This is a genomic window from Yaniella soli, assembly GCF_054782375.1.
The window spans coordinates 1-93,133 of sequence record NZ_BAAGSP010000010.1 but is presented as its reverse complement, the minus strand read 5'-3'; the positions used below and the strand labels follow the sequence as shown (position 1 = coordinate 93,133).

Sequence of the window (93,133 nt, the reverse complement as noted above, 5' to 3'; positions counted from 1 at the left end):
CGCTTTCGTCCAAACGGCTAAGCGAACCGCCGAGTGCGGTCCCGCATGCTCGGTGGTGTGAGAGGTGGGTCGGGAAACCCGACCCACCTACTCGATTAACGCAAAAAACGGCGGGCGATCCGAAACTGAAATCACAGTGTTCGAACCGCCCGCCGTAGAGCGAGTCAGCAGCGGCTTACACCAACTGCATCATCCAATCATCCGGGTTTAGAGACCGCGGATGTTGGTTGCCTGTGGGCCCTTCTGGCCCTGTTCAACGTCAAACTCTACCTGCTGGTTTTCTTCCAGGTTACGGTGACCGGAACCCTGAATAGCGGAGAAGTGTGCGAAGACATCGGAGGAGCCATCATCTGGAGCGATGAAGCCGTAGCCTTTGTCGGAGTTGAACCATTTGACTGTGCCTGTGGCCATAACGTCATTCCTTTTCAGTCTTGGACCACACGTGTGATCCTTGTACCCGCGAGGAAGTTTCCAACGCGGAAATTTGTGGGGCAACAATATGCCCAGCACTAAGCCGCGGATGCGACATGGTGCGGTAGTGGATGGAGCTGGGGGACAAATAGAAGTCGTAGATCAGTGGAAAGCGGCAATGTCACGCAAAGTTCTTGATCTGCGAGCGAGACAACACGGCGAGACTTGCGGTGTTGTGGGTAAAGCTATGGTGGAGATGAAATCCCAATTCGTTCAAACTATGTTCAATCTCAGCTATCTGAGACCTCTGTTCAGTATCTCATAGAGACTGGGTCAATCTTCTCCTTGCACCACGAACGACGCGGTACAAAAACAAGCTCCTGAAGAACAGCGATTCCAACTCTACCCGCATATCTGCTGTTTAACCTAATCACCGTGCGCCATCAAATGTATTGGTTCCCCAAACAGTACGGCAACGAGGTCCGAAACGAACCTTTCAAGCTGTCCTTCGGTCAGCTGGTGGATGGTCACACGAATGTGATGAACGGCGTCATCATTGGAATCCAGTGAGAACTCGGCACCATCACGCACGAGCCATCCGCGCTCAGCCAAAGCCGATACAATTGGAGTCGCTAGGGTTCGCACATTAATCCATACATTGACGCCATCGGCAGCAACCGCAGTGATATGTTGATCGGCTAACGCCATAATCAGGCTCGAATTCGCCCGTGAGTATTCAGCTGACGCATGCTCTAACTGCGCGGGCGTCTCTGGATTGGTCGTGAGTAAGTAGGTAAGCCGCTGCAACAGGTGGGATACCCACATTGCTCCTGAGCGGATGTGTGCACCCAACCGAGTTGCCGTGAGTGGATCGGAGCCGACAATGCCCACCCGCAAATCTGGGCCGAGAGACTTTGACACGGAGCGGATCAGCGCCCAGCGAGGATGGCCGTCAGGGATAATGGAGCGATAGGCGTGCCCCGAAAGTTGCCAGAAGTGGTCGTCTTCGATCACCAGTACATGCGGATACTGAGTTAACAGTCCCGCCAGCGCCTTGGCGCGGGGTCTCGAAATGACCGCACCGGTTGGGTTATGCGCTCGAGGCGTCACCACGAGTGCACGAACGCCCTCATTCAAAGCGCTCTGTAGTCCTTCAACGCTGAGCCCCTCATCGTCAACCGGCATGGCCACGGGGCGATACCCCGCGGCTTGAGCGGTCTGCAATGTCGTCAGGAAACAGGGCTGTTCGAATCCGACGGCATCCCCAATGGTCAGGGAATCTGCCAGTAGACGTTGGACTGCATCAGCAGAACCAGCCGTGACCGTCAACGCTACGGCGCCGACATCCTTGGATAAAGCCTGACGAGCCCACGATGCGAGATCCGGATCGATGACCGGCTGACCATAGAGTACCGGCTCGTCGGCGGCCAGCTGGGCCAGGGCTTTTCCAGCGGGCGGTAAAAGAGCTGGATCAGGGTTCCCGGATGCGATATCGATCATGCCTTCGACATCAGAAAAGCCCTCCTGGGGGAGTGGTTGTAAGTCCACAATGCTCGTGCCGGCGCGCCCTCGAGTCACTGCGACGCCTGCTTGTACCAGCAGGCCATAGGCGGCGACTACGGTGTTGCGATTAACTTCAAGTTGCTCGGCCAGGGTGCGAACCGGGGGCAAGCCGGCGCCGGGGACGAGTTTGCCGGTATCGACCAGATCACGAACCGACTCGGCGATTTCGGCGGCGGTTTGTGCGGTGATGGACGCGATCGGGTCGGATGTAGCAGATGACTTGGGCACCAAAACTCCTGAACAACCCACCACTCACGGGGGTTAAGGCTAAAATACTCTGCTTCTATGTTACATTTTGGTCATGTCCACGCCTGAGAATGCACCTGTTGTCGCCACCACAGAAATTGAGTTCCATAAAGCGCTTGATGAGGTTCGTGAACGCATCGCCTTTGCTGCTGAACGGGTTGGTCGTGACCCACAAGAAATTCGCCTCCTACCGGTGTCCAAGACCGTGCCGGAGGAACGCCTCCGTGCCGCATATGCTGCCGGAATGATCCAGCTCGCTGAAAATAAGGTGCAGGAAGCTGAATCCAAAGCCGAGGCGATGGCCGATTTGAACGTTCACTGGGCCGTGATCGGGCCGCTCCAGTCGAATAAAACTCGTGCCGTGGCGCAGTTCGCCGATGAATTCCAGGCACTGGATCGAATCCGTATTGCCAGCAGACTGGACGCACACCTGAAGGAATATAACCGCACTCTCGATGTGTACGTCCAGGTCAACGCCTCGGGTGAAGATACGAAGTCGGGACTTGAACCGCGGCAGGTCGAGGACTTCTTAGAGCAGCTTCAAGAATTTGATGCTCTCAACCTCAGAGGTCTGATGACTATGGCGTTTCACACCGATGACGAGACCGTGGTCCGCGAAAACTTTTCCATGCTGCGCGATCTGCGTGATGACCTACGTGAGCGTCGTCCGGAACTGATCGGTGAAGGTGGTCTGTCTATGGGCATGTCCAACGACTATGAGATCGCCATCGAGGAAGGCGCCACCGTCATCCGCGTGGGTACCGCGATCTTCGGAGCACGCGACTACTCAGCGAAGTAGTTATCCACAGAGATGTCCACATGCTGTGCACAAGTTACACGTGTGTAATTCTCGCCGTCGGGACGTGCTGACGACAGGAGGAGCACCACGGTTGAGTCGTGGCGGAAATCTGTTCATTATCTCGTCAAAAAGCAGCGATTCAGGATCGGTGAACAATTTTTTCTGAGGTCTCCCTTACTTCATGAACGAGATATTTCTTCCAGGTAACTCGGTTTAAAGTGACTAATGTGAACTACGAACTCATCGTCTTCGAAGTGCCGCGTTCGACTTGAAATTTTCGGTTCGAGTCGTGTCTAATTTTCGACTTCGTGCGACATGCCGTGTTTCACGCGGAATAGTTATGAAATAACATGCGTGTAGTTTACCCACAGCCTGTGCATAACCTGGGGATAACTCCGATCCACGGTGTGGAAAGTGTTAAATTCGTGGATAAATCGTGTTGTCAAATCCCGGAAAATGGGGCGGAAAATTAAGTAATCCACAGCTGAAATTATATAAACACCCAAGTCAGATTCGAGTTTGTGGATACTGTGCATAAGTATTCCACTGATGATCCACAGCTTGTGCACAGAGTCCACAACGAAATCCACAAGTTATTCACAGTTCAAGAGTTTTCGTTGGTTGATAGACGAATTCTTGGCGGGTATTGTCGAGCGTTACTAGCTCGTAGCGGCCGGTATTGGCATCACGAAAGTGATGCGTGCATCGGCCGTTCTACGGGCTCGAGTTTTTGGCATTATGCTGCCGGGGCAGGGGAGGGTACTTTCAACAAAACAATGGCAAACTTTAACACAATGGAAACTGCCAACGGAGTCTCAGCCAATCCACGTACGCCCCCGCAAGACCTTGACGCCGAACGTTCGGTGCTGGGTGCGATGATGCTATCAACCGACGCGATCGCTGAAGTGTCGGAAGTCTTGCGACCAAATGATTTTTATTCTCCCGGTCACGAAGTGATCTACACGGCCATCACCGATTTGTTTGCCGCCGGCGAGCCCGCTGACGCCATTACGGTCACTTCAATGTTGGATCGACGCAAGGAACTGGCCAGGACGGGTGGAGCCGCACATATCCACACCCTGGTGCAATCGGTGCCGACAGCGGCGAACGCATCGTTCTACGCCGACATTGTGGCTGAAAAAGCGATCCTGCGGCGCATTGTTAATGTGGGCGCCAAGATTTCCCAAATGGGTTACAGCTCCGATGGCGAAGTTGAAGACATCGTCAACGAAGCCCAAGCCGAGATTTATAAGGTGGGCGAAAACCGCACCGGCGAGGACTATGTAGCCCTCGGCGACATCCTGGCGGAAACCATCGACGAAATCGAAGCTGCTTCGACAACCGGTGACGGGATGTCCGGTGTCCCTTCTGGTTTCGACGAATTCGATGAACTCACCCAGGGGCTCCACGGCGGACAAATGGTCGTGATTGCAGCCCGTCCTGCGGTTGGTAAATCCACACTGGGGCTCGATTTCGCTCGTGCTGCCGCTGTTGGCCACGGGATGACCACTGCGTTTTTCTCGTTGGAAATGTCCAAGACAGAAATTGCGATGCGTCTGCTGTCCTCGGAGGCCACCATTTCGCTGTCTGACCTGCGCAAAGGGACCCTGGATGAGGGACAGTGGCGCAAGATGGCGCTGACTCTGCAGAAGCTCAATGAGGCGCCGTTTTTTATTGATGACTCGCCAAACATGTCGATGATGGAGATCCGGGCCAAGTGCCGTCGACTAAAACAGCAGCACAACCTCAAAATGGTCGTGTTGGACTACCTACAGCTGATGAGCTCGGGCAAACGCGTCGAATCCCGTCAGCAGGAGGTCTCCGAGTTCTCGCGTTCGCTGAAACTGTTGGCCAAGGAACTCGAAGTCCCAGTTGTTGCGCTGTCACAGCTGAACCGTGGCTCTGAGCAGCGGACTGATAAGCGTCCACAGGTTTCAGACCTGCGCGAATCCGGTTCGATTGAACAGGACGCAGATATGGTCATCCTGCTGCACCGTGAAGATATGTACGACAAGGAATCGCCGCGTGCCGGTGAAGCCGACCTGATCGTGGCCAAACACCGTAACGGCCCCACCAAGACCATCGAACTTGCGTTCCAGGGCCACTACTCGAGGTTTGCGAACATGGCCCCGTCCGACGGCGGCTTCTAACTCTTTCGGTTATAAATCACCATGGATAACGGGCCGAAGATGACGATCAACCCTGCGCAGCACAGCCCGACCATTCCGAGCGAGCTGACACTGAAGGTCCCGGCCATCAGCTCGCGCACGGTCGTGACCACTACCGAGACGGGATTGACCTCGACTGCACCTTGAAGCCAGTCGGGCATGGTCTGCGGGTCGACAAAGATGTTCGAGGCGAAGACCAGGGGCATCATGATGAACATGGACACGCCCATGGCTGCCTGCTCGGTACGAACCGCCAACGAGACGGTGGTCCACACCCACGACAAACTGAAACTAAAGATCAACAGCAGGACAAACGCAGCCACGACCCCGGTGAGTCCGCCCTCAGGACGGAACCCCAGGGCAAAGCCGACGGCGAGAATGATGGTTCCGGCCAACAGGTAGCGCACCTGATCGCCAAGCAGTGCGCCCACCAATTGGGCGGGCCGCCACACCGGCAGGGAGCGAAAACGGTCAAAAACGCCCTTCGAGACATCCCGATTTAACGTGAGTCCGGTGTACATCGTGATCATGATGAGGGTCTGCACGAAGATACCGGGGATCAAAAATTGCACATAGTTATCAACTGATCCGCCGATTGCCCCGCCGAAGATGTAGGTGAACATCAACGTCATCATGATCGGGAAGATCGTGACATCGATGAGCTGCTCCGGCAAGTGCTTGATCTTCAACAGGGCTCGCCACCCATAGGTCACCGAGGCGGAGAGGCCACCGGCTGGCTTTGGTCGGTCCTGTTGTGCCACCAGGACGTTCCGGATGCGCTCAGACTCGTGCAGGCCGGTAGCTGATCCACTATCGACGGACTGGGTTGTGTGGTCGGGTGTCGTCATCATTGGGCATCAGCCTCGGTTGGAGTTTCGGTTTGCGAGGTGGCATGAGACCCGGTCAGGGTGAGGAAGACTTCATCGAGGCTGGGCTGACCGTACGAGAACGTGGCCACGTCGATGGCTGCATCCTCGAGCGCCTGCAGGGCTACGGTCACGCCGGAGCTTTGGTCAACCTGCACCCTCAACGAGGCGGGGTCATTTTCACGGGTGACGTGGGTGCCACCTGCCCGGTCCAGAATGGCAGCGGCTTCGTCTCGGCGGGTTGCATCGTTGACGCGTATGCTCAAGGCGCCGGAGCCGACCTCAGCCTTCAATTGGCCGGGTGTGCCCTCGGCGGCGACCCTGCCATGATCGATCACGTCAATACGATCGGCCAGCTGGTCGGCTTCTTCCAGGTACTGGGTGGTCAGTAGAATCGTGGTCCCGCCGTCGACTAGCGTCCGGATGATATCCCAAACCTGGTTGCGGCTTCGCGGATCGATGCCGGTGGTCGGTTCATCGAGGAACATCAGGTCGGGCGTCACGATCAGCGAGCCAGCGATATCCAAACGGCGGCGCATACCACCCGAGTACTTCTTCACCGGACGGTTTGCCGCGTCACTCAAACCGAACGCTTCCAGCAGATCTATCCCGCGACGGCGGGCTGATCGGTGCTTGTAGCCGAAGAGACGACCCAGCAGGATGAGATTCTCAAGACCGGTGAGATCCTCATCCATGGATGCGAATTGGCCCGTCAGCGCGATCTTCTCCCGGATTGCGTGCGACTCGCTATAGACATCATGGCCGAGCACCATTGCCTCGCCTGCGTCGGGCCGCAGCAGGGTGGCCAACATGCGGATCACCGTTGTTTTCCCGGCTCCGTTGGGCCCGAGGACGCCATAGATGCCGCCGCGGGCGATGGACAGGTCGACGCCATCGACGGCGGTGTTTTCGCCAAAGTTCTTGACGAGACCATGCGTCTGCACGGCCACATGATCAGTGGGCATGATGTCAGGTTCCTTTCATGACGCCCCGCGCAGCCATGAGGGCTGCAGACTAAGCCCTCAAATTTTATGGCATCCGTCTTGCTATAGTCACCTCCTGCCACGCCCGTGACTGGAGGCGACGGTGGTATTTCGGCGCGGTCAACGTCCCGGACGGTGCATTCGAGCAGAGGCGATATTGTTCGACGATCTAGCGCAGAAAACGCCCGGCCTCGCAGCGTTGACTTCGCGGCAGTGGGGTTTGGCATACTTGGGGCATGGCAGCTCAACATTTTGCACCCAGTCGTCGCTCAGCGGTAGACCGTTTTCAAGTCATGGACATCGTTGGCGACGTCGACGCGATGAAAGCCCAGGGACATGACGTAATTTCATTGGGCGCCGGTGAACCCAGCGGCGGTGCCCCGGCAGCCGTCAACCGTGCCGCAGCTCAACTTCACAACGCAGACGGTCCCGTGTTCAACTACACCCCCTCGCTGGGGACGCAGCCGCTTCGCGAAGCCATTGCTGCGCATTACCGCACCTGGTATGACCTCGAAGTGGACCATGAATCCGTAACGGTGATGACCGGCTCATCCGGGGCATTCGTCTCCAGTTTCATCGCGGCTTTTGATGTCGGTGATCGTGTCGGGCTGGCCCGCCCGGGCTATCCTGCGTACCGCAATATTCTGCGTGCGCTCGATGTCGAAGTCGTCGACTTGCCAGCTGGCATAGAGTCCAACTTCCGTTTCGATGTGGAAAAACTGGCTGAGGCCCACGCCGAAAAACCGCTCGATGGGCTCATTGTCGCGTCGCCAAATAATCCGACGGGGACCATGGTGCCCCGCGATGACATGCGTCGCATCGCAACGTGGTGCGCTGAGAACGGTGTGCGTCTCGTCTCCGATGAGATCTACCATGGCATTACCTTTGGCCAAGATCGCGGCACGTCGGCCTGGGAATTTGATCGCAATGCCATCGTCATCTCCTCGTTCTCAAAATACTGGGGCATGCCCGGATGGCGACTCGGGTGGATGCTCATGCCAGCAGATCTCGCCCCGGCGGTCTCAGGCCTGGCTGGTTCGATTTCGCTGTGCCCGCCTGCTGCCGGGCAATATGCGGCGACGGAAGCGTTCAGCACTGAAGCGTATGCCGAATCTGACGCAAAAGTCGCTGAGTTCGCCCGTACCCGTCAGCTGGTCCTCGACAATGTCGACCGGTTGGGCTGGCGTCATGCCGCGCCCGCAGACGGCGCCTTCTACTACTACGCCCAGCCCGCCGAAAAGATTCTGCAGCGCTATGGCAACACCGTCGACTATGCGGCTGCGGTCTTGGAACACGCACACGTTGCCCTGATCCCGGGGGTGGATTTCGATTCGGTGGACGGCGACCAGTTCATTCGTGTTTCCTTTGCGGCTCGGTATGAGGCCGTGGAGCGTGCCATCGAACGTATCGTGGAATTCGACTCGACCATCAGCTAGAGGTCAAGGCATGAAAGCACTACTCGAGGCCAATGCCAAGTGAATGTTTGCTGTGAGTTCCCTGAATTCACGTGACATCAGCAAGGCGGAGTCAGTAGCGTCGTAGATGTACCTGTTCCCGAGAAACCTGAGAGGTGACCACCATGGGAATCGAAGATAAAGCAGATGCCGCAAAAGACAAATTCGCTGGCAAAGCCAAAGAAGGCGCTGGTAAAGCAACCGGTGACTCACAGACCGAGGCCGAAGGTAAAGGTCAGGACCTGAAGGGCAAGGTTAAAGACACTTCCGAGCAGGTTAAAGATACCTTGGGTGACGTCAAAGATAAAGCAAAAGGATTTACTGACGGCCTCAAGAACAACTAAGCCGCAGTTCGCAACATGCAAGAACCCGGGAAGGCAGGACGCCGACCCGGGTTCTTGCTGTGTGATTCCGCTAGGCTAGGCCATGCATTTGCCACCGACCACGAGTCATGACAACGCGAAGGAGCAGTATGGTTGACATCAACGAACTTGCCCGCATCGGAAACGACCAATTCGCCCGCCTTGAAGAAGCCGCTGAATTTAGTGTCACCTCCGACACCGTCACGCAAGGGCAGGAATTTCCTGCACCGCAGTACTCAGGGGCCATGGGCGTGCCAAACGGTGAAGACATTTCCCCGCACCTGAAATGGTCAGGCGCACCGGAAGGCACCAAATCTTATGCGGTGACCATCTTTGACCCTGACGCGCCAACCGGTTCAGGCTTCTGGCACTGGTCAGTGGGCAACATTCCAGCAGACGTCACCGAGCTCGCCGAAAACGCCGGTGCAGCGGATGGCTCCGGTTTACCCGAGGGCGCCTTTCAGCTCAAGCACGATGGCGGCGGACCAGGATTCATCGGTGCGGCACCACCGGCAGGTCACGGTGCGCACCGCTACATCATCACCGTGCATGCCCTGGGTGTGGAGAAACTGGATATCCCCGATGACGCTTCGAACGCGTTCTTCGGGTTCAACCGTCACGGCAACACACTGGGCCGTGCAACCCTGACCGTTTACGGAATCGTCGAAGACTAACGAATCGCCGGTGGGTGGGTGTCAGCTAGGCTAAGATACTGTGAATACACATACTGTAGCCGTTGACGCCCACGGTGCCACCGTGGCCGACATGTTCGACCGTATCGCCGACCGTTATGACTTGATGAACCTGGTCATGACCTTGGGCCAAGAGCCCCGTTTTATTCGAGATACGGTCAATGCCGCCCAGCTCGGCCAAGCCCCCAAAGTCTTAGACATCGCCACGGGCACAGGCGATCTCGCACTTGAAGCCGCCAATCAACGCTACGGCGCCGAAGTGTATGGCCTGGACATTTCCAATGAAATGCTAGAGGTTGCCCGGAGTCGTCCCGGTGGCGAAAATATTGTCTGGCAAACCGGTGATGCCATGGAGCTGCCGTATGATGACGACACCTTCGACGCGGTCACCCACGGCTACCTGCTGCGCAACGTCACCGATATTGCTAAAACCCTTCAGGAACAATACCGCGTCCTGAAGCCCGGCGGCTGGATGACATCGCTCGAGATGTCACCAGCACCCCGTAACGTGGTCAAGCCATTTTCGACCGCCTACATCAAATACGTGGTGCCGCGCTTGGCCAACGCCATCACCCAAAATCCAGACGCCTATGAGTACCTGTCACGTACCTCGCGCGGCTTCCACACGGCAGACCGCATCGAACACATGATCGGTGAAGCTGGCTTTGTCACAAGCGGTTATAAGACCTACATGTTCGGCACGATGGCACTGCACTGGGGTCAAAAACCTGTTGCATAAAGGCAACGTGATCACCCTGACCGCATAGTAACAGCGTCAACACATACTCCGTTGCTATGATGCAAGTATGCCTCGCAGAGTAAAAGATTACCGGGGCCTCACAGAGGAAAGCCGGGTACGCCTTCTCCACGCTGTTCAGCGCAAGCCGGGACAAGCGTTAAAAGATCTTGCCGTTGAAGCGGACGTGCATATCAATACCGCACGAGATCATCTGCGGGTGCTAGAAGCTGAAGGTTTCTTGGTAAGCACTCCGGTGGATACTGGTCGTCGCGGTCGACCACCGATGGGGTACTGGCCCGTCGAGCGCAGTGAACACAGTCCCGCGGCGCAAGAGCGCGCTGAAGACGCTGGCGCTCGCGGTGAAATGCTGCGTAGGATTGCACCCGACCTCGACGGCGGTGACGCCCTCGGGGACGATGCGCTGCACCAGCTCGATGTGCTCTATGAACACTTGGACGACGCCGGAATGGAGCCGGTCATGGATGCCGACCAGCTCAGCCTCGAGGTCAAACCCTGCATCTATCAGGACTTGCTGGAATCAGAGCGCCCCGTCGTCTGTGCCGTGCATGCCAAACTGGTGCGGCAACAGCTTGACCAGGTCGACGGTCCCCTGAAACTGCGGAAACTTCATCCCTTCACCACCGCCCACAGTTGCCTTGTCGTCCTGGGCTCCGATGAGCAAGACCACGATGAGGCACCCGAGACGACGGCAACGCCCGGCATCGACGGTGACCGAAGTGACGCCGAGCTTGCCCAATTCGCCCTGGCAGCACAACGGCGCGTTGCAGGTGACGATGGTGGGTCGTACTGCCAGATGTCATACGGCTAGACGGGTTTAGTCTGGGTTCTGTGCCCACATATCCGGGCCGAATACCTCGTAGTGAATCGATTCGGACGGCACGCCCTGATCGATCAGAGTCTTCCGAGCAATCTGCATGAACGGCAGCGGCCCACACATAAACACTTCTGCTTGAACAGGGAGCTCAACGTCGGAGAGGTCCATGAATCCCGGACGAGCGGGATGTAGGGTCGGCGCCTGCTCAGCACCCTCTTCGTACCAGTTTTGTGCCCGAGCATCCGGCATGGCCAACACCTGGCGCCGCAAACCGTCGTACAGGGCATGATGTGCGTGGGTCTTATCGGCGTGGAACAACCGCACTGTCCGTTCCGGTTGGCGACGAGAAAGGTCTTCCATGATCGCTGCGACCGGGGTAATGCCAATACCCGCTGACACCAGCACGAGTGGGGCGTCAGTATTGTCCAGAATGACATCACCCGCCGGCTGCGAGACATCCAGGACGGTGCCAGGTGTGGCATGCTCATGCAACCAACCGGAGACGCGACCATCAGGGGTGCCATTGACACCCCGAACACGTTTAATGGTCACCCGCAGTGTATCGCCGCGCGGTCCCGATGAGATGGTGTACTGGCGTGGCTGACGACGCCCATCGGGGAGATCAACCGCAATGCCCACGTATTGGCCAGTGTGGTGGCTGGGCACTTGGCCGTCGACGGGCGACAGCAAAAGTGAAAAGACCTCATCGGATTCTTCGAACCGTTCGACCACGCGGTAGGGACGGTACGGTTCATCTGGATTAGTGCCGGCCTCGGCGTAAAGGCGAGCTTCTTCGGCGATCAGTGCCGTAGCAAACAGCCAATAGACTTCATCCCAGGCTGCGGCAATTTGCGGGGTGGCTGCATCGCCAAGCACTTTGGCAACCGCACCCAGCAGGTAACGGCCGACAATCAAATAGTCGGAGGCCTTGATGCCTAACGACACGTGTTTATGGGCGATGCGCTGCATGACCGGGGTGAAATCCGGGGCGTCAGGATTGATGAGGTGCACCGCAAAGGCCACCACCGACGCGGCCAGAGCTTTGGGTTGCTCACCGATCGCCTGATTCGCCTCATTGAAGACATTGAGCAATTCTGGATGCGCTTCGAACATGTCGCGGTAAAACACCACGGTGGCCTCATCGGCAATTTCAGCGACGACGCCTGCGGTTTCCTTGACGACGGCTTCTGAATCCGGTGACAGTTTCATGGACGACTTCAACTCCTTGGTAGAACGGTCCTCTCGAATGTTTCGAGAACACAGTCATTGTCGCCCGTCTGTGGTTTTCCGGTTTGGTTTTCCACCGTGTTTATTTGTGCGATGCCCGATGTGCGTCGTCAGAGCCTTCTGCTCTGGCGGAATTGCGTGCTCATGTGTTCGATTACAGTGACAAATCTGGATGGGATATTTCGGAACTCGATGAGTTTAAAGGCCGAGTAGGGCTAGCGGAACCACAGCAACGCCGTCCGTTCTTCGATAAGCCGTGGTGCCTGTTGTCACGACCATGAGATCGACGATCCGGTCGGGGATCTCATCGCGGAGCCATTTGAGATGCCTGACGTCCGCGTCTGAGACAGCTGGAGCAAGTTTGATTTCAATACCTAGTACCTGCCCATCAACGCCTTCGACGTAATGCGATGGCTGGCGCTACAGGCAGCAGTTCGTCTAACTCGTGATCTATTGTTCTCTTGATGTAGCTCATAGAAACTCCTTGTCAGGTGTTCTACACTACCGTTTACCGGGTTCCTACACTACCTTTTGCCGGGTTCCTACGCTACTATTTACCGGCTCTCTAGACTGCCTTTTACCGAGTTTAAGCCACTTCAGTTTCTGGTTTTGCGAAGGCTGAGACGATACTGCTCGGGGTCGCGGTCGAGGTGCCCGGCGATCTGCTGCAAAAAAGGTTGTAGTAGCACTTGCCCTAATTGCACCAGCATTACTTGCATGACTTGATCTTCTGCCTCGCGTGAGGTTGACGCAATGCCGCGACGACGCAAATCCTTGATCTGTTCCAGCGCCATCCGCGTGAAGCGTTCGGTCAGATCAGAGCCTTCGCCCCCGGGTTCGATGAGCATCATGCGGCGCAGATAGGCCACTACCAGTGGATTCTCGGCCACGTGGTCTAACAACCGTTGGTCGAGCGCTCGCACCACGACGTCGACGTCAGCGTCGGATTCTTTATAGGCAATTGCGTGTTGAATCCCGGCAAGAATGTCGTCCTCGACAGCTTGTATCAAGCCAGATTTAGTGCCAAAGTGATGCGTGATGAGACCTACTGTCACGCCGGCGCGCGACGAAATTGCTCGCATGGAGGTGGCGTCTGCGCCGTTGAGGGCGAATAACTCGAGGGCTACTTGACGGATGCGTGCCTTGGCGGTGAGGTCGGCGTTCAGTTCTGCAGTGGACATGGGTCTACCTTTTCACGCAGTCGTGTTTGATGTCACAGCTAGCGTAATTATTAAACTTTTCTGGACGTCTAAATTGTACGGTGTATTGTACGGAGATATAGTCTCCGTGAACGACATCACTCTGAGGTGGATATGAAAGTCGTAGTGTTGGTGAAGCAAGTGCCAGATACCTATGAGAAGCGCGACATTGCGTTAGATACTGGGTTGCTGGCGCGTCAGAACTCGGAAAATATTATCGACGAGATCGATGAACGTGTTTCCGCTGTTGCGGCCGAGCTGAAAAAAGCAGGGACTGCAACTGAGGTGGTGGCTGTGACGATGGGCCCGGCCGATGCCGATAAATCGATCCGCAAAGTCTTGGCTCTGGCAGCAGATCGTGCCGTCCACGTGGTCGATGATGAGCTGGCGGGTTCGGATATGGTCCAAACCGCTCGGGTCTTAGCCGAAGCTGCCAAAGACGCTGATCTGATTCTTTCCGGTGCTGAATCAACTGACGGCCGCGGAGCGATGGTGCCAGCCATGATCGCTGAGATGCTGGGGCGCCCGCATATTCCTGGTGCAGATTCGATTGAGATTGCCGACGGTACCGTCACGGGTGTGACCAACACGGATACCGAGCGCCTGACACTTTCAGCAGCGACACCTGCCGTGGTATCCCTGACAGAAAAAGCCGGTGAGCCGAAACTCACCAATTTCAAAGCAATTCGTGAAGCGCGCAAGAAAGAAATCGCCGTGACTTCGCTGGCTGATCTGGGGCTGGCTGCCGGGCCGGATGCTGCCTATGTGCGTAGCGTGATGGTGACCGCGGCCGAACGTCCACCAAAAGAGGCTGGCCAAAAGGTTTCCGGCGATACCGCAGCCACAGAACTTGTCGATTTCCTTGCCGCCCGGCACCTCGTCTAAAGGAGTACGCAGATGTCTAAAGTGCTCGCTCTCGTAGCAAACGCTGACCCCGCCGAAGTCCTGGGTGCTGCCTCGACCATTGGTGATCCCGTGGCCGTAGTGACCGAAACCCCGGACGCCGGCACGCTTGCCGCGCTCGGCTCCGCAGGCGCCACCGAAGTATTTGTCCATACCGGCCCCGAAGATCAGCTGGGTAGTGCACAGGTTGCCGCAGGTGTTGCGGCAGTACGCCACTACGGTGCCTCCCTGCTGCTTGTTGCGCATTTGCCGATCAATGCAGCGATTTCAGGTCGTATAGCGGTTGCTGCCAAGGGTGCGGTTGCTGCGGATGCAACCGGTATCTATTGGGATGCTGACGGCCAGGAAGCCGTCGTGCAACACGCCATTTTTGGTGGTGACTACAACACGGAATCCACGGTTGAGGGTGGTCTGATGATTGCCACCGTGCGTCCCGGTGCGATTGAAGATCGGGCAGAGGCGGTGGCTGACCCGGCCGTGGTGAACTCAGACGTTGAAGTCCAGACTGCACCTGGTGCGACCGTTGTTTCTGCTGAAGCAGTCGAGGCCGGCTCGGATCGTCCCGCGCTAAATGCCGCAAACGTTGTAGTGTCTGGTGGTCGCGGCGTCGGTTCCGAAGAGAACTTCCAGATTATCGAAGATCTTGCCGACCAGTTCAATGCCGCCATCGGCGCCTCACGTGCCGCAGTGGACTCCGGGTATGTGCCACATAACCTGCAGGTTGGTCAAACCGGCGTCTCCGTGTCGCCGGAGCTCTACATTGCCGTGGGCATTTCTGGAGCCATCCAGCACCTGGCCGGTATGCAGACCGCCAAGACCATTATCGCCATCAACAAAGATGGGGACGCACCAATTTTTGAAGTCGCCGACTTCGGTGTGGTCGGAGACCTCTTCGAGGTCGTGCCGCAAATTGTTGACGAACTCAAAACTCGTAAAAGCTGATATCTATGTCGAAACGTCGCATGGTCGGGTGGAGTCCATTGGCCGTCGAAAATCACGACGCACCATTGGAATCACAACCGCCGGCTCAACCTGACACACCCGTGGAGCAGACCGCACCGGAACCTGCTGTCGCACCTGCTACCTCGCAAGTGGCCCCGCAGGCCGAACAACCAGTTGCTGAAGCACCTGCAGTGACTACGGACCAGCCAGTCGCAGTATCCGGGCCAGTGCAAGATCCTGATGTGCCACGACGCCGGATGGTCGGATGGCAGCCGTTGACCGTTGCCAACACTGCCGCTCCGACTGCTGCTGTCGCGTCAGCAGCACCGGCGCAGGAAGTGTCGGACCCTACTCACGAGCTATCAGAAGCCGCCCCAGCGGAGCCTGTTGCTCAACCGGCGGCACCCTCCGGCCCGATTCAGGATCCAAGCATCCCACGGCGCCGCATGGCCGGTTGGCAACCACTGTCTGTCGCCCGCCATGCACGCGCTACCGCACCATCGTCCTCACCTGCACCTGTAGCGTCAGCGGCACCAGCGACGGCCGAGTCACCCGCTGAGACAGCGCAACCGGCGTCCAAGGCTGCCGCAGCTGCTCCGGCACCGGTGACCGAAGACCTTCCGCGTCGTCGTATGACCGGTTGGCAACCACTGCAGGTGGGCCACCCCGATTCTGCGCCCGCCGCAGTGGCACCCGAGCCAGAGACCCCTGCCCAAGAACCAGCGGCGTCCGCCGAGCAACCTGCACCGGCGACAGCGAAGGCGCCGCGAAGGCGCATGGGCGCACCCGCGGCTGCGCCGACTGAGCCTGCTGCGCAACAACCGGCAGCCCAGGCTGCTGAGCCAGAGGTCAAGACGCCAGATGTGGTGACCCCACCACCGGCCCAGAAGCCAGCGGCAACCAAGACCGTCGAGAAGGATGTCGTCAAGGAGCCGTCAAAAGCCCGCAAGGTGCTCATCACTTTGGGAATCGTGGCCGTGGTTGCTGCAGGGTTCGTGCTGTTGGTTCAATGGTTACGCACCCTAGACCCAGTGGCCGAGTTCATTGCCACCTACGACGGCACACCGACCCACCCTGACGGCGTCGAGGCGGGCATGCCTGCCTGGGTCGGATGGCAGCACTTCTTCAACTTCTTCATCATCGTCATGGTCATCAGGTCTGGCCTGTTGATACGAAACCAGGATCGGCCTGAGGCGTACTGGACAGCCAATAAGGGCGGATTCTTTTCGCCGGGCAAAACCAACACCCCGGCAAAAGTCTCCATCCAGCAGTGGATCCACCAATCGTTCAACGTGCTGTGGGTGCTCAACGGTTTGTTCTTCTACATCATGGTGTTTGCCACCGGTCACTGGATGCGTATCGTGCCCAGCAACTGGGATATCTTCCCGAACATTGTCTCGGCTGGGTTGCAATACGTCTCACTGGATTGGCCCGAAGAAAACTCGTGGATCTACTACAACGCGCTACAGATCACGACCTATTTCCTCACGGTCTTTATTGCCGCCCCGATCGCAGTGCTAACCGGCCTGCGGATGTCCACCTGGTGGCCACAAAAGGCTGAACGCATCAACAAGGCCTTCCCGCTACCTGTGGCGCGCAAAGCCCACTTCTTCACGATGATCTACTTCATCCTGTTCATCATCGTCCACCTGTTCCTGGTGTTCACTACCGGTGTGCTGAGCAACCTGAACATGATCTTCACGGCCCGAGATGCCAGTGATTGGTGGGGTATTGCGGTCTTTGCAGTATCTGTAGCCGTCACCGTTGGGGTAGCCTGGTTGATCAAACCTATCTTTATCGCACCAGTTGCCGAAAAGACCGGACAGGTCTCAACTCGCTAAGGGGAAATCAATGATTCTGGATAACTACACCTCAGTTTGGGAAACGGAAGAGCATGCCGATCTGCGTGCGATGGCCCGGGACTTCATGGCCAGCGAGCTCACCCCGCATCAGGAACGCTTCGCCGAAAATCACGAAGTAGACCGCGAACTCTGGAATAAGGCGGGCGATAACGGTCTGTTGCTGGTGTCTATCCCTGAAGAATACGGTGGCGGCGGCGCAGACTTTTCGCACGAAGCTGCCATCCTCTACGAACAGGGGCTGGCCGGTGACGACTCCTGGGGTTACAGCATCCACTCGACCATCGTCGCCCACTACATCGTCGCCTACGGAACCGAAGAGCAGAAGCAGCGCTGGCTGCCCAAGCTGGCAAGTGGTGAAATGGTTGCCGCCATTGCGATGACCGAACCGACCACCGGCTCAGATCTTCAAGCCATCCGCACGACCGGTACGCCCGACGGCGATGACCTGCTCATTAACGGTTCCAAGACGTTCATTACCAACGGTTCCCAGGCGAACTTGATTGTGATCGTTGCTCGCACCAACGAGCAGCCAGGAGGCAAGGGTGTTTCGTTGGTCGTCGCCGAAACTGATGGTCTCGAGGGATTCGCGCGTGGCCGGGTGCTCGATAAACTCGGTGCGCACGGACAAGATACTCGCGAACTGTCCTTCACCGACATGCGCGTCCCCGCCGCCAATATTATCGGTGGGGCAGCAGGCGACGGCCAGGGCTTTCGCCAGTTGATGCAGCAGCTGCCGCAGGAGCGTCTGGCAGTGGCGATCACCGCCGTTGGCCAAGCCGAGACTGCCGTTCGTCAGACCATCGAATACACGAAGGAGCGCAAACTGTTCGGTCAGACCGTCATGGATTTCCAGAATACGAAATTCACCCTGGCTGAGTGTGCAACCGAGGTGCTGGCAACAAAAACCTTCATCGACTATTGCATTGCCGAACACGACAAAGGCAACCTGACCACTGAGCAGGCATCAGCCGCCAAATACTGGGCAACCGATGTCCAGAACTCGGTGCTCGACCGGTGCCTGCAACTGTGGGGTGGATACGGCTTCATGATGGAATACCCCATCGCCCGCATGTACGCCGGCGCCCGAGTCCAGCAAATCTACGCAGGCACCAACGAAGTCATGAAAGAACTCATCGCCCGCGGGTTCTAAGACACCTGTGAGGCAGCTGCTCACAACAGCTCCCCGTTAGCGCTGGTCAACGACGGAGAACACCGGAGCCGGGTCTCTACTGCGCTTCGCGACGCATGCGCGAAGGGGACGTCTCTTAGCGAGCGTACATCCAGAGGGCAGCATCGAGAATGCGCAGTGGTTCTGTGTCCAAGATAGGATCCGAGTCTAGAGCTGCATGTACCGTCTCTGACGGTAGCTCGGCGAGACGTTGTCTAACGCGTTCGTTTTGCATCAGATGCCGAAACACTTGCCAGTCTTTTCGATAGTCTTTTAATGGCATGATGTCGAGGTAGCCACATACTACTCGATCTCTAACAGGAAAAAGGCTCGGCCGTTTTCTAGCAAGAAGTTTGCTTGTGGTTACCCAACGATTGGAAGTCTTGGAGTAACCATCAGCAAGAAGAGGTTTGACCATGCTGTAGAGCTCGCCCATCAGATCAAGGTCGTCTGTAGTCGTGTCTTCTAATGAACAGCTGGGTAATGCGCGCAGCTTTTCGCTTATGTCGGCTTGATTTTGAGTGTCTTGGAGCAGCCTTCGGATGGCACTTGCAGGAAAGCCAACATTTAACATTGATGTCGCCATGAGATCCGAAGACGTTAGACGATCCGCGTTATGTGGTTCCAACGTTACAAATGATGCCCCTACGTAATCTCCAGCAGGATCATAATATTTCGCGAGTTTGTTAGGGGTATCTGGGTCATTGAGAACAATCAGGGTGAGTTCTACTGCCCGGGAGAGGACGGATTCTTCGACTTCAGAGGATTCGTAAACGTAGTTAGTCATACTTCATGATTACACTTCTGAATGACTTGAGGCATAGATGGTTGGCGCCCCCACAGTAATGCGGTGATTATAACGAGTAAGCCTGTCACAGCTTCATGCGATGGGTCAGTCTCGGAGGTCGTAGCATTGTCTCTAGATCTCCGGGAGTTTGGTGAGTAGCCTCCGATTTTTATACCACGATTTACAGCCGCCATAGACATCTCCAAGCTCAACCTTTGAACCTCCTAGTGGACTGGTCGTTCCATGCTGTCTCGCCTGCGTGCCAGGACCATGGTGGGAACCCCGACGATCACATAAATGATCAGCGGGATGAAGGTCAGCGTGCTGGTGATCACTGCGGCAGGACGTTCGGCATCACCGGCGAATGGTTCATCCAGCTGCATGACGTTCATCGACGTCCCGAGGATGCCCAACACCGCAACCACCAGCGCCATGATCAGGCCGACGCGGTGCAGCTTTGGTTGGCTGCACCGCGTATGTTTGCGTCGTTGAGGACGTTCCTATTTCTTTGCTTCGTGGCGGAAACCGATCTTGATGGTGACCTGCCAGTCGACCACATGGCCTTCGCTGAGATTTCCGCGGATGGATTGCACCTCAAACCAGTCGAGATTGTGCAGGGTTTTGGACGCTTCTTCGATGGCATTGGCAATAGCGGTATCTGTACCGTCGGGCGAAGTGCCAACGATTTCGGTGATGTTATAAATATTATCGACCATGATTACCTCCTGGTTGTCGGCCCTGGGCCGGTTCCCTTCGAGGGCCTGGTGCTTCGCAACGCTACGGGCCCATGACGTGGACCGTCTACCCCTGTGTAACTGCTAGGAGGGTGGGGCGTTCTTGCCGACACCGTAATTATGTGATGAGCCGATGACGTCGCCGGACTTCCACTCATCCCAGCCGGGTCGGCCGGCCATGAACGCCTCGATCTGGTCCGCATCTGCTTCCAGTTTCGGATCGTGCTTGAGATAATGCTTCGTCTCGCGAGCGATGAGACCAGACAATATTGCTAGACCGATGAGGTTCGGTAGCGCCATCAACCCGTTGAAGATATCGGAGAACAGCCACACCACTTCGAGTTCTGCCGTGGCACCAACGAAGACGATCAACGAGAAAAACACCCGGAAGGGCATCACGAGGCGACGGCCAAAGAGGCGCTCAATGTTGCGCTCGCCGTAGTACGACCACGAGAGCATGGTTGAAAACGCGAACAGTACCAGGCCAATCGTGACGACCCAGTGGCCCCATTGTCCCGGGAGGCCGTTACTAAATGCTTCGCCGGTCATCAACGATGCATCGAGCTGTTCGCCCGTATTCGGATCCGTGTGACTCCATGTACCGGTGGTCACGATGACGAGGCCGGTGAAGCTGACCACGATGATGGTGTCGATGAACGTCTGCGTCATCGACACCAGGCCCTGACGGACCGGGTGACTGGTTTGTGCTGCAGCAGCCGCAATGGCCGCCGAACCGAGGCCGGATTCGTTGGAGAACATACCGCGAGCCACACCGTACTGAATGACAATAATAATGGCAGAGCCAGCAAAACCGCCTGCAGCCGAGGTTCCGGTGAACGCATCCGTAAAGACCTGGGCCAAAGCGCCTGGGAGGGCATCCAAGTTTGCCAGCAGAATATAGATCGCACCCAGGACGTAGAAGATGACCATAACAGGGACGAGGCCCGCTGTAACGCGGCCAATGGATTTGATGCCGCCGACGAGGACGAGCATCACGCACACGGTGAGGATGAGGCCGGTGACCCAAATGGGGATGTTCCAGCTACTTTCCACATTCGAGGCGATCGCATTGCCCTGGGTCATGTTGCCGATACCGAAACATGCGATCACCGCAAAGATTGCGAAGGCGAACGCGAGGATCTTGCCAACCGGGCCCTTAATGCCGCGCGACAGGTAATACTGCGGGCCACCGGATTTCTCGCCAGCGGCGTCGGTGCCACGGAAACGAACGCCCAGATAGGCTTCTGCGTACTTGGAAGCCATGCCGACGAGCCCGGTGACCCACATCCAGAACAGAGCGCCCGGGCCGCCGATGGCCAGGGCGGTGGCAACGCCGACGATGTTTCCTGTTCCAATGGTTGCGGCCAACGCCGTCGTGAGCGCTTGGAACTGGGAAATGTCGCCTTCGGAGCCGGGGTCGTTGCGCTTAATGATCCCAAGCTTGAGTGCCGGGAGCAGTTTAGTGAACTGCAGGCCGCCCAGGCGGAAGGTGAGATACAGTCCCACGCCGAGCAGTAGGGGGATGAGGAAGAACGGCCCCCAGACGAAGGAACTGATTTGATCAAGGATATCGAGAAGTTGAGTCATTGCTATGGAACCCCTTCAAACTGGTCCATAAGGACTACGGTGCGTGAGAAATGTTGGTGACAGGCGTCACTTAAGATGACAGCATACCGGAGGGCTCTTGGTTTCAATACCCCCGTACTCACGACACGCGGGCCTGCATTTACACTCAAAGTGTCAGCGTTGGTTCCGGTTCACGTCGACCTCCGATATCGTGGGGTGCAACACAATATCTAGTCCCTCAACGTTAGGACCACGATGTCAGCTGTCGTACACGGTTATCCATCCACAATGCAGGACGACTACCAGCTCACGATGGGGAGTTTGATTCGCCAATCCGTGCGCTCGTTTCCGGACACCGAGATTGTGCATCGCAACTCCAAGGGTGAATGGGGACGCACAACCTATAAAGAAAACTTCGACCGTATTGAACGGGCTGCCGCGGCGCTGGCAAAACTGGGGGTACGCATCGGCGATCGCGTTGGTGTGATGGACTGGAATTCGCTGCGCCACTACGAGCTGTACTGGGCAGTCCCCGCCATTGGTGCCGTGTTCACCCAGTTGAACTTACGCTTGGGTGAAGAAGACCTGCTATATGTTCTGGACGATACTGCGGCATCGGTGGTCATCGTCGACGAAACACTTGTACCGATGATCCAGGGCATTGCGACGAAAGCGCAGCACGTCAAAACCTGGGTCATTCTCTCCGACGGCGAGATCGAGCACAGCCTGCCCAATGCGGTGTACTACGAGGACCTTCTCGCCGAGGCCGAGCCACTGCCCGAGTGGCCGAACATCTCCGAAACCTCTGCCTTCGCGGCCGGCTACACCACCGGGACCACCGGCCGCCCAAAGGGCGTGTTCTACTCGCACCGTTCGCAGTTTTTGCACGCCTACGGCTTCGTCAACGGGCTTTCGGTGACGCCATTCGACGTCGTCATGCCGATTACACCGATGTTCCACGTGCTGACCTGGGGCACCATCCAGGCAACCGTGCTCGCCGGGGCAAAACTCGTGTTGCCGGGACAGTTCTCGGCTGACACCCTGGGCGAGATTACCGGTGCCATCACTGAAGAAGGTGTGACCGTCACCAACGGGGTGCCCGCCATCTTCAGCCCGATGCTTGAGGTGCTGAAATCCACGGGCGTCAAGGATCTCACCGGCCTGCGACTGCTGTGCGGCGGCACCGAACCACCGTTGTCGATGATCACCGGGTACAAGGAAACCTTCAACGCCGAAGTGGTCCACGCCTACGGCGCGACCGAAACGTCTCCGCTGGTCGCCGTCAACCGCATCACCCCGACGATGCGCGAACATCTGAGCGAAGAGGAACTCGAAGCATATGGTTCCAAGCAGGGGCGCGTGCCGGTCAATGTTGACATGAAAATCGTCGACGGCGTGGGCAATGAAGTGCCCGCGGATGGTGAGACCACCGGTGAGATGCTGATTAAAGGGCCGTGGATTACTGCGAGCTATCACGGGATGTCAGAGAGCGAGATGGCCGATAAGTTTGTGGATGGCTACTGGCGCTCCGGCGACGTGGCCACCATGGATCGGAACGCTTTTGTGAAGATCACCGACCGGCTCAAGGACGTCATCAAATCCGGTGGCGAATGGATCTCGTCCATCGACATGGAAAACGCCATGGTCGGGCATCCGAAAGTGGTCCAGGCCGCCGTGGTTGGGCTGGAGCACCCGAAGTGGGATGAGCGGCCTTTCATGTTGTTGGTCCTCCAGGAAGGTCAAGACATCACCAAGGACGAAGTGCACGAGCACCTGTTGAAACGCTTCGCGAAATGGCAGTTGCCTGAACAATTCCAGGTGGTCGACGAAATCCCCGCCACCTCGGTCGGCAAGATCGATAAGAAAGTCATCCGGAGCGAGTACCAGGACCTTTATAAGTAAGCCCGGTGACGACGAAGCGTGTCGGTGCGTGGCGGATGCCGGTGGGCAGACGGGGGTAGGTGCGGCGGAGGACGCGCCAGAGCCGATCTTCCCGCATCGAGTCGGCGCCATCCCAGTCCAAACCCAATTGGATGCGGATGTGGGCTGGCAACAGTCCAGCGGTGAGGAACTTCGCAAGCGGCATGGCGGTGCGCAACCACGCGGGAGCGCTTTCGGCCGCGAAGAGGTCTGCCATGATCTGTCGGGCGTTCTTGGTGACCTCGAGGTCGGACGTTTGCCATTCCCAATACTGTTGGAAAGCAGCGCGATCGCGAGGCCAGTACTCTTTCGGCATGCCTAATGCTGTGCCTAGGACTGCGTAACTGCGATAAATCTGCTCGGCGTCGTCGGGATGCTGTTCACCCCAGATGCGCCAGCGGACCTGCTCGGCCGTCCAATACAGCGTTGACGTCACCCAGCGTTGTGTGTCGGGGTCGGCGGCACTGTACTGTGCGCCGTCGAGGGTGCCTTCGACGGGTTCGTGGGCACGCGAGACCCAGTTGGCGACGGTGGTACGAGCTAACTGAGCTTCGGGTAGCACGACCGCGTAAATGTACTGCAGGGTGCGGCGCAGCCGGCCCAAAGGGTCTGCGGTGAAATTGGAATGCTGCGCCACCCCGGCAGCCACTGGTCGGTGGGCCACCTGTAACGCGATGGCCGCGCCGGCTCCGGCGAGCACGATGCCTTCCCACGCCAGCTGCACGTCGGTGCGCGGAGATTTCACATCCACCGTATGCCGTCCTGTTCATGTTCACGGATCCGGTAGGCCACCATGCGGTGCAGCAGGTGGCGGGGAACTGTCTCGGTATAAGGAATTTTGACCGAGCCTTTGCCCGTCTGGAAGGTCGCGAGTTCTGCGTCGAATGCGTCGCGGGTGCTCGGGGTAAAAACCACGTTGGCATGACGCTTGAACCCATCGACGATAAACAGGATGGTCCCGGATGCATGGATCCACGCCGGCGAACCCCACTTCAGTGCGGTGTGCGTATTCGGTGCGGCTCGGTCTGCGACGGCTCGCAATCGGTTCAGAGTACTGCGGGCAGGGGCGTGAAATTGGTCGAAGAATTCATCAACGGTGGTGGGTTTGCTCATCGTCAAAGAAAGCTCCTTTGGTCGCTGCGTCAGGTGTATCGTCGCTCTGCGTGACATTGGCATCGTCATCGGGCTGTGCGACGGGTTGGTGTTGCGGGATGACGTCGGAGATCATGCCGTCCACCGTGCGGATAAGCACGACCAGCCAGGCGAAGATGATCCCGGCGAACGCCAGTTCGAGCGCGGTCAAGTTGTAGTAGCCCAGCGGGTACCAGAGGGCCACAGAAAAGACGCCGAGTCCCAGCATGAGGTAGCTGATGACGTACATCGCCGCCGGGGCGCCAGGGAGCCAGATCGGGACGGTGAGCACCATGATCCCAAACGTCGCGGCCAAGATTTGCACGAAGCCGGTGTGGATCGGGTCGCTGACGTGGATCGAGACCAAGGACAACCCCACCATGCAGATCCCCATCAGCATCATGCCGCCTTTGAGCATCCGCACGAAACCGCGACGCTTCCCTTGCCGACGTCGGTGCTCTGCCCATGCGTAGAGGTCCTGGGAAATGAAATTCGCCAGGGTCGTCAGCACGATGCCCGTGACGGTGATGGTGGTGTTGAACGTCCAAAATGACAGGACCCCGGCCTGGCCGGTGCCCAGCTGAGAGAAGAACATGTGCCACCAGTATGGGTTCTCAGCCAGCAGCATCGAGGCCAACATGCCCGCGACCATGAACAGCGCGAGCAGCGTTGATATTGAGGCGGTGGACGCGCGAGAAGCCGAGCTGAAACCAAAGTAGGAGGCCACGGCCGAGACCAGGCACAGCAACACGGTCGCAGCAATTCCATCGACCACGAGTCCTTGAAACGCTCGTTGAAAGAGTTGAAAAGTGCTTAGCACGGCCAGGGTGGCGATGGCCCCGTGGGTGATGATCAGGCCGATGAAATCGAGGAGCCACCAGCCCCAGAACCGGCGACGCATCCATCCCAGGTTGCCGTGTTGCGGACCGGTAGCGATGATCAACCCGAGCAGGGCCGAGATCCCGGCGGCAATGCCTGCGGTCCAGCCGGCAACCGTGCCCACGGAGTAGTCGGCTGACAGTGGCGTGAGTTTGCCCGCGAATGCGATCAGACCAACCACCGCCGCCAGGGCTGCGAAGCTAATCGAAATCCAGATCGCCCGCGATTCCACCCGGGCCGCGGATTTTTGTGTGCTGTGCGCGGGGACAGCATAGTATTCGTGTTCTGGCTCTACTTTCCTCACGTCCACCATCCTAAACGCGGGAGCTAATTGAGGGATCTTTGGTGGCGTGCGCCAGACCGCTGATCTAAGATTGCTGCACAACTCTTTGAAAACTGTACAGAAAACTGTATAGTTTTAATTATGTCAACCTTCGAAGTTTCTCCGCACGTTGTTTCAGTCACTGAAGCCGCCACTCGTGGCGTACCAAATTTAGTACGCGCTGCTGAACTCGGTGAAGACCTCGTGGTGGAGCGCCACGGGAAAGCGGTTGCCGCAATAGTGAGTATGGAACATCTCGAAGAAATCAGGCAACTGGAGGAAGACCTCAAAGATAGTGTTCTTTTGCTGTCACGTTTGGCAACTGACTCCGGCCGACGCCTGAATTTGGATGATGTCATATCTGAATTAGGTTTCGACCGTGATGCATTAGATGCAGAACTCGATGCAGATCTAGCCGCCGGTCGCGAATGACACGTCGAGGTGGCCGACACCCTGAAGCCGAGGGTACCGTTGTTCGTCTCACCGACGCTGCTTGGGGCGATTTGCAGACGATGCTTCGTAAAGGCGATCCACAAGTTGTACGGTGGGCCCTCAAGAAATGCCTTCTACTAGAGCGCAACCCAGAAGCTGGCAAAGCTCTTCGAGGAAAGCTCATCGGCTTCCGAAAAATTGTAGTTGGTGACCGGGATTGGCGCCTTGTTTGGCGCGCGACTCATGATGACTCTGGAACGGTTGTCGTCGATGTAGCCGAGGTATGGGCATTAGGCGCTCGCAGTGATGCCGAAGTTTACAGGGAAGTTCAAGATCGCGTGTCACAGATGCGAGATGACCCTGCTACTGTTCCTCTCGCTGCGGCTATCGATGCCCTGGGTAGAGCTGCGTATGGTTTAAAAGCTTCGACTGAACCAGACGAGAAAGCAGCGGTTCCTGAGTGGCTCGTGAATACGCTTGTTTACGTCGTGAAAATGCCTCGACACGAGATTGCCCGATTATCTCCAGAACAAGCACAACGTATCTGGAATGGGTATATTTCAAACACGTCTGAATAGCTAAGCGTTTGATCGGATCAGAGACGTGACGCGTCAGCCGTGCAGAATATAAGGTTCGACCCTTCGGATCGTTGCGGCGAGTGACAGCGCCGTCGTCCCGGACGTCGCCGGGTTAATCGGGCTCGGTGCCGAGACGAATTCGAATCTGAAGCGGCCAGCGTCCCCGGATACTTCGACGACGTGGGCCGAATCAGTGCGCACCGGATCTGCAACCAATTGGACCTGGACACGTTGTAGCGATTCCGAGAGCGGCTTCGATCCGCGAGTTGCATAGGCCAGTGCGACTGCCACGTTGACGTTGCCCGGGAATTTCTCGATGGCCTCGATCGGGTTGCCAGTAAAAATCGTTTCGGGCTCGGTGAGCTGGTCTAATCGGTGTGCTTCGTCCGAGGACATCCACGATTGCACCAGCCCTGACGGATCCTTTGACGTTGTGATCGAGACGTTGTCGAGCTGATGCGCCACGGCTTCTAAAATGTCGAAACCGCCGATGGCGCCATTGGTGACGTGCAAGTGGGGCGTCATGAGTGAATCCGCGATATCCGGATCAGCCAGAGCACCGACCGAGGTGAGCACAAACGGTTTGTCCACATTCGGCAATAACTGTTGTGCTGCGGCCACCCCGGCGGCTTCGACCACGAGATCAGCCTCGGCAACCGCCTGGTCAAAGTGCTGTTGGGTAATGAGGCGAACACCGAGTGTGCCGCGCTCGCGGTGCGCATCGATATCGCGCACCATAGCGGTGAAGTCGTGATCCAGCAGCCGGACGATGTGACGACCGATCGAACCAAACCCCAGCAACAAAATCTTCATGGTGCCACTCTAGTAAATTTGCCGCGGCCTGCCGCCGTGCTGCAACGTTGGAAAGCTGCTGCACGTGAAGTGTTTGGGGCCCGTTAACTTTTTGATGTTTCTGCAGTTAGACGCCCACTTTATCGTGAATTCTGGTCGTCAACACAGCACGACCCGAGCGGAATTGCTCAAGGAAATTCTCATCACGAACGAAAAGGTTCTACATGTCGAAGAAAATCCTTCAACGCACTACCACCGGGGTATTGTCCCTGGCAGTGCTTGCCGGCGCCAGCATCGCCCCGGCATACGCAGACAACGACACCCAGTCTCCGAAAAACGTCATCGTGATGATCGGCGATGGCATGGGTTACAACCACGTGGCCAACACGAACCTGTATGAAACCGGACAGTCACAGTACATCACCGAGGGTGAGCCGGGTAACGTGACCGAGCAGGATGGCGAGCCAGTTCAGGCCTACGAAGAATTCAACCACATTGGCCTGGCCACCCACTCGTTGGACACCATGGCAGACGGTTACGAATACGATTCAGCCGGCGCCTGGGGCGACTTCAACTGGGCCAAGAACACGCCGACCGACTCAGCTGCCGCCGGTACCGCCATGGCGACCGGAACCAAGGTAAATAACGGCGCATTGAACGTCGATCCGGAGGGCAACGAGCTCAAGACGATGTCCGAGCTCGCACACGAAACCGGTCGTGCTGCCGGTGTCGTCTCCTCGGTGCAGTACAGCCACGCCACACCGGCCTCCTATGCGGTCGCGAACCCAGACCGCAACGCCTACCAGGAAATCGGTGCTTCGATGATCGACGCCGAGTACATGGACGTCGTCATGGGTGCCGGTCACCCAATGTACAACGATGACGGCGAAGAGCAGTCCGCCGCCTACGATTACATTTCCGAAGAGTCCTATAACGCGGTCTCACAGGGCAACACCGACTGGGACTACATGGATTCCAAGGGCGAATTCGAAGCCCTGGCGAACGGTGAAACGACCTCCGATAAGGTATTCGGTCTGGCCCCGGTAGCCACAACGCTGCAGCAGAACCGCAGCGGTGATTCCGAAGGCACTCTGCCCGGTGAAGTACCATTCAACGATACCGTGCCGGCCCTCGACACCATGTCCGAAGGTGCACTCAACGTCCTGGGTCAGGATGAAGATGGCTTCCACCTCATGATCGAAGGTGGGGCTATCGACTGGACCGGTCACGCCAATGAGACCACCCGAAACATCGAAGAAACTCAGGAATTCAATGACGCCGTCGACTCGGTCGTTGACTGGGTTGAGACCAACTCATCCTGGGACGAAACGCTGCTCGTGGTCACCGCTGACCACGAAACCGGTTACCTGGGCGGTGCCGAAGACGATCCCAACTTCACCGAAATGACCGGTAACGCCGGCGAATTGCCGACCGTCGGCTGGTCCTCAGGTGACCACACCAACCACCTGGTGCCATACTTCTTCAAGGGCGCTGGCTCGGATGCGATCATGAACTCGGCCGTTGGCACTGATGACGTTCGTGGCGACTACATCGATAACACCACCGTCGCGAACCTGTTCAAAGACGAACTGTGGGCCGAAGAAAACGACTCGGAAGAACCAGCTGAAGGCGACATTCCGGTTGAAGCTGAAGTAGAGGGTCTGCCAGATGAAGGTGGCGACCCAGAAGAACCAGGTTCGTTGGTGCTGTCCGTCTCTGATGGTACTGCAACGCTGGGCAACCAACGCAACGCCGGTGACCGTCTGCGGATGACCGGTACGATGCCATCGGTGACCGTGACTGATACTCGTCATGAAGCCAATGGTTGGGCAGTGGCCGGTCAGTCATCGGATCTGACCGCCGGCGACGGCACTGTGTCTGCTGATCACCTCGGCTGGGTTCCCAATGTTGCTGATGAGTCTCAGAACCCGATTCCAGGTTCGGCAATCGCCGGCACCATGGCCGGTGGCGAAGGCTTGTCCCTGCCACAGACCCTTGGTGAAGCCAACACCGACAACCGCGTGGGCTCAACCGAGCTCGCTGCTGACCTGAACCTCGAAGTCCCAGTCGATACCGAAGCCGGCACCTACGATGGTGCACTTTCGGTCTCACTGTTCCCAGTTGACTAAGACAACGGTTCAAACACCATAGTGACACCATGCACGACCCAGTGCACTCGATGACGTCGGCCAGCCACCGGCCCGCTGTGTGCGGAGCGGTGAGGCCGGCGTCATTGGTGTTTGACAGCTTCCCACTTACGAAAGACTCCACTTGATGCAACGTCCCACCTCTCTGTCCCCGCGCCGTCGAACCGTCACCGCATGGTTGGCATTGTCCCTGTTGCTGACCTTTTTTCTCAGTACTGTCTTTGCTTCCTCGGCCCCAGCGGATACCGAAGATGCTGCGCCAACTACCGTCTGGTCGCTTACTCCAGCCCCGCAGGAGGATGACGAAGACAGGGTGTCCTTCCGCTTTGATGTGCCCCCGGGTGACAGCGTCGAAGATGCGGTTGAGCTGACGAACTTCTCCGCTCAGGAGGCCACTTTCACACTGCAGGCGGCCGATGGTGTGGTGTCGGAATCGGGGACGTTCGATATTCTTCGTCCCGGTGAGGAGAACGAGGCGGCTGGGCAGTGGATTGAGCTGGACCAGCAAGAAGTCACCGTGCCTGCGGATGAATCGGTGACGGTTCCGTTCACGTTAACCGTGCCGGAGAATGCGACTCCGGGGGATCAGCCGGCAGGTATTGCCGCATCTGTTTCGACAGATGAGGGCGACGATGTGTCGATGGTGTCTCGTGTGGGGGCGCGTATTCACTTGCGTGTCGATGGTGACATTATGCCGACCTTGGCGGTTGAAGACCTTGATGTTCAGTACAGCCAGAATTGGAATCCTTTTGCGCCGGGTACCGCGACGGTGAGCTGGACGGTGCGTAATACCGGGAATGTTCGGCTCGGTGCACAGCAGGCGCTGAGTTCGTCGGGACTGTTTGGCCTTGCGACGGTTGAGGAGTCCGTTGAACCGATTCGTGAGATTTTGCCGGGTGGCGAGGCCCAGCTCCAGGTTGAACAGGAGGTTCTACCGCTCTTTGTTCTAAATTCGACGGTGAGTCTTGAGCCAAGTGTCGTTGGCGACGATGAGGTTGATGCTGAGCTGAGTACGGCGACGGGTGGGGTGACCGCGGCGGCGATTCCTATTCCGCAGCTGATCATTGTGGTGTTGGTCGGCGTCTTGGTTTGGTGGCTGGTGACGCGGAAGAAACGTCAGTCGAGGAAATTTGATGCTGCTGTGGCTGCTGCCGCTGCTGAACGATCGACTTCGTCTGGCGATTCGGACGCGGAGGAAGATGAGTCAGGAAACGAAAGCTCTTCCGATGATGCTGAGGATACGGACCATACTGGTGCGGCTGCCAAGCAGCGTAGCGGCCGACGGGCTGGTGGGTCACGAGCACGGCGCAATGGTGCAGACTGACAGGTTTGTTTTAGATTGCCCAGTAGAGGTTGCGCAACAGCGGTTGTGACGGGTCGAGCCAGAGGGCGGGCTGAAAGAAGATCAAACCGTCAACTTTTCGTATGGTCCATTTTCCGTTGTGCACGGCAGCGTGATGCGTCGGGCACAACGTCGTCGCGTTCTGTTCATCGGTGTTGCCGCCTTGCATCCATTCGATGAGGTGGTGGATGTCGCAGAGTGCAGCGGGGGTAGTGCATCCGGGCGCTCTGCAACCTCGGTCTCGAGCAAGAATGGCGCGTCGCTGCGTCGGCGTAAAGAGCCGGTAGGTACGTTTTTGGTTCAGCACGGTATCGGGGCCATCCCATATTTGTGCCACGATTTCACAGTCACATCCCAAGGGTTCAGCGTCTTTGGGATGAAGCGGTCCGACATTGATGGCTTCCGACTGGAACGGCGTCCACGGTACGGGGCTGACAGGACTGGTCGAGTCCGTCAGCTCGTCCGGGATGATCTGACCAACCGGGTCGGTTCCTTGAAGGACCGGTGGGATAATTCCGTCTGGGCCAGGCGGTCTTCGCACTTCCGGCGGTAGTGGCGGTAGACCTAACATTTTGTGTGCTGTTTGCACGTCTTGCACCATGACCAGTTGTGCATGTGTACCATGAGCTCGTTTGATCGCTGCTTCTGTTGGATCCATACTCAATAGCATCCGCAGGGCACCGATGAAGTAGCCGCCGAATTTCTGGTCTTCGGTCATGCTGTCGATGCGTTGCATATAGCCCGCGGTGATCGGGTTGCCGTGGGCATCTTCTCCAACGATTTCATCCGGGTCGAAATCTGCATCATCATCGCCCTGAGTGGAAACGTGACCGGTTACGTCTGTTGCCTCACCGACGTTTGTTGGATCTGAATCAACATGGAGGAAATCGGCGATGTCTTCTGGAATGAACGGGGTCTTACCATCCCAGTTGCGCTGATAGGTCTTGAGGGTTTTGAACGCAGCGTACACGGCTGGCGTGGCGTGCATTGAAATCATGCCGCTACCATCGCCACAATCTCTGGTTTTGAGCGCGTTATCTGCCTGATTTTTTAGTGTTTCGGACGGAGGCGGTCCGTCGGGATCCATTTCATATGCGATGCGATCGAGCCACCGTTGCTTGGCTTTGCTAAATGTATCTGGATCCGAGATTTCCGCAGCCTCCGCTAGGACGGGTTCAAATGCAGCAAGCACCAGATCTTTGTACTCTGTGGACTGACCGACTTTTCGAGCGTATTTGGTCAACTCTTTATCCAGGTCGGCGAGTCGATCGGCGTTTTCAGATGAGATACGGCTTGCCGACATCGCCTCGGCGACTAGCGGGAATTTTGGCTGAGAAGTGGCAAGCTCGGGATCGTGTCCATGCGCGAAGGCAAAGCACCGTGCTCGTTCAATAAGCTTGCGTGCTCTGTAGCTGCTAAACCGCATCGATTCCGTAAAAAACTCTTTGACGTTTTTGAAGGGCTGTTGCTCGAACTCAACGCCCAAATACGTTGTCGGTTGTTCTAAGCCGCGTTCAACGTGCCGTGCGTAGTGCGCCATAATCGCATCGAACCCGCGGTCCAGCTGCTGCAGCATGTGTCCAAGTCCCCGGATGGTGTCATAAAAATTATCGGGTGGAGTGGTCTTGATGATCGGTGCTTGCGTAGCGTCGTCGGATGTTGAGTCACCCTTCAGCCCTGCCCAATCTGCCCCGGAAGCCTCGTGGTACACCGCGATTTCATCATAGAAGGTCCGTGGGTTCGCGATTCGCTCCATCACCACGCGCATCAGCATGGTGAGGGCATAGATGAGTTCGCCTAGAGAGGCTGATTTGAAGGCATCCATATTCAGGACATGCGTGCGCACGGGGGAGCCAACGTCGGGGAGAATCGGCGTCTCAACCACGGCAGTGCCCTCTCATGATCTCGCTGGAATGTGCGGAAATGTTCTTCCTATTCTACCCTGGTGCGCTATTGATGGCAATACTTTTGATGTAGTTTTTTAAGTTATTGAATATGTTTTGTTGTTCTATATCATAGGGATATGAAATTACAGGGTGGTGTCATGTGTATTGTGGATAACTTCATGGTGTGCTGAAAAGTTTTCCACAATCCTGCGATGGGGGCGCGTCCTGTTCTGCGGCTCATAGAGCACACAAAAAGGGACCCGACGGTCGTAACCATCGAGTCCCTGCTGCCTACCTTTGGCTTGAGTCTTAGGACCTCAGCTCGCGGCGGTAATGTATCAGTGGCGCTTCCTCACCAGAGGGTGTTTTATCCACGTCGCGCGCGATCTCCAGAAATCCGGCACGTTCAAGAATGTGCTTGGAGGCATCGTTGTTTACTACTGTTCGGGCAGTTAAGTCATCCAACCCGCTCTGTCGGGCGAGTGCTGCCGAAAGTTCAAGTGCGCCGAGCGCGTGGCCTGTGCCGCGTGCTTCGGGATGGAGCCAAAAGCCCACTTCCGCGCTGGTCCGGGTGACATCAAATAACACCAGGCTGCCCAGGAACGTATCCGCTTCGTCGACGATGCTCAACAATCCTAGGTCGCCGCGCTCAAGTCCGGCCGGGGCTTGGGTCTCAGCCAGGTGCTGGACCGACGCATGCGAGTATTCTGCTTCTGGTAAGTGCCCAAATTGTTGGACGAGGGGATCCTGCGTCCCGGCGAGATAACGGTCGGCATCCTGCTGGGCAAGCAACCGTAGGCTTCGGACGCCGTCGGTAATGGGAAGAAGCGTGGAGTTAAGCATGGCACCAAACTATCACGGGGTCCCGCTATGAGGGCATGGCAAACTCCACAACGAGGATGACGAAGTTGCCGCTGACGAGGCCCTGTTCTCGTTGGTGTCGACCATTAGAGTGAGAGCAAGCTTGCCCAGAACGCGATCGGATGCGGGGCAGCGGTATCTTGGGAAAGGAGCTTTGAGCATGGCAAAGAAAATTTACATCGCAGTCGGAGTGGACGTTGACGCCGTTGGTGGGTGGTTAGGATCCTACGGCGGTGAAGATTCACCAAACGATATTTCTCGCGGCCTGTTTGCCGGGGAGGTCGGAGTGCCGCGTCTTCTCCAGTTGGCGCAGCGTCGCAATATTCCCTTCACGTGGTTCTGGCCGGGGCACTCCATCGAGACGTTTCCGGAACAATTTGATCAGGTCGTCGAGGCCGGCCACGAAATTGGTCATCACGGGTACTCGCACGAGAACCCGTTGGAAATGTCGCCACAACAAGAGACCGAGGTGTTCGAATACGTCTACGACCTCATCGAACAACGGTCAGGTACTGCCCCGGTTGGTTACGTCGCGCCGTGGTGGGAGATGTCGCACTACACCAATGAGCTGCTGTCGAATGCCGGCATGCTCTACGATCACTCGTTTATGCACCGTGACTTCACCCCGTATTATGTGCGCGTCGGTGACACGTGGACGAATATCGACTACGAAGCTGCCTCGGCAAAAGAGTGGATGAAACCACTGGTCCGCGGTGAAGAAACCGATCTGGTCGAGATTCCGGCGTCCTGGTACATCGACGACTTGCCCCCGATGATGTACATCAAATCCAGCCCCAACTCGCACGGCTTTGTGAACCCACGCGACCTTGAGCAACTGTGGCGAGACCAATTCGATTGGGTGTACCGCGAGATGGACTATGCGGTCTACCCGATGACGATCCACCCGGATGTCTCGGGGCGTCCACAGGTATTACTCATGCTGGAGCGTCTCTTCGTCCACTTCGCCTCCCACCCGGGCGTGGAATTCGCGTATATGAAAGATATCGCTCAAGACTTTAAACAACGCTACCCACGTAGTAGCTAAGGTTCGATGATCCGTTCGTCACTGCCGTGTGCGGGGGCGAGCTTGCCGATGTCGGCGACTCGCAGCGGCGTGAACTTTTCGTTGCTGTGGGCTGAGACGACCTTGCCGGTGACGCACACGTGATCGCCGCCGTCGTCCAGCAGGGAAATGCGTTCTAGCACCATGTGGTTCGGACAATCAGCAAGCAACGGCATCGACTGTGCATCTGTCGCTACGTCGAGGTCTGCGAACTTGTTGACGTGCTGGCCCGAATGTGTCCCGAACTGCTGTGCCAGTGCAAGATCATCAGCGGTGAGGAAATGCACCGCGAAGTGTGTGGCCCGCAAGCCCACGCGATACGTGTGGTTCGCCTTGGACAGCCAAATGCAATAGTGCTGCGGTGAAATGCTCGCTTGCGAATGGTAGCCAACCAGACATCCGGCTTGGGTATTTTCGACGCTGGTGGTGACCACGACCAGCGCCGAGTTGACCGAGCCCATGAGGGTTTGGAAAGGATGTTTACTCATCGTCGTGGGCTCTTTTCTGTCGTGCGGATTCGTAGCGGAGAAAGAGTGTATCGTCCTCGCCGAGCACACTTTTGAGTTCAAAGCTGCTGATTCCCGCCCCGTCCGGGGTCAGGCCAACCGGCAGATTGTCGCCACCGAAAATCGGGGCAATCGACAGGCAGAGTTCATCGAGACGGTCTGCTGCGACGAATTCACCCAGTAGGGTAGGGCCACCCTCGCACAGCACGACGCCGTAGCCGCGTGAGGCGAATTCGCGCAGTACGTGTTCGGGCTCGACGCGGTCTTGGCCAACAATGATGACGGTTGCGTGCCGTTTCGCTTCGGCCAGCCGGTCCGGATCAGCCGAGGCCGACGTGATCACCATGGTTGGAGCGTGTTCGGGCGCCTCGGTAAAGAGTTTGAGATTCCAATTCAAATCCAGGCTGCCGCTGACGACCGCAACCGGCGGGGTCGGTGGTTTGCCATCGCGCTCGCGTTGCTCCTGGGCTTCATCGGATAACCGCACCAGCCCGTAGCCTTCGCGGCGCACTGTCTCGGCACCTACGAGCACGACGTCGGCAATCTGACGCATCTGACGGAACAGTGTCTGGTCGGAGCCGGTGGATAGCGCTCCGACTTTCCCATCGATGGCAGCGGTCCCGTCCAGGCCCGCGACCATATGTCCGGTTACCCAGCACTCGTGTTTCGGAGCGCTGCGATCGACGGCCAAATACGGTGCCATCGAGTCTTCAAGTTCATGACCGAATTCGTAAATACGCATGTTGCGAGTCTACGAGCGGGGCCGCACCCGTGTCTGCCTCACAGGTGCGGCCCGGAACCATTCAATCTTGGGGGTTTTACTGACTTTCGGTGCCGGATTCCTCGGCTTCGAAGTCAATTTCTGGTTCGTAGTCGGTGGGCGTCACGGTAATGACGACGCGGCGGTTGTCTTGACGGCCCGCATCGGTCTCGTTGCTGGCTCGCGGGTAGTCTTCGCCCATACCCGTGGCGGTGACGTTACCATCGGCGATGTCGCTGTGTTCTTTCAACCAGGCGACCACCGATTCGGCACGTTTTTCTGAAAGTTCGTCGTTGTCGGCGTATTGTTCGGATTGCAGGTTATCGGTGTGGCCTTCCACGGTGATGGCGTAGTCTCCACCGCGGTTTTCGATGTCGCCGGCGATGGCTTCGAGTTCAGATGTGGCATCGGAACGCAGTGCATGCTCGTCACTATCAAAGAGCACATCGCCCTCGGTGGTGTAGGAGATCTCCTGGTCCTTTTCGGCGTACTCGGTGTGGTCGGCACCCTCAACCTGGTAGGACTCTAGGTAGGCATGTTCAAAGTGCGCATGTCCCACGGAAATGCTGGGTATCTCGTACGTGCCTAAAGTTTCGAAACTGACCATGTCGTTGCTCTCGGTGAGCACGCTCGACCGGTTCAGTGTGGGTCCCATGTTGAATGACGCGAGGATATGTTCGCGCTGAATGTGAGGACGGATGACATGGGATACGTAATCACCGTCCTGGGCGTCATCGGGTTCGGTCTGACAGACCTGTTCTTGAAAGGAGCCTTCCGCCGTGATTGGTTCTGATTCAATGGCCGGCTGGACTTGTTCTTCTACCACGGTGCCATCGGGCAATTCCACGGCTTCCAGCACACGCTCCGGAATACGATATCCCGGGATATACGAGTCCGAAATCTCGACTGCCGGCAAGCAACCTCCGGGGGCCGGATATTCAATCACACACCCGGCTTGCCCTACGATTTCTGGGATGACGATGCCGGGTACCCCGGGGATTTCGACTTGCTCACCATCAACCTCAACGGTCTGGTCTTCGAGGCCCTCAACTTCTTGTGCTTCCACCACGACGTCGTCGAGCCATTCGACGGTGGCCCCTTCCATCTCTTCGGCCTCGAGGCAGGCTTCGAATTCCATCGGTTCATCAACTTCGGCAACGAGCATGTTGAATCTCGGTGGGTTCTTCCGGTGTCGATGGTTGTGCCGTGGCGACTTCGCCATCTTGAAATCCGGCGCGTTCGGGGGCAGCGCTGCAGGAGGTCAGGGCAAAGGCGCCGACGAAGCCGAGGCCTAGCGTGGACCGAACCAGGGTGGGCCAGTGAGTGATGGTCATGGTGTCTCCTTACCGAGAGCAACAAGATTGTGGTTTTGCCTATGAGTCGGGCTCAACATCAAAAAAGTTGCAACCATTTCAAAAACTTTTTAGCGTTCCTCGGTCACCCGGACTTGGTGACGAGTCTCGAGCTCTTCACCATCTGGGCCACGTGCGCGCAATATAATGTCATTGGTTCCCGGTTCCGTCGCGGTCACGGTCGTTTCTGCTTCGTCGACGACGTGGGTACCGGTGGGCAGCGCCCAGACCCAACTGTCTAGACCCTCGGTTTCGGCGGTGAATGTGGCCGCTTCGCCCACGGTGACCTCTTCGGGGCCGGTGATGGCGATCGAGGCATCATCGTTGGCGGATGGATACCGGTCCCCACCCAAGAACAGGCCGAGCACCAGACCGATGATACCGGTCACCACGGCTAAACCGCTCAGCAGCAGCGTCGTCATCTGCGCGTCACGCCCTACAACGGGCGTCGGGATCGAATCTTGGAGTTCACCGTCCGCGGTGTGTTTCGGCGGCGAGGCGGGTGGCGCTGACGGTGCCGGGGCAGGTACCAGCGCCTTTTCGATTTCGTCTAGCCATTGGGCCACGGTCTGTTGGCGGTCGGACGGATCGCTGTGCATGCCGCGTTGCACCACCTTGGTGAACGCTTCCGGCGGTTGGCTGCCTTCAACCACCCAGGCCAACAGCGCTGAGGCAGCCCAGATATCGGCACGAGTGTCGACCATGCCCGGTTGTGATTGTTCGGGTGGACGAAATCCTGCGGTGCCTCCAGACACCGTCAGGCCGGAATTGATGGCGAGGTCCTTACACATGCCTAAATCCGCAACCAGCAGACGCTCATCGCTGCGGATCAGATGCGACGCCGTTGACTGTGAGGCTTTAGGGTGCGGTTCACTTGCGATCAGCAAGTTTCCCGGGCTCAGATCCCGGTGCACTAATTGTGCCGTATGGACGGCTTCTAGGGCGCTCGCCAAGGGACGGACCAGGTTCAACACGTCGGTCGAAGATGGTTTCCAACCTTGCGCTCGCAACGATTGCACGCGTTTCTCTAGGGTGGCGCGGTCGGCCAGTTCCAACACCAAAAAGGGTTGTTGGCGTGACGATTCGCCGATGTCGTGCACAGTGACGACGTGTTCGGACGCAATGCGACGCAGACTGCGGCCCTCGGAAATGAACCGTTCGCGAATTTCAGGGTTCAGACTGTGGTTCTCCGCAAGGATTTTGACGACCACGGTGTCATCGAGCAGGTCATCCTGAGCGCGGTAGACGGTCGCGAATGAGCCGACGCCGAGGACCTCGCCGAGTTCATACCGTCCCGCGTTCATGCTGCACCGTCCTGATGACGCAACCGGGCGGCCACCATCGCGCGGCCCCGGCTGATTTGGGCTTTCACGGTACCTTCAGCCCGGTTCAAACGTTCGGCGATATCGGCATAGGGTTCGCCTTCGATATCACGCAGGATGACGGGTATTCGATAGAGCTCAGGGAGGGCATCCAGCGCGTCGCGTACGGTGGCACGAGTCGCAATGACGGAACTCATGTGCGCGGCCGGGGAGATATCGCCGTCATCGAGTGGAACAGTCGCGCGTTGTCGACGCAGATGATCCACCACGCGCCGTCGCACAATACTGTGCACCCACGTGGTGACTTTGCTGCGGCCGTCGTAGGTATGAACCGAGTCGGCAATAGAAATGAGCGCATCCTGACTCACATCATCCACCGCTGTATGGTCCAAGAGTGCGGCTCCGGCGAAGCGGCGGACCGTGCCGGAACCGTCCAAGACTTCCAAGAACAGTTCGACGGCTTGCGGTTCGGACGTGGCATGTTCAGCAAGCAGGGCCAGTGCCTCATCCAGATGAGAAGAATTGGTCAGCGGGTTCACTGCTCTGCGAGCGGACGTATAGTCGGCCTTATGCAGCGCGTGGTTTAACGTCATGAGCGAGTCCGCTACATCCGTTGGCAGATGGTCGTTGGATCCCCTCATATCCACGAGTCTATGGTGTCACATCGCTGATGTGTATTCTTATGTCCATCGTGTCAGTGCCATACGGTCGCATCATGTCTAGACTGGGGGCATGCGATCAGAACTCATTGGATTCGGAACACTCGTTCAAGCTGGCCGAGACAACCCAGATATTTACCGCACCGCAGCATTATCTGCACTGGAAATCGGGTATCGCACGCTCGACACGGCGCTACGGTATGAAAATGAAGTGCAAGTCGGTCAAGCCATTGCTCAAAGTGATGTGCCGCGTGACGAGATAACCGTCACTACCAAGATTCCCGGCCGCTTCCACGGCTACCACGAAGCCAAAACGTCCATCATTCGCTCGCTGAATGATTTGCGACTACCGTTCGTCGATAACGCCCTGATCCACTGGCCGTTGCCAAGACAGCACAAATATGTCGATACCTGGCGTGCGATGATTGAAATGCGTGACGCCGGACTGATCCGGACCATCGGTGTCTCGAACTTCTTACCCGAACACTTACAACGCTTGGCTGATGAAACCGGTGAGATGCCCGCCATCAACCAGGTGGAAATGCACCCGTACTTCGGGCAAGCAGAGCTACGGGCCTTCCATGACGACCACGGCATTGTCACCCAGGCGTGGTCACCGCTGGGACGCACATCGGACATGACTGATGACCCTGTGCTGACACGGGTTGCTGAGAAGCACTCGTCAACTCCGGTGGAAGTAGTGCTCGCTTGGCACATCCACCACGGCTCCATGCCGCTGCCAGCGTCGTCGAACCCTGAACGCCAGCGCGCGAATCTCCTGTTCGACGTCGAACTCGACGCGGACGATATTGCTGCCGTTGATAGTCTGGAACGTGGCCGAATCTATCAGGACCCCGCGGTGCACGAGGAGTTTTAGGCGAGAACACCCGAGCTATACCGCGCGTAGTGGAGGAAGTTTTCAGGCAGCTACACTAATCTATGTCCGATTGAAAGATTGAGAGTAGATGAGCCAAACTTCCCAACGCAAAACGTCGCTAATCGGCAACCTGATCCGCGGCGCACTGATCGGCATCGTCGAGACCATCCCCGGTATTTCCGGTGGCACGGTGGCCCTGGTTGTTGGTATCTACCAGCAGCTCATCGAATCGGCCTCCGCATTGATCCGCTGGAGCCTATCTCTGGTTCGTGGACGTCGTGACAACGCGCGCCAGTACTGGCAGAACATTTCCTGGCGGCTGCTCATCCCGTTGGGCATCGGCATGGTGGTCGCGGTCTTTACCGTTGCCGGCCCCGTGGTGCATCTGGTCGAAACCTACCCCGAGCGCATGCGTTCGCTGTTCTTTGGCATGGTTGCAGCCTCTGTCATGGTTCCGCTACTCATGGTTCGTGACGATGTGCAATACCGCCGCAAAAAGTTGGGGTGGCGCCATGCGGTCTTCTTCGTTGTCGGCGGCGTCGTCGCATTTGCCGTGCTCTCGCTTCCGGCCACGCAAGCATTAGAACCACACTGGTATGTGATCTTGCCAGCCGCAGCCATCGCTGTCTCCGCGCTGGTGCTCCCTGGCTTGTCGGGTTCGCTTATTCTACTCACCGTCGGACTCTATGAACCGACACTAGGTGCTGTTGAGTCACTCGATTTTGGGTATCTCGCCGTGTTCGCCGCCGGGATGGTGCTCGGGCTGATCGTGATCGTACAAATCCTGAAATGGTTACTTGAACACCATCACGCGACCACGCTGATCGTCCTGTCCGGTGTGATGGTTGGCGCGTTGCGTGCCCTGTGGCCGTACCAGACCGAGGATGGCGCATTATTGCCCATCGGTGATGGCCTCGGGCTCAACATTGTGCTCGGCCTCGTCGGTGCCATCGTCGTGGTCGTGATGGTATTAGCCGATCGAAAGATGAGTCGTCGTGCACCACAACCCGTCCATTAGCGTCGCCGCCGTCGTCCTGATGCGCGATGACGGCCGGATTGCTCTGGTCCGGAAGCATCATACGGACGCCTTCATGTTTCCCGGTGGTAAACCCGAGCCTTCCGAGGAGGGGCCGACCACTGCCATCCGCGAAGTGTATGAGGAGCTCGGGCTCAGCTTAGATCCGCAGACGCTAGAACATCTGGGCGATTTCACGACGCCGGCAGCCAACGAGCCCGGTACACAGCTGCTCTCCCAGGTGTATGCGGCAGCGCTGCCCGCAGGGGTTTCGGTCGCTGCCCAAGCCGAGATAGCTCAACTCATCTGGGTCGACGCTCACGACGTCGGGCTACCCTCCGGTACGACACTGGCACCGTTGAGCGCGACGATCTTGGGCTCTTTGGAGCAGCCGGAGGGCGTCGAGATGACACTCACAGAGTTTGAACAGTTGGTGAGTCAAGAGCTTGAATCCCTTCCGAAAAGGCTCGTCGACAGTCTCGACAATGTCGTCTTTGCGGTGGAAGATCGTCCGGCTGATGGCTCATTGAACGTGCTCGGGACGTATGAGGGACATGATCGATTCGATCGGGCGGATTATGGTTACGCGCAGTTGCCTGACGCGATTGTGGTCTTCCGTGAGCCTATACTCGCTATTTGTGATGATGTAGCGCAAGTGCGTCATGAAGTCCACGTCACGCTGGTGCACGAGATCGGGCATTACTACGGGATTGATGACGCCGCACTCCATGATCTTGGCTGGGCGTAAAACGCGTGCCACAATAATATCACGGCCCCGAACAGTGCCACCACAGGAGTGAACACCATGAGTTACCCGCAGTATCAACAACAGCACCTACCGCCAAGCAACCTGCCACAACAGCATGGCGGTTATGCTCCCCAACAGGAAGCGACGGATGGCCTGGGCAGTTGGGTGCTGACCACGTTTTTGATGTTCATTCCGCTGGTGAACATCATTTATTTGCTCGTGCTTGCCTTTGGTGGAAGCAACTCGCTTGCGAAACGGAACTTTGCCCGCGCCACACTCATCTGGATGCTCGTCAGTTTTGTTCTTGCGATTATCGTGGCCATTGTGCTGGCGACGGCTGGGGTCTCAATTTTTAATGAGCTCTCCAATAGCTACTCCACTAACTACGCGTACTGACCAGGTGCAAAATACAGATTCGCGTGGGCTTTGCAGCCTGGGTTGAAATCCGTCTGACAACCCGGACACGAGCCGGTGGACAAATAGTCGGTGACGCTCAATTCCAGGCCGCACATGCCACATAAGACCGCTGGTTCATGGAAGTGGTCGGTTGGCCAAACCTCTGCAGGATGGTCAGCGAGGGCCTCGTGGCAGGCGTGGCACGAATAGTGGACATGGCAACAGTAGTGTTTTATGGCGATGACGTCGAAGGGCTGATGATAGTGCGCACAGCGCGTGTGCTCATCGATTTGAATCCCATAGACCGACCGTTGCAATGTCATGTTCGTTCTTTCTGCCCCTGAGGTTAGCTGAACGCTGCTTCGCCGGTGAGTTTCTGGCCGACGATCAGGGTGTGCACTTCGTCGGTGCCCTCGTAGGTGCGTACCGATTCAAGGTTGTTTGCATGGCGCAGCGGTGAGTACTCGGCGGTGATGCCGTTGCCTCCCAGGATGGTGCGGCACTCGCGAGCAATCTCAATAGACACCCGTACGTTATCGAGTTTCGCCATCGAGATGTGGTGCAGATCCATCGTGCCGGCATCGTTGGCTCGACCCAACTGCAGCGCCATGAGTTGGCCCTTATTCAGTGCGATGGTCATATCGGCAAGTTTCTTCTGGGTCAGTTGGTAGGCGGTCAGCGGCTTGCCGAACTGCATGCGGGTTGAAGCGTAATCCAGGGCGGATTCAATCGAATCACGAGCCGCACCCAACGCGCCCCAGGCGATGCCATAGCGCGCCTCATTCAAGCAGGCGAATGGTCCACGCAAACCAGGGTTATGCGGCAGGATCGTATCCACTGGGAGCTCTACATTCTCGAGCGAGATGTCGCACTGTAGGGATGCGCGCATCGAAAGTTTCTGTTCGATGGCTTCGGCAGAAAAGCCTGGTGTATCGGTTGGCACGATGAAACCGCGCACGACCATCGCGTCATCGGGGCGGGTATCGCCGTCTGGATGCACACCGGCGGCCTTGGCATCAGCAACCGAGACCTTGGCCCAAATGATGGTGATGTTGGCAATGGTCGCCAGGCCGATCCACCGCTTGGCGCCATTGAGTACCCATTGACCATCGACGAGCTTGGCGTGCGTTGTCATTGCTGACGGATCAGAACCCGCAGTTGGTTCGGTCAGCCCAAACGCACCGATGACTTCACCGGCGGCTATCTTTGGCAGCCAGGTCTGCTTCTGTTCTTCGGACCCGTTTTTGGCGATGGCGGTCATGGCCAGCGAGCCCTGCACTGAGATCACGGTACGCAGACCCGAATCGCCGGCTTCCATCTCATGCATGGCGATGCCATATTCGACAGCGGAGCGTCCGCCACAACCGTAGCCTTCAATATGCATGCCGAAGAGACCAAGCTCGGCCATTTCTGGGATCAGCTCGGTAGGCAAGTGCGCGTCGTCGTACCACCGGGCAATATTGGGGCGCACGCGCCGGTCCACGAATTCCGCAACGGTATCGCGAACTTGCAGCTCCTGCTCGGTGAACATCGAGGCGATATTGAAGAGATCTGTTGTCGACATGAATGCTCCGTAGGTCTGACCGTGTGACGGCCTGCGTGGTATTTTCGTGATGCTCTTCACGGTAGCGAACCGGGTGGGTGCGGGCAACAAGGAACCGCATCATTGCACAGAACGTGCGCAATCAATGCTGTTGTCGCATCGATCTTGCAATGCGAGGGTCGAGCGGTTGAGCATAGAAACCATGATTACAGCTGCGCCCCACACCACGCCCGGAGTCCTCGACGGTATCGTCGTCGCCGATTTTTCGCGCGTACTCGCCGGACCGTACGCCACGATGATGCTCGCCGATATGGGTGCCACCGTCATCAAGGTTGAGTCGCCAACCGGTGACGATACGCGTGCGTGGCAGCCGCCGGTGCGTGAGGATATGGCCACCTATTTCTTGTCGGTCAACCGCAATAAACATGCCATTGCATTGGATTTGCGCGACGATGACGACCTCGACACCGCGCACAAGCTGCTTGCCAAAGCGGACGTGTTCATCGAAAACTGGAAGCCGGGTGGGCTGGCCAAATTCGGGATGGATCCCGAGGCCGTGGCCGAGCGATACCCGGAGCTCGTGCATGCATCGATCACCGGTTTCGGCACCACTGGTGGGGCACATCTGCCGGGTTACGATCTGCTGGCGCAGGCCGCTTCGGGGCTCATGGATATCACCGGTGAGCCAGAATCATCTGGCCAAAAGGCCGGAGTCGCGATCTTCGACGTCGTCACCGGTCTGCACGCCACGGTTGGCATTCTCGGCGCACTCCAGGAGCGTCAGCGCAGCGGAAAAGGCCAACACATCGCGGTGAATCTGATGTCTTCGGCGTTGTCTGGGTTGGTCAACCAAACCTCGGCCTATGTGGCCGGGGGTGTCGTCCCGACTCGTATGGGCAATGATCACCCGTCGCTGGCGCCGTATGGTCCCTTTGCCGCAGCCGACCAGCCGCTGATTCTCGGCGTTGGAAACGATCGGCAATTTCGTCAACTGACCACCGCGCTGGGCGCATCCGAGCTGGCCGATGACGAACGCTATGCCACGAATCCGGCGCGCAATGCCCATCGCGATGAACTCCGAGCTACACTCGAGACGTATCTGCAGCACCGCCCCGCCTCGGAGTGGGTCGAAGAATTCCGTGAGCTCGGGATCCCGTGTTCCGAGGTGTTCTCAATTGCCCAAGGTGTGGAATTCGCCGACGAAATCGGCCTCGCGCCAGTTCAGTTAACCGGCGCAGAAAAGGTTCCAACCGTCAAGCACCCGATCGATTATTCACGTAGTCAAGTCGCGTACGACAAAGCCCCGCCCACACTCAACGAAGACCGCCAGAGCATTCTCGAGTGGCTCGATGCCGAGGAAGGCTAGGCCAGTTAGAGCCCTGTCTGGTTTACCCCGTATTCTGCCTGGGCTTGGGTGAAGCCCTCGTAGACCAGCTGATTAATGAGTTCGGAGCGGGAAAACGACGAAAAGTCGAGGTAGGTTTCCGCTGATGCGGCGGCTTGTTCGTTCCAGTCAACGGTGAGGCTGTCGACCGCTGCGGTGGCGTCGCTATTTGAAAAACCTTCGAACTCTAACTGCTCAATCAGTCCTGTTCGGGAGAATGCAGTGTAGGCAAGATACGTATCTGCCGACTCGATAGCCTGTTCGCCCCAATCGACGGTGACGTTATCGACTGCCCAGGTCGCGTCGGCATTGGAGAAACCTTCAAACTCGAGTTGCTCGATGAGTCCGGTGCGAGAGAACGCCGTGTACCGCAGATAGTCTTCTGCTGATCCAAGTGCATTCTGCTGGCTTACGCTCCCCGTGTCAGCTTCGGCGGTTGGCTCCTCTGAAGTGGCCGTAGGCGTCGGTGCTTCACTGGTCTCCGCCGGGGAAGTGGTCTCTGGCGTCGGCTCTTCGGTCTCGGTCGGGCTCGCGCTTTCAGACTCTGTGCCAGGCGCGCTGGGTGACTCGGTGTCGTCTGAGGGTGTTGCACTCGGTGATGAGGTGACCTCGGCGTCGGCAGCTTGTTCGTTGTCCTCGGTGCTGAACATGAAGCCGACGGCAATAGCCAGCACAATCGACGTCAACATTCCCAGTCCTCCGGTGATGATCCCGGCTATACTGAGGCCTTTGGGCTGTATCTTTCGCAGCGCTACAATGCCGGTCACGACGGCGACTGCGCCGAGGATGAGCCCGACGATCGGCAGCCAACTGACGATCAAGCCGAGGATTCCAGTGACCAATGAGGTGATCGCCAGGCCTTTTGGAACCGACGGGCCAGGCATAGGCATCGGGCTGTATTGCGGTTGAGGTGGCGGTGGTGGAGGGTATCCCTGTGTCACGATTGTGCTCCAATAACTTCAAGGTGTGTGTTATTGGAACCCTAGCCCAGTGCTCTACTCTGTGGGGATTGTCTCCTCAAGTTTTGGCGCGCAGGCGCAGTCCTCGCGCATATCCATCAAGAAGCCTGCGGTGCTCGCAAGATAGATGGAGATTAACAGCCCGATGCCGCCGGTGACGACACCGGCTATGCTCAGCTTGTTCGATTGGCTTTTTCGGAGTGCTATCACGCCGAGCACCACGGCGACCACACTGACAACCAACCCAATAATCGACAGCCAGCTCACGATCAGCGCGATGATGCCAATGACCAGGGATGAAATGGCCAAGCTTCTCGAACGTTGGCTGCGTGATTGATGTAGAGCCGGGGGATCATCGACCTGAGCCATGCCATCACTCCAATAGTTTTTCATTTTTCAGATTGCTTGTGATGGACACACTAGTCGATCACAGCATGCCTGTATGCTGGGCGATCTCGTCAGATGAAAACGCGGTCCGTACTTCGTGTTGCACAGTGAGCAGCGCGTCGGAAATTTCGCGGCGACTCGCACTGGAATAGCGAGCCAGTGGTAACGCCACACTCAGCGCCATGTGTTCGCCACCGATATGGCCCAGCGAGACCGCCAGCGCCACCAAGCCCTGTTCGGTGGACTCGACGTTCACCGCAAAACCCTGTGTGCGCGCCTTGTCGATTTCTTCGTGCAGATCTCGCAGATTGAACGCGACCGCCTGCGGGATCGAACCCTGGTCAGTTGGTGCATATCGTGCGTTGACAACGGCGGGTGCGAGATCCGCGAGCATCGCCTTGCCCGAGGACGCCAGGTGCGCGGGCAAGCGCTTCCCCATCCGACTTGCCAGAATGAGTGCGCGATCTGTGGCCACAATACAGTCGTTGTGATGCACCGTGGTGCCCACCAGCGTTGCCACGTGGACGGTCTCGTGCACGAGGCTGAAGAGTCGTTCCAAATGTGGACGAAGCCGTTCATGCAGTGGTGGGGTGACCAATGTTTGGCCAAAGTGCAATGCACTGGAACCCGGGAAGTAGCGTTGCTTTTCGCCGCGCACCGCAAAGCCATCGGCTTCGAGCGTCGCGAGGATGCGGGAAGCCGTCGACGGGTTGACGGTCAGGTGTTTGGCCGCCTCGGTGACACTCACCGACCCCTGCGAGGCCATCAGTCGCAAAACCTGCAGTGCTCGGTGAATCGCTTCGATTCTCGGTATAGATTTGCTCACACCGCAAATCTAGCAGTCCGTTTTGCGATTGTCGCACATACCGGCGTACGGTCCTGCACAGAATGTGTTGTGGCACACGAGCGAAGGACGGAAAACCAGCATGCAATATCACCTCAACGGTTACACTTTCGGCGACCCAAGCGTTGCCCCGGCTGCACCTGATCACATGCGGTACGATGCCGGGCTACCCGACACCGTCGACGTCCTTGTCGTCGGCACCGGTCCAGCCGGCGCGGTACTCACCGCCCAGCTCGCCCAATTCCCTGAACTTTCGATTGCTACCGTGGATCGTCGTGCCGAGCCATTAGCCCGCGGACACGCTGATGGCGTGGCATGCCGCACCGTTGAAATGTTCGAAGCGTTCGGGCTGGCCGATACCTTGGTGCGCGAAGCGTTGTGGGTAAACGAAACTGCCTTCTGGTCGGTCGAAAACCCCGGCGACGGCATCACCCGCACCGGCTTGGTTCAAGACGTGGCCGACGGTCTGTCGGAATTCCCCCACGTGATCGTCAATCAGGCACGCATGCAGGAACTGCTCTTCGACGTTGCGGCAAAGTCTCCGTCACGCTTCGAAGTGGACTACGGCTGGCAATACGTCTCCCAATCCATCGACGAATCGCAAGAGTATCCCGTCGAAGTGACTGTTGAAGCCACTGCGGAAGAACACATTGGCACAACACGAACACTGCGCGCGAAATACGTCGTTGGTTGTGACGGCGCCCGTTCGGCGGTGCGAGAATCCATTGGTCGTCAACTCCACGGCGATGTGCAAAACCACGCGTGGGGTGTCATGGACGTCCTGTTGGTCACCGACTTCCCCGACATCCGCAAGAAAGCCGTGATCAGTTCCGAAGCCGGCTCCATCATTTTGATTCCACGCGAAGGTGGTTACCTCGTGCGGCTGTACGTCGATCTCGGCGCCGTACCCGAAGGTGATACCGAGTTCCGCAAACGCGTGACCGTCGAGCAGATCACCGAATCGGCCAACAAGATTTTGGACCCGTACAGCATCGAGGTGCGCGACGTCGCCTGGTGGTCAATCTACGAGGTTGGCCAACGTATCGCTGACGGATTCGATAACCTTAACGACGACGCACGCGGTGACAATCAGCCGCGCATCTTCATCACCGGCGACGCCTGCCACACCCACTCGGCCAAAGCCGGTCAGGGCATGAACGTTTCCATGCAAGACACATTCAACCTCGGCTGGAAATTGGCCGCCGTGCTACGCGGTCAAGCGCGCCCGGAATTGTTGCATACGTACTCGGAGGAACGCAAAGTCACCGCCCAAGAGCTCATCGACTACGACATCCGCTGGTCCAAAATGGTTGGTTCACGCGATGCCGACCAGCCGGTTACCCCCGACGAAGTCGAAGAGCAGTTCGTTCGTGGTGGGCAATTCACCGCCGGGTTGGCAACCCGGTACACACCGGAGTTTTCCGCGCTCACCGGTCCGGATACACACCAGGATTTGGCCTCGGGTTTTGCCATCGGTACCCGCTTCCATTCGGCACCCGTGATTCGCGTCGCCGATGCAAAACCGCTGCAACTGGGCCACGTGCATGCGGCAGATGGACGCTGGCGCATCTATCTCTTTGCCGACGAGAACGGCTTGGCAGAAGGCTCAGCCGTTGCCAACTGGTGCACCCGGATGACCGCGGATCCAGCCAGTGCGGTCAGCCGGTTCACCCCGGAAGGTACTGACATGGACTCGCTTTTCGATGTCTATGCCGTCACGCAACAAACGCATCACGACGTCGACATCAACGCGGTACCGGCGCTCGTACAACCGTCAAAGGGCAAGTTCGGGCTCACCGACTACGAAAAGGTCTTCTCGGCCGAACAGACCAACGGGATGCTGCTGGGCAACATTCCCGGGGTGGAAGCCACCAAGGACATCTACGATCTACGCGAGATCGACCGCGCACGCGGCGCCGTCGTCATCGTACGTCCGGATCAGTACATTGGGCACGTGCTGCCCCTGGACGAGTTTGAAGCATTCGACGAGTACTTCGCGAAGTTTCTGACCAGCTAGATGCCCCGCCGGACGCGTTAGGGTAGCGTTGAACCATGACGACGAATATGATGCCACCGCCAGAGGTACCTGGTGACGACCGTGACTGGACCTTCGTGATCGATCAGGGGTGCACCGAATGCGGGTTTCAGCCGTTCGCGCCGAATCTGATGGGTGATCGGCTGCGCTCAGCCGCAGCACGGTGGCGCCCGGTGCTTCAACGAGTCGACGCTACGCAGCGGCCTTCGGAACCGGTCTGGTCGCCGGTCGAGTACGCGTGCCACGTCCGTGACATGATCACGGTGCTTCAGCAGCGGGTTGAGACCATGCTGCACCAGCACAACCCGGATCTAGCGGACTTCGATGGCGACGCCGAAGCTGTGCGCCGAGAATACTGGAAGGCGGACAGTCAAACCGTGTTGGGCGAGCTCACGCTCAAGGCACAGTCAACGGCTGACCTGGTCGATACGGTGGAACGCGAGCAGTGGGAGTTACCGGGCCGACGCTCCGATGGTTTCGAATTCACCATCGCCACGCTGTGCCTCTACATTGGCCATGAGATGGAGCACCACCTCCACGACGTCAAAGGTTAAGCAACCGCAGGACGCCCGCACCGGCGAAGTTCTTCGACCTCGTACCCGGCCTCCGCTTCGTCGGCCCACCGTTGAATTTGTTCGTCAGAGATCTGGTCTCCGTCGACCGATTCTTTGCTCATACTTGTATTCTATTACGTCAGCACGCTCCGCAGCAGGCCACGTGACTGAAGTGGTGTAGGGCACAGTTTGGTGCGGTTGGTGACGAGGGGCACTCATGTTCGACACCTCAAACACTGGATGTGGCGTGTGGTGTTGGCCGTTTTGCAACTCGGCGGTGCCATGCTCGCTGGTTTCGGCATCCCGCTCGCCGTGCTCCATTGGGAAGGTTCCACGGCAATTACAGTTGGCGGATCGGCCTTCATCGCGTACATCGTCACCTTCTGGCTCGAGGTCGCGGTGATCATCGTGCTGATGGTCTTGGCAGCTCGAAGGGGTCGGAAGGATCTGTTTGCCCCGCTGATCCTCACCGTCGTCGGTATTCACTTCATTCCGTTGGCATGGGTCTTCGCGCAACCAAGTTTTGCGCTGACCGGTGTGCTCACGACGGCGATCGGCGTGATGGCGGCTCTCGTGCCAGACCGTGCGGCGGCCCGGAGTTTCTGGTGCGGGTTGCTGGGCGGGACGACGTTACTGATCGTCGGTGCCCTGGGCCTATTTTCTGCGTTGGGCGCGCCAGCCGTGTAAACAGTGCCGAATTGGGTCACGTACGTGACTTTTTATGACCGCGAATTGCTGTGGTTTTTGCACTTTCGGCTGCGGTGCACATAATGTATACAGGGTAAACCATTCAGAGCGACTGAGAGATCTGGCTCGTAGACGTCGCAGCAACCCCTCCACTGTTTTGGTGTAGGACGGTGCTAACGCCAGGAACAATGGAGTGATTCAATGATTTCTCTGCGTAATTTATCGACCACTTTTACTACTGGTGGCAATGATCCGGTCACTGCAGTTGACGATGTCAGCCTGGAAATTGACCGTGGAAGTATCCAAGGCATTATCGGTTTTTCTGGTGCCGGCAAATCCACGCTGCTACGCAACATCAACCTACTGGAGCGCCCCACCTCCGGCGAGGTGATCATCGACGGCGTTGATCTCATGGAACTATCCGACGAGGAACTGCGCCAGGCCCGCCATCAAATTGGCATGATTTTCCAGGGCTTCAATCTCGTCAATAACCTCACGGTTGCCCAAAACGTGGAGCTGTCGCTGAAGTTCGCCGGCGTCGCCAAGGCACATGACCGCCGTGTTCGTGTGGCAGAAGCCCTCGAAATCATCGACATCTCGGACAAGGCCACGGTGTATCCGGCAAAACTATCCGGTGGACAACAACAACGGGTGGCGATTGCCCGCGCGTTGGCTACTCGGCCTCGGGTTTTGTTGTGCGATGAGCCGACTTCGGCGTTAGATCCATTCACCACGGCCACCGTGCTGCAATATCTGGCGGACATCAATCGGGAGCTGGGCATCACCGTTGTGGTGGTGACCCACGAAATGGAAGTCATCAAAGCGCTGACCGACCACGTGGCTGTGATGGAATCCGGACGAATCGTCGAACGCTTCGCAGCCAAACGTTTACAGGATAAAACCTTCGAACCCACCACTGCGATCGGCCGCTACCTGGTATCTGACGGCATACACGTCGACCGCCGACAGCAGCATGACGTCGATGAGGCCTCAACCGCCGAATTGGCAGTGGGAGGTCGCGTCTAATGCAACGTATTGCAGAGCTCAACCCCGAACTGATCCAAGCGATGTTAGAAACGTTTGCGATGATCGGCGTCGCCATCCCGGTCGCGGTGCTGCTGGGCACCCCGCTGGGTATCTGGTTATTCGTGCATGCTCCCGGTTCGATCGCACCACAACCAAAACTGCATGCTGTTGTCAGCGGACTCGTCAACATGTTGCGGTCGTTTCCGTTTCTCATCTTGTTGATCGCCATCATCCCGCTGACCCGACTGCTGGTGGGAACCACCGTGGGGACTGCCGCAGCGATTGTTCCGCTCACGATCAACGCGATCCCATACTTCGCACGGCTGGTTGAACAAAACATCAGCCAGCTGGGTGCCGGTGCGGTCGAGGCATCCCGGGCGATGGGCGCGACCCGCCGCCAGATCATCCGCAACGTGCTGCTGGTCGATGCCCGTCCGGGCATTATCGGATCAATCACCATTACCACCGTGAGCTTCATTTCTTACTCAGCCATGGTCGGTCTTGTGGGAGGCGGTGGCATCGGCGACTTCGCCATCCGTTACGGCTACTACCGCTACGAAACCGTGGTCATGTTCGTTGCCGTCGTCCTGATGGTGCTGCTCGTCAGCGCCGTGCAGTGGGGTGGAAACTCCCTTGCCCGCGTGGCCGATAAACGCATCTAACAACGCTTCATCACAAACTTTAAGGACTCCCATGGCAATTTTCCGTACCCAAAAACCCATCCGCCGTGCTCTGATCACGGGAGTCGGCGCAATTGCTGCGCTGACACTCACCAGCTGCGGGCTAACTTCCGCCGGTGGCAGCGAGGACCGCACCATCAGCATCATCGTGACCGAATCCGCGCCGTACCAAGAGCCCACCGAGATCGCCAAAGACCTGTTGGCTGAGGATGGCTGGACGCTGGAACCCACCTACGTGACCGATATCGTGCAGCCCAACCAGGTGGTCTCGCAGGGCGAATACGATGCGAACTTCTTCCAGCACCTGGCCTATCTGCGTCAGTTCAATACCGATAATGGCACCGAGGTAGAACCTGCGTTCTCCACCTATTACTCATCATCTGGGGTCTTCTCGCTTGAGTATGATTCATTTGATGAATTGCCTGATGGCGCAGAAATTTCTTTGCCCGTTGACACCGCCAATAACGGTCGCGGTATCAAACTCCTGGCCGAGCATGGACTGTTGGAAATCGACGAGTCAATACCGGTCACCGAACTATCCCAGGCTGACATTACTTCTAACCCTAAGAACCTGGAATTTATTGAGATCGACCAGCAATCCTCTGCCCACACACTGAGTGACGTTGATGCGGGATTCGCGTTCGCCCGCCTGATCGCCGAGGCAGGCCACGACATCGACGAAACAGCATTGGCGTTGGAAGAAGACGAGGAAGTACGCCGTCCATATACCAATGTCGTTGCGGTGCAGCCGGGTGATCAGGCCTCTGAGAAAACCCAGGCGCTCCAGGACGCGTACCAGTCACCAGAGGTTCAGGAGTGGTTCGAAGACTATCTCGAAGGCGCAACGGAATACAACGGGGATATCACGACTGACGACGCCCAAGAGACTTGGTCAGAGTTCACCGCCGAATAGTGTTGGGAGACAACATCATATGAAAACCACGAAGACCGCGCGCGCCGGTGTTCTCAGTTCCCTGGCTGTTCTGACCCTGTCCGGCTGCGGACTAGCTTCCGCCGGCGACGGCGATCGCACCATCAGCATTATTGTCACAGAATCCGCTCCGTATCAGGAGCCAACCGAAATCGCCAAGGAAATGCTGGCCGAAGAAGGCTGGACCCTGGAACCCACCTACGTCACGGATATTATCCAACCCAATCAGGTGGTCTCGCAGGGCGAATACGATGCGAACTATTTTCAGAATGCCGCATATTTGCGCCAATTTAACCAAGACAATGGGACGGATGTTGCGCCAGCCTTCTCGGTCTACTACGCGCCAGCAGGAATCTTTTCGTTGCGCTATGACAGTCTGGAAGATTTGCCCGAAGGCGCACAGATATCCCTGCCCGTAGACACCGCCAATAATGGTCGCGGACTCAAAGTTCTTGCCGATGAAGGGCTGCTTGAAGTAGACGAATCTGTACCGGTCGCCCAACTCTCCCAAGAGGACATTACCGACAACCCGCACAACTTCGAATTCATCGAAATTGACCAGCAATCCACCGCGCAGACTCTGTCAGATGTCGACGCGGGTTTTTCCTTCGTACGCATGGTAGTTGAAGCTGACCATGATCTGGACGAAGTCACGTTGAAGCTTGAACCGGAGCTCGATGACAGTCTGCCCTATTCGATCGTGGTGGGTGTGCAGCCAGGTGACGAAGAAAGCGAGAAGACCCAAGCACTGCAAGAGGTATTCCAATCAGAAGAAGTCGAGGAATGGTTCAACGAATACCTGGAGGGATCAGTGGAGTTCACCGATGAGTACACGACCGATAACATCAGCGAATCCTGGACTGAGTTCACCGCCGAATAGCTGATCCCCACCCGTCACCCTCGAAGAACATTAGGAGCACATCGTGTCACATCGTCGTCCAATGGTCCTGTCCGCCTTCATGATGAACACCACCAGCCACATTCTGGGTGGCGCCTGGCGCCAACCCGAAGCCCAACAACACCGTTTCAACGAACTTGCCCACTGGGTTGACCTGGTCAAAACCCTGGAAGACGGCGGCTTTGACCTCGCGTTCTTCGCCGACGTTGTTGGCGTCTACGGGGACCACGAGGGAGGCTGGGCTTCGCACGTCCGCCGTGGCCTGCAAATCCCAGCCAACGATCCGCTCGTCTTGTTGTCCGCACTGGCCGCGACCACCAACCGCATTGGGCTGGCGCTGACCTCATCGGTGATCCAAACCCACCCGTATACTTTCGCCCGCCAGCTCTCCACACTGGATCATCTGACCGGTGGGCGAGTGGGCTGGAACGTGGTGACCTCGGCGTTGGAAAACTCGCACCGCAACTACGGTGGGGCCGGACTCCTGGAGCATGACAACCGGTACGACGTGGCCGAAGAATACCTCGAGGTGTGCTACAAACTCTGGGAAGGATCCTGGGACGATGACGCGCTGCTAGCCGACAAGACCCGGCACCACGAACGCGGTGTCGGGCTACACGCAGACCCGGCCAAGGTCGCCAAAATCCATCACGTTTCACGGAACTACACGGTCGAAGGCCCTCACTTGTCTTCACCATCACCGCAGCGCACCCCGGTGGTATTCCAGGCGGGCTCATCACCTCGGGGCCGCGATGTCGCTGCCCAACACGCCGAGGCCACCTTCTCGATGGCCCCGAGTCTGGCTCAGGCGCAGCAACATGCCGCTGATGTGCGTCGTCGTGCCGTGGGTTTTGGTCGCCAACCCGAAGATGTGCAATTCATCCAGGGCCTCTCTTTCGTGGTCGGTTCGACCGAAGCCGAAGCTCAGGCAAAAGCCGCCGAGTTGGACGCCTCATTGGATGATGATGCGCTGGTTGCTCACACCGGTGGCAGTCTCGGTGTTGATTTGGGCTACCTCCCGCTCGATACACCGATCGGTCAGTTGGCCACCGAAGGTTCGCGGGGGCATTTGGCAGAACTGCGTTCCATGAACCCCGATGGCGACATGACCGTGCGCGATCTGGCGCGTTTCCGGGCGCAAGCCACCAGGATCACCGGAACACCCGAGCAAATCGTCGATAAACTCGAGCAGTGGCAGGACGCTGGTATTGACGGCATCAATGTCATCAATGCGACGTTGCCCGGCAGCTACGTGGAGTTTGTTGACCACGTGATCCCGGAACTTCGCGCTCGCGGCATGGCACGGAGCACCGAGGAACTCGAAGCGCAGACTGGCACGACCTTACGCGGACGCTTCACTGGCGCAGATCGTCTGCCCGACTCGCATCCGGCAACCCAATATCGTGGTGCGTTCGGAGAATACAGTGCTGCTGCAACAGAACTCAGTAAGGACGACGTTCTTGCCACCACAATGGCAACAGCAGCTCAGTAGTCGCTGGTTCTCTTGCGAGGACGTAGGGTTCGTACGACTGCCCAGACGAAGCCAATCAGCAGGACGGTAAAGCTTTAGCTTTACCGTAATCGAAAGCGAGCCACGGTGAATCAATCGAAAGTTTGATCCCAAGATCAACCCATTCCCCGATGTAGTCACACACTGAAAACACCAGACTGGATTCAGTACCAAAAGCTGACGAAACGTTGCAAGGGGATGGATCCATGTTTGTTGGATTACGCGAAATTGGAGCCGCCAAGGGGCGGTTCACGCTCATGGGAGCCGTGGTCGCCATGATCACGCTGCTATTGGTGATGTTGACCGGTCTAACCGGGGGTTTGGGCGCTCAAAACACCTCCGCCCTCGAAGACCTGGACCCCCAGCAGTATGTCTTCGGCAACGCACTGAATGATGATGCGCCAGAGGAACCGTCTTTTGCTGAATCATCGGTTACCGAGGCCGATCAGCACGCATGGGCCGACACCGATGGCGTAGACAACGCTGTTCCTGTGGGTATGACGCAGACTCTATTGACCGGCGAATCCTCGGGAAGTGTGGCAGTCTGGGGCATCCCAGAAGGATCCGGACTCGTCGAAGACACCGCGTCCGAGGCACTCTCCGGCACAACAGAACCGGACGCGGACGGCGTCGTCGTGTCTGAATCCATCGCCGAAGAACAGGCACTGCAGGTCGGCGACGACGTCACGATTGGCCCAGTTGAGCTTGCCGTCCAAGGTGTCGTAGAAGACCAATGGTATTCACACTCTGGCGTCGTATGGGTCACTACTGAATCCTGGCAGGGCATCAGCCACGCGCAACAAGATGTGATCGGCACTGTGCTGGCCGTATTCGGCGATGAAAACGCCGACGCCTGGGACGACGCAGCCCAGAGTACCGGCACGGTAAACACCGGGGTGTCGGAATCCTTCCAAGCACTGCCCGCATACTCCTCTGAGAATGGCTCGCTGACCATGATGCAGGGCTTCCTCTACGCGATTTCTGCGCTGGTGATCGTCTCATTCGTCACCGTCTGGACGATTCAACGCACCCGTGACCTGGCCGTGCTGCGCGCACTTGGTGCCGCGACCGGATACCTGTTGAAAGACTCACTGGGCCAGGCTGCCGTCATCCTCGCCATCGGAGTGGTGGCCGGAGCCGGCGTGGGTGCGGGGCTTGGTGCTCTTGCCGCAGGAGCAGTGCCCGTCAGCCTCTCGGCACTCACCGTGGTTGGCCCGGCCGTTGGCATCTGGGTGCTGGGCGTCCTCGGGTCCGCCCTCGCGGTGCGCCGAGTATCGAAAGTTGATCCACTTCTGGCACTCGGTGGCAACTAATAACACGCTGACCCGCTCAATTGCATAACCCCTCGAACCGGTTCGGAAAGGACTGTTCACTATGACCACTTCCGTCAAAGCTCACAACACAACCCCCGCGACAGCTCGCGCAGCGGTCGATTTGCAAGACGTCAGCCTCGTGTACCCCGACGGCTATGATGCTGACGGGACGCCAGTGACGGTATCGGCGCTTGATCGGGTCGACTTCACTGCTGCTCAATCAGAACTGACCGCGCTGGTTGGTGAATCCGGGTCTGGGAAATCTTCGTTGCTCTCGGTGATCGGAGCCCTTGTCCAGCCCACGTCCGGCACGGTCATGGTTGGCCAGACGAACGTGCGTGAGCTCAAAGAAAAGCGACAGGCGGCATTGCGCCGAGACACGGTAGGTCTGATTTTTCAACAACCGAACCTGCTCAGTGCACTTGGTGTGCGTGACCAGCTCTTGGTCACCGATCACCTGCGCGGACTGCGCGGCAAGAAATTGAAACAACGCCGGTCACGGGCGGATGAACTGCTCGACGTCGTCGGGCTGGGGGACATGTCCAACCGAAAAATCCACACATTGTCGGGTGGTCAACGTCAGCGCGTCAATATCGCCCGAGCCTTGATGGGGTCGCCCCAGGTGCTCTTGGCCGACGAACCCACCTCCGCTCTGGATCAGTCGCGCTCGCACGAGATCATGCAGCTACTGCAGAATCTCACCAAAGAATTCTCGGTGGCAACCGTGGTCGTAACTCACGATCGTGGCCTGGTGCAGTACGCCGATCAGCAGGTCACTCTGTCTGATGGTGCGGTCGTCTCAGCAGAGCGGTTGGGCTCGTCAGTTAGCTAAATAGGTCCACTGCCGTATCGATGACGGTCTGCAACACCGGGTTGAGCGAATCGCGACGCCACACGAGTCGAAGCGGTAACGGCGTGTTCGTCGGGTCATTGATTTTCAGGAACTTCACGTCATCGGCGGGGACTGACGACGCGACGGATGACAGCGTCAATGACGCGCCCATACCCACGCCGACGAGCAACATCACGGTCCACGAATCGGGGACAGTCTGGTTGCGACGCGGCACAAATCCTGCATTGAGTGACAGGTTGCGAAAACGGTTCTGCAAAGCAGAGTTGTACCCGCCGGGCAGATTGATCCAGGGATCCTGGGCGAGCTCGCGCATGCTAATGTGCTCGTGTTTGGCCAACGGGTGGTTCTTGTGCACGGCGATGAGGACATCGTCATCACTGAGGTGCAGAGCGTCGAGTTCCGATGGCAGGAATTCCCACAGACCGATGGAGAAATCCAAGGACTTATCGAGCACTTTCTTCAATGAATCATCAGCAAACTGCGAGGATTGCACTTCAAATCGCAGGCGTGGAGCTTTGATTGCTAGTTGTCTGGCCAGTGCTGCGACCTCGGCGTTTGAGCTCGCCCCGGCAAAACCCAGAGAAACCGTTCCGATTTGGCCTGTCAGCGTCGATTTCACGGATTCCAGCGCGCGATCTGAGGCCGCGATGAGCTCGCGAGCCGGCTCGATGAGGGTCTGACCAGCAACCGTGAGTTCGACCTGTCGGGAAGTGCGCTTAAATAGATCGGTACCCACAGAGCGTTCCAGTTTCTGAATGAGCCGCGATAACGGGGGTTGCCCCATTTGTAAGCGTTGAGCAGCACGTCCGAAGTGGAGTTCTTCGGCGAGCACCAAAAACGCTTTGGCATCTGCGACGTCCATGGGCCTCCCGATCAAAGAAATGTTGCTCCCCTTAACCATAAACCGATTCGCGAGGTCGACCACGCTGCCTTGGACCGATCGACCCGAGGATACCCGTCTCCTCTGACCTCAGCTCGTGTTTCGTCTCGAAACGGAAGGCCTCGGAGAGCTAATGTAGTGCCGACCACACGTTTTATGAATCCACAGGAGGAACATTGTCGAAGGCACCTGAAAATGCGATAGAACTCAACATTGCATTGCGTTGGTCAGACCAAGATCTGATGGGGCACGTCAATAATGCGCGAATTATGACGCTTGCTGAGGAAGCGCGTATTCGGGTTATGGGTCAGCTGCAGCGGACTGCGGGGACGGATGAACCGTTCGAGGCTGTCCTGCGCACCACCAATACAGATTTTCTGCGGCCCATAACCTATCCGGAAGACATCGTTGTTCGCATCTGGATCTCGAAAATCGGCAACACATCCCTGGTGATGCACCATGAACTGAGCCAGCACGGCGAGGTTGCTGTGACCGTTGAGGCCGTGGTTGTCATGTTTTCTTCTGAGCTGCAGGCGCCGACTCCGATCACCGGACAGGTTCGCGAGGCGCTGGAGTCCGTGTCGGCCTAGATTGTGCATGGTTTTGCCCGAACCGAGGACCGGTGCCGCTGACTGAGAAAGTTTGATCGCCAGAGCCCTCAAAAGGTTCTGGCGATCAGTCTTTGGGTACCTGGAAGTTAGTTCTCGATTTGCTGTTGTGGCTGACCGGCCTTGAGCGCTGCTAGGCGTGCCTCAACCTCGGTTTCATGCCCCAGATCTTCCAGCTCTTCAAATTGTGCGTCGAGTGTTGAGTTGGCGAGTTCTTCCTGTCCACGGACGCGAGCTTCTTCGCGGCGAATCTTATCTTCAAAGCGGGACAGCTCAGACGTTGGATCCAGCATATTGATCGATTTGACGGCGTCCTGGACCTGAGACTGGGCCTGTGCAGCTTTCGCACGAGCAACCAGTTCGTCGCGATGACTCACAAGTTCCTGACGCTTCTGCTTCATCTTCTCGAGACCGTCTTTGAGCTTTTCTACGACCTCATTTTGAGACGCGATGGAAGGCTCGGCTTCTTTGGCTGAGGACTCGGCATCCATCTGACGCTCAATGGCGACCCGTGCCAGCTTGTCGAATTTCTCTGCGCCGGCGGGGTCATTGTTCGCCCGGAACGCATCGGCCTTGTTGGAGGCAGCGAGGGCTTTTCGTCCCCACGTCATCGCATCTTCGCGATCCTCACGGTAATCGTCTTCGGCGAGCCGCAGGTTACCGATCGTTTGTGAGATGGCGGATTCTGCTTCGGCAATATTGGCTGTAAAGTCGCGGATCATTTGATCCAACATTTTTTGTGGGTCTTCGGCCGAGTCCAACATTGCGTGAATGTTGGCCTTCGTCATTTGCGTGATACGTCCCAGGATAGATTGTTTCGCCATATTCGGTACCTTTCATGCGGTTCCGGCGGATTGCCGGGTAATCGAGATGTACTGCTGACTGATCTTTAAGGGGCTAGAAACTTCCACCGCTTCCACCACCGCTTCCACCACCGAAACCTCCGCCGCCTCCGAGGCCACCGCCAAAGCCACCGCCGGAACCACCGAAGAAACCTCCGCCACCACGGGGCGGTCCACCAAAGCCATGACCGCCGCCCGAAGTGGTAGTGCCACCACCAAACATGCCGCCTAGGAGCAGGCCGCCGAGCATTGCGCTCATATTCGATCCGTGCCCGCCACGGCCACGATGATAGTGGTCAAAGTCTTGATAGTTTGCTTCTGCTTGCTGTTGAGAAATGCGAGCCAAACGCAATGATTTTTGGGCCTCGGCAAGTGCTTGGACTGGATCGTTGTCGCTGAGTTTTCGCGCGGTATCGAAATGCGTTTGAGCAGCCGAGAGCTTGGTTCGGGCGTCGTGACGAACTGCCCCTCGGCGTCGCCGGATGTAGTCGTCAGCGGTATCCATGGCTGATTGTGCTTTTGCCATCGCTGGTTCAAAATCACGCCGTGCGGCCTCAACCCGCTGGCGCTGATCGCGCAACGGCTGCAAGGCATCTTCCAGCGCATCTAGGGTCTCGTCGAACTCTTCGAGGTCCTTGGTCGGGTGCGTACTCGGGAGCCGTGCTGCGATATTTTCCGTCACGTGTTCGAGTGCAGCGATGCTTTTCGTCAACGATGAGTCTGTGCGCTGTTGTGAGGCAAAAGATTTTGCTTCGGTCAGCAGGTTTCTCGCCTGTTCGAGTTCAACATTGAGCTGACGTTGGGCCATATCCAAATGCGCGGGAAGTGCGCTGATGGACTCAAAAATGTCTCGCAATTCTTGGGTTGTATTCTCAGCCTCGTGGATGTTCCATGCAGCGCTGGACCTATCAGATGCGTCGAGGGCCTCTTGGGCTGCAGGGATCTTCTCTTGTCCAAATTCCAGGAGTCCTTTGGCCTGTTCGAGATTCCCAACGGCATCTTCCTGGGCCCGGTCGTCATAATCTGCATTGAGGTTTTCAAACGTGGCTACTGCTGTGTGCTGTTGTGCCACCAGCGGCTCAAAGACCGATTTCACCCGCTGAAGGGCCTCAGGAGCGTTGTTTTCCAAGTCACGGAGCTTTTCGAAATCTTGTTCGTGTGCTTGCAGCGACGATGTGACTTTTGCCGACCGGTCCAGTATTTCTTTCAACCATGACCGTTGTTCTTCTTCGGTATCCGGAATGTGGTCATCGAGCTGATACTGCAGCTGGAATGACTGTCGCATGTGTCCTTTTGCCTCTGCGACATCTTATTGGAACATCTCAACCGATTTATCGCCGTACGATGCTTGGGCGAAGCCGATTTCTTGTTCTGCAACCTTGATGGCATCATCAGCTTGGATGAGGGCGGAACCGGCTTGCGTCCTTAACTCTTGCACGGGGAGGTCGTCACGCGGATCCGCTGGGGCGGCGTTCGTTAGGGGTGCGTTTCGCTGTGGTAATTGTTTCTTATTGGAACGCCGATACCAGAAGACAATCGCCACGATGGCCACCACAATCAACAGCAGCGCTCCCAGAGCCAGCAGGTTCCCGATCATGCCAAGGCCCAGCGAAGGTTCCTCGAACTCCGTCTCTTCAACGTCAGCACTGAGCTCTCCGTTGGCGGCTGCAGCAAGACCTTCTACCGCGCCTTCAGCTGCACCGAGCCAGTCATCTTCGGAGAGGGCAGGCAGTATCAGTTCTCGATCGATCGGGGACTGATATTGACGGAACGGGCCCGAGGAGTGCGAGACAAAGTTGTATAGTCGATCTTCGGTCGCGATGGCCAGGATATTGTCGTTGGTTCCGAGCTGTTTTCCCTCGGCGACTTCTGCAACCCAAGACTCAGGTTCGGACGGCTTGTCAAAAGTGGGCACAAAGATCAAAAATGCCGTGGCACCGTGTTCCGATTGCAATTGGTTGACCTGCTGTTCCAGCTGGTCTTGCTCACCGGAGTCCAATACATCGGACTCATCTACGACGAATGTTCCCGGCGGGATGGTGACTGGTTCCGTAGCTTGTGCCGGCGTGACAAAGCCGAACATGAACAGCATCGACGTGAGAAGAGCTGTCCCAATTGTTCTGAGGATTATGGACCCACCTTTATCATGGACTGGGTATCGGATCCTAAGGTTAGACAAGCTCAAACTATCGTGGGTGTGCGATGACGCATGCGCGATCATGTTGTGCTTCAGGCTGATTTCGCGGACATCGCGACTCGCTGCGACGTGACCGACGTGCGTCCCTACCAAGCTTCCCACTTAACATCCCACCGTAGGAAGATGGTGGGATGTTAAGTGGGAAGCTTGGTTCGAGCGTCACGGTTATTCGGCGGCGAGCCCTTCGACCGGGGACATTTTCGCTGCCCGGCGTGATGGGGCGACCGAGGCGATCAGCCCAGCCAGGATCGCCACGAGAACTAGACCGGCGACCTCAAGCCACGGCCAGGACACGTCAATCCCGCCCGGCGATATTTGCGCGAAGATCGCATTGGACCCGGCCCAGCCGTAAAACATCCCGAGCAAGCTCCCGAGGATCGCTCCGATCGCGCTGATCAGGACCGCCTCCCAGGTCAGCATCGCCCGAAGGCCACGTTTGGTGAGCCCCAGCGCTCGCATCATCGAGTTTTCGCGGGTTCGCTCCAGTGCTGACAGCGCCAGCGTATTGGCGACTCCAACGAAGGCGATGAGCACGGAAATGCCGAGTAGTCCGACGACGGTGAGCATCACCGCATCGATGGCCTGCTGATACATTGCCCGCATGATCAACGGTGAGCTGACGTCATTGGGTGACAGTTCAACGTCGGCAATCATGTTGGTGATGAGTTCTTGCAGATCCGCCTGGGAGATATCCTCGTTTTCCACCTTGAGCCAGACCACGACGGTCCCGGCGGTATCGATCGTCAATTGTTCGGCGGTTGAGGGTGAGACTATGGGCGTGACCGATGGCAAATCAGATTGCACTGTGTCGAGCTCGACCTCGCCGTTGTCGGTGGTGACGGTCAGCGTCTCGGCCTCGTGCTGTTCAGGAACCAGGACGGTGCCGGGATCTTGCAGCGCTTGGGCTTCCGCCTCGGAAATGTCAGCCGAGATATCTGCCAGCTGCATCGGGTTCGCGGTCATGACTTCACCGGTATTGGACCAGGGCTCGTCGATCGAGCCGACCGGATACAACGGTTCAGCATCGGCAACGCCCGTGGTGTCTGCCAACTGTTCGACGGTCGAATCGATTTCGCCGCTATCGGTGGGGTCCATATCGGTCAGCTGTGCATAAACGTCAACCGGGTACTTCGTGGCCAGCATTTCATCGGTGTTTTCCTGGGCGGTGCGTCCACCGGTGATGATCATCGCGACCAGCGTGGTGCCCACGATCAGTGCGGTCGCGGTGGCCGCGGTGCGAGACCGGTTGCGAACCGAATTGAGTTGGGCCATCTTGCCTGGCACACCGGTTATTCGAGTGAGCCAGCCCAGACCGTAGACGGCACCGGGCACGAACAACACGCCCACGGTGAGAACCCCGATAAACGAGATCGCGCCGGCCAGGATTGCCGCGCCGATGAGCCCTTCGAACGCGAACCATATCAAGGCCGTGGTCCCGACGATGAGCATCAGCGCACCCAGCGCCAGACGCAATGCTCCGGCTTTCGAACCCAGGGTGGCGGCCGGGACGGGGCGCATCGCTTCGAGTGGCGAGACGCGCATGGCTTGGGATGCTGGCATCCAGGCTGCCAGGACGGTGATGACAACACCGGCGAGGAGCACCCACAGGATGTTGGGTTCGATGCCGAATGTTGCTCCGGCCATCCACTGTTGTGCCAGTGCGATCAACCCAAACATCAAGCCCACCGCCAGACCAATACCGATGATGGACCCAATGAGCCCGACCAACAGGGTCTCGGCGAGTACACCCTTGCGGATTTGGCCCCGCGTGGCACCAAGAACACGCTGCAGTGCATACTGACGGGTGCGTTGGGCAACCAACACCGAAAACGTGTTGTTGATGACCAACATCATCACCAACAGGGCGATGGCGGAGAACCCGCCGAGCACCACGCCGATCGCATCGAATCCGAGCGTATCGACCAGCTCTTCGGAGATCTGGACGTCCGGAGTGTTGACGGTGGCCGGGATACCCGCGGCATCCAGGGCGTTTTGTACCTCGATCATGACCTGGTCGATGTCGCCGTCGACCCGCAGCAACGCCGTCGTGTAGGTCGGCATCTCGGCAGTGAATTCGGTGAGTGCGTCCGGGGTCATGTAGGCCATCATCGCGCCCACGACCGTAGGGTCCATGGATTTGTCCATGATGCCCGAGAGCGTGAATTCGTGTTCGCTTTCATCGGCGATATCGCGAATCGTGACCGTATCTCCAACGGACATCTCATGCCGCTCGGCTGCGTCGGTGTCCAAGGTGATCTCGTCATCGGCATTGGGCAGTTCACCCGAGGTCAGCGGGGCAGAAACCAACGAGGTGTCCTGGGGAAGATTGGTGGTATAGACGAAATCCGAGTCAGCATCGAACGTCCCCTGCTGCTCTGAACCCTCGGGGAGGACCATGGCCGTCGCATTATTGATGAGCGGGTACACCTCCTCAACGCCTTCGACGTCCTCGAGGGTCCCGGAATCTTCGAGGGTTCCGGCTACATCATAGAACTGGGACTCGGGATCGCTGAGGACCTCGTTGTCTGCTTTGATGAGCAGATCCGCGTTGGCGTAGGTGCTGCCCAACATCTGTTTGGTGGTTTCGTTCGCCGATGACGTCACGAGCAGCGACCCGGCCAAGAACATGGTGCCCAACACGATGGCCACGAGCACGGCGACATAGCGCCGAGGGTGAAGACGCAGTTGACTGATAGCAAGTTTCCACATAGTTATTCACCCAGTTCTGCGAGCGCGGCGAGCACGGAGTCGGCGTTCGGATCATCGAGATGGCCAACGACGGCGCCGTCTTTGAGCAGGACGACTTTGTCGGCGTAGGCGGCGGCATGTGGGTCGTGAGTGACCATGATGATGGTCTGGCCCATGTCGCGAGCACTCGAGGCCAGCAGTTCGAGGACCTCGGCGCCGGTATTGGAGTCCAGCGCGCCGGTGGGTTCATCGGCGAAGACCACGGCCGGGCGGGTCAGTAGTGCCCGTGCGACGGCGACGCGTTGTTGTTGCCCGCCCGAGAGCTGATGGGGTTTATGTGTGAGCCGGTCGGTGAGTCCCAGGGTGTCGACGATTTGGTCGAACCAGGCTTCATCGACTTTGGCACCTGCCAGATCCAGTGGGAGCACAATATTGTCTCGTGCGTTGAGCGTTGGGACGAGGTTGAATGCTTGGAAGATGAACCCGATGTGGCTGCGGCGCAGCAGGGTCAGATCGTGGTCGCTCATGCCGCTGATGACCGTCGAGCTCACGGCAACCTGTCCGGCGTCCACGGTATCGAGGCCCGCGAGACAGTGCATGAGTGTGGATTTTCCGGAACCTGATGGCCCCATGATGGCGGTGAAATCCCCGGGGCGAAACGCTATGGAGACGTCGTCGAGGGCGGCAACCTTGGTGTCTTCGGTGCCGAATGTTTTGGTGATACTTTGTGCCGCAACGGCGGCTGGTGCTGTATTAATCGTCATGGTCCCAGTGTGTTCCAGGACGCCGTTGAGTGAATCACCAGCTGAGACGATCTTTGCTGGCTGGCATCATCCTCAAGGATGACTCCGTCCTACGCCTGGGCGACGACACCGCCCTTTTTGATGGTGATCTGCCAAGAGGCTTCGCCGGTGTCGTGAAAATCGGTGACTTCGTGACCGTCGTCGATGGCCCACTGCGGGATCGTTTCGGTGCCCTGTGTGCAGTCGAAATCGATGACCAGATGCTGCCCGGGCTCCAAATCCGCCATGACGTCCTTGGCCTCAATAAGCGGGAAGGGGCAGACCGCACCGAGTGAATCCAACGCGTAGTACCCATTGCCCAGATGCCGAGCTTTCTCATCGACCGTGTCGATGCTGATCAGTCCCGTGGCCATTTGCATGCCCGCCGGACCGGTGCTCACCGCTGGGGCGGTCGTGTACGTGGTGTTTAACGCCACGGCGTTTTGTGCTGGACCGGTTGTGCCAGCGCTGTCATTGGTCGTGGTGGTCTGCGGGGTTTTGGCTGGAGTGGCAACCGCAGGTTTGAGCCAGAATTTGGCGCCCACCCCGATACCGATCGCAATGAACAATAGGGCGATCCAGCCCTGGAAGCTAAACAGACTGGTTTGCACCATGCCGTTGCCCACGGTGCAGCCACCGGCCAGCGAGGCACCAACGCCCATCAGCAGGCCACCGCCCACAGAGCGCACGGCGGTCTTGGAGTCAGGGGTGCGAACGCGAAATTCGCCCGTTGCTTTTGCGGCGAAGAAGGCACCCACCAGCAGGCCGAGGACCAGCATCACACCCCAGTCGATCAATCCTTCATCGCCGGTGACGGAGTACTGCAGCGAGTTCGCCGTCGGGGTCGTGATACCCAGACCGCTGTTGCGTCCGGTAGCTGCCGAGAGCGGCCAGGCGATCACACCGACGACGCCGATCAACGCGCCTGCCGTGTAGACATTGAGCGGCCGTTTCCACCGCGGCTGGTTGCTCAGCCGGGCGATCTTGGGCCGTTTCGCATCCTGTGCGCGGAAGTGCCGCACCAGGAAGAAGGTGAGGATGGAGATGCCAGCGGCGAACCACCACGGTGATACCCCCAGCGCATCCGGAATCGTGGTGAGCCCGGTGTCCCAGCTTTTCATCCAACCGTCGAAGCCGTTCAGCGCACCGTATTTCATGGCCGCTGCCGATACCGCATACATGGCCAGAGCGATCCATGAGCCGACCAGACCCTCGGCCGACCGGTACCAGGTTCCTGACGCGCAGCCACCGGCGAGGATAATGCCCAGGCCAAAGAGGAAACCACCGATAATGACCGCGGCCGGTGCAAAGCTGCTGTGCTCGGGCGCAATGACCCCGGTCGAGGTTAGCGCAGCCAGCCCGAGTGCATGCACCGAGATGACCACGAGCAGTGCGACGAAGGTTCGCCACGATCGCTGCATGAAAATGTCGCGAATCATGCCGGTGACACAAAATCTGCCGCGTTGCATCACAATGCCGAGGACAGCACCGATGAGTAAGCCTGTAAGAATCATGTGTCAAACACTAGACCGGTGAAAAATCGATCTGAAAATGCCCGACAAAAATCGCCATACACGCTCGCTGGCACTGCTGCACACGGGCGTATGATGGTGAGCCGATCGTCGTGTGAAAGGTGAGGGGTTTTCGTGTCCGTGGTGCTGGCCGCTGTGCCAATCCTCGTGGTGATCGGGCTGCTGTTAACCCGTGTCCCGGCGTGGGTGCCACCCGTTGCCGGCGTGTTGGCGGCAACACTGATTGGGCTGTGGGCGCTCGATGCGCATGCGGCGGAGTTGACCGAAGCGGTCGGCGATTCGGCGGCAACCCTGGTGAAAGTCTTGGCCATCATTGCCGGTGGAGTGACCCTGGCCCGGGTCATGGATCGCACCGGGGCACAGAAACAGTTGGCCGACTGGTTGGCCGCCGGGGGAGCGTCTCTGAGTTCGGCGTTGATGATGGCCAACGGTGTGGTGCCGTTTATGGAATCGGTGACCGGATTCGGGGTGTCACTGATCATCGGGCTGCCGTTGACGTTGGCGTTTGGTTTCACCGCGTACCGGGCAGCGTTGATCACCCTGATGGGCATTGTGATTGGTCCGTGGGGTTCGATGGGTCCCGGCACCCTACTGGGCGCGGAGCTGGCCGGTGAAACCTTCATGGATCTGGGCGTCGCCACCGCCATCGTCAACTTCCCGGCCGTCATGATTTCCGGTGTCGTCACCGCATTCATCGCCGCCCGCTCTGCCAAAGTGCGCGGTCTGATGCTGGTGGGGTATCTGTGTGTGGGCGCGGCATCGGGCCTGTTGCTCGGTGCGTTGGTGCTGGGCTCCAACCTGCTGCTAGGCACACCCGTTGCCGGTGCGGTAGGTGCCGCCATCATGAGTGTCGCCTGGCTGCTCGTGGTGCGCAAGGGCAACTTGCGGCCCGGCCCCGGTGGCTCGATTATCCCGTATGCCGTACTGGTCTTTGGCACCATTGCAGGCCAGCTGGTCTCCTCGGTCGTTCCCATCGGCTGGCTCGCAGAAGTTATCGCCAGCCCTGCGGTCTACGCGTTCGCCGGGGTCGGCGTTGCGCTGGCCCAATACCGGCAACCCACGCCCGGGCTCGCACACGACGCCTTCCGGCTGTGGCTGAACACCGGCGTGCCCACCGCACTGTACATCCTGTTTGGACTGGTGATGCAGGGCGGACACATTGCTGAAACGCTCGCCCAATCCCTAGCGAATCTGGAGGACGGCTATCTGTTCTTGATGCCGGTCATCGGCGCGCTGGGCGGCTATATGACCGCCTCGGGCACCGGCACCAACGCGATGTTCGGGCCCACCCAGGTTGCCGTCGGCTCCCAGTTGGATATTCACCCGCAATGGTCCATGGCGCTTAATAATGCTGCTGGGTGTTGGGGCACGATTGCGTCACCGGCACGTATTGAACTGGCCTACCAGCTCTCGACCGGACCATCACTGCACGACGACGGCCCACGCGTCACCCGTGGACGTCTACTCGCCGTGACCGTCCCCGTCCTCGTGGCATCCGCGATCTCCTGGGGCCTCATGGCCTACTTTGTGTTCCCAGGGCTCGACCCGCTCTAGACTATTGGTCAGAGTCTTCCGGCGAACCAGCGGCATCGTCCTTGAACGCCTTGAACACCAAGTACGCCACCGCAATACCGATCAGCACGATACCGATGACAAATGCCAGTATCGAAAAGTACCCGGTGAAAAAGTTGATCGCCAACGACGAGCCCAGCACCAGCGCCCCGATGATCAGCATCATGCTCATCCCCACCGTGGCCGGTTTTGCCCGGCGTGGGTTGGCTAAGTCCTTGTCGTTCAATCCTCTGCGTGGTTCCATAGGGTTATTATCTCCCGGTGCCGGGCGCTACACAATTCCGGTGCGATACGCCAGCACCACCGCCTGCACCCGGTCGCGCGCCTGCAATTTGGTGAGCACCTTGCCCACATGGGTTTTGACCGTTGTCCCCGAGACAAACAACTTGGCGGCAATCTCGGCGTTCGACAACCCTTCAGCCATCGCCTCGAGCACCTCGCGCTCGCGGCCGGTCAGCGTCGCCAGTGCCGCGAGGTCGGCATCGTAGTGACCAGACGACGTGGCACGTTTTGGGGTCACCAAGTGTTCCAAAAGCCGTTTCGTCGTCGACGGCGCAATGACCGCATCCCCGTGATACACCGAATCAATCGCGCCCAATAGCTGCTCGGGTGGGGCGTCTTTCAGGAGAAACCCGCTGGCACCGGCATCAATGGCGTCCAGGGCGTACTCATCGAGATCGAATGTGGTCAGCACGATGAGCTTCAACGCGTCGTTGACTTCCAAGAGCGCCTTGGTCGCGGCGATACCGTCCATCACCGGCATGCGTACATCCATGAGCACCACGTCGGCGTCACGAATATGGGCCGAGCGGAGGGCTTCTTGACCATCGGAGGCCTCACCGGTCACCGTCAGATCGTGTCGGGAGTTGATCAGCATCGACAAACCGGAGCGGATGAGCAGCTGGTCATCCACGATGGCGACTTTGATTGGTTGCATACTATCCATTCTCGTACGGCAGATGTGCATGAACGCGAAAGCCACCGCCAGCTTTCGGACCCGCCGAGAACGTGCCGTCATACAGTGCGGTGCGTTCTCGCATGCCGACTAACCCCTGGCCCGCATTGTCGTCTTCGGTTGAGCCCACGCCGTCGTCCTCAATCGTGACCGAGACGCCGGTATTTCGCCAGTGTAACGTCACCGTGGCGCTGGCTTGTTCACCGGCATGGCGGGCGACATTGGTCAGCGCCTCCTGAATAATCCGATACAACACCAGCTCGGCTCCGTCGGCGATCGCACGGGAAGGCTCACCCGTCTGATGGAAGACAACTTCGAGACCCGATAACCGAACGGTCGCGATGAGTTCTTCAATATTGCCCAGCCCGGGCTGCGGTGTCGTGTCGGCCCCATCGGTATCTCGTAGCACTCCGAGCAACCGGCGCATCTGGCCCAGGGCCTGGCGGCCAGTATCGGAAATCGTCTCCAGCGTACGCGGGGCGACGTCCGGATCTGCTTTGGCCGCGTATCGTCCGCCATCGGCTTGCGAAATCATCACTTGCAGCGAATGAGCGACGATGTCATGCAGCTCCCGGGCGATTCTGTTGCGTTCATCGGCGGCCGCCAGTTCACGCTCCTGCTGTGCCTCGATGCGCAACTGTTCGGTGCGGGTCTGGAGCGTTTCCATGCGCACGCGCCGGGTGCGCTGGATGTTGCCGATCGCCCAGAACAACACCACCAGCGCGATGACGGGAATGCTGATCGGGATGGCGTAGAACGCCCCGGTTGGTTCAATGATCTCGTCGGCCTGGTATGCATTCGAGGGGAAGAAGTGCGGCAACATCGTGACTTCGACCGCGTATAACCCCGCGCCCACCAGCGCGGTGACAAACCCAGCGATCGAGGCCCACCGGGGTGCTAAATGCGCCAGGTTTTGCACCGTGACGACCACCATGATCATCGATGGCATCAGCTGCGGCCCGAGGAACAAGTGGATCAGCGAGCCCACGACGACCAGCGCGGCCGAAAGCACCGGATTCGTCCGCCGGATGATCCACGGCGCCATATGCAACACCAGGATGGACCCAATCACAACATACAGCGCCCACTCGGGCCAGCCGTACACGAGGATGGGAAACGTGGACGACGTCATCGCGCCCGCCGAGGACAGTAACATCAGCCCCATCAACGGCAGGATGATGAGCCCATCGGCGATGCGCGGATACTTGCGCCACAGGGTGACTATTCGGTCAAAGAACTTCACGCGCACCAATATATGCGGCCATCAGGCCCACGCGCATCATTCCTTATGACGATTCCCAGCTAACCACTCGACAATCTCAGCGGCCGGGCCGGTCTTGGCTTGCAGGTACCTGGTGCCAGCAAACAGGTGTGTGGAACGTGGGTCGCGAGCCTGGATTGCTGCCCGTTTGATCGGCACCGTCAGCGCATTGACCTCCGGATACACCGCGGGTGCCGTCAGCGACATGAATTCATTGACCAATGACCGCGACACGCGTCCCGAATAGACCCGTGTCAGCTGGGTGACGCCCGACCGATCCTCTTGCAGCATCTGCCGGTGCACGGGGTTCGACCCGGCCTCGTCGGAGAGCAACAGCGCGGTACCCACCGATGCCGCCGACGCTCCGTGGGCCAGCACGTCTCGCACATCCTCGGGCGTGGCGATCCCACCGGCTGCAACAAACGGCACATCTACCACGGCATTGACGTCATCCAACAGGGCGGGCAGCTCCAAGGTCTCGGGTTCGCCTAACGGATCATGTACCGATCGATGTCCACCCGCTTCGGGGCCTTGCACCACGAGAAAATCGGCGCCGTGCGCTACTGCATTGTGAGCCTCAGCAACCGACGTGATGGTCACACCAACTTGCGTGTCCGATGCGTGAAGTCGTTGGAACACTGCTGGCGCGGGCAGCCCGAAGGTGAACGTGACGATGGGCCATTCAACCGCGGCCTCGAGTTTCGCGTCCCAATCATCCGAAACATCTTCGCCGGCCTGTTCGACCGTCGGCAGTTCAACTCCGAGCCGCTCGGCGAAGGGCATGAGTTGTTCCCGAAATGCCGCAAGCTTTTCGCCGCGCTGCGCACTGCTTTTGGCAACATCAACCGCGGTGTTTGCCGCATCCGGCACGAACAGGTTTACGCCCACGGCTCCCGCGTCCGCCACCGACCGATAGTCCTCGACGATCTGCTGTGCGGTTTTGTTGCCGCCACCCAGAAAACCGAGGGCGCCGGTTGATGCGACGGCGCGCGCTAGTTCGTTTGACGACGGGCCGCCGGCCATCGGTGCGGCAACGATTGGGTGATGAAATTCCATGATGAACCTTCCCTTTTACACGAGACTATGACAGCAGCCGTGGCTCATAGTCGGGTTATTTTGCGAGCTCCTCGTAGGCTTCTCGATTCTGTTCGATCAGGCGCTTCGAGATCGCTAATACGTCTTCGTCATCAGCTTTTTGTTCTCCATCCATAAAACCATCCTATTCCGTCAAGCTAGTGATGCTCCGAGTGCACCACACCCGACCCGAGGTTGAGTGGCGCAGGATCGTTGAACACCTAGAGTATTAACCGACCACTCGCACCATCGATAATAACCACAGGTGAACCATGTCTGAGCCAGCAGGGCAGCACGAAGCGCTTTTCGACTTTGAATCGTCGGAACCATCAACGAACGACGACGCTGTTGCAGACCCGGCTGACGAGGCGCCGCTAGGGCAGGGGGCCCTCGAACTCGGCATCGCGATCCCGACGCCATTTAGCGAACCTGAGATTGATGACAAGGTCGAAGCCGAAGCGCAAGAGGCCAACGACGAGGTGTTAGAGAACCCGGAGAACTCGCCGCGGAAGCACCCCAATAAGGTGAGTTTCTATCAAGAACCTCAGGACACTGCCCGACTGCGGGGCGCGGTTTTGCACACCATGATTCCCGAGGGGCACCGCTCGTTGAGCCAGTTTGTCATCCGCGCGGTGATGAAGGAAGTCCAGCGGGTGGAAGAAAAATATAACGACGGCGATCCCTTTCCGGCGGTTGCGGCCCACGAGATGCCGCAAGGACGGCCACAGGGCTAAGGTTTTTCCAACCGCGAAGCAGACGCAACGACATCCTGCAGTTATCTGACGTGCGAGAACTACACCAGTGTAGTGACATGTGTCACATTGCGCACTAAAGTGTGCTAGAGACATCACCACACTGTGAAGGAGTCAGAGATGCAGTCGTTAATCATGGCGGTTGTTGGCGTTCTGATGATGCTGTTTGGATATTTTTTGTACTCCAAGTTTTTATCAAAACGGGTATACAAACTGAGCCCGGACTATCGGACGCCATCACATAAATATCAAGGCGGGGTCGATTACGTCCCCACGAATAAGTGGGTCCTGTGGGGCCACCATTTCACGTCGGTTGCGGGTGCCGCACCGATTGTCGGTCCCGCGGTCGCGGTGATCTGGGGTTGGTTGCCCGCGTTCTTGTGGGTTACCTTGGGTACGATCTTCTTCGCCGGGATGCACGATCTCGGTGCGCTGTGGGCCTCGGCTCGGCACAAGGGTCGTTCTATCGGCACCTTGTCGGGCCGCTATATTGGTGGTTCAGGGCGCGTCCTTTTCCTTGTTGTCATCTTTTTCTTGTTGTTGATGGTCAACGCGGTCTTCGCTGTGGTCATTGCGGATCTACTGGTCTCCACGCCGACGGCGGTCATTCCGACCTGGGGTGCTATTGCTGTAGCCCTGGTGATTGGCCAGGCTATCTATCGGTTTAAGTGGAATCTGCCGCTGGTGTCGATTGTCGGTGTTGTCGCCCTGTACGCACTGATGGTGCTCGGCGATCGTTTCCCTGTTGAACTCCCGGAGACCATTCTGGGCCTTTCGGCTTCGGCGTTCTGGATCATCGTGCTCTTCCTCTACGCCGGTATCGCCTCGATGTTGCCGGTCTGGATGTTGTTGCAACCACGTGACTATATTAATGGCCTGCAACTGTTTGTTGGTCTTGGGCTGTTGTACTTGTCCATTTTCATTTCGAACCCAACGGTTGTCGCGCCCGCGATCAACCAGAATGTCCCGGAGGGGACTCCCGGGATTATGCCGTTGCTGTTCGTGACGGTGGCGTGTGGCGCCATCTCGGGATTCCACGGTGTTGTGTCGTCAGGCACATCATCGAAACAGCTTGATAAAGAAACGGACGCTCGGTTCGTTGGGTATTTCGGCGCAGTTGGTGAGGGTTTACTTGCCCTGGGCACGATTATCGCGACGACGTCGGGCTTTGCCACGCTCGCTGCTTGGGAAGAAGTGTATTCCGCCTTTGAGGAGGGTGGTGCCGCTGCGTTCGTCGATGCAGGTAGCACTATTCTGAATGCTGGGCTGGCCATTCCGGAGAGTCTGTCGGCCACAATTCTTGCCACGATGGCGGTGTTGTTCGCTGCTACGACGATGGATACCGGTGTTCGTTTGCAACGGTTTGTGACAGCGGTGATCTTCGAATTATTTGGGGTGAGGCTGAATGTCTTCTTGGCGACGCTGATCACGTTGGTGACGGGCTTCGGTCTAGCGTTCTCCGCAGGTGGCGATGGCCGTGGTGGCATGATCATTTGGCCACTATTTGGTACGACCAACCAGCTGTTGGCTGCGCTGACGCTTTCGATTTTGGCAATTATCTTGTTGCGTACGAAGCGCCCCGTCTGGCCGGTCATCATTCCGCTGGTATTCGTTTTCTTCGTGTCGATGTATGCGGCAATCATCCAGCTGGGCACGTTCATCGCGGATGGTCAGTGGTTGCTTGTTGTCATTGACGTGATCATCTTGATAGCTGCGGTATGGGTCGTACTCGCTGCGATCAGCAGTATGGTCCGGACGAGGAACAAACCATTAGATCTCGATGCGGAAATGGACGATATCGAAGCGGGAACTTCGGTCTAGTCAATTATCCAAACGCAATCTGCCTCCGGTCCCATCCTGGGTCCGGAGGCAGAGTCGATTGATTAGCTGATGCGGAGTCGATGGCCAAGATTGCGCGAGACTTGGCAACTCGCCTGGCTCATTTTCTATGTGTTCCAGTAGACGTTGCGGAGTAGGGGTTGGTATGGGTCGAGCCATGGGGCTGGTTGGAAGAACGTCATGCCGTGGTGTTTGACGATGCGCCATTTGCCGATGTGTATTGCCCCGTGGTGATGAGCGCATAGCGTGGTGGCGTTGGGTTCGTCGGTGGTGCCGCCGTGTTCCCATTCTTTGATGTGGTGAATTTCGGAATAGATGCCGGGGATGGTGCAGCCTGGGGCTTGGCATCCGCGGTCGCGGGCGAGGATGGCGCGGCGTTGTGTGGGGGTGAAGAGTCGGTGGGTGCGTTTCTGGTGGAGCACGGTGTCTGGTCCGTTCCAGATTTGGCCTACGAGTTCGGCGTTGCAGGCCAGGATTTCAGCGTCTTTGGGGTGCATTGGTCCGTGGTTGATGACCTCTGACTGATATGGGGTCCAGGGCACTGGGTTCACGTACCCATCATGTGGTGAGGTGAAATCGTCATCGGGTGGTGGTTTGAAAGCATCATTCGGATCTGGCGGTGGTAGTTCGTGACAGTCTGGTGGGCTGCTTCTGTCGGGGTTGGGTGCGGTGATCACTGGTGGTAGGATGCCTTCGATGCCGGGTGGCCGCTGTGCTGCTGCTGGTAGTTCTGGTAGGCCCAGGGTGTGGTGAGCCGTTTGGATATCTTGGACCAAGACTAGTTGTGCGCTGGATCCGTGGGATTTTTTGATGCCCGCCTCTGTGGGGTCCATGGTTAGCAGGGTGTTGAACATGCCGATGAGCATGGCCCCGAGTTTCTGGCCGTTGCTCATCTGATCAATGCTCTTGACCCGCTGAGCGGTGACCGGGTTACCGTCGGAGTCTTCGGCGACAATGGCATCAGGATGAGGGAACGGCACCTCATCCGGGGTGAGCCCCAACGGAGCCATATCCGGCTGATGTATTGGATTCCCGTCATGCGATGCCGTGCCCGTCTCCCAGAGCGGCGCACAGTCGGCGGGTGCATCGCCAGGATCACTGTCGGTAGTGGCTTCCAGTGTTGAGTCCGCGGGATTGTCAGCGGCTGTGGTCTGTTGCTCATCACGGTCGATCGAGGTTGTGTCTGATGCGTTGGCATCTTTTGCCGGTTCTGCTGCGTCTTCTGGCTGTGCGTTGTCGGCGTCTTCATCGTGATCGACTGCGGCGACTTCCGATGTGCTGGGATCTGCAGGGTTATCTGCTACGTCGTCGGTTGGCTCGCCAGGGTGGCCTGTGGGGAACAGTGCGGCGATTCCGTCGGGGATGTCTGGTGGGGTGCCGTGGTGGTTGAGCATGTGGAGTTTGAAGTTTTTGAATTGCGCATACAGGTCTGGGGTGGCGTGCATGCTGATGTGGCCGCTGCCATCGGCGTGATCCCGGGTTTTGATCGCATTATCGGGCTGTTTGCGTAGGGTTTTGGAGGGTGAGGGCCCATCGGCGTTCATAGCATGCGCAATACGGTCCACCCACCGCTTTTTCACTCTGGAGACTTCATCGGGGGTGGAGGTTTCAGCGGTTTCGACCAGGGTGGGTTCAAAGGCTTGGAGGACGGCGTTTTTATAGTCGGTGGTTTGGCCGGTTTTGGCGGCGTAGTCAGTAAGGTCTTGATCCAGGTTGATGAATCGGTCGATATTTTCTGCTGGGATTCGTCCGTTGATAAATGCGGCGGCCATGCGTGCGAAGACGGGGAGGTTGGCGGCTTCTTCGGGGTTTTTGCCGGGGGCCAGGGTCACATACGCTGCCCGGTCGAGGTGTTTGGCTGCGGTGGCTGCGGAGAGTTTCATCGTGTCACGCAGATACTGTTTAGCATCAGTGAAGCCGCTGGTGGCAAAGGGTGCACCGAAGTAGGTGACTTGGTCGTGTTCAGCGGCTTGGAAGTAGCGGGTGTAGTTGGCCATCATCACATCCGTAGACTGCGTGACTTGCGACAGCATGTCCCCAATCGCGGGTAGCGAGTCGTAATAGCGTTCTGGTGGCACCACGGTGGCTGGTGTCTTCGAATCTCCAGCGCTGTCTGTATCGTCGTGGCTGGTTTCATCACCGGTTTGGGGCTGGTAGCCAGACCAGTCGGACCCCTCACCCTGGAGAAATGTGGCGAGTTCATGAAAGGTGTTGGGGTTGGCCATTTTCTTGCCAGCATATTGCAGAATGAACGCTGCTGCGTGCAGGGCTTCACCCAGGGAGGCACCATCGAGTTTGTCGGGGTTGAGCAGATCGGTGGGACACGGGATACCAATGTTGGGCAGGACCGGGGTGTGGTCCACAACAAACTCCTCTCAACCGAGCAAGCGGTGGGTGTTCAATAGCCGGTGGTGATGGTTTCTATTCTACCTGTCGGGCCTATTATTTGGCAATAGTTTGGTGTGTTTTGTTGGACGATTTAAGGGAGTTTAACATTACATAATGTTGTGTATCATGTGGTGATTATTCGTGCTTGGTGTGTCGTGTGTTTTGTGGATAACCGTATGGCGTGTTCAGACTTTTCCACACCCCACGCGACACGGTTGCAGAACACCCAAAAACCCAGAGAATGCGCTCGGTTTTTCGAGGAAAATATTGGTTCACGAGCGTTCCAACAGCAAAAGTGCTGGCCGGAACACCGTCCAGGTCAGCGCAGGAGAACTCTGGAGTTATTGCACCCGGTTAGGAATCCCGCCCCGACGAGCCTTTGATCGGCTCAGGCAAATGCAACCGGGCCAGGACTGCATCAGTATTAGCGGGCTGCAGGGTGTGAGGTTATTGAGCCGGAGAGGAGCTTGGGGTCTGGGTTCTTGATTTAGTGCGATGTGGCATTTGGTGATGTCGCCGATGGCGGTGCGGCTGACTCTCGGGTAATCGAACGCTACTCTTGGGGCTTTGTTAGACCGATAAACATTTCTTCGCGCAGGACCCCTACGTGAGCTTGGGTGATTTCTACTGCTTTGAGAGAATCGTTTGTGCGGAAGGCTTCGATGAGCTCGCGGTGCTCGTCCAGTCGGGGCTGAATTTTCTCCATCGGATACGGCACGAAGTATTTGTGGAGACTGTGGTAGGTCTTTAGATAAGCATCAGTTTCTTGTAATTGGGACATGTTCGCGCAATGTCTGTGGAACTTCACGTCGTACGCATGATGCTCGTACCAAGTTCGTGATCTTTCAGATTGTTTGGTTAGTTGCTCGAGTTTGTGGCAGTCTGCTTCGCTGGCATGCTGGGCGGCTGCGAGCATGATGGTCGATTCCATGAGCGAGCGTTGATCGATCAAGAGCCGGATGGCGGAGGCTGCTGAGTGATAGGCGGCTGTAGCGTCGCCGGTCTCTTCTGGAAGGTTTTCAGCAACAAATGTTCCTCCGTATCGTCCCCTTTTGCGAACTAGTACGTCTTCCTCAACGAGTTGTTCTAGCGCTCGTCGTGCGGTTGCTTTCGAGACTTCGAGGCCGACGGCTATATCTTCGAGATGCGGCAATTTTGTCCCCGGGGATAGGAGGCCGGACTCAATTGAAAGGCGGATTCTCGCCCTAACGGTGTCGACGGCTGAGAGTCTGGTGAGTGCTTTAGCGCCCGGCGACGCGTGGAGAACTTCTGATATCGAGGGGTACGTGGGGCGTGCGTCAGACATGACATGAGTCTAGCGAGTTCGAGGCGCATGTTGACTATATCTTGTGAGCTACCTTATATTGTTCAAAATGAACAGTTTAAAATTTCGTTTCGAAACGAGAGGTTTTTGTTGCTATGCCTTTTACCGTGGCCTTGGCACAACGTAAGCCAATTTTTGCGGATGCTCCGGTTGAAGCCTTTGCTGGAGATGTCCGCGAGACATTAGAAAAGTATCCAGAAGTGGACATGCTGGTGTATCCCGAATTGCATTTGCATGGAACGGAACACCTACCTGAAAACCAGCGTGAGGATGCTGAACGAGCGAAGGCAGTGACACTCGATTCAGCGCTTGTGAGATCAGTTGGCGAGATCGCCAAACGTCATCGCAGATGTGTATGCCCAGGGTCGATCGGCGAAATCGCGGATGGCGAGTTCTACAACACCCAGTTGCTGTTCGGCCCGCAAGGCGAGCTGGTCGCGCACTATCGCAAGATGTTTCCTTGGCGGCCATTTGAACCGCATGAATACGGGACAGAATTTGTCACCGCTGAAACTGAGTTTGGACGCGCAGGTCTATCAAACTGCTACGACGCTTGGTTCCCAGAGCACTCCCGTCACCTCGGCTGGCTTGGCGCCGAGTTCGTGCTCAATATCGTCAAAACGACTAGTCCGGATCGCGAACAAGAGCTTGTCTTGGCCAAAGCGAACGCAATTGTCAACCAAAACTACATGCTCTCAGTTAACTGCGCGGGGCCGGTGGGCCGAGGCCGGACTATCGCGGTGGACCCGGAAGGGTATGTGCTAGGTGAGCTGGGTGACGACGAGGACACGTTGGCCGTTACTGTCGACACGAATCGACTTGCCCGGATACGTCAAGTTGGCACCCGCGGCACAAACCGCTTGTGGCACCAGTTAGATGGCGGAGCGAAAGATATCGAACTCCCGATGTATCAGGGCCGCCTGAGCCCTGATACATTCCGACCACACACAGATGGGAAATAACATGCCACAGCAAACACTGATTCGCTCGCTGAATCTCAGATCACTGGTCATTTTCGGCCTGGCGTATATGACGCCGCTGATTGTGATCGGTACGTTCGGGGTCATTGCCTCGACCACCTCTGGAGCATCTGCCGGAGCCTATGCTTTGGCTACCGCCGCTATGCTTTTCACTGCACATTCCTACGCTCGAATGGCGAGCGTATACCCGGTATCGGGCTCGGCTTATACGTATGTTCGCTCAACTATGGGCGCCAAGCCCGGTTTCTTGGTGGGTTGGATGACTCTGCTGGATTACCTGTTTCTGCCGATGGTTATCTGGCTAATTGGTGGCTCGTATCTTCAGGCCCAGTTCCCCGCGATCCCCCTTGCTATCTGGATCATTATTTTCATTGTTATTACAACAACAGTCAACGTGATTGGCGTGCGAGTGGCCGATAAAGTCAACGTCGTCCTGATGACCTTTCAGGCACTTGTGCTGGCATTGTTCGTACTATTTTCCGTGGTAGCAGTGACGAGCGAAGATGGCCTACCCGGGGTCTTTTCTGTGGCACCGTTTCTTGGTGAAGCCGGCGAATTTACGCCTGTGGTGGCGGGCGCTGCTGTGGCTGCTTACGCGTTTCTTGGCTTCGATGCAGTCACCACGATGTCGGAAGAAACAGTTGAACCTCGAAAGACTGTTCCAAAAGCTATCATGCTGATCGCATTGATTGGAGGCGGTATTTTCGTCGCCGTCTCCTATGCGGTACAGCTGGTGCATCCGGGTGGAGTATTTTCGAACGTCGACACGGCAGGTTTTGAGATTGCGACTCGCATAGGGGGAGCCGCGTTTGCGGCAGTATTCATTGCCGCACTTGTGATCGCACAATTCACCTCAGGTATTGCCGCTCAGACGGCCGGATCACGACTGCTGTATGCGATGGGCCGCGACCGTGTCATGCCGAAGATTTTTGCTAAACTGGCACCGAGATTTGCTACCCCGGTAATCGCGATTGTCGCTATCGGGGTGGTCGGATTGATCGCATTGGCCATGGACGTCGCCACTTCTACTTCCTTCATTAACTTCGGTGCCTTTATCTCATTTGCCATGGTCAATGTTGCAGTGTTGGTCTATTGGTCACAACGACGTCGTGCAGGTGAGTATCTCAACGCACTTGCTTGGGTTGTTGCTCCGTTGGTAGGTGTCATTGTTGTGCTCATGCTGCTCACGCAGTTGGACATCCATGCAATCACGTTGGGTACCAGCTGGTTGGTGATCGGAGTGATCATCCTGGCGGTCCTCACACGCGGTTTTCGGGCAGATCCACCCGAGACGGTTGAGGAACTTGCAGAGAAAACGGAGGTTCAGTAACGCGAAGCGACGGCTAAATCGGGACGGTTGTGGCGTTTCGCAATCTCACCGAGTGCATCTTCGGCTGCTGCAGCCAGGACGCTGTTGGGATCGACGACCAATCGTTGGAGCCGGTCAATGGCCTGATCGTGTTGTGGGGTGGCCGTGGCGCCGAGTGCCTCGGCCGCCGCGACGCGTACGTGAGGATAGGCATCATCGGCCAACAGCTCGACGACGTCGGGAACCAACTCGAGCTTGTGATGCTTGACGAGTTGGGCAGCGATTTCACGAACCTGCCAGTCCTCGTCGTGCAGAGCAGCCTGGACGGCGGGAGCGGCCGTGTGATGCCACGCATGCAAGAGTGCTTGGCCTGCCCAGACCCGAGCCATATAGGGTTCGATGGCGTCCATCCCACCGAGCAGTTTGATGTCGGGATCGGTCTCGTCGCCGGGCGCAGCGTCACCGGAGAGTAGCCTCATGGCCCAGTCGACGAGCGTGGTGTACCCGAGTGTTTCAACGGCGGTCGCGATTCTGGTGGTCACGGGTTTGGCGAAGTGGTCTGGAGTATTGGGCGAAGAGTGTGAAGAAAAGGACATGTCTCTATTGTGCACCCAACAACAGGTGGTAGTTTAGGACGTATGCGCTCGCGAAGTTCTATTACCCTACACTTCCGGGCTGAAGCGTATGATCACCCTTCGGGCTACGTGGATGCCGGTACGGTGATGAGCTGGTTGGATAAGGCAGGCTATGCCGCCGCGGCCACCTGGGCCGGGTCCAATGTGGTGGCAACCTATATTGGCAATATGCGCTTCGGTCATCCGGTCCCGGTTGACTCCCAGATTACGGCGCAGGCCAGGTTGATCTATACCGAGGGCTCGCAGATTCATGTGCAGGGCCGGTTGGCGTTGCCGGATGTCTTGAACGATGACGGCGAGCCCACCGTGGCGACGTGGGTGGTCATGGTCTACGAGGCTGTGGATACCAAGGGTGAGACCAAGGAAATCAAGCAGTGGGAGCCACGCACCGACGCAGGGCATCGTCGTCGTGAAGTTGCCGCGGCTCGCGCGCTGGAACATGCTCGCGGTGAAGACGCGTTGGGCCAGGTGTTGTTCCCTGATCCGGATGAAACCAACGCCGAGGTCGTGCTGTTGTGCTTTATTGCCCACGCCGCCGAGGTGACGCCGGGATTTCGTCTGCAGGGCGGTTCATTGATGAACTGGCTCGACGAGGCAGCCTACGTGTGCGCGTCACGATGGGCGGGAAAACCCACCGTCGCGGTTTTTGCCGGTGGCGTGCAGTTTTACCACGGCGTCTACGTGGGCGATATTGTAGAGATCGAAGCTCGCGTGGTGCACACGACCGAACGTTCCATCTACCTGGTGGTCCGTGCCTGGTCGGGGAAACCAGAACAGCGCGATCTCCATCCGGTAGCTCAGTCCATTGCGATCATGGTGGTTGCAGGCGACGGCAAGGCCGAACCGGTGCCAAGCTGGCAGCCGCAAACCGCGGCAGAACAACAGCTGCAGCGCCACGCGATCGATCTGGTATCGATGCGCAATAAAAACGTTTACGAATGGTCCACGGTCGAAATCCCCTAACCGAGGGGAACACGTGAGACCCCGGTAGGAGCACCGTGCTCAAACTTCTGGCGCGTTTCGCGCGTCCTTATAGCGGCCAAGTCCTGGCTGTGATCGTCCTGCAACTAGTTACTATCGGTGCGATCCTCTTTCTGCCTGCCCTCAACGCCCAAATTATTGATGACGGGATTGCCACCGGCGACACCGGGATCATCTGGCGGCTGGGCGGCATCATGCTCGCCGTCGCCTTCGTGCAGCTGGCAGCCGCTATCTCATCGGTATGGTTCGCAGCACGAGCGGCCATGTCGATCGGTCGAGACCTACGCGCCGCGATCTTCCGGCGCGTCTCTCAGTTCTCCACGCACCAAATGTCACAGTTCGGGCCGGCAACGCTCATCACCCGCGCCACTAACGACGTACAACAACTCCAAATGGTGACGTTGATGGCGATGAGCATGCTGGTCATGGCACCCATCATGGCCGTCGGCGGGGTCGTGATGGCGCTGCGCGAAGACGCCGGACTCTCCTGGCTGGTGTGGGCCGCCGTCCCGGTGATTGTCGTCATCATGGTGATCGCGGGTTGGCGCATGATGCCGCTGTTCCGCAAGATGCAAGAAGCCATCGACGACGTCAACCACACTCTGCGCGAGCAGATCACCGGCATGCGCGTGGTCCGAGCGTTTGTGCGCGAGGACTATGAAACCCAGCGCTTCACCACGGCAAACCATCGCCTGACCGACCTCGCGGTGGGCGTCGGCAAAATTTTCGTCCTGCTGTTCCCACTCATTTCGCTGGTGCTGCATATCGCCACGGCTGCGGTGTTGTGGTTCGGTGGACTCCGTGTCGATGCCGGACTGGTCGCGGTCGGTTCGTTGACCGCCTTCATGCAGTACCTGTTACAAATTCTCATGGCCGTCATGATGGCCACCATGATCTTCTTGATGGTTCCCCGCGCCATGGTCTCGGCCAAGCGCATCAACGAGGTACTGGCCACCGAACCAGAACTGGCCGAAGGCACCGTTGACGCAACACAGGCCACCGGTCACCTGACCTTCGACACCGTGAGCTTTTCCTATCCGGGAGCCGAAGCTCCCGTACTGGAAGACATCAGTTTCCGCGCGACGCCGGGTCAGACCATCGGCATCATCGGTTCGACGGGGTCGGGCAAAACCACTTTGCTGAACCTCATCCCGCGGCTCATCGATACCAGCAGCGGGACCATCACCATCGACGGCGTCGATGTGCGGGATTACAGTCGCGAGGCCCTGTCGAATATCGTGGGCATGGTGCCACAAAAGGCCTACCTGTTTTCGGGTACCGTGGCGTCCAATGTGCGCTTTGGTGCACCGGGTGCCTCCGATGACGAGGTGTGGCGGGCCCTAGAGACCGCACAGGCGAAAGACTTCGTGGCGGTGCGAACCTCCGATGAAGCGACCGGCCTGGACTCGTCCATCGCGCAGGGCGGCACCGATGTGTCGGGCGGGCAACGTCAACGCCTGGCCATCGGGCGGACGCTGGCTGCCCAACCCAAGATCTACCTGTTCGACGATTCGTTCTCCGCGCTGGATGCCACCACGGATGCTGAGCTACGCCGTGCACTGGCCGGACAACTGACCGAGGCGACCCTGTTGATCGTGGCCCAACGCGTGGCCACCATCAAAGACGCCGACCACATTCTGGTGCTGGAACGCGGGCGCATCGTCGACGCTGGGACCCACGACGAACTGCTCGACTCGAGTACCGTCTACCAACAAATCGTGGCATCGCAGGTGGGGCATGGCTGAGACAATCGATCCGGGCCGTACGGCCACAACATTCTGGCCCTCGGCGCGCCGTCTGGCCGGTGTCTTCGCGCCCTATAAACCGCAACTGATCGCCGCCGTGCTCCTGACCGTGGTGTCGGTCGTGCTGCAAGTCTGGGCACCACTGGTGCTGGGCGAGGCCGTCAACGTGCTCTTCCACGCCCAGGGCATCGACTTCGCGCGCCTTGGCGAACTCATTACCCGCGTGTTGGCCATGTACGTCGTCGCAATGACTCTGATGTGGCTGCAGGGACGCATCCTGATCATCATCGGTGTCCGCATCACCTACGTGCTGCGCCAGGATGTCGAACATAAAATCCACCGGTTACCAACTAACTGGTTCGATGGCACCCAGCGCGGGGATCTGCTCTCGCGCACCACCAATGACGTCGACAACATTCAAACGGCCGTGCAAAACACGGTCTCATCGCTGCTCAACGGGTTGCTCACGATCATCGGCATCACCATTATGATGTTCACGCTGTCCTGGCAGTTGGCACTCATCGCGCTCATTGCCGTGCCGATCGCGGCCGCCGTCGTCGGCATCATCGGCAAGCGAGCACAGAAGCTGTTTTCCGCCCAGTGGGCCAACACCGGCAAGCTGAACGGCCACATTGAAGAAGCCTTTACCGGCCACGATGTGATGACCTTGTTCAACCGTACCGATGCAATGATCGCCGAGTTTGATGCGCATAATGACGCCGTGTATCAGGCCAGCTATAAGGCGCAGTTCATTTCGGGCATGATCAATCCGATTATGCAATGGGTGACCTACCTGGGCTACGTCGGGATTGCCGTGGTGGGTGCGCTGCGCGTGGCGGCCGGTGCGATGCCACTGGGTTCGGTCACCGCGTTCATCCAGTACTCGCGCGAATTCAACCAGCCGCTGGGGCAACTGGCCGGGCTGGCCAATATGATCATCTCCGCGGTCGCCTCGGCCGAGCGGGTCTTTGAATTCCTCGACGCCGAGGAAGAAACCGATACCGTCGGTGAGCTGGACGACGTCACCGGCGACGTCGAATTCCAGCACGTCGAGTTTAGCTACGACGACTCCGAGCTCATCACCGACCTGAACCTGCATGTGACACCGGGGCAGTTGGTGGCGATCGTCGGGCCCACCGGAGCCGGGAAAACCACCCTGGTCAACCTGCTCATGCGTTTCTACGACGTCGATGCGGGACGGATTGTGCTCGACGGGACCGATATTGCCACCGTCTCGCGGGCTGCGTTGCGCCGACCCATCGGTATGGTACTCCAAGATGCCGTGCTGTTTTCGGGCAGCATCAAACACAACATCGCCTATGGCAGCCCGGATGCCACAGATGACGAAATCGTTGCCGCCGCGCAAGCCGCCCGCGCCGATCATTTCATCAACCAATTGCCCGATGGCTATGACACCGAGATCAGCCTGGACTCGGATGCGATCTCGGCCGGGGAGCGCCAGTTACTCACCATCGCCCGGGCATTTTTGTCGAATCCGCGACTGTTGATTCTTGATGAAGCGACATCCTCGGTGGACACCCGAACCGAAGCACTCATCCAAGAGGCGCTGGCTATTCTGCAACAGGGCCGCACCTCATTTGTCATCGCGCACCGATTGTCGACCATCCGAGCCGCCGATGTGATCGTCGTCATGGATCACGGCGACGTGGTCGAACAAGGGTCACACGATGCGTTGCTGGCAGCCGGTGGAATGTACCATGATTTATATACTGCCCAAACCCAGCAACACCTCGAAGGAGGCCGGTGAGTACTTACCCGACAGGCTGGCCAGGCCAATATCCAACCGGATGGCCCCAACCACAACACGGTGGCAAACACTCCAAAGCCGACGATAAAACCGCCTCGGACCCGGGCAAATTCCACTGGGGTGACCTTTTAGGGCTGCTCGTCTATGTCGGTGGCTTTGTGCTGGGTGGCCTGCTGTTGGTCTTTTCGATTCCCGGGGTCACAGAATTCGGTGCCCAGGCCTATGGGCGCGAGCCGATGTCCTTTGACGACGTGCTGACCTCCGAGACCATGCCCGCCTGGTTTTTGATGTACTCCAACGTGGTGCTCTACGGCATCACCGGGATCATCCTGCTGGCTGTCTCATGGCGACCGTTCGTGCGATCCTTTCGATGGTTTGCGACCTGGTGGTGGGTCAAAGTCCTGCTGCTGCCGGTCATCTGGTTGGCCACGCTGATGCTCACGTCGTTCATCCTGGTGATCTCCGGCCAGGAAGGTGATGTCTCCGCCAATCAAGAAGCCGTTGAACAGGCCGCGGGGGAGTCCTCGCTGATCGTGTCCATCCTCATCATGGGACTGGTCGGCCCGTTCGTTGAAGAGTACATTTTTCGTCACGTGCTCATCGGTAAACTCGGACGCTGGATTCCGACGTGGGTCACCGTGCCCATCTCGATTATCGCGTTCACCATGCTGCACTTCATCGGTGATCCGAACGCATCCTTCGCTTCGGTGCTGCCGTATATGTCGATGGCCATCGCCTTTACCGCTGTGTATCTGATCTCGAAGAAATCCTTTGCCTACGCGTGGCTGTCGCACGCCTTCAATAATGTGGTGTCGGTGCTCATGCTCGAGTTGACCAGCATGGATACGGGCCTGATCCTCATCTAGATGGCGAACTCATCCCAGCGGTCACTGACCCGCCAGATTCTGGGCTTAGCGGTTCCGGCATTTGGTGCCCTGATCGCCGAGCCACTGTTTTTACTGGCCGATACCGCGATGATCGGTCGGTTGGGTGCCGCCGAACTCGCCGGCGTCGGTCTGGCCGCGGCCATCGTCCAAACAGTCACCGGGCTGCTCATCTTCCTGGCCTACTCGACGACCCCGGCCGTGGCGCGGTTCCTCGGCGCCGGGCAACGAGGCAACGCCCTGGCCCGCGGACGCGACGGCATCTGGTTAGGCCTCGGGCTCGGCGTCGTCCTCGGGATAATCGGCTGGTATACCGCCCCGCTGCTGGTCAACATCGCCACCCCCGATGCCGCGCCACACGCCGTGGCCTACATGCAATACTCGATGCTCGGGCTGCCCGCGATGCTCGCCGTTCTCGCGGCAACAGGCGTACTGCGTGGCCTCCAGGATGCTACCACCCCGCTGATCGTCGCCGGCGTCGGATTCGGGCTGAACATCCTGGGCAACTACCTGCTCATCTACGTATTCGGCCTCGGCGTCGCTGGCTCGGCCATCGGTACCTCCGTCATCCAATGGCTCATGTTCGCCGTGTATGCGGCCATCCTCATTCCGCGCATGCGCCGCTACGACGTGGGTTTTACCCCCACGACGACGGGCTTGCGCGCCACTGCCCAGGTGGGGTCGTGGCTGCTGGTCCGTTCCGCCTCGCTGCGTGCGGCAATCCTCGCCACGGTGCTCACCGCGACCGCACTGGGCACCGAAGTGCTGGCCGCCCACCAGATCGTGTTCAATGTGTATTCGACCATGGCGTTCGCCCTCGATGCCCTGGCGATCGCGGCCCAAGCGCTCATCGGCAAGGAGCTTGGCGCCTCCAACGTGACCGCCGTACGCGCGCTGACTTCGACCATGATCCGCTGGTCATTTGGCTTCGGGGCCATCACCGGCATCCTGCTGGGCATCGCGTCGCCGTGGTTACCTCACGTGTTCACTACCGACCCGGCCGTCATCGCGGCGACCACCGCGGGGCTCATCGTGCTGGCCATCTCCCAGCCACTATCCGGCTACGTGTTTGTGCTCGACGGGATCCTCATGGGTGCGGGCGACGCGAGATACCTCGGGCTCATCGGGATCGTCAACATCGTGATCTATCTACCCGCACTGTATGTGCTGGCTGCGCTCGCCGATGACGCAACCCAGGTTGGCGCTGTGGCATGGGTATGGATTGGATTCGCCGGCGTATTCCTTGCCGCGCGGGCGCTGGGACTGTGGTTACGTATCCGTCGCGACACCTGGATTCGACTCGGCGCGCAATGACTAGAATGGAACCGACATGAGCCAAAAAATAGACCTCGATATCACCTCCGTCATCTACCGGCCGGTACTCATCCGCGCCGGCGTGGCAGCACTCTTTGGTATCGCCACCTTCCTGTTCCAAGAACCCTCCGACGCCGTCGTAAACTATGGCAGTGCGATCTTCTTCTTGTTCTCTGGATCGGCGATGTGGGAATACCTGCGCCGCGACCCCGTCCCCGAGGGCATGCGCTCGCCGCTGTCGCTCATCGCAGCGATATGGATGCTCACAGCACTCACCCTGGTGGGACTCCAGCTCGGCGACGTGTCAGCGACCGTCACGTGGATTACCATTGCCGCGGGCTTAGGGGTGGGAGGTATCGCCGAAGTCTGGGCGTGGACCTGGCGTAAGAGCTTCGCGCCAGCCCGAGATCACCTCATCGCGGGCATTGTCGGGATCATCACGGCCGGCCTGCTCGCCGCGATGCAAGATCTGGACTACCACCGCATTTTCGGTATCGCTGGAACCTATGCGCTCGTCGTCGCCGTGCTCTTTGCTATCACGGGGATCGGGTACTGGCTCGACACCCGCAAAGCGGTCAAAGAGGACGGGTATCAGCCACCAGCGCCGTAGCGTGTCGGCTGAAATTTCGCCCACAGCCCGCGATTTCTACGTTGTGTAAAACAGGCGCTAGAATAAGCCCCATCGACCTTCCATAGGAGCAACTCCGGTAGCCGGAACACACCATGCCAGATTCACCTAAAAAACCACGCGGCGGATTCAAAGGCGGCATCAAGATCCCGCTGGTCTTTTCGTTTGTCGTCGGGCTCATCGCATTTGTCGTTGCCACAGTTGTGGGCACCGGCGGACTGAATAACCCCGACCATCCGCTGCGTCTCGACATCGGACTGATCGCCTTCGGTGTCGGCGTCGCAGCGACACTCGTGGTCGTGGCCCTGCTGCAATTGACCGGGCGCGAAAACCCTGATCACATCTCCGAGGGTTCCGGTATTAACCGCTCTTCTGAAGAACTGCACCGCGCCGCGATCGCCAGGGCTCGTGAACGCATGCGCCGCGAACGTGCCGAAGCAGAAGCAGCAGAGCAGTCGAGCGACGAGACGAGCTCAGAGGAACGCTAGCGCCAGGGTTGGTGGCGGAACATACATCGTTTTGTTGTGTTGTCGTTGGCGTTCGCAGGGTCAACGCATGGTGCCCTTCATAGAAACGCCTGAGCTGTAGACAGCTTCTTGTCAGCCTGTTTAGACTCGGCGACACAGCAAAGTAGGCCCCGCAAACATCAGATCGCGAGGACGACCATGCGAGCAGTGACCTGGCAAGGCCGACGAAATGTTTCCGTCGAAGAAATGCCCGACCCGACGATTCAAGAACCTCCGACGCAATTATTCGCGTCACATCCACCGCGGTGTGCGGCTCCGATTTGCACCTCTATGAAGTGCTGACTCCGTTCATGACACCCGGCGACATCATCGGGCACGAACCGATCGGCATTGTGGAAGAAACCGGCTCCGCCGTCAACAATCTACAGCCCGGCGACCGCGTGGTGATCCCCTTCAACGTCTCCTGCGGGTATTGCTATTACTGTCAGCGTGGGTTGCAGTCGCAGTGCGAGACGACCCAGGTGACCGAATACGGCACCGGTGCAACTCTGCTTGGCTACTCAAAGCTCTACGGCCAGCTACCAGGCGGGCAAGCAGAGTACCTCCGGGTGCCCCACGCCGATTATGGCCCCATCAAAGTCGGATCTGAACTCACCGACGAACACTATCTTTTCCTCTCCGACATCCTCCCCACCGCTTGGCAGGCAGTGCAATACGCACACATGCCCGATGACGGTGTCATGGCGGTGCTCGGGCTCGGACCGGTCGGCCAATTCGCCGCACGGATCGGTGTCCAGCTCGGCTACGACGTCGTTGCGCTGGAAACCGTGCCAGAGCGCCGCGTGATGGCTGCCCGCCACGGCGTCACCGTCGCCTCCGAACATGCGGAAGCGGCCCAATTGATCAACGAACGGACCAACGGACGCGGGGCCGATGGCGTCATCGATGCCGTCGGTATGGAATCCCACGGCAACCACGTCGTGGCAGCACTGCACAAGGCCACCGCGTATCTCCCAGATGCGATCGGACAAAAGGCCCTGACCAACGTCGGCCTAGATCGAACCTCGGCGTTGAACTCCGCATTAGACCTTGCCGGCCGCGGTAGCACCGTGTCACTCAGTGGCGTCTACGGAGGCGCCGCTACGCCAGTGCCGATGCTGACCATCTTTGATAAACAACTCACCATTACAGCAGGTCAGTGCAATGTTCGGCACTGGGATCAGGACTTGATCCCCTATGTTGAGGATTCGTCAGACCCGTTAGGGGTCACCGATTTGGTGACCCACCGTATGCCGCTTGACCAAGCACCCGAGGCGTACCACATGTTCCAGCAGAAACAGGACGGCTGCATCAAGGTCGTACTGAAACCCTGACGCTGGGCACAGCACACTATGCATTCATGACTGAGATGAACGGACGTGAGGCACATGGCAGACATTAACACTCCCGGCAAACCAAGTTCGATCGACCCACAACTGCACGACCCAGAGGATCAGCCCACCCCGCCAAAACCCGACGCACCCTCTCCCGCGAAAGCTGACCAGAGCACTCCTGCGGTACGGTCAGCCACCGGTCAAAAGGTTGGTGCAGACAACAGCAACCCGCGGGCCCAGGCCCATACATATTTGACCACCTCACAAGGTGCACGTGTACGGGATACACATCGGTCACTGAAGGCCGGTGAACGCGGCCCAACCCTGTTGCAGGATCACCACCTGCGCGAAAAGATCACCCACTTCGACCACGAACGCATCCCGGAACGCGTCGTCCACGCTCGCGGAGCAGCCGCACACGGCGTATTTGAATCCTAAGGAGTGGCAGGCAACCTGACCCGCGCTCGGTTCTTAACCGAAGCGAAAACCACTCCGGTCTTCACTCGATTTTCAACTGTCGTCGGTTCACGAGGTTCTGCCGACGTCGTGCGAGACACCCGCGGTTTTGCGACGAAGTTTTATACCGATGAGGGGACCTACGACCTCGTCGCGAACAACATTCCGGTCTTCTTCATCCAGGATGGCATCAAGTTCCCGGACATCATCCACGCTGCGAAACCGCACCCGGATCGCGAAATTCCACAAGCGCAGTCGGCCCACGACACCTTCTGGGATTTCGTCTCCCTGCAGACCGAAGCCCAGGCGCATGCGATGTGGCAGATGTCAGACCGTGGCATCCCGCGCTCATACCGGATGATGGAAGGCTTTGGAGTCAACACGTTCCGTCTGATCAATGCCAACGATGAAACGGTCCTGGTCAAATTCCACTGGAAACCACGCCTCGGTGCACACTCCGTGACCTGGGAAGAGGCGCAGATGGTTAACGGTGTCGACCCCGATTTCCACCGGCGCGACCTGGCCGATGCCATCGAATCCGGTGCATACCCGCAGTGGGAGCTTGGGGTTCAGGTCTTTCCGGATACCGAAGACGAGATGTTTGAGGGTATCGATCTGCTCGACCCAACAAAGATCGTGCCCGAGGAGCTAGCGGAAGTTCAACCACTCGGATGGCTGACGTTGAACGCCAATCCGAGTAACTACTTTGCCGAAACTGAACAGGTGGCCTTCCACCCAGGGCATCTCGTACCCGGAATCGACCTCACCAACGATCTGGGGTGTAATAAGGATGTTGGACAGGTTGTTGATTATCAGACAGGATCAATACCATGGCAACATCACCACGTCGGAAGTTCAGTGCGCAGTTCAAAGCTGAAGCGGTCCAGATGGTCGTGCAAAACGACCGGCCGATCGCGCAAGTCGCCAAAGAACTCCAGATCAATGACGGTACCCTGGGCAATTGGGTCAAGCTGTATCGGGAAGAGAATCCAGAGCCGGAACCGGCGTTGAAGCCCTCGGATCGGGTGCGGTTAGCGGAGCTGGAGGCAGAGGTTCGAGAGCTGCGGATGGAGAATGAATTCCTAAAAAAAGCCGCCTTGGATTCAAATCGTCAAGGCAACACCGTGGGCTTCGGCTTCGAGTGGGGTTCGGTAGCCTAGGCCTTTGCGGGGTCGGGTGTTGAGTTCATGGACGATGTGGTCCAGATCGGTTTGTGAATATCGGCTCAGGTTGGTTTTCTTGGGTAGGTACTGGCGGATGAGTCCGTTGGTGTTTTCGTTGGTGCCGCGCTGCCAGGGGCTTAGCGGGTCTGCGAAGAAGATCTCCACACCGGTGGCTTGGGTGATGGTCTGATGGTCCGCAAGTTCCATGCCGCGATCCCAGGTCAATGTCTTGACTTCTATTGTTGGTTGCTGGGTGCTACGCTGGCTCAGTGCGGTGGTGAGATGCTGTGCACTGCGATCTGCTAACTGCACTAGATCCACTTTCCGGCTGGCTCGATCTACCAGGGTGGCTATTTGAGAGTTGGTGCCGCCGATGATCGGATCGCCTTCCCAATGGCCTAGTATCGTGCGATCCTCGGCTTCAGCTGGCCGGTCGTGAATGGACCGGGCATTTTTGATTTGCGATCGCCACTGGCCCCGGGTGGAGTAGTGTTTGCCGTGGCGGATGGGCCGATTGCGACGCAAACATCGATGAATATTATGTGGCAGTATCTTGCGGACCTTGTGCAGATACACGGTGCGATAAATGGCCTCGTGACTGATGTGCATCCGCGTATTCATCGGGTAGTCCAACCGCA

The 93,133-nt window shown here is 58.0% G+C and carries 89 protein-coding genes, 3 pseudogenes and 1 riboswitch; of the genes and pseudogenes, 48 read left to right on the top strand and 44 right to left on the bottom strand.

The genetic code is table 11. The features are described from left to right. Positions 1 to 207: 207 nt before the first annotated feature. Complete coding sequence (locus ACYVJT_RS07260; protein ID WP_343955935.1) at positions 208 to 411, bottom strand: cold-shock protein; 204 nt, start codon at positions 409 to 411, stop codon at positions 208 to 210. Between the two features lie 426 nt (positions 412 to 837). Then, positions 838 to 2,202, bottom strand: coding sequence for an aminotransferase class I/II-fold pyridoxal phosphate-dependent enzyme (locus ACYVJT_RS07255; RefSeq protein WP_343955934.1), 1,365 nt, complete (start codon positions 2,200 to 2,202; stop codon positions 838 to 840). A 73-nt stretch (positions 2,203 to 2,275) separates the two neighbouring features. Here ACYVJT_RS07255 and ACYVJT_RS07250 point away from each other — a divergent pair, with 73 nt between their 5' ends. Then, complete coding sequence (locus ACYVJT_RS07250) at positions 2,276 to 3,019, top strand: YggS family pyridoxal phosphate-dependent enzyme (protein ID WP_343955933.1); 744 nt, start codon at positions 2,276 to 2,278, stop codon at positions 3,017 to 3,019. Between the two features lie 794 nt (positions 3,020 to 3,813). Further along, positions 3,814 to 5,169 carry a replicative DNA helicase gene (gene dnaB, locus ACYVJT_RS07245; RefSeq protein WP_343955932.1) on the top strand — a complete coding sequence of 452 codons (1,356 nt, stop codon included), beginning with the start codon at positions 3,814 to 3,816 and terminating at the stop codon, positions 5,167 to 5,169. On the opposite strand, the gene ACYVJT_RS07240 is transcribed toward dnaB, so the two are convergent. Together ACYVJT_RS07240 and ACYVJT_RS07235 are read right to left on the bottom strand one after the other, a co-directional pair. Beyond that, the gene (locus ACYVJT_RS07240; protein WP_343955931.1) at positions 5,166 to 6,038 is read right to left on the bottom strand and encodes an ABC transporter permease; all 873 of its coding nucleotides are present in this window, start codon (positions 6,036 to 6,038) and stop codon (positions 5,166 to 5,168) included. The two genes, dnaB and ACYVJT_RS07240, sit on opposite strands and share 4 nt — an antisense overlap. Next, positions 6,035 to 7,018, bottom strand: a complete 984-nt coding sequence (locus ACYVJT_RS07235; protein WP_343955930.1) for an ATP-binding cassette domain-containing protein — start codon at positions 7,016 to 7,018, stop codon at positions 6,035 to 6,037. Before ACYVJT_RS07235 ends, ACYVJT_RS07240 begins: the two co-directional genes overlap by 4 nt. 254 nt (positions 7,019 to 7,272) lie before the next feature. On the opposite strand from ACYVJT_RS07235, the gene ACYVJT_RS07230 reads away from it, so the two are divergent. The 5 genes from ACYVJT_RS07230 (at position 7,273) to ACYVJT_RS07210 (ending at position 11,112) form a co-directional block, all read left to right on the top strand. Then, on the top strand, positions 7,273 to 8,472 hold the full coding sequence (locus ACYVJT_RS07230; protein ID WP_343955929.1) for a pyridoxal phosphate-dependent aminotransferase: 1,200 nt from the start codon (positions 7,273 to 7,275) through the stop codon (positions 8,470 to 8,472). A 143-nt stretch (positions 8,473 to 8,615) separates the two neighbouring features. After that, a complete protein-coding gene (locus ACYVJT_RS07225) occupies positions 8,616 to 8,834 on the top strand; it encodes a CsbD family protein (protein ID WP_343955928.1) in 219 nt (72 codons plus the stop codon). A gap of 128 nt (positions 8,835 to 8,962) precedes the next feature. Next, positions 8,963 to 9,526, top strand: coding sequence for a YbhB/YbcL family Raf kinase inhibitor-like protein (locus ACYVJT_RS07220; RefSeq protein ID WP_343955927.1), 564 nt, complete (start codon positions 8,963 to 8,965; stop codon positions 9,524 to 9,526). A 40-nt stretch (positions 9,527 to 9,566) separates the two neighbouring features. Next, positions 9,567 to 10,283: a ubiquinone/menaquinone biosynthesis methyltransferase gene (locus tag ACYVJT_RS07215; RefSeq protein ID WP_343955926.1), complete on the top strand. Its 717-nt coding sequence runs from the start codon at positions 9,567 to 9,569 to the stop codon at positions 10,281 to 10,283. 67 nt (positions 10,284 to 10,350) lie between these two features. Then, positions 10,351 to 11,112 (top strand): helix-turn-helix domain-containing protein, encoded by a 762-nt coding sequence (locus ACYVJT_RS07210; protein WP_343955925.1) that lies wholly within the window; start codon positions 10,351 to 10,353, stop codon positions 11,110 to 11,112. A 6-nt stretch (positions 11,113 to 11,118) separates the two neighbouring features. On the opposite strand, the gene ACYVJT_RS07205 is transcribed toward ACYVJT_RS07210, so the two are convergent. From ACYVJT_RS07205 to ACYVJT_RS07195, 3 genes and pseudogenes are all read right to left on the bottom strand, one after another. Then, on the bottom strand, positions 11,119 to 12,327 hold the full coding sequence (locus ACYVJT_RS07205) for a globin domain-containing protein (RefSeq protein ID WP_343955924.1): 1,209 nt from the start codon (positions 12,325 to 12,327) through the stop codon (positions 11,119 to 11,121). Between the two features lie 216 nt (positions 12,328 to 12,543). Next, positions 12,544 to 12,723, bottom strand: a pseudogene (locus ACYVJT_RS07200) (DUF4143 domain-containing protein); the annotation flags it as partial. Between the two features lie 218 nt (positions 12,724 to 12,941). Beyond that, positions 12,942 to 13,526 carry a TetR/AcrR family transcriptional regulator gene (locus ACYVJT_RS07195; protein ID WP_343955923.1) on the bottom strand — a complete coding sequence of 195 codons (585 nt, stop codon included), beginning with the start codon at positions 13,524 to 13,526 and terminating at the stop codon, positions 12,942 to 12,944. Positions 13,527 to 13,658: 132 nt separating this feature from the next. On the opposite strand from ACYVJT_RS07195, the gene ACYVJT_RS07190 reads away from it, so the two are divergent. Genes ACYVJT_RS07190 through ACYVJT_RS07175 form a run of 4 tightly spaced genes read left to right on the top strand, consistent with a single transcriptional unit; the run spans position 13,659 to position 18,401 of the window. Then, positions 13,659 to 14,429 carry an electron transfer flavoprotein subunit beta/FixA family protein gene (locus ACYVJT_RS07190; RefSeq protein WP_343955922.1) on the top strand — a complete coding sequence of 257 codons (771 nt, stop codon included), beginning with the start codon at positions 13,659 to 13,661 and terminating at the stop codon, positions 14,427 to 14,429. 12 nt (positions 14,430 to 14,441) lie between these two features. Continuing rightward, entirely contained in the window at positions 14,442 to 15,389 is a 948-nt protein-coding gene (locus tag ACYVJT_RS07185; RefSeq protein ID WP_343955921.1) for an electron transfer flavoprotein subunit alpha/FixB family protein, read from the top strand. 5 nt (positions 15,390 to 15,394) lie between these two features. After that, positions 15,395 to 17,230 (top strand): cytochrome b/b6 domain-containing protein, encoded by a 1,836-nt coding sequence (locus ACYVJT_RS07180; RefSeq protein WP_343955920.1) that lies wholly within the window; start codon positions 15,395 to 15,397, stop codon positions 17,228 to 17,230. Positions 17,231 to 17,240: 10 nt separating this feature from the next. After that, positions 17,241 to 18,401, top strand: a complete 1,161-nt coding sequence (locus ACYVJT_RS07175) for an acyl-CoA dehydrogenase family protein (protein ID WP_343955919.1) — start codon at positions 17,241 to 17,243, stop codon at positions 18,399 to 18,401. Positions 18,402 to 18,516: 115 nt separating this feature from the next. On the opposite strand, the gene ACYVJT_RS07170 is transcribed toward ACYVJT_RS07175, so the two are convergent. From ACYVJT_RS07170 to ACYVJT_RS07155, 4 genes are all read right to left on the bottom strand, one after another. After that, positions 18,517 to 19,206: a DUF6308 family protein gene (locus ACYVJT_RS07170; protein WP_343955918.1), complete on the bottom strand. Its 690-nt coding sequence runs from the start codon at positions 19,204 to 19,206 to the stop codon at positions 18,517 to 18,519. 224 nt (positions 19,207 to 19,430) lie between these two features. After that, on the bottom strand, positions 19,431 to 19,640 hold the full coding sequence (locus ACYVJT_RS07165; RefSeq protein ID WP_343955917.1) for a hypothetical protein: 210 nt from the start codon (positions 19,638 to 19,640) through the stop codon (positions 19,431 to 19,433). Positions 19,641 to 19,706: 66 nt separating this feature from the next. Further along, complete coding sequence (locus tag ACYVJT_RS07160) at positions 19,707 to 19,922, bottom strand: dodecin (RefSeq protein ID WP_343955916.1); 216 nt, start codon at positions 19,920 to 19,922, stop codon at positions 19,707 to 19,709. Positions 19,923 to 20,024: 102 nt separating this feature from the next. Next, on the bottom strand, positions 20,025 to 21,527 hold the full coding sequence (locus tag ACYVJT_RS07155) for an alanine/glycine:cation symporter family protein (protein WP_343955915.1): 1,503 nt from the start codon (positions 21,525 to 21,527) through the stop codon (positions 20,025 to 20,027). 234 nt (positions 21,528 to 21,761) lie between these two features. Here ACYVJT_RS07155 and ACYVJT_RS07150 point away from each other — a divergent pair, with 234 nt between their 5' ends. Next, positions 21,762 to 23,408 carry a long-chain-fatty-acid--CoA ligase gene (locus ACYVJT_RS07150; RefSeq protein ID WP_343955914.1) on the top strand — a complete coding sequence of 549 codons (1,647 nt, stop codon included), beginning with the start codon at positions 21,762 to 21,764 and terminating at the stop codon, positions 23,406 to 23,408. Here ACYVJT_RS07150 and ACYVJT_RS07145 read toward each other — a convergent pair. From ACYVJT_RS07145 to ACYVJT_RS07135, 3 genes are read right to left on the bottom strand one after another with little or no spacing between them, the layout of a single operon-like run. Further along, positions 23,374 to 24,177 (bottom strand): oxygenase MpaB family protein, encoded by an 804-nt coding sequence (locus tag ACYVJT_RS07145; RefSeq protein WP_343955913.1) that lies wholly within the window; start codon positions 24,175 to 24,177, stop codon positions 23,374 to 23,376. The two genes, ACYVJT_RS07150 and ACYVJT_RS07145, sit on opposite strands and share 35 nt — an antisense overlap. Further along, positions 24,168 to 24,539 carry an iron chaperone gene (locus tag ACYVJT_RS07140; protein ID WP_343955912.1) on the bottom strand — a complete coding sequence of 124 codons (372 nt, stop codon included), beginning with the start codon at positions 24,537 to 24,539 and terminating at the stop codon, positions 24,168 to 24,170. The genes ACYVJT_RS07145 and ACYVJT_RS07140 overlap by 10 nt, the downstream gene beginning before the upstream one ends. After that, positions 24,517 to 25,740, bottom strand: coding sequence for a hypothetical protein (locus ACYVJT_RS07135; protein WP_343955911.1), 1,224 nt, complete (start codon positions 25,738 to 25,740; stop codon positions 24,517 to 24,519). Before ACYVJT_RS07135 ends, ACYVJT_RS07140 begins: the two co-directional genes overlap by 23 nt. A gap of 120 nt (positions 25,741 to 25,860) precedes the next feature. Here ACYVJT_RS07135 and ACYVJT_RS07130 point away from each other — a divergent pair, with 120 nt between their 5' ends. Further along, positions 25,861 to 26,190, top strand: coding sequence for a type II toxin-antitoxin system Phd/YefM family antitoxin (locus ACYVJT_RS07130; RefSeq protein ID WP_343955910.1), 330 nt, complete (start codon positions 25,861 to 25,863; stop codon positions 26,188 to 26,190). Then, positions 26,187 to 26,768 carry a type II toxin-antitoxin system RelE family toxin gene (locus tag ACYVJT_RS07125; RefSeq protein WP_343955909.1) on the top strand — a complete coding sequence of 194 codons (582 nt, stop codon included), beginning with the start codon at positions 26,187 to 26,189 and terminating at the stop codon, positions 26,766 to 26,768. The genes ACYVJT_RS07130 and ACYVJT_RS07125 overlap by 4 nt, the downstream gene beginning before the upstream one ends. Before the next feature lie 33 nt (positions 26,769 to 26,801). Here the strand turns inward: ACYVJT_RS07125 and ACYVJT_RS07120 are convergent, their stop codons facing one another. After that, the gene (locus ACYVJT_RS07120; protein ID WP_343955908.1) at positions 26,802 to 27,581 is read right to left on the bottom strand and encodes an aspartate dehydrogenase domain-containing protein; all 780 of its coding nucleotides are present in this window, start codon (positions 27,579 to 27,581) and stop codon (positions 26,802 to 26,804) included. Positions 27,582 to 27,784: 203 nt separating this feature from the next. Between ACYVJT_RS07120 and ACYVJT_RS07115 the strand changes: the two genes are divergently transcribed. Next, positions 27,785 to 29,689 (top strand): alkaline phosphatase, encoded by a 1,905-nt coding sequence (locus ACYVJT_RS07115; protein WP_343955907.1) that lies wholly within the window; start codon positions 27,785 to 27,787, stop codon positions 29,687 to 29,689. A 145-nt stretch (positions 29,690 to 29,834) separates the two neighbouring features. Then, a complete protein-coding gene (locus ACYVJT_RS07110) occupies positions 29,835 to 31,031 on the top strand; it encodes a WxL protein peptidoglycan domain-containing protein (RefSeq protein ID WP_343955906.1) in 1,197 nt (398 codons plus the stop codon). Between the two features lie 10 nt (positions 31,032 to 31,041). On the opposite strand, the gene ACYVJT_RS07105 is transcribed toward ACYVJT_RS07110, so the two are convergent. Together ACYVJT_RS07105 and ACYVJT_RS07100 are read right to left on the bottom strand one after the other, a co-directional pair. After that, positions 31,042 to 32,934, bottom strand: coding sequence for an HNH endonuclease signature motif containing protein (locus ACYVJT_RS07105; protein WP_343955905.1), 1,893 nt, complete (start codon positions 32,932 to 32,934; stop codon positions 31,042 to 31,044). Between the two features lie 310 nt (positions 32,935 to 33,244). Next, entirely contained in the window at positions 33,245 to 33,778 is a 534-nt protein-coding gene (locus ACYVJT_RS07100; protein ID WP_343955904.1) for a GNAT family N-acetyltransferase, read from the bottom strand. 178 nt (positions 33,779 to 33,956) lie between these two features. On the opposite strand from ACYVJT_RS07100, the gene ACYVJT_RS07095 reads away from it, so the two are divergent. Then, positions 33,957 to 34,841 carry a polysaccharide deacetylase family protein gene (locus tag ACYVJT_RS07095; RefSeq protein ID WP_343955903.1) on the top strand — a complete coding sequence of 295 codons (885 nt, stop codon included), beginning with the start codon at positions 33,957 to 33,959 and terminating at the stop codon, positions 34,839 to 34,841. Here the strand turns inward: ACYVJT_RS07095 and ACYVJT_RS07090 are convergent. From ACYVJT_RS07090 to ACYVJT_RS07065, 6 genes are all read right to left on the bottom strand, one after another. Then, positions 34,838 to 35,347: a flavin reductase family protein gene (locus ACYVJT_RS07090; protein ID WP_343955902.1), complete on the bottom strand. Its 510-nt coding sequence runs from the start codon at positions 35,345 to 35,347 to the stop codon at positions 34,838 to 34,840. The two genes, ACYVJT_RS07095 and ACYVJT_RS07090, sit on opposite strands and share 4 nt — an antisense overlap. Next, positions 35,340 to 36,107 (bottom strand): pyrimidine reductase family protein, encoded by a 768-nt coding sequence (locus tag ACYVJT_RS07085; protein WP_343955901.1) that lies wholly within the window; start codon positions 36,105 to 36,107, stop codon positions 35,340 to 35,342. The genes ACYVJT_RS07090 and ACYVJT_RS07085 overlap by 8 nt, the downstream gene beginning before the upstream one ends. 76 nt (positions 36,108 to 36,183) lie before the next feature. Next, the gene (locus ACYVJT_RS07080) at positions 36,184 to 37,290 is read right to left on the bottom strand and encodes an OmpA family protein (RefSeq protein ID WP_343955900.1); all 1,107 of its coding nucleotides are present in this window, start codon (positions 37,288 to 37,290) and stop codon (positions 36,184 to 36,186) included. Further along, positions 37,271 to 37,459, bottom strand: coding sequence for a hypothetical protein (locus tag ACYVJT_RS07075; protein ID WP_343955899.1), 189 nt, complete (start codon positions 37,457 to 37,459; stop codon positions 37,271 to 37,273). The genes ACYVJT_RS07080 and ACYVJT_RS07075 overlap by 20 nt, the downstream gene beginning before the upstream one ends. Before the next feature lie 89 nt (positions 37,460 to 37,548). Beyond that, complete coding sequence (locus ACYVJT_RS07070) at positions 37,549 to 38,781, bottom strand: protein kinase domain-containing protein (protein ID WP_343955898.1); 1,233 nt, start codon at positions 38,779 to 38,781, stop codon at positions 37,549 to 37,551. Further along, a complete protein-coding gene (locus ACYVJT_RS07065; RefSeq protein ID WP_343955897.1) occupies positions 38,778 to 39,440 on the bottom strand; it encodes an RNA polymerase sigma factor in 663 nt (220 codons plus the stop codon). Before ACYVJT_RS07065 ends, ACYVJT_RS07070 begins: the two co-directional genes overlap by 4 nt. Before the next feature lie 91 nt (positions 39,441 to 39,531). Between ACYVJT_RS07065 and ACYVJT_RS07060 the strand changes: the two genes are divergently transcribed. The 4 genes from ACYVJT_RS07060 (at position 39,532) to ACYVJT_RS07045 (ending at position 42,494) form a co-directional block, all read left to right on the top strand. Next, positions 39,532 to 40,335: an aldo/keto reductase gene (locus tag ACYVJT_RS07060; protein WP_343955896.1), complete on the top strand. Its 804-nt coding sequence runs from the start codon at positions 39,532 to 39,534 to the stop codon at positions 40,333 to 40,335. Positions 40,336 to 40,423: 88 nt separating this feature from the next. Then, entirely contained in the window at positions 40,424 to 41,353 is a 930-nt protein-coding gene (locus ACYVJT_RS07055; protein ID WP_343955895.1) for a DUF368 domain-containing protein, read from the top strand. Next, on the top strand, positions 41,331 to 42,098 hold the full coding sequence (locus ACYVJT_RS07050) for a metallopeptidase family protein (protein ID WP_343955894.1): 768 nt from the start codon (positions 41,331 to 41,333) through the stop codon (positions 42,096 to 42,098). The genes ACYVJT_RS07055 and ACYVJT_RS07050 overlap by 23 nt, the downstream gene beginning before the upstream one ends. A gap of 57 nt (positions 42,099 to 42,155) precedes the next feature. Beyond that, on the top strand, positions 42,156 to 42,494 hold the full coding sequence (locus ACYVJT_RS07045; RefSeq protein WP_343955893.1) for a hypothetical protein: 339 nt from the start codon (positions 42,156 to 42,158) through the stop codon (positions 42,492 to 42,494). On the opposite strand, the gene ACYVJT_RS07040 is transcribed toward ACYVJT_RS07045, so the two are convergent. Further along, positions 42,482 to 42,817 (bottom strand): CHY zinc finger protein, encoded by a 336-nt coding sequence (locus tag ACYVJT_RS07040; protein ID WP_343955892.1) that lies wholly within the window; start codon positions 42,815 to 42,817, stop codon positions 42,482 to 42,484. The genes ACYVJT_RS07045 and ACYVJT_RS07040 overlap by 13 nt on opposite strands. 23 nt (positions 42,818 to 42,840) lie before the next feature. Then, positions 42,841 to 44,058 (bottom strand): acyl-CoA dehydrogenase family protein, encoded by a 1,218-nt coding sequence (locus ACYVJT_RS07035; protein WP_343955891.1) that lies wholly within the window; start codon positions 44,056 to 44,058, stop codon positions 42,841 to 42,843. A gap of 181 nt (positions 44,059 to 44,239) precedes the next feature. On the opposite strand from ACYVJT_RS07035, the gene ACYVJT_RS07030 reads away from it, so the two are divergent. Continuing rightward, the gene (locus ACYVJT_RS07030; RefSeq protein WP_343955890.1) at positions 44,240 to 45,403 is read left to right on the top strand and encodes a CaiB/BaiF CoA transferase family protein; all 1,164 of its coding nucleotides are present in this window, start codon (positions 44,240 to 44,242) and stop codon (positions 45,401 to 45,403) included. 5 nt (positions 45,404 to 45,408) lie between these two features. Here ACYVJT_RS07030 and ACYVJT_RS07025 read toward each other — a convergent pair whose 3' ends face one another. The 3 genes from ACYVJT_RS07025 to ACYVJT_RS07015 form a co-directional block, all read right to left on the bottom strand. Next, positions 45,409 to 46,305, bottom strand: a complete 897-nt coding sequence (locus tag ACYVJT_RS07025; RefSeq protein WP_343955889.1) for an Ltp family lipoprotein — start codon at positions 46,303 to 46,305, stop codon at positions 45,409 to 45,411. Between the two features lie 111 nt (positions 46,306 to 46,416). After that, entirely contained in the window at positions 46,417 to 46,749 is a 333-nt protein-coding gene (locus tag ACYVJT_RS07020) for a hypothetical protein (RefSeq protein ID WP_343955888.1), read from the bottom strand. A 58-nt stretch (positions 46,750 to 46,807) separates the two neighbouring features. Further along, positions 46,808 to 47,593 carry an IclR family transcriptional regulator gene (locus ACYVJT_RS07015; RefSeq protein ID WP_499418253.1) on the bottom strand — a complete coding sequence of 262 codons (786 nt, stop codon included), beginning with the start codon at positions 47,591 to 47,593 and terminating at the stop codon, positions 46,808 to 46,810. 100 nt (positions 47,594 to 47,693) lie between these two features. Here ACYVJT_RS07015 and ACYVJT_RS07010 point away from each other — a divergent pair, with 100 nt between their 5' ends. Together ACYVJT_RS07010 and ACYVJT_RS07005 are read left to right on the top strand one after the other, a co-directional pair. After that, positions 47,694 to 49,628: an FAD-dependent monooxygenase gene (locus ACYVJT_RS07010; RefSeq protein ID WP_343955886.1), complete on the top strand. Its 1,935-nt coding sequence runs from the start codon at positions 47,694 to 47,696 to the stop codon at positions 49,626 to 49,628. Positions 49,629 to 49,663: 35 nt separating this feature from the next. Continuing rightward, positions 49,664 to 50,200, top strand: a complete 537-nt coding sequence (locus ACYVJT_RS07005; RefSeq protein ID WP_343955885.1) for a DinB family protein — start codon at positions 49,664 to 49,666, stop codon at positions 50,198 to 50,200. Here the strand turns inward: ACYVJT_RS07005 and ACYVJT_RS07000 are convergent. Next, positions 50,197 to 50,322 carry a hypothetical protein gene (locus tag ACYVJT_RS07000; RefSeq protein WP_343955884.1) on the bottom strand — a complete coding sequence of 42 codons (126 nt, stop codon included), beginning with the start codon at positions 50,320 to 50,322 and terminating at the stop codon, positions 50,197 to 50,199. The two genes, ACYVJT_RS07005 and ACYVJT_RS07000, sit on opposite strands and share 4 nt — an antisense overlap. A gap of 127 nt (positions 50,323 to 50,449) precedes the next feature. Here ACYVJT_RS07000 and ACYVJT_RS06995 point away from each other — a divergent pair, with 127 nt between their 5' ends. The 8 genes from ACYVJT_RS06995 (at position 50,450) to ACYVJT_RS06960 (ending at position 58,077) form a co-directional block, all read left to right on the top strand. After that, on the top strand, positions 50,450 to 50,887 hold the full coding sequence (locus tag ACYVJT_RS06995) for a hypothetical protein (protein WP_343955883.1): 438 nt from the start codon (positions 50,450 to 50,452) through the stop codon (positions 50,885 to 50,887). 96 nt (positions 50,888 to 50,983) lie between these two features. Continuing rightward, positions 50,984 to 51,095, top strand: a riboswitch (SAM riboswitch). After that, entirely contained in the window at positions 51,089 to 51,913 is an 825-nt protein-coding gene (locus ACYVJT_RS06990; protein ID WP_343955882.1) for a methionine ABC transporter ATP-binding protein, read from the top strand. (Overlaps the previous riboswitch by 7 nt.) Beyond that, positions 51,913 to 52,575 (top strand): methionine ABC transporter permease, encoded by a 663-nt coding sequence (locus tag ACYVJT_RS06985; protein WP_343955881.1) that lies wholly within the window; start codon positions 51,913 to 51,915, stop codon positions 52,573 to 52,575. The genes ACYVJT_RS06990 and ACYVJT_RS06985 overlap by 1 nt, the downstream gene beginning before the upstream one ends. Before the next feature lie 31 nt (positions 52,576 to 52,606). Continuing rightward, positions 52,607 to 53,506, top strand: coding sequence for a MetQ/NlpA family ABC transporter substrate-binding protein (locus ACYVJT_RS06980; protein ID WP_343955880.1), 900 nt, complete (start codon positions 52,607 to 52,609; stop codon positions 53,504 to 53,506). A gap of 19 nt (positions 53,507 to 53,525) precedes the next feature. Continuing rightward, positions 53,526 to 54,404, top strand: a complete 879-nt coding sequence (locus tag ACYVJT_RS06975; RefSeq protein ID WP_343955879.1) for a MetQ/NlpA family ABC transporter substrate-binding protein — start codon at positions 53,526 to 53,528, stop codon at positions 54,402 to 54,404. Positions 54,405 to 54,444: 40 nt separating this feature from the next. Further along, positions 54,445 to 55,914: an NtaA/DmoA family FMN-dependent monooxygenase gene (locus tag ACYVJT_RS06970; protein WP_343955936.1), complete on the top strand. Its 1,470-nt coding sequence runs from the start codon at positions 54,445 to 54,447 to the stop codon at positions 55,912 to 55,914. A gap of 224 nt (positions 55,915 to 56,138) precedes the next feature. After that, the gene (locus ACYVJT_RS06965) at positions 56,139 to 57,245 is read left to right on the top strand and encodes an ABC transporter permease (protein ID WP_343955878.1); all 1,107 of its coding nucleotides are present in this window, start codon (positions 56,139 to 56,141) and stop codon (positions 57,243 to 57,245) included. A gap of 61 nt (positions 57,246 to 57,306) precedes the next feature. Next, positions 57,307 to 58,077 (top strand): ABC transporter ATP-binding protein, encoded by a 771-nt coding sequence (locus ACYVJT_RS06960; RefSeq protein WP_343955877.1) that lies wholly within the window; start codon positions 57,307 to 57,309, stop codon positions 58,075 to 58,077. On the opposite strand, the gene ACYVJT_RS06955 is transcribed toward ACYVJT_RS06960, so the two are convergent. Next, positions 58,070 to 58,960, bottom strand: a complete 891-nt coding sequence (locus ACYVJT_RS06955) for a LysR family transcriptional regulator (protein ID WP_343955876.1) — start codon at positions 58,958 to 58,960, stop codon at positions 58,070 to 58,072. The genes ACYVJT_RS06960 and ACYVJT_RS06955 overlap by 8 nt on opposite strands. Positions 58,961 to 59,154: 194 nt before the next feature. Here ACYVJT_RS06955 and ACYVJT_RS06950 point away from each other — a divergent pair, with 194 nt between their 5' ends. Beyond that, positions 59,155 to 59,568, top strand: a complete 414-nt coding sequence (locus ACYVJT_RS06950) for an acyl-CoA thioesterase (RefSeq protein ID WP_343955875.1) — start codon at positions 59,155 to 59,157, stop codon at positions 59,566 to 59,568. Between the two features lie 107 nt (positions 59,569 to 59,675). Here the strand turns inward: ACYVJT_RS06950 and ACYVJT_RS06945 are convergent, their stop codons facing one another. The 6 genes from ACYVJT_RS06945 to ACYVJT_RS06920 form a co-directional block, all read right to left on the bottom strand. After that, complete coding sequence (locus ACYVJT_RS06945) at positions 59,676 to 60,410, bottom strand: PspA/IM30 family protein (RefSeq protein WP_343955874.1); 735 nt, start codon at positions 60,408 to 60,410, stop codon at positions 59,676 to 59,678. Positions 60,411 to 60,483: 73 nt separating this feature from the next. Beyond that, positions 60,484 to 61,713, bottom strand: a complete 1,230-nt coding sequence (locus tag ACYVJT_RS06940; RefSeq protein WP_343955873.1) for a coiled-coil domain-containing protein — start codon at positions 61,711 to 61,713, stop codon at positions 60,484 to 60,486. Between the two features lie 24 nt (positions 61,714 to 61,737). Then, on the bottom strand, positions 61,738 to 62,511 hold the full coding sequence (locus ACYVJT_RS06935) for a TPM domain-containing protein (protein ID WP_343955872.1): 774 nt from the start codon (positions 62,509 to 62,511) through the stop codon (positions 61,738 to 61,740). Positions 62,512 to 62,790: 279 nt separating this feature from the next. Beyond that, positions 62,791 to 65,334, bottom strand: a complete 2,544-nt coding sequence (locus ACYVJT_RS06930) for an ABC transporter permease (RefSeq protein WP_343955871.1) — start codon at positions 65,332 to 65,334, stop codon at positions 62,791 to 62,793. A 2-nt stretch (positions 65,335 to 65,336) separates the two neighbouring features. Further along, entirely contained in the window at positions 65,337 to 66,077 is a 741-nt protein-coding gene (locus ACYVJT_RS06925; RefSeq protein ID WP_343955870.1) for an ABC transporter ATP-binding protein, read from the bottom strand. An 89-nt stretch (positions 66,078 to 66,166) separates the two neighbouring features. After that, positions 66,167 to 67,609, bottom strand: a complete 1,443-nt coding sequence (locus ACYVJT_RS06920; protein ID WP_343955869.1) for a YeeE/YedE thiosulfate transporter family protein — start codon at positions 67,607 to 67,609, stop codon at positions 66,167 to 66,169. Positions 67,610 to 67,741: 132 nt separating this feature from the next. On the opposite strand from ACYVJT_RS06920, the gene ACYVJT_RS06915 reads away from it, so the two are divergent. After that, complete coding sequence (locus ACYVJT_RS06915) at positions 67,742 to 69,181, top strand: L-lactate permease (protein ID WP_343955868.1); 1,440 nt, start codon at positions 67,742 to 67,744, stop codon at positions 69,179 to 69,181. 1 nt (position 69,182) lies between these two features. Here ACYVJT_RS06915 and ACYVJT_RS06910 read toward each other — a convergent pair whose 3' ends face one another. Genes ACYVJT_RS06910 through ACYVJT_RS06895 form a run of 4 tightly spaced genes read right to left on the bottom strand, consistent with a single transcriptional unit; the run spans position 69,183 to position 72,471 of the window. Further along, positions 69,183 to 69,443 carry a hypothetical protein gene (locus ACYVJT_RS06910; protein ID WP_343955867.1) on the bottom strand — a complete coding sequence of 87 codons (261 nt, stop codon included), beginning with the start codon at positions 69,441 to 69,443 and terminating at the stop codon, positions 69,183 to 69,185. A gap of 27 nt (positions 69,444 to 69,470) precedes the next feature. Further along, positions 69,471 to 70,145: a response regulator gene (locus ACYVJT_RS06905; protein WP_343955866.1), complete on the bottom strand. Its 675-nt coding sequence runs from the start codon at positions 70,143 to 70,145 to the stop codon at positions 69,471 to 69,473. Then, on the bottom strand, positions 70,138 to 71,397 hold the full coding sequence (locus ACYVJT_RS06900; protein WP_343955865.1) for a sensor histidine kinase: 1,260 nt from the start codon (positions 71,395 to 71,397) through the stop codon (positions 70,138 to 70,140). The genes ACYVJT_RS06905 and ACYVJT_RS06900 overlap by 8 nt, the downstream gene beginning before the upstream one ends. 36 nt (positions 71,398 to 71,433) lie before the next feature. Continuing rightward, positions 71,434 to 72,471 (bottom strand): nitronate monooxygenase, encoded by a 1,038-nt coding sequence (locus ACYVJT_RS06895; protein ID WP_343955864.1) that lies wholly within the window; start codon positions 72,469 to 72,471, stop codon positions 71,434 to 71,436. Positions 72,472 to 72,761: 290 nt separating this feature from the next. Between ACYVJT_RS06895 and ACYVJT_RS06890 the strand changes: the two genes are divergently transcribed. Together ACYVJT_RS06890 and ACYVJT_RS06885 are read left to right on the top strand one after the other, a co-directional pair. Further along, the gene (locus ACYVJT_RS06890; protein ID WP_343955863.1) at positions 72,762 to 73,223 is read left to right on the top strand and encodes a ParB family protein; all 462 of its coding nucleotides are present in this window, start codon (positions 72,762 to 72,764) and stop codon (positions 73,221 to 73,223) included. Positions 73,224 to 73,361: 138 nt separating this feature from the next. Next, on the top strand, positions 73,362 to 75,062 hold the full coding sequence (locus ACYVJT_RS06885) for a carbon starvation CstA family protein (RefSeq protein WP_343955862.1): 1,701 nt from the start codon (positions 73,362 to 73,364) through the stop codon (positions 75,060 to 75,062). Positions 75,063 to 75,187: 125 nt separating this feature from the next. Here the strand turns inward: ACYVJT_RS06885 and ACYVJT_RS06880 are convergent, their stop codons facing one another. Both ACYVJT_RS06880 and ACYVJT_RS06875 read right to left on the bottom strand, forming a co-directional pair. Further along, positions 75,188 to 77,443 carry an HNH endonuclease gene (locus ACYVJT_RS06880; protein ID WP_343955861.1) on the bottom strand — a complete coding sequence of 752 codons (2,256 nt, stop codon included), beginning with the start codon at positions 77,441 to 77,443 and terminating at the stop codon, positions 75,188 to 75,190. 578 nt (positions 77,444 to 78,021) lie between these two features. Continuing rightward, positions 78,022 to 78,774, bottom strand: a complete 753-nt coding sequence (locus ACYVJT_RS06875; protein WP_343955860.1) for a FadR/GntR family transcriptional regulator — start codon at positions 78,772 to 78,774, stop codon at positions 78,022 to 78,024. 113 nt (positions 78,775 to 78,887) lie between these two features. Here ACYVJT_RS06875 and ACYVJT_RS06870 point away from each other — a divergent pair, with 113 nt between their 5' ends. Next, positions 78,888 to 79,754, top strand: coding sequence for a carbon-nitrogen hydrolase family protein (locus ACYVJT_RS06870; protein WP_343955859.1), 867 nt, complete (start codon positions 78,888 to 78,890; stop codon positions 79,752 to 79,754). Position 79,755: 1 nt separating this feature from the next. Next, a complete protein-coding gene (locus ACYVJT_RS06865; protein ID WP_343955858.1) occupies positions 79,756 to 81,102 on the top strand; it encodes an APC family permease in 1,347 nt (448 codons plus the stop codon). On the opposite strand, the gene ACYVJT_RS06860 is transcribed toward ACYVJT_RS06865, so the two are convergent. After that, positions 81,096 to 81,677 carry a HEAT repeat domain-containing protein gene (locus tag ACYVJT_RS06860; RefSeq protein ID WP_343955857.1) on the bottom strand — a complete coding sequence of 194 codons (582 nt, stop codon included), beginning with the start codon at positions 81,675 to 81,677 and terminating at the stop codon, positions 81,096 to 81,098. The two genes, ACYVJT_RS06865 and ACYVJT_RS06860, sit on opposite strands and share 7 nt — an antisense overlap. A gap of 42 nt (positions 81,678 to 81,719) precedes the next feature. Here ACYVJT_RS06860 and ACYVJT_RS06855 point away from each other — a divergent pair, with 42 nt between their 5' ends. From ACYVJT_RS06855 to ACYVJT_RS06810, 10 genes and pseudogenes are all read left to right on the top strand, one after another. Next, a complete protein-coding gene (locus ACYVJT_RS06855; protein ID WP_343955856.1) occupies positions 81,720 to 82,679 on the top strand; it encodes an acyl-CoA thioesterase in 960 nt (319 codons plus the stop codon). A 35-nt stretch (positions 82,680 to 82,714) separates the two neighbouring features. Then, positions 82,715 to 84,442, top strand: a complete 1,728-nt coding sequence (locus ACYVJT_RS06850) for an ABC transporter ATP-binding protein (protein ID WP_343955855.1) — start codon at positions 82,715 to 82,717, stop codon at positions 84,440 to 84,442. After that, positions 84,435 to 86,210 (top strand): ABC transporter ATP-binding protein, encoded by a 1,776-nt coding sequence (locus tag ACYVJT_RS06845; protein ID WP_343955854.1) that lies wholly within the window; start codon positions 84,435 to 84,437, stop codon positions 86,208 to 86,210. The genes ACYVJT_RS06850 and ACYVJT_RS06845 overlap by 8 nt, the downstream gene beginning before the upstream one ends. Beyond that, entirely contained in the window at positions 86,207 to 87,076 is an 870-nt protein-coding gene (locus ACYVJT_RS06840; protein WP_343955853.1) for a CPBP family intramembrane glutamic endopeptidase, read from the top strand. Before ACYVJT_RS06845 ends, ACYVJT_RS06840 begins: the two co-directional genes overlap by 4 nt. Beyond that, positions 87,077 to 88,408 (top strand): MATE family efflux transporter, encoded by a 1,332-nt coding sequence (locus ACYVJT_RS06835; protein WP_343955852.1) that lies wholly within the window; start codon positions 87,077 to 87,079, stop codon positions 88,406 to 88,408. A gap of 16 nt (positions 88,409 to 88,424) precedes the next feature. After that, a complete protein-coding gene (locus tag ACYVJT_RS06830; protein ID WP_343955851.1) occupies positions 88,425 to 89,018 on the top strand; it encodes a hypothetical protein in 594 nt (197 codons plus the stop codon). Positions 89,019 to 89,131: 113 nt separating this feature from the next. Continuing rightward, entirely contained in the window at positions 89,132 to 89,524 is a 393-nt protein-coding gene (locus tag ACYVJT_RS06825; protein ID WP_343955850.1) for a hypothetical protein, read from the top strand. Between the two features lie 177 nt (positions 89,525 to 89,701). Beyond that, positions 89,702 to 90,876: pseudogene (locus ACYVJT_RS06820) on the top strand (alcohol dehydrogenase catalytic domain-containing protein). Positions 90,877 to 90,930: 54 nt separating this feature from the next. After that, positions 90,931 to 92,106 (top strand): annotated as a pseudogene (locus tag ACYVJT_RS06815) (catalase); the annotation flags it as partial. 56 nt (positions 92,107 to 92,162) lie between these two features. After that, positions 92,163 to 92,492: a transposase gene (locus ACYVJT_RS06810; RefSeq protein ID WP_425579841.1), complete on the top strand. Its 330-nt coding sequence runs from the start codon at positions 92,163 to 92,165 to the stop codon at positions 92,490 to 92,492. On the opposite strand, the gene ACYVJT_RS06805 is transcribed toward ACYVJT_RS06810, so the two are convergent. Next, positions 92,436 to 93,133 (bottom strand): IS30 family transposase (locus ACYVJT_RS06805; RefSeq protein ID WP_499418246.1); only part of this gene is annotated, 698 nt, incomplete at its 5' end. The two genes, ACYVJT_RS06810 and ACYVJT_RS06805, sit on opposite strands and share 57 nt — an antisense overlap.

Bases quoted from the DNA above. Each gene is read 5' to 3' on its own strand.
- ACYVJT_RS07260 (WP_343955935.1), bottom strand. From the start codon at position 411: ATGGCCACAGGCACAGTCAAATGGTTCAACTCCGACAAAGGCTACGGC.
- ACYVJT_RS07250 (WP_343955933.1), top strand. From the start codon at position 2,276: ATGTCCACGCCTGAGAATGCACCTGTTGTCGCCACCACAGAAATTGAG.
- dnaB (WP_343955932.1), top strand. From the start codon at position 3,814: ATGGAAACTGCCAACGGAGTCTCAGCCAATCCACGTACGCCCCCGCAA.
- ACYVJT_RS07240 (WP_343955931.1), bottom strand. From the start codon at position 6,038: ATGATGACGACACCCGACCACACAACCCAGTCCGTCGATAGTGGATCA.
- ACYVJT_RS07235 (WP_343955930.1), bottom strand. From the start codon at position 7,018: ATGCCCACTGATCATGTGGCCGTGCAGACGCATGGTCTCGTCAAGAAC.
- ACYVJT_RS07230 (WP_343955929.1), top strand. From the start codon at position 7,273: ATGGCAGCTCAACATTTTGCACCCAGTCGTCGCTCAGCGGTAGACCGT.
- ACYVJT_RS07225 (WP_343955928.1), top strand. From the start codon at position 8,616: ATGGGAATCGAAGATAAAGCAGATGCCGCAAAAGACAAATTCGCTGGC.
- ACYVJT_RS07220 (WP_343955927.1), top strand. From the start codon at position 8,963: ATGGTTGACATCAACGAACTTGCCCGCATCGGAAACGACCAATTCGCC.
- ACYVJT_RS07210 (WP_343955925.1), top strand. From the start codon at position 10,351: ATGCCTCGCAGAGTAAAAGATTACCGGGGCCTCACAGAGGAAAGCCGG.
- ACYVJT_RS07205 (WP_343955924.1), bottom strand. From the start codon at position 12,327: ATGAAACTGTCACCGGATTCAGAAGCCGTCGTCAAGGAAACCGCAGGC.
- ACYVJT_RS07195 (WP_343955923.1), bottom strand. From the start codon at position 13,526: ATGTCCACTGCAGAACTGAACGCCGACCTCACCGCCAAGGCACGCATC.
- ACYVJT_RS07190 (WP_343955922.1), top strand. From the start codon at position 13,659: ATGAAAGTCGTAGTGTTGGTGAAGCAAGTGCCAGATACCTATGAGAAG.
- ACYVJT_RS07185 (WP_343955921.1), top strand. From the start codon at position 14,442: ATGTCTAAAGTGCTCGCTCTCGTAGCAAACGCTGACCCCGCCGAAGTC.
- ACYVJT_RS07180 (WP_343955920.1), top strand. From the start codon at position 15,395: ATGTCGAAACGTCGCATGGTCGGGTGGAGTCCATTGGCCGTCGAAAAT.
- ACYVJT_RS07175 (WP_343955919.1), top strand. From the start codon at position 17,241: ATGATTCTGGATAACTACACCTCAGTTTGGGAAACGGAAGAGCATGCC.
- ACYVJT_RS07170 (WP_343955918.1), bottom strand. From the start codon at position 19,206: ATGACTAACTACGTTTACGAATCCTCTGAAGTCGAAGAATCCGTCCTC.
- ACYVJT_RS07165 (WP_343955917.1), bottom strand. From the start codon at position 19,640: ATGGCGCTGGTGGTTGCGGTGTTGGGCATCCTCGGGACGTCGATGAAC.
- ACYVJT_RS07160 (WP_343955916.1), bottom strand. From the start codon at position 19,922: ATGGTCGATAATATTTATAACATCACCGAAATCGTTGGCACTTCGCCC.
- ACYVJT_RS07155 (WP_343955915.1), bottom strand. From the start codon at position 21,527: ATGACTCAACTTCTCGATATCCTTGATCAAATCAGTTCCTTCGTCTGG.
- ACYVJT_RS07150 (WP_343955914.1), top strand. From the start codon at position 21,762: ATGTCAGCTGTCGTACACGGTTATCCATCCACAATGCAGGACGACTAC.
- ACYVJT_RS07140 (WP_343955912.1), bottom strand. From the start codon at position 24,539: ATGAGCAAACCCACCACCGTTGATGAATTCTTCGACCAATTTCACGCC.
- ACYVJT_RS07130 (WP_343955910.1), top strand. From the start codon at position 25,861: ATGTCAACCTTCGAAGTTTCTCCGCACGTTGTTTCAGTCACTGAAGCC.
- ACYVJT_RS07125 (WP_343955909.1), top strand. From the start codon at position 26,187: ATGACACGTCGAGGTGGCCGACACCCTGAAGCCGAGGGTACCGTTGTT.
- ACYVJT_RS07120 (WP_343955908.1), bottom strand. From the start codon at position 27,581: ATGAAGATTTTGTTGCTGGGGTTTGGTTCGATCGGTCGTCACATCGTC.
- ACYVJT_RS07115 (WP_343955907.1), top strand. From the start codon at position 27,785: ATGTCGAAGAAAATCCTTCAACGCACTACCACCGGGGTATTGTCCCTG.
- ACYVJT_RS07110 (WP_343955906.1), top strand. From the start codon at position 29,835: ATGCAACGTCCCACCTCTCTGTCCCCGCGCCGTCGAACCGTCACCGCA.
- ACYVJT_RS07100 (WP_343955904.1), bottom strand. From the start codon at position 33,778: ATGCTTAACTCCACGCTTCTTCCCATTACCGACGGCGTCCGAAGCCTA.
- ACYVJT_RS07095 (WP_343955903.1), top strand. From the start codon at position 33,957: ATGGCAAAGAAAATTTACATCGCAGTCGGAGTGGACGTTGACGCCGTT.
- ACYVJT_RS07090 (WP_343955902.1), bottom strand. From the start codon at position 35,347: ATGAGTAAACATCCTTTCCAAACCCTCATGGGCTCGGTCAACTCGGCG.
- ACYVJT_RS07085 (WP_343955901.1), bottom strand. From the start codon at position 36,107: ATGCGTATTTACGAATTCGGTCATGAACTTGAAGACTCGATGGCACCG.
- ACYVJT_RS07080 (WP_343955900.1), bottom strand. From the start codon at position 37,290: ATGCTCGTTGCCGAAGTTGATGAACCGATGGAATTCGAAGCCTGCCTC.
- ACYVJT_RS07075 (WP_343955899.1), bottom strand. From the start codon at position 37,459: ATGACCATCACTCACTGGCCCACCCTGGTTCGGTCCACGCTAGGCCTC.
- ACYVJT_RS07070 (WP_343955898.1), bottom strand. From the start codon at position 38,781: ATGAACGCGGGACGGTATGAACTCGGCGAGGTCCTCGGCGTCGGCTCA.
- ACYVJT_RS07065 (WP_343955897.1), bottom strand. From the start codon at position 39,440: ATGAGGGGATCCAACGACCATCTGCCAACGGATGTAGCGGACTCGCTC.
- ACYVJT_RS07060 (WP_343955896.1), top strand. From the start codon at position 39,532: ATGCGATCAGAACTCATTGGATTCGGAACACTCGTTCAAGCTGGCCGA.
- ACYVJT_RS07055 (WP_343955895.1), top strand. From the start codon at position 40,424: ATGAGCCAAACTTCCCAACGCAAAACGTCGCTAATCGGCAACCTGATC.
- ACYVJT_RS07045 (WP_343955893.1), top strand. From the start codon at position 42,156: ATGAGTTACCCGCAGTATCAACAACAGCACCTACCGCCAAGCAACCTG.
- ACYVJT_RS07040 (WP_343955892.1), bottom strand. From the start codon at position 42,817: ATGACATTGCAACGGTCGGTCTATGGGATTCAAATCGATGAGCACACG.
- ACYVJT_RS07035 (WP_343955891.1), bottom strand. From the start codon at position 44,058: ATGTCGACAACAGATCTCTTCAATATCGCCTCGATGTTCACCGAGCAG.
- ACYVJT_RS07030 (WP_343955890.1), top strand. From the start codon at position 44,240: ATGATTACAGCTGCGCCCCACACCACGCCCGGAGTCCTCGACGGTATC.
- ACYVJT_RS07025 (WP_343955889.1), bottom strand. From the start codon at position 46,305: ATGCCTGGCCCGTCGGTTCCAAAAGGCCTGGCGATCACCTCATTGGTC.
- ACYVJT_RS07020 (WP_343955888.1), bottom strand. From the start codon at position 46,749: ATGGCTCAGGTCGATGATCCCCCGGCTCTACATCAATCACGCAGCCAA.
- ACYVJT_RS07010 (WP_343955886.1), top strand. From the start codon at position 47,694: ATGCAATATCACCTCAACGGTTACACTTTCGGCGACCCAAGCGTTGCC.
- ACYVJT_RS07005 (WP_343955885.1), top strand. From the start codon at position 49,664: ATGACGACGAATATGATGCCACCGCCAGAGGTACCTGGTGACGACCGT.
- ACYVJT_RS07000 (WP_343955884.1), bottom strand. From the start codon at position 50,322: ATGAGCAAAGAATCGGTCGACGGAGACCAGATCTCTGACGAACAAATT.
- ACYVJT_RS06990 (WP_343955882.1), top strand. From the start codon at position 51,089: ATGATTTCTCTGCGTAATTTATCGACCACTTTTACTACTGGTGGCAAT.
- ACYVJT_RS06985 (WP_343955881.1), top strand. From the start codon at position 51,913: ATGCAACGTATTGCAGAGCTCAACCCCGAACTGATCCAAGCGATGTTA.
- ACYVJT_RS06980 (WP_343955880.1), top strand. From the start codon at position 52,607: ATGGCAATTTTCCGTACCCAAAAACCCATCCGCCGTGCTCTGATCACG.
- ACYVJT_RS06975 (WP_343955879.1), top strand. From the start codon at position 53,526: ATGAAAACCACGAAGACCGCGCGCGCCGGTGTTCTCAGTTCCCTGGCT.
- ACYVJT_RS06965 (WP_343955878.1), top strand. From the start codon at position 56,139: ATGTTTGTTGGATTACGCGAAATTGGAGCCGCCAAGGGGCGGTTCACG.
- ACYVJT_RS06960 (WP_343955877.1), top strand. From the start codon at position 57,307: ATGACCACTTCCGTCAAAGCTCACAACACAACCCCCGCGACAGCTCGC.
- ACYVJT_RS06955 (WP_343955876.1), bottom strand. From the start codon at position 58,960: ATGGACGTCGCAGATGCCAAAGCGTTTTTGGTGCTCGCCGAAGAACTC.
- ACYVJT_RS06945 (WP_343955874.1), bottom strand. From the start codon at position 60,410: ATGGCGAAACAATCTATCCTGGGACGTATCACGCAAATGACGAAGGCC.
- ACYVJT_RS06940 (WP_343955873.1), bottom strand. From the start codon at position 61,713: ATGCGACAGTCATTCCAGCTGCAGTATCAGCTCGATGACCACATTCCG.
- ACYVJT_RS06935 (WP_343955872.1), bottom strand. From the start codon at position 62,511: ATGTTCGGCTTTGTCACGCCGGCACAAGCTACGGAACCAGTCACCATC.
- ACYVJT_RS06930 (WP_343955871.1), bottom strand. From the start codon at position 65,334: ATGTGGAAACTTGCTATCAGTCAACTGCGTCTTCACCCTCGGCGCTAT.
- ACYVJT_RS06925 (WP_343955870.1), bottom strand. From the start codon at position 66,077: ATGACGATTAATACAGCACCAGCCGCCGTTGCGGCACAAAGTATCACC.
- ACYVJT_RS06920 (WP_343955869.1), bottom strand. From the start codon at position 67,609: ATGATTCTTACAGGCTTACTCATCGGTGCTGTCCTCGGCATTGTGATG.
- ACYVJT_RS06910 (WP_343955867.1), bottom strand. From the start codon at position 69,443: ATGGAACCACGCAGAGGATTGAACGACAAGGACTTAGCCAACCCACGC.
- ACYVJT_RS06905 (WP_343955866.1), bottom strand. From the start codon at position 70,145: ATGGATAGTATGCAACCAATCAAAGTCGCCATCGTGGATGACCAGCTG.
- ACYVJT_RS06895 (WP_343955864.1), bottom strand. From the start codon at position 72,471: ATGGAATTTCATCACCCAATCGTTGCCGCACCGATGGCCGGCGGCCCG.
- ACYVJT_RS06890 (WP_343955863.1), top strand. From the start codon at position 72,762: ATGTCTGAGCCAGCAGGGCAGCACGAAGCGCTTTTCGACTTTGAATCG.
- ACYVJT_RS06885 (WP_343955862.1), top strand. From the start codon at position 73,362: ATGCAGTCGTTAATCATGGCGGTTGTTGGCGTTCTGATGATGCTGTTT.
- ACYVJT_RS06875 (WP_343955860.1), bottom strand. From the start codon at position 78,774: ATGTCTGACGCACGCCCCACGTACCCCTCGATATCAGAAGTTCTCCAC.
- ACYVJT_RS06870 (WP_343955859.1), top strand. From the start codon at position 78,888: ATGCCTTTTACCGTGGCCTTGGCACAACGTAAGCCAATTTTTGCGGAT.
- ACYVJT_RS06865 (WP_343955858.1), top strand. From the start codon at position 79,756: ATGCCACAGCAAACACTGATTCGCTCGCTGAATCTCAGATCACTGGTC.
- ACYVJT_RS06860 (WP_343955857.1), bottom strand. From the start codon at position 81,677: ATGTCCTTTTCTTCACACTCTTCGCCCAATACTCCAGACCACTTCGCC.
- ACYVJT_RS06855 (WP_343955856.1), top strand. From the start codon at position 81,720: ATGCGCTCGCGAAGTTCTATTACCCTACACTTCCGGGCTGAAGCGTAT.
- ACYVJT_RS06845 (WP_343955854.1), top strand. From the start codon at position 84,435: ATGGCTGAGACAATCGATCCGGGCCGTACGGCCACAACATTCTGGCCC.
- ACYVJT_RS06835 (WP_343955852.1), top strand. From the start codon at position 87,077: ATGGCGAACTCATCCCAGCGGTCACTGACCCGCCAGATTCTGGGCTTA.
- ACYVJT_RS06830 (WP_343955851.1), top strand. From the start codon at position 88,425: ATGAGCCAAAAAATAGACCTCGATATCACCTCCGTCATCTACCGGCCG.
- ACYVJT_RS06825 (WP_343955850.1), top strand. From the start codon at position 89,132: ATGCCAGATTCACCTAAAAAACCACGCGGCGGATTCAAAGGCGGCATC.
- ACYVJT_RS06810 (WP_425579841.1), top strand. From the start codon at position 92,163: ATGGCAACATCACCACGTCGGAAGTTCAGTGCGCAGTTCAAAGCTGAA.